Annotated in this window: 78 protein-coding genes (1 of these 78 running past the window's edge); 35 read left to right on the forward strand and 43 right to left on the reverse strand. The window is 41.6% G+C overall.

Going from position 1 to position 99,141, the window contains the following annotated elements; all coding sequences use genetic code 11:
* From ABDW32_RS19925 to ABDW32_RS19935, 3 genes are all read left to right on the forward strand, one after another.
* Nucleotides 1–1,084, forward strand: the end of a protein-coding gene (locus tag ABDW32_RS19925) for a Tex family protein (RefSeq protein WP_343565585.1). The gene continues 1,154 nt to the left of window position 1, outside the view; the window shows 1,084 of its 2,238 coding nt (coding positions 1,155–2,238); its start codon lies off the left edge, out of view; it ends in the stop codon at nt 1,082–1,084.
* A 206-nt stretch (nt 1,085–1,290) separates the two neighbouring features.
* Nucleotides 1,291–1,998 carry a hypothetical protein gene (locus tag ABDW32_RS19930; RefSeq protein ID WP_343565587.1) on the forward strand — a complete coding sequence of 236 codons (708 nt, stop codon included), beginning with the start codon at nt 1,291–1,293 and terminating at the stop codon, nt 1,996–1,998.
* A gap of 4 nt (nt 1,999–2,002) precedes the next feature.
* The gene (locus ABDW32_RS19935) at nt 2,003–2,278 is read left to right on the forward strand and encodes a hypothetical protein (protein ID WP_343565589.1); all 276 of its coding nucleotides are present in this window, start codon (nt 2,003–2,005) and stop codon (nt 2,276–2,278) included.
* Between the two features lie 577 nt (nt 2,279–2,855).
* Here the strand turns inward: ABDW32_RS19935 and ABDW32_RS19940 are convergent.
* Nucleotides 2,856–4,037: a sialidase family protein gene (locus ABDW32_RS19940; protein WP_343565591.1), complete on the reverse strand. Its 1,182-nt coding sequence runs from the start codon at nt 4,035–4,037 to the stop codon at nt 2,856–2,858.
* 90 nt (nt 4,038–4,127) lie between these two features.
* On the opposite strand from ABDW32_RS19940, the gene ABDW32_RS19945 reads away from it, so the two are divergent.
* The 4 genes from ABDW32_RS19945 (at nt 4,128) to ABDW32_RS19960 (ending at nt 11,448) form a co-directional block, all read left to right on the forward strand.
* The gene (locus tag ABDW32_RS19945; protein ID WP_343565592.1) at nt 4,128–5,657 is read left to right on the forward strand and encodes a sulfatase; all 1,530 of its coding nucleotides are present in this window, start codon (nt 4,128–4,130) and stop codon (nt 5,655–5,657) included.
* A 497-nt stretch (nt 5,658–6,154) separates the two neighbouring features.
* Entirely contained in the window at nt 6,155–9,370 is a 3,216-nt protein-coding gene (locus ABDW32_RS19950) for a SusC/RagA family TonB-linked outer membrane protein (protein WP_343565593.1), read from the forward strand.
* 4 nt (nt 9,371–9,374) lie between these two features.
* Nucleotides 9,375–10,922 (forward strand): SusD/RagB family nutrient-binding outer membrane lipoprotein, encoded by a 1,548-nt coding sequence (locus ABDW32_RS19955; RefSeq protein WP_343565594.1) that lies wholly within the window; start codon nt 9,375–9,377, stop codon nt 10,920–10,922.
* Between the two features lie 100 nt (nt 10,923–11,022).
* A complete protein-coding gene (locus tag ABDW32_RS19960) occupies nt 11,023–11,448 on the forward strand; it encodes a tetratricopeptide repeat protein (protein ID WP_343565595.1) in 426 nt (141 codons plus the stop codon).
* On the opposite strand, the gene ABDW32_RS19965 is transcribed toward ABDW32_RS19960, so the two are convergent.
* Nucleotides 11,445–12,350, reverse strand: a complete 906-nt coding sequence (locus ABDW32_RS19965; RefSeq protein WP_343565596.1) for a glycerophosphodiester phosphodiesterase family protein — start codon at nt 12,348–12,350, stop codon at nt 11,445–11,447. The two genes, ABDW32_RS19960 and ABDW32_RS19965, sit on opposite strands and share 4 nt — an antisense overlap.
* Before the next feature lie 301 nt (nt 12,351–12,651).
* Between ABDW32_RS19965 and ABDW32_RS19970 the strand changes: the two genes are divergently transcribed.
* Together ABDW32_RS19970 and ABDW32_RS19975 are read left to right on the forward strand one after the other, a co-directional pair.
* Entirely contained in the window at nt 12,652–14,982 is a 2,331-nt protein-coding gene (locus ABDW32_RS19970) for a TonB-dependent receptor (protein WP_343565597.1), read from the forward strand.
* Nucleotides 14,983–16,164, forward strand: a complete 1,182-nt coding sequence (locus tag ABDW32_RS19975; RefSeq protein ID WP_343565598.1) for a PepSY-associated TM helix domain-containing protein — start codon at nt 14,983–14,985, stop codon at nt 16,162–16,164.
* Between the two features lie 201 nt (nt 16,165–16,365).
* Here ABDW32_RS19975 and ABDW32_RS19980 read toward each other — a convergent pair whose 3' ends face one another.
* From ABDW32_RS19980 to ABDW32_RS20010, 7 genes are all read right to left on the reverse strand, one after another.
* Entirely contained in the window at nt 16,366–17,850 is a 1,485-nt protein-coding gene (locus ABDW32_RS19980) for a RagB/SusD family nutrient uptake outer membrane protein (RefSeq protein WP_343565599.1), read from the reverse strand.
* Between the two features lie 36 nt (nt 17,851–17,886).
* Nucleotides 17,887–20,997: a TonB-dependent receptor gene (locus tag ABDW32_RS19985; protein ID WP_343565600.1), complete on the reverse strand. Its 3,111-nt coding sequence runs from the start codon at nt 20,995–20,997 to the stop codon at nt 17,887–17,889.
* A gap of 264 nt (nt 20,998–21,261) precedes the next feature.
* Complete coding sequence (locus ABDW32_RS19990; RefSeq protein WP_343565601.1) at nt 21,262–21,987, reverse strand: LytTR family DNA-binding domain-containing protein; 726 nt, start codon at nt 21,985–21,987, stop codon at nt 21,262–21,264.
* A gap of 76 nt (nt 21,988–22,063) precedes the next feature.
* Nucleotides 22,064–23,383, reverse strand: coding sequence for a RagB/SusD family nutrient uptake outer membrane protein (locus ABDW32_RS19995; RefSeq protein WP_343565602.1), 1,320 nt, complete (start codon nt 23,381–23,383; stop codon nt 22,064–22,066).
* A gap of 20 nt (nt 23,384–23,403) precedes the next feature.
* A complete protein-coding gene (locus ABDW32_RS20000) occupies nt 23,404–26,742 on the reverse strand; it encodes a SusC/RagA family TonB-linked outer membrane protein (RefSeq protein WP_343565603.1) in 3,339 nt (1,112 codons plus the stop codon).
* Between the two features lie 34 nt (nt 26,743–26,776).
* A complete protein-coding gene (locus ABDW32_RS20005; RefSeq protein ID WP_343565605.1) occupies nt 26,777–29,380 on the reverse strand; it encodes a zinc-dependent metalloprotease in 2,604 nt (867 codons plus the stop codon).
* Between the two features lie 310 nt (nt 29,381–29,690).
* Nucleotides 29,691–31,040 (reverse strand): histidine kinase, encoded by a 1,350-nt coding sequence (locus ABDW32_RS20010; RefSeq protein ID WP_343565606.1) that lies wholly within the window; start codon nt 31,038–31,040, stop codon nt 29,691–29,693.
* Nucleotides 31,041–31,218: 178 nt separating this feature from the next.
* On the opposite strand from ABDW32_RS20010, the gene ABDW32_RS20015 reads away from it, so the two are divergent.
* The 3 genes from ABDW32_RS20015 to ABDW32_RS20025 all read left to right on the forward strand — a co-directional run bounded on the left by ABDW32_RS20015 (nt 31,219) and on the right by ABDW32_RS20025 (nt 36,487).
* The gene (locus ABDW32_RS20015; protein WP_343565607.1) at nt 31,219–34,389 is read left to right on the forward strand and encodes an AsmA-like C-terminal region-containing protein; all 3,171 of its coding nucleotides are present in this window, start codon (nt 31,219–31,221) and stop codon (nt 34,387–34,389) included.
* Between the two features lie 230 nt (nt 34,390–34,619).
* A complete protein-coding gene (locus tag ABDW32_RS20020) occupies nt 34,620–35,867 on the forward strand; it encodes a hypothetical protein (RefSeq protein WP_343565608.1) in 1,248 nt (415 codons plus the stop codon).
* Nucleotides 35,868–35,953: 86 nt separating this feature from the next.
* Entirely contained in the window at nt 35,954–36,487 is a 534-nt protein-coding gene (locus tag ABDW32_RS20025) for a hypothetical protein (protein ID WP_343565609.1), read from the forward strand.
* Between the two features lie 132 nt (nt 36,488–36,619).
* On the opposite strand, the gene ABDW32_RS20030 is transcribed toward ABDW32_RS20025, so the two are convergent.
* Nucleotides 36,620–37,036, reverse strand: coding sequence for an NUDIX domain-containing protein (locus tag ABDW32_RS20030; protein ID WP_343565610.1), 417 nt, complete (start codon nt 37,034–37,036; stop codon nt 36,620–36,622).
* Between the two features lie 544 nt (nt 37,037–37,580).
* Here ABDW32_RS20030 and ABDW32_RS20035 point away from each other — a divergent pair.
* Both ABDW32_RS20035 and ABDW32_RS20040 read left to right on the forward strand, forming a co-directional pair.
* Nucleotides 37,581–39,047: a PLP-dependent aminotransferase family protein gene (locus tag ABDW32_RS20035; protein WP_343565611.1), complete on the forward strand. Its 1,467-nt coding sequence runs from the start codon at nt 37,581–37,583 to the stop codon at nt 39,045–39,047.
* A gap of 277 nt (nt 39,048–39,324) precedes the next feature.
* Entirely contained in the window at nt 39,325–40,323 is a 999-nt protein-coding gene (locus tag ABDW32_RS20040) for a beta-ketoacyl-ACP synthase III (RefSeq protein WP_077438710.1), read from the forward strand.
* A 482-nt stretch (nt 40,324–40,805) separates the two neighbouring features.
* Here the strand turns inward: ABDW32_RS20040 and ABDW32_RS20045 are convergent, their stop codons facing one another.
* The 7 genes from ABDW32_RS20045 to ABDW32_RS20075 all read right to left on the reverse strand — a co-directional run bounded on the left by ABDW32_RS20045 (nt 40,806) and on the right by ABDW32_RS20075 (nt 47,708).
* On the reverse strand, nt 40,806–43,082 hold the full coding sequence (locus ABDW32_RS20045; RefSeq protein ID WP_343565612.1) for a multicopper oxidase domain-containing protein: 2,277 nt from the start codon (nt 43,080–43,082) through the stop codon (nt 40,806–40,808).
* 10 nt (nt 43,083–43,092) lie between these two features.
* Nucleotides 43,093–43,590: a DUF2231 domain-containing protein gene (locus tag ABDW32_RS20050; RefSeq protein WP_343565613.1), complete on the reverse strand. Its 498-nt coding sequence runs from the start codon at nt 43,588–43,590 to the stop codon at nt 43,093–43,095.
* A complete protein-coding gene (locus ABDW32_RS20055; protein ID WP_343565614.1) occupies nt 43,562–44,218 on the reverse strand; it encodes a DUF3347 domain-containing protein in 657 nt (218 codons plus the stop codon). The genes ABDW32_RS20050 and ABDW32_RS20055 overlap by 29 nt, the downstream gene beginning before the upstream one ends.
* A gap of 7 nt (nt 44,219–44,225) precedes the next feature.
* Entirely contained in the window at nt 44,226–44,660 is a 435-nt protein-coding gene (locus ABDW32_RS20060) for a hypothetical protein (protein WP_343565615.1), read from the reverse strand.
* Nucleotides 44,661–44,671: 11 nt separating this feature from the next.
* Nucleotides 44,672–45,556 (reverse strand): DUF3347 domain-containing protein, encoded by an 885-nt coding sequence (locus tag ABDW32_RS20065; protein WP_343565616.1) that lies wholly within the window; start codon nt 45,554–45,556, stop codon nt 44,672–44,674.
* Nucleotides 45,557–45,812: 256 nt separating this feature from the next.
* On the reverse strand, nt 45,813–46,298 hold the full coding sequence (locus ABDW32_RS20070) for a hypothetical protein (RefSeq protein ID WP_343565617.1): 486 nt from the start codon (nt 46,296–46,298) through the stop codon (nt 45,813–45,815).
* A gap of 603 nt (nt 46,299–46,901) precedes the next feature.
* Nucleotides 46,902–47,708, reverse strand: a complete 807-nt coding sequence (locus ABDW32_RS20075) for an alpha/beta hydrolase (RefSeq protein ID WP_343565618.1) — start codon at nt 47,706–47,708, stop codon at nt 46,902–46,904.
* A gap of 230 nt (nt 47,709–47,938) precedes the next feature.
* On the opposite strand from ABDW32_RS20075, the gene ABDW32_RS20080 reads away from it, so the two are divergent.
* The 3 genes from ABDW32_RS20080 (at nt 47,939) to ABDW32_RS20090 (ending at nt 49,525) form a co-directional block, all read left to right on the forward strand.
* Nucleotides 47,939–48,364 (forward strand): SRPBCC family protein, encoded by a 426-nt coding sequence (locus ABDW32_RS20080; protein WP_343565619.1) that lies wholly within the window; start codon nt 47,939–47,941, stop codon nt 48,362–48,364.
* A 185-nt stretch (nt 48,365–48,549) separates the two neighbouring features.
* Nucleotides 48,550–49,008, forward strand: coding sequence for a MaoC family dehydratase (locus ABDW32_RS20085; protein WP_343565620.1), 459 nt, complete (start codon nt 48,550–48,552; stop codon nt 49,006–49,008).
* Between the two features lie 46 nt (nt 49,009–49,054).
* Nucleotides 49,055–49,525, forward strand: a complete 471-nt coding sequence (locus ABDW32_RS20090; protein ID WP_343565621.1) for a GNAT family N-acetyltransferase — start codon at nt 49,055–49,057, stop codon at nt 49,523–49,525.
* Between the two features lie 42 nt (nt 49,526–49,567).
* On the opposite strand, the gene ABDW32_RS20095 is transcribed toward ABDW32_RS20090, so the two are convergent.
* Entirely contained in the window at nt 49,568–50,542 is a 975-nt protein-coding gene (locus ABDW32_RS20095; protein WP_343565622.1) for a putative sulfate exporter family transporter, read from the reverse strand.
* 261 nt (nt 50,543–50,803) lie between these two features.
* Between ABDW32_RS20095 and ABDW32_RS20100 the strand changes: the two genes are divergently transcribed.
* The gene (locus tag ABDW32_RS20100) at nt 50,804–51,163 is read left to right on the forward strand and encodes a VOC family protein (RefSeq protein ID WP_343565623.1); all 360 of its coding nucleotides are present in this window, start codon (nt 50,804–50,806) and stop codon (nt 51,161–51,163) included.
* A 266-nt stretch (nt 51,164–51,429) separates the two neighbouring features.
* On the opposite strand, the gene cysM is transcribed toward ABDW32_RS20100, so the two are convergent.
* From cysM to ABDW32_RS20120, 4 genes are all read right to left on the reverse strand, one after another.
* Entirely contained in the window at nt 51,430–52,302 is an 873-nt protein-coding gene (cysM, locus tag ABDW32_RS20105; protein WP_343565624.1) for a cysteine synthase CysM, read from the reverse strand.
* A 7-nt stretch (nt 52,303–52,309) separates the two neighbouring features.
* Nucleotides 52,310–53,119: a serine O-acetyltransferase gene (locus tag ABDW32_RS20110; RefSeq protein WP_343565625.1), complete on the reverse strand. Its 810-nt coding sequence runs from the start codon at nt 53,117–53,119 to the stop codon at nt 52,310–52,312.
* A 315-nt stretch (nt 53,120–53,434) separates the two neighbouring features.
* The gene (locus ABDW32_RS20115; RefSeq protein ID WP_343565626.1) at nt 53,435–53,818 is read right to left on the reverse strand and encodes a DUF3037 domain-containing protein; all 384 of its coding nucleotides are present in this window, start codon (nt 53,816–53,818) and stop codon (nt 53,435–53,437) included.
* Nucleotides 53,796–54,593: a HipA family kinase gene (locus ABDW32_RS20120; RefSeq protein ID WP_343565627.1), complete on the reverse strand. Its 798-nt coding sequence runs from the start codon at nt 54,591–54,593 to the stop codon at nt 53,796–53,798. The genes ABDW32_RS20115 and ABDW32_RS20120 overlap by 23 nt, the downstream gene beginning before the upstream one ends.
* Nucleotides 54,594–54,878: 285 nt before the next feature.
* Between ABDW32_RS20120 and ABDW32_RS20125 the strand changes: the two genes are divergently transcribed.
* From ABDW32_RS20125 to ABDW32_RS20140, 4 genes are read left to right on the forward strand one after another with little or no spacing between them, the layout of a single operon-like run.
* On the forward strand, nt 54,879–55,421 hold the full coding sequence (locus ABDW32_RS20125; protein ID WP_343565628.1) for a DUF1599 domain-containing protein: 543 nt from the start codon (nt 54,879–54,881) through the stop codon (nt 55,419–55,421).
* A gap of 4 nt (nt 55,422–55,425) precedes the next feature.
* Nucleotides 55,426–56,613, forward strand: coding sequence for a BT_3928 family protein (locus ABDW32_RS20130; RefSeq protein ID WP_343565629.1), 1,188 nt, complete (start codon nt 55,426–55,428; stop codon nt 56,611–56,613).
* Nucleotides 56,614–56,619: 6 nt separating this feature from the next.
* Entirely contained in the window at nt 56,620–57,135 is a 516-nt protein-coding gene (locus ABDW32_RS20135; RefSeq protein ID WP_343565630.1) for a shikimate kinase, read from the forward strand.
* Between the two features lie 17 nt (nt 57,136–57,152).
* Nucleotides 57,153–58,091, forward strand: coding sequence for a glycerophosphodiester phosphodiesterase family protein (locus ABDW32_RS20140; protein WP_343565631.1), 939 nt, complete (start codon nt 57,153–57,155; stop codon nt 58,089–58,091).
* Between the two features lie 207 nt (nt 58,092–58,298).
* Here ABDW32_RS20140 and ABDW32_RS20145 read toward each other — a convergent pair whose 3' ends face one another.
* The 7 genes from ABDW32_RS20145 to ABDW32_RS20175 form a co-directional block, all read right to left on the reverse strand.
* On the reverse strand, nt 58,299–59,771 hold the full coding sequence (locus ABDW32_RS20145) for a TlpA disulfide reductase family protein (RefSeq protein ID WP_343565632.1): 1,473 nt from the start codon (nt 59,769–59,771) through the stop codon (nt 58,299–58,301).
* Nucleotides 59,772–59,801: 30 nt separating this feature from the next.
* On the reverse strand, nt 59,802–61,271 hold the full coding sequence (locus tag ABDW32_RS20150) for a PKD-like family lipoprotein (RefSeq protein WP_343565633.1): 1,470 nt from the start codon (nt 61,269–61,271) through the stop codon (nt 59,802–59,804).
* Nucleotides 61,272–61,282: 11 nt separating this feature from the next.
* A complete protein-coding gene (locus tag ABDW32_RS20155) occupies nt 61,283–62,053 on the reverse strand; it encodes a DUF4843 domain-containing protein (protein ID WP_343565634.1) in 771 nt (256 codons plus the stop codon).
* 5 nt (nt 62,054–62,058) lie between these two features.
* Entirely contained in the window at nt 62,059–63,546 is a 1,488-nt protein-coding gene (locus tag ABDW32_RS20160) for a RagB/SusD family nutrient uptake outer membrane protein (RefSeq protein WP_343565635.1), read from the reverse strand.
* A gap of 3 nt (nt 63,547–63,549) precedes the next feature.
* Nucleotides 63,550–66,957 carry a SusC/RagA family TonB-linked outer membrane protein gene (locus ABDW32_RS20165; protein WP_343565636.1) on the reverse strand — a complete coding sequence of 1,136 codons (3,408 nt, stop codon included), beginning with the start codon at nt 66,955–66,957 and terminating at the stop codon, nt 63,550–63,552.
* A gap of 30 nt (nt 66,958–66,987) precedes the next feature.
* On the reverse strand, nt 66,988–68,106 hold the full coding sequence (locus tag ABDW32_RS20170; protein WP_343565637.1) for a FecR family protein: 1,119 nt from the start codon (nt 68,104–68,106) through the stop codon (nt 66,988–66,990).
* Between the two features lie 69 nt (nt 68,107–68,175).
* A complete protein-coding gene (locus tag ABDW32_RS20175; RefSeq protein ID WP_343565639.1) occupies nt 68,176–68,742 on the reverse strand; it encodes a sigma-70 family RNA polymerase sigma factor in 567 nt (188 codons plus the stop codon).
* A gap of 546 nt (nt 68,743–69,288) precedes the next feature.
* Between ABDW32_RS20175 and ABDW32_RS20180 the strand changes: the two genes are divergently transcribed.
* The 3 genes from ABDW32_RS20180 (at nt 69,289) to ABDW32_RS20190 (ending at nt 75,000) form a co-directional block, all read left to right on the forward strand.
* The gene (locus ABDW32_RS20180; protein WP_343565640.1) at nt 69,289–72,135 is read left to right on the forward strand and encodes a TonB-dependent receptor; all 2,847 of its coding nucleotides are present in this window, start codon (nt 69,289–69,291) and stop codon (nt 72,133–72,135) included.
* A 13-nt stretch (nt 72,136–72,148) separates the two neighbouring features.
* Nucleotides 72,149–73,387, forward strand: coding sequence for a hypothetical protein (locus ABDW32_RS20185; RefSeq protein ID WP_343565641.1), 1,239 nt, complete (start codon nt 72,149–72,151; stop codon nt 73,385–73,387).
* 353 nt (nt 73,388–73,740) lie between these two features.
* On the forward strand, nt 73,741–75,000 hold the full coding sequence (locus ABDW32_RS20190) for a hypothetical protein (protein WP_343565642.1): 1,260 nt from the start codon (nt 73,741–73,743) through the stop codon (nt 74,998–75,000).
* 9 nt (nt 75,001–75,009) lie between these two features.
* On the opposite strand, the gene ABDW32_RS20195 is transcribed toward ABDW32_RS20190, so the two are convergent.
* From ABDW32_RS20195 to ABDW32_RS20205, 3 genes are all read right to left on the reverse strand, one after another.
* The gene (locus ABDW32_RS20195) at nt 75,010–75,528 is read right to left on the reverse strand and encodes a DUF305 domain-containing protein (protein ID WP_343565643.1); all 519 of its coding nucleotides are present in this window, start codon (nt 75,526–75,528) and stop codon (nt 75,010–75,012) included.
* Between the two features lie 95 nt (nt 75,529–75,623).
* Complete coding sequence (locus ABDW32_RS20200; protein ID WP_343565644.1) at nt 75,624–75,920, reverse strand: hypothetical protein; 297 nt, start codon at nt 75,918–75,920, stop codon at nt 75,624–75,626.
* A gap of 6 nt (nt 75,921–75,926) precedes the next feature.
* The gene (locus ABDW32_RS20205; RefSeq protein WP_343565645.1) at nt 75,927–76,127 is read right to left on the reverse strand and encodes a hypothetical protein; all 201 of its coding nucleotides are present in this window, start codon (nt 76,125–76,127) and stop codon (nt 75,927–75,929) included.
* Nucleotides 76,128–76,445: 318 nt separating this feature from the next.
* Between ABDW32_RS20205 and ABDW32_RS20210 the strand changes: the two genes are divergently transcribed.
* Complete coding sequence (locus tag ABDW32_RS20210) at nt 76,446–76,970, forward strand: hypothetical protein (protein WP_343565646.1); 525 nt, start codon at nt 76,446–76,448, stop codon at nt 76,968–76,970.
* 60 nt (nt 76,971–77,030) lie between these two features.
* On the opposite strand, the gene ABDW32_RS20215 is transcribed toward ABDW32_RS20210, so the two are convergent.
* A complete protein-coding gene (locus ABDW32_RS20215; RefSeq protein ID WP_343565647.1) occupies nt 77,031–78,122 on the reverse strand; it encodes a S41 family peptidase in 1,092 nt (363 codons plus the stop codon).
* A 118-nt stretch (nt 78,123–78,240) separates the two neighbouring features.
* Entirely contained in the window at nt 78,241–80,553 is a 2,313-nt protein-coding gene (locus tag ABDW32_RS20220) for a TonB-dependent receptor (protein WP_343565648.1), read from the reverse strand.
* Nucleotides 80,554–80,673: 120 nt separating this feature from the next.
* Here ABDW32_RS20220 and ABDW32_RS20225 point away from each other — a divergent pair, with 120 nt between their 5' ends.
* The 3 genes from ABDW32_RS20225 (at nt 80,674) to ABDW32_RS20235 (ending at nt 84,949) form a co-directional block, all read left to right on the forward strand.
* Nucleotides 80,674–81,333 carry a metal-dependent transcriptional regulator gene (locus ABDW32_RS20225; protein ID WP_343565649.1) on the forward strand — a complete coding sequence of 220 codons (660 nt, stop codon included), beginning with the start codon at nt 80,674–80,676 and terminating at the stop codon, nt 81,331–81,333.
* A gap of 246 nt (nt 81,334–81,579) precedes the next feature.
* A complete protein-coding gene (locus ABDW32_RS20230) occupies nt 81,580–83,058 on the forward strand; it encodes a hypothetical protein (protein ID WP_343565650.1) in 1,479 nt (492 codons plus the stop codon).
* A gap of 97 nt (nt 83,059–83,155) precedes the next feature.
* Nucleotides 83,156–84,949, forward strand: coding sequence for a cytochrome c peroxidase (locus ABDW32_RS20235; RefSeq protein ID WP_343565651.1), 1,794 nt, complete (start codon nt 83,156–83,158; stop codon nt 84,947–84,949).
* 75 nt (nt 84,950–85,024) lie between these two features.
* Here ABDW32_RS20235 and ABDW32_RS20240 read toward each other — a convergent pair whose 3' ends face one another.
* The 4 genes from ABDW32_RS20240 to ABDW32_RS20255 form a co-directional block, all read right to left on the reverse strand.
* Nucleotides 85,025–87,415 carry a peptide-binding protein gene (locus tag ABDW32_RS20240; protein WP_343565652.1) on the reverse strand — a complete coding sequence of 797 codons (2,391 nt, stop codon included), beginning with the start codon at nt 87,413–87,415 and terminating at the stop codon, nt 85,025–85,027.
* Nucleotides 87,416–87,598: 183 nt separating this feature from the next.
* Nucleotides 87,599–88,120 (reverse strand): HEAT repeat domain-containing protein, encoded by a 522-nt coding sequence (locus ABDW32_RS20245; protein ID WP_343565653.1) that lies wholly within the window; start codon nt 88,118–88,120, stop codon nt 87,599–87,601.
* A gap of 361 nt (nt 88,121–88,481) precedes the next feature.
* Nucleotides 88,482–88,889, reverse strand: coding sequence for an EthD family reductase (locus ABDW32_RS20250; protein WP_343565654.1), 408 nt, complete (start codon nt 88,887–88,889; stop codon nt 88,482–88,484).
* A gap of 190 nt (nt 88,890–89,079) precedes the next feature.
* Nucleotides 89,080–90,141: an alpha-L-fucosidase gene (locus ABDW32_RS20255; protein WP_343565655.1), complete on the reverse strand. Its 1,062-nt coding sequence runs from the start codon at nt 90,139–90,141 to the stop codon at nt 89,080–89,082.
* Nucleotides 90,142–90,355: 214 nt separating this feature from the next.
* On the opposite strand from ABDW32_RS20255, the gene ABDW32_RS20260 reads away from it, so the two are divergent.
* Nucleotides 90,356–90,853: a DinB family protein gene (locus ABDW32_RS20260; protein ID WP_343565656.1), complete on the forward strand. Its 498-nt coding sequence runs from the start codon at nt 90,356–90,358 to the stop codon at nt 90,851–90,853.
* Between the two features lie 11 nt (nt 90,854–90,864).
* Nucleotides 90,865–91,449 carry a DNA alkylation repair protein gene (locus tag ABDW32_RS20265; RefSeq protein WP_343565657.1) on the forward strand — a complete coding sequence of 195 codons (585 nt, stop codon included), beginning with the start codon at nt 90,865–90,867 and terminating at the stop codon, nt 91,447–91,449.
* A gap of 221 nt (nt 91,450–91,670) precedes the next feature.
* Here the strand turns inward: ABDW32_RS20265 and ABDW32_RS20270 are convergent, their stop codons facing one another.
* On the reverse strand, nt 91,671–93,164 hold the full coding sequence (locus tag ABDW32_RS20270; protein WP_343565658.1) for a succinate CoA transferase: 1,494 nt from the start codon (nt 93,162–93,164) through the stop codon (nt 91,671–91,673).
* Between the two features lie 436 nt (nt 93,165–93,600).
* Here ABDW32_RS20270 and ABDW32_RS20275 point away from each other — a divergent pair, with 436 nt between their 5' ends.
* Together ABDW32_RS20275 and ABDW32_RS20280 are read left to right on the forward strand one after the other, a co-directional pair.
* Nucleotides 93,601–94,434 carry an AraC family transcriptional regulator gene (locus tag ABDW32_RS20275; RefSeq protein ID WP_343565659.1) on the forward strand — a complete coding sequence of 278 codons (834 nt, stop codon included), beginning with the start codon at nt 93,601–93,603 and terminating at the stop codon, nt 94,432–94,434.
* Between the two features lie 39 nt (nt 94,435–94,473).
* On the forward strand, nt 94,474–95,325 hold the full coding sequence (locus ABDW32_RS20280) for a DUF1080 domain-containing protein (RefSeq protein WP_343565660.1): 852 nt from the start codon (nt 94,474–94,476) through the stop codon (nt 95,323–95,325).
* A 138-nt stretch (nt 95,326–95,463) separates the two neighbouring features.
* On the opposite strand, the gene rpsT is transcribed toward ABDW32_RS20280, so the two are convergent.
* Nucleotides 95,464–95,718 carry a 30S ribosomal protein S20 gene (gene rpsT, locus ABDW32_RS20285; protein ID WP_046671646.1) on the reverse strand — a complete coding sequence of 85 codons (255 nt, stop codon included), beginning with the start codon at nt 95,716–95,718 and terminating at the stop codon, nt 95,464–95,466.
* Nucleotides 95,719–95,831: 113 nt separating this feature from the next.
* On the opposite strand from rpsT, the gene ABDW32_RS20290 reads away from it, so the two are divergent.
* Complete coding sequence (locus ABDW32_RS20290) at nt 95,832–96,365, forward strand: RNA methyltransferase (protein WP_343565661.1); 534 nt, start codon at nt 95,832–95,834, stop codon at nt 96,363–96,365.
* 90 nt (nt 96,366–96,455) lie between these two features.
* Nucleotides 96,456–97,328: a succinate--CoA ligase subunit alpha gene (sucD, locus tag ABDW32_RS20295; protein WP_077438675.1), complete on the forward strand. Its 873-nt coding sequence runs from the start codon at nt 96,456–96,458 to the stop codon at nt 97,326–97,328.
* Nucleotides 97,329–97,416: 88 nt separating this feature from the next.
* On the opposite strand, the gene ABDW32_RS20300 is transcribed toward sucD, so the two are convergent.
* The 3 genes from ABDW32_RS20300 to ABDW32_RS20310 all read right to left on the reverse strand — a co-directional run.
* Entirely contained in the window at nt 97,417–97,920 is a 504-nt protein-coding gene (locus tag ABDW32_RS20300) for a DinB family protein (RefSeq protein WP_343565662.1), read from the reverse strand.
* A 9-nt stretch (nt 97,921–97,929) separates the two neighbouring features.
* The gene (locus ABDW32_RS20305; protein WP_343565663.1) at nt 97,930–98,817 is read right to left on the reverse strand and encodes a DUF4886 domain-containing protein; all 888 of its coding nucleotides are present in this window, start codon (nt 98,815–98,817) and stop codon (nt 97,930–97,932) included.
* Nucleotides 98,818–98,864: 47 nt separating this feature from the next.
* On the reverse strand, nt 98,865–99,141 hold a 277-nt coding region (locus ABDW32_RS20310; protein WP_343565664.1), incomplete at its 5' end, for a hypothetical protein.

Here is a 99,141-nt window from a genome sequence, read left to right on the forward strand (position 1 = left end):
AACCGAAGATTTTGTGAGAAAACTGGGACTTAACAATGTTACCATTGTCATGGTTAATGAAAGTGGAGCTTCTATCTATTCTGCATCTGAAACTGCGCGTGAAGAGTTTCCAGACCACGATATTACTGTACGTGGTGCAGTATCGATCGGAAGAAGATTAATGGATCCATTGGCCGAACTGGTTAAAATTGATCCCAAGTCAATTGGTGTCGGTCAGTACCAACATGATGTAGACCAAAACAAACTACAGACATCCTTGGACGATACCGTCATCAGTTGTGTCAATGCGGTAGGTGTGGAACTGAATACTGCTTCAAAACAGATTTTATCCTACGTCTCTGGTTTAGGTCCAGCTCTAGCCCAGCAGATTATTAAATATAGAAATGAAAACGGACCTTTTTCTTCGCGCCGTGAATTGAAAAAAGTACCTCGCCTTGGAGATAAAGCCTTTGAACAGGCTGCAGGTTTCCTTCGGATACGAAATGCCGCCAATCCATTGGATTCATCCGCAGTACACCCTGAACGGTATGCATTGGTTGAGCAAATGGCGAAAGATTTGGGTAAAAAAGTAGAAGACTTGCTCAAAGATGCTGAATTAAGAAAATCCATTCCGTTGAAAAACTATATCACTGCGGAAGTGGGACTTCCCACATTAAATGATATCCTTAACGAGCTGGCCAAACCTGGTCTTGATCCCAGGGAAAAGTTTGAAGCATTTTCATTCACTGAGGGCGTCAATAGCATTGGCGATTTACGTATAGGCATGAAACTCCCTGGTATCGTAACCAATATTACCAACTTTGGCGCTTTTGTGGATATTGGTGTGCATCAAGATGGCTTAGTACACCTGAGCCAACTCTCCAACCGCTATATCTCGGATCCGCATGAGGTAGTCAAAGTGCAGCAGCATGTAACGGTGACGGTGACCGAAGTGGATGAGAAACGTAACCGCATTGCCCTATCGATGAAAACAGATGAAAAACCTGTTCTGTCCAAGAATAAGCGAAATGAGGGCAAACGGCAAGCGGAACCAGAAACAGACATGGCGAGTAAGCTAGCCGCATTGGCAAGTAAATTCAAATAAATCCTACGATTAATTGAAGGCTGATTTTTGGACTGACCCCAATAAGTTGGACTAAATTACGCAGTTTTTTTGATATAATGAGCTCGGTATCCTATCGGGCTCATTCCATTTAAATCAATCCGTATGCATTGGTTATTATAATACTTAATATAGAAAGTCCAACACTTTTATTTCGTATCTTTAAAAGACACATGTTTTGATTTGTTATGAGAAACTGCATTTTACTATTGTGCTTATCACTTGTAGCGGTACATTTCCAAGCTAAGGCACAACTTGCTGATGGTGCGTATATTTCCACGGCAGGTACCAACAAAAACTTAATTTTGATCAAAGATCATTACCTCTCCTTCATAGCCTATGATGAAAGCAAAAAGCAATTTGGTTATACCTGGGGTGGCCCCATACAACAACAAGGCAATAATACCAGCATTACGATCGAATATGACACAAAAGATTCGACCCATATTGGGAAGACAGCCAATCTTTACTTTAAAACACAAAATGACGCGATCCAAATAAAGACACCGGACTCCGAGCGAATTTTCAAAAGGCAGACGACCATCGCCCAAGATTTAGATGCTTTATGGAGAATTACGGGCAGGCAGCAAGAAGCTAAAATGCATGAGATTCCAAAAGCAGACCGCAAAACAATAAAGATCCTGGTTGACGGGTACTTTCAATGGATTGCCATTAATCCGGCCCAAAAAGGATTTTATGGAACAGGAGGAGGATACTATAGTTTCAAAGGCAATCGTTACACAGAGAAAATACTGTTCTTTTCGAGGGATAATACGAGAGTCGGTCAAGAGCTCCACTTTAACGGAAAACTGGATGACAACAAATGGCATCACAGTGGAAAGAGCTCAAAAGGAGATAATATTTATGAAATCTGGAGTAAAGAATTAACAAATTAACAAGATGACAATAGAAGAGTTTCAATTATTCGACAGTCCTATTCATCACTGGTCTGCCGTCCAAAAATCATTATGGTATGATAAAAAAGGAGATTGGAAAACTGCACATGATCTCATTGATCAATTGGATGATATAGAAGCCGCACATGTACATGCGTACCTTCACCGCAAAGAAGGAGATCTCTGGAATGCCCGCTATTGGTATAATCGGGCACGGCAACCTGTATATGCAGGTAACCTAGATGCCGAATGGAACGAATTGTTTCGACTATATTTCTAGCCGATCTACTCATCCTTGTTTTTATTGAACAAGGATGTATTTCTTATTATTTCACTTGCCGCTCCTTATAACCAACTTCCCTAAAATGTCCCTATTCTGTTTGACCTAAATTTCATTTGTATCTTGCGCACAGCAGTAAGTCCGAATAATGTATTAATTATCCCAAACAATAGATTTTAGTCAAAAACATATAGCGAAAACAAAAATACAGGATATTTTTGTAACAAAAATAACACAAAAGAAAAATAGCTCCAGATATACAAACGAAATGGCATGGATATTGAACATAATTTCCTATACTTTAAAAAGTATACTTTTCATAAATTTAGGTTAATAATTGGTTAGGTTAAACACCTGAGGTTCCCCACTTCAGGTGTTTTTTTTGATATATACCCCCTTATTTCATCCCCCTCATTTCTCGTCCATTCCAAACAAAAAATTTATTCCGTCATAAACTTATATCCAAGTTTGTCAGTTGAAAATAAAATCCATTGTGTCCTCCCTGTTTATTATATATTTAAGCATCAACAGCGGTGTAGAACCAATATGCGTAAAAATCGTTTTTGGGCAACAAGAGCTATTGGAGTTTTACCGGCACAAACACAATCTTTTGGTAATTCTCCTTTTCGAATAAAACCCCGATTTTATTTTTATTCAAAAGCACTAAATCTGAATAGGCCGCATAGTCACCTTTTACACCCTCGGGAGCTTTGGCAACAACTCGATTGAAATACCAGGTTTTCCCCTGGTCCTTACTCAACCGAAGCGTCAGATTGTCTCTTCTATCCGACGTGGCAGCATTGCAAACAGCTAATTGGTATCCGCCTTTCCCCTGCCAAGAAAGCACAGAACCCTGATTGACGGGATCGGGTAGGTTTTTATCGTAATAGGTCGTGTCCCAGGTTACTCCGCCGTCGGTCGAATACGACACAATTCGTTCTTTCACATTACCTTGTTGATTGCGGGAATTCATATACAGTCCAGTTGCAGAGATCTGAGCAGCCATCGTTTCGTTTGATCCCTCAAATTTCACACTCTTCCCTATCTTGAATGTTTTACCGTGGTCGTCCGAGTAGTAAGAATGGGCAAAATAATCCCTGCCATGCTCTTTAGGATTCCCTTCTGAATGATTCGCAGGAATATAGATCCGTCCTTTATATTGACCAGAATCGAATTGCAATGCATGCCCTGGGGTATTTGCATATGCGCGCCAGTCCTCATGAAAAGCATATGCTGCATTCACGGAAGGTTGATTGGGACGATGGGTTTGCAGTGTAATGTTCTGTGGATCGGACCAGGTTTTACCACCATCCGTAGAACTAACAGACCAGCACTCGCGCAAACCATTCCCTTTACGCACTTCTGCTTCGTGATTATTACCGGTATTGTAAAAAAGTAACAATCGTCCCTGCGGATATGTCGGATCTAACAAGTCCACCAGGGGAGCAGGGTTTCCGACCTGCAAATTATCATTGTCAACGGCGACATGCAGTGGTCCCCAGGTTTTACCATTGTCCGGGCTGATTTTATAAACAATATCTACATTCCCAAAATCCCCCGCATGATCCACCCTTCCCTCGGCAAATGCAAATAATCGGCCTTGTTTATCTTTGACAATGGCCGGTATTCGATAGCTTTTATAACCACCTTCACCGGATACAAAAACATTTACCTCCTGTGCTCCTGCACAGATATACAATCCTGCAAATATTGTAGTCAATACTACATTTCTCATTCGGGTCCAACTTGTATTCCTCATATTTACCTCTCACTTTTTAATTATAAAAATAGAATAATCTTCTATCTTTAAAGAGAGAATAACATAATCAACGACAAAACCATTATTACAATGAAATTTACGTCTATCTGCTTAGCACTTATACTATGGGGCATATGCAGCCAGGTACTGGGGCAAAACAGGCCTAACATCGTGATCATTATATCAGACGATCATGCCTATCAGACCATTAGTGCCTATGGATCAGCTTATGCCAAAACGCCACACATTGATCGTATTGCGACTGAAGGAGCACTTTTCAACCATGCCTATGTGAACAACTCCATCTGTGGCCCAGCCAGAGCCACCCTATTGACAGGCAAGTATAGCCACAAGAATGGATTTAAGGACAATGAAACTTCCGAATTTGACTTCAATCAGGATTTATTTGTCAAGCAGTTACAACAGGTGGGCTACCAAACAGCCTGGGTAGGCAAGATTCATCTAGGGGAAAAACTTCAAGGGTTCAATTATTATGATATTCTCGTGGGTCAGGGCACCTACTTCAATCCAGATTTCATCAGCAAACAAGGGCGCAAGCACACGGAAGGATATGTTTCAGATATCGTGACGGAAAAATCGATCAATTGGCTGGATACGCTAGATTCCAGTAAACCCTTCTGTCTGGTCATCGGTCATAAAGCAACTCATCGCACATGGATGCCCGATCCAAAGGACTTTGGCGCCTATGACGCCATGAATTTTACTATTCCATCCACATTTTACGATAATTATCAAAGCAGACAAGCTGCCGCGTTACAGGAAATGTCCATTGACAAAGATATGAAGATGGCCTATGATCTCAAGATGTTCAACTCCTTGGAAGATATGATAAACGATGGAAATTTTAAACGCATGAACCAAGAGCAAAAAGATCGTTATATTGCCTATTATCGGCCAATCTACGAACAGCTTAAAAACAGTAAATTGACTGGAAAACAGCTTGCGGAATGGAAGTATAAACGTTATATGATCGATTATCTCAACACTGCTCAATCCATGGACCGCAACATAGGCAAAGTATTGGACTATCTGGATCAGAAATCACTCAGTCAAAACACCATCGTGATCTATCTTTCGGATCAGGGCTTCTATATGGGTGAACATGGTTGGTTTGATAAACGCTGGATGTATGAAGAGTCTTTCCGCACTCCTATGTTAATGCGCTATCCCCCATTGATTAAACCTGCGACAAAAATCGACGCAAAGCTGGTAAACGCTGATATCGCCCCCACCCTCCTCGAGCTGGCAAGCATCAAAAAACCTAGTGATATGCAGGGAAAATCATTTGTTCATGTCCTAAAAAATACAAAAGAAGAACATCGCAAAGACCTATATTATCATTATTTTGAAAATGGTGAACATGCGGTGAGCCCCCATTTCGGCGTTAGAGATGATCGCTACAAGCTGATCCGGTATTATAAACGTGTTGAAAGCTGGGAACTCTTCGACCTCCAAAAAGACCCGAATGAACTTCAAAATGTTTATAACGATCCCAGCTATCAACGCATAGTTGCCCGCATGAAACAGAAACTTATGGAACAAATCCGGCAATTTGATGATAAAGAAGCCGAAACAATTTATAAAGTAGACATTGACTGATAAAAGAAACACAGGGTATCCATAAACGAGATACCCTGTCTTATTTCAGGCCTTCGTACTTGTAATCCACAAGGAAATTCCCTCTTCCGCTGTATTTTCATGATCATACCTAGTCTCCACCTTATAAAATAAACAGTTGCGCAGCAATAAGAACGCACGGCTTAAGCATTGACTTCTATACCAAGCAATATTTCATGAACGCTATAAATACCTGATCTATACGAAGAAGCTGCTTTGTGCGTATTTACAATACTCAACCAAAAGCTGACATGTTTATTCTGTGCATTCTGACCAAAGAATTACAAAAAAATAAAAAATAAAGTATAGTTATCAGGTGGATTTTATATATTTGCATTAACATTTTTTAACACATGAAAATCAGTGCAATACATATACCTGTAAAACGAATGCTTCTAGGAGATGTTTTTCAGATAAATTCAAACAATCTCCTATAACCACAAACAAAAAGATCCACTCATTATTATTACTAAATTAATATGGCAAAAAACAACCTAGATTTTGTCGTACTGGCAGCGCTATGCTTAAGCACTGGCACGCTATACGCTCAATCCACCATAAAAGGAAAAGTAGTCGACAATAACAACGCCCCTATTCAAGGAGCAACGATTACAGAAATAACAAGTAAGAAACAGGTACAAACGGATGCAAATGGCCTATTTGAATTGCCGTCAAACGGTAATTCTATCAGTATCCAAGTCCAATACATTGGTTTTGATTCCAAAACTGTCCAAACCAATCCCAGCGGACTTACCACAATTCAACTTTCTCCGACGAGTTCCCAATTGGATGAAGTTGTTGTAACCGCCCTGGGTATTTCGCGCGAAAAGAAATCATTAGGCTATGCCGTCCAAGAAGTCAAATCTACTGAGCTTCAAACACGTCCTACCAATGCACTCAGTGCGCTTTCCGGAAAAGTCGCAGGTCTTCAAGTGACGACATCCGGTGGCAACATGGGCGGATCCTCCCACGTTTCGCTTCGGGGTATCAATTCAATTGCGGGAAATAACCAACCGCTCTATGTCGTTGATGGTACGCCTATCGATAACACGGATTTCAATTCAACTTCAACGATCAATGGAAGTGCCGGAAAAGATGTCGGAAACATGATACAGGACCTTAATCCGGATGACATTGAAAACATCTCTGTCCTGAAAGGAGCGACAGCGGCAGCATTGTATGGCTCCAGAGCCGCAAATGGCGTTATCATGATTACGACTAAGCGCGCTTCAAAAGGTGAGAAAGTGGAAATTTCCTTAAATACAGGAATCGATTTCGAAAATATTGTCCGTCTTCCAAAAAGACAGCATCTCTACGGACAGGGCTATTCGACCAGCTTTCAAACACAGAATATTGCTGGTACCGATTATAAGATCGTAGACTATGCCGCCGATGAGAGCTGGGGACCAAAATTGGATGGCACACCAGTTTTACAGTGGTACAACCTCAATCCCGAAGATGAGGCTAACTACCTAAAGCCTTCACCCTGGCTCTATCCAAAAAATGACGTCAGCTATTTCTTTAGAACCGGAGTTGCCAACACAAATAATTTCGCAATTGCCGGAAATAGCGGAAATACCAATTATCGTTTTTCTTACACAAACAAAAATGTAACCGGCACTACTCCGAATTCAAATTTACATCGCAATGCTTTTAATTTTTCGGGGGGCACCCAATTAGGAAAATTAAAAATCAACTCGACCTTTAATTATATCCGCAGTTCCGCACTGGGACGTCCCTGGACCGGCGCTTCTAACCGAAATATTATCCTTGAAGCATTTCAATGGGGAGCCGTTCAAGTCGACTACAAAATACTGGAAAATTACAAACGGGCAGATGGAACGCCACTAGCGTGGAATCGTACCGGCTGGCAAAATACACCCGCTGCCGAGGCAACACGTTTTATCGATAACCCCTATTGGTCAGCCTATGAATCGTATATGGAAGATAGCAGGGACCGTTTCTATGGAAATATTGGCGCAGAGTATGCTGTCAACAAGTGGTTAACGCTGGGAGCGAAAGTTCATGGCGATATCTATTCATTCCAAGCACAGGATCGCATTGCTGTATATTCACGCAGCGCTTCACAATACGAAGAAACAAACAATAAGCTCAATGAATATAATTACGAGTTTATTGCAACAGCCAAAAAAAATTGGGATAAATTTTCACTCATTGCTTTCGCCGGCGGGAATATCAGAGATAAGAAATCTCAAAACAATTATGCGATTACACAAGGCGGACTGATTATCCCTAATTACTATAACCTCAAAAATGCAAGTGCGATCAAGGTCGATAATTTCAGTTATCATAAACGGATCGCGTCGGTTTTCGGCAGTGTGTCGTTGGGCTATAATGACCTGCTTTATATCGATGCCACCATTCGAAACGACTGGTCTTCCACTCTTCCTACTTCTAACTGGTCTTATGTTTATCCATCCGTGGCAGGAAGCTTTCTATTCAGCAATTTAGCAGCTTTCAAAAACTTATCCTGGTTAAGCTTTGGTAAACTGCGATTAGGCTGGTCCGATGTTGGAAATGATACAGATCCTTACCAGTTGGCTAAGGCTTATAACCCGGATCAGCCTTTTGAAGGTAGTCCTTCCTATACATTACCACCTATCAAACCAAACAACAACCTGCTTCCAGAACGAACAAGTTCGTGGGAAACTGGTATCAACCTCCAATTATTCAAAAACAGATTAGGCCTGGATCTGACCTATTATAATAACAACTCAAGAAACCAAATTCTGGCTGTACCGGTATCGTCTTCTTTTGGATACGAAGGCAAATGGCTTAATGCGGGTAGAATCAACAATAAAGGCATTGAAATTGTGCTTAACGGCACACCAATCAAAAATGAAAACTTTTCCTGGGACGCAACAATCAATTGGGCGAAGAACAAAAACAAAGTGGTCAAATTAGACGATCAAGTGAATACATTAAGCTTAAGCAGTTCACTGATCCAATTGGTCGCTCGTGAAGGGGAATCCTATGGCCAGTTCCTTGGTAATGACTTTGTGTATGCCCCGGATGGACAACGTGTACTAGAAAAAGATACGCAAGATAAAGATGGCAAATTAATTAAGAATAGTACCTATATGAAGACCTCCCAATTGGTTCCTCTTGGCTCTATTCTGCCTGATTTCACCTTTGGCATCCAAAACAGCTTCCGCTATAAAAACTTTGCCCTCGGCTTTTTGGTTTCTGGCCGTGTAGGAGGTAAATTCTTCTCCCAAACCTATAAGGTCGGTATGTATTCCGGTATTCTGGACAAAACAGCTGCCAATAATATCCGTGAAACAGGTATTGTACTCGATGGTGTTAAAGGGGATGTTACCTTTCACAGTGACGGAACCTACGATGTCAAAAATATTACGCCAAACACAACCAATATTGATGCACAGCAGTGGTCGCGCAATGAATACAATGGACCTACAACCTTTTCCATTTTCGATGCAACATACGTTAAACTCAGGGAAGTCACTTTAGGCTATAATTTCAAACTAGCCAATGTCAAAGTTATTAAGAATATCGGCGTTAGTGTCTATGGCCGTAACCTTTGGAATATCTATACCAAAAGTAAATACATTGATCCTGAATTTACCTCCAGTGGTGGTAATGTACAGGGTATCGAAGGCGGCGCTATTCCGTTGCCTGTTACCTATGGTTTTAATGTGAATCTTAAATTCTAAAAAAATGAAATTATTAAATATACTATATACAGGAGCGATCGGCATCTCACTTTTTGCATCTTCGTGTTCCAAAGCTAAATTTGCAGAGATTAATACTGATCCCAATCGTCCGGCTTCAGTTCCAACGCCTACCTTATTGGTAACAGCGGAGAAACAGTTGGTCAATGCCTTACGGAGTGAAGAGATTAGTCTTCGAGGGGCGCAATTATTTGCTCAATATTTTAGTCAGAATATTTATACTGACCAATCCCGCTACAGAATAGATCAGAGTTATTCCGACAACTACTGGACGGCAACTTACAAAGCATTGAACAATTTAAATGATATTATCAAACTCAATACGGATGAAAGCACCAGAGCAATCGCCACAGCAGGGACAGCCGGCACAAATGCCAATCAAATTGCCATTGTAAGAATTCTTAAATCTTATGCTTTTCAGTCATTGACCGATGTCTTTGGCAATATCCCCTATGAGTCTTATGGTAATAAAGATCCTGATTTCGAAGCTTTACAGCAGGATCCGGACAATCTTACACCCAAATATGCGAGTCAGGAAAAAATCTATAAGGATATTCTCAACGAACTTCAACAGGCAGCGGATACCCTGCTCAAATATTCATCGGATAAAACTTTCGGCGGCGCCGATATTATCTATAAAGGGTCTAATGCAAACTGGGCAAAATTTGCCAATTCCCTCCGCTTACGGGTAGCCAATCGTATCAAGATCAAAGATGCCGCTTTAGCTACAGCACATATTGCAGATGCACTGGCAAAAGGAGTTTTTACGTCCAATAGTGACAACGCTGTATTCAAATATTCGAAAACCTCACCCAACGAAGCACCTTTGTTCCGCGCTACTGTAACTGCTAACCGGAAAGATTTCGCGATCTCCGATGTTCTTATTAAAACCCTTCAAGGTACGCGTGGTCCTTTTAAAATCGTCGATCCAAGGTTAGCCAAATTTGCCAAGCCAACAGCCGCAGATGGAAAATTTATAGGCCAGCCCTACGGCCTGCCTTTAGCTGCCGGAAATCTGTTTCCGGTCGATAAAATATCCTTGCCAAGTGACCTGATCAATGCGGCAGACTATGGCGAAGTTCTTATGGAATACGCAGAAGTAGCATTTATCCAAGCCGAAAATAACAACTGGGATCAAGTCAATTATGAAAAAGGCATAAGAGCCTCTTTGGAAAAATGGGGTGTCCCACAAGCCGATATCACAGCCTATGTCAGCGAACTTCCTGCGGCGAACAAAGAGCACGTGCTAACTCAGAAATACCTGGCACTTTTCAACCAAGGTGTTGAAGCGTGGTCAGAGATCAGAAGAACTGGATATCCATTATTCCTGACAAAAGCAGGCGACGCACTTTGGACAGGGACTATTAATGGTGAAACTGTCACCTATTACTTTACACCAGAAGTGGGAAAAGAAATACCCAGCCGTTTTGTTTATCCATTAAAGGAACAAAGCACCAATAAAGCAAATTATCAGGCAGCCCTTGCGCAACAGGGAGACGATGTGATCAACACCAAAGTATGGTGGAATAAATAAAAAAGTATTTTCAATATATTTAAACACCTGAAGTTTAAGATTTCAGGTGTTTTTTTTTATTTATTTCATAACTTCGTAAAGACCATTAAGAAAGAATGCCATGGATGATCAAACATTAGATAAAATCGACCAACTGAGTGAAGAAGGCAATGCCTATTGCGATGAAGAGAATTTTCCTGAAGCGATCAGGGTATGGACAGAGGCGCTCAATCTCGTCCCTGCTCCACAAAATGTCCACGCCGAAAGTCTTTGGCTGGAAGCTTCAATCGGGGATGCTTATTTCTTACAGGATGATTTCCAAAATGCGCTCGCCCACTTTGAGAATGCCAAAAGCAATATTATAGAAAATGCTTACGAGAATCCATTTATCATGCTGCGATTAGGACAGTGTTACCTGGAGACAGCGCAAATGGAATCTGCGCAGGAATATCTTCTTCGCGCCTATATGATGGAAGGAAAGGAAATTTTTGAAGAGGAATCTCCAAATTACTTTAATTTTCTGGCTGATAACGTCGAGTTGGATTAATTTATTGCATCTGCCACCTCCATTGGTAAATCAGATTCAAGAATAGATGCGCCCTCGGCAAATATCGCCCGGTATTTTTTCTGACGCTCATCCTTTTCTGGAAGCTTATCATAAGTTGAGGCCGAGGAGATCATGCACATGACTCCCTTTGCATTAAAAAAGCGGTACATTTCTGTATTCGATTCTTTGAGCTCGGGCCCTATGTAGACAATCATTCGGTCATAAGGCAAACCTGAAGCTTGATATTTAGCTAAGGCAGACTGATCTTTGATATGCATAGACATGTACTGGTCTGGATGTTGAGCCAAATAGTATGCCGCCTGTTCAACGTTATGTACGGTAACCCAAACCCAGCTATAGGCCTTATGTTTCCGTATTATGGCAGCGGTTGCAGACAAGGGCAAATCTTTCTTATCAAGATTTAAAATGGTTTTCCCTTTGGCCCATGCTATCACTTCCTCCAGGGTATTAATAGGATATTTGGTTATATTTCCAGCATGATCTTTCAGACGAAGTTTACGTAATTCAGCCCAAGTGTAGTCTGATACCCGTCCCACCCCATTGGTCACCCGTTCCAGGTTTGCATCATGCAGTAATACGGCAACACTATCTTTCGTATAACGCGGATCTATTTCAAATATAGCCGGGGTTCTTCGTAACACCGCCTCGAAAGCTGCTATCGAATTTTCAGGAAGGCCATCCTCTATCGTGCCCCGATGGCCGCTTATTATTTTCTTTCCTTCAGCATAGCGAAAATGCGCTCGCATCGCTTCTGCGGATTCAAAATTCAGCCAGTGATTGCCTTGGGCAAAAGCAGGGCTATCCAAAAAACTGAGGAAAAATAATAATAGAACGACAGAAATTGCTTTCAAGCGTATACAATTGGATTCTGAAAAAGTCATCTACCTTTAATTATCGAATTATGCTCCGCTAAAATAGCTATCCTATATCAATAAATTGTAAACAAAATATGTATTTTTCTCTTCTTGTTCCCGAGGTAATAAGCATCAAACCAGCATATTCTTAAAATTGTCAACCTCCAACAAAGGCGCTCCACATGGTTTTTCGCTTTGTCAATATGGATTTTACCGGAGTAATCAGAATAGATCAAAAAAATTGGATAAAAAAGCGCTCTTTTTTAAGCTGAAAAAATATAAATATTCTATATTTGCATCAATTTATATTTGATCTAAATAAACTACAATGAAAAACGGAACACGCTATATGATGTTCGCAGCTGCAGCCCTCGTCCTCCCCGGGACGCAATTACATGCACAAGAATTCGCTCTCCTTGTAAAAAATACAGAAAATAAACCCGTCGCTCAGGCCAATATCAAACTCAATGGAAAAAACATTGGATACTCCGATCAGCGCGGGCAATTTCAGCTCAGTAAATTACCAACGGATAGTCTGCTGCAATTCCGTGTTTCCTATACCGGTTTTTCTCCTCTTGAAAAAACTGTGCGTTTAGATACAGTTAGCAGTCCTATCTTATTTCAGTTAAACGCAACGCAAACTTTGGATGAGATCATTGTTACTGCCGGTCGTAAAGCCGAAAGCATATCGACAGTTCCCTCCTCTGTATCCATCTTAACCACCAAAGAGATCGAGGCACAGAGCCAGATCAGCACCAATCTTTCAACGATACTTGGCAATACAATTCCAGGACTGGGTACAGCGACGAATAAAGCTACCAATTCGGGGCAGACCTTACGTGGACGGTCTGTGCTTGTGCTAATAGATGGAATTCCACAATCTACACCTTTAATGAATGGACAGCGCGACCTACGCACCATTGATCCCAGTGTTATTGAACGCGTAGAAGTCATTAAAGGGGCAACTTCCATTTATGGAAATGGCTCCGCGGGTGGGATTATCAATTACATCACGCGCAACCCGGCAAAAGATTCAGCCCCTATTCAAGGAATGACCAGCCTGCGGACAACCTTCAATCCGATAAACAGTGCCGGAACATTGGGTTATCGCGCCGCCCAAACATTGTATGGCCGAAAAAACAAGTGGGATTACACCGTTAGCGGATCAGCGGATTATGTGGGTCTTCAGCGCGATGGTGATGGAATAGCCCTCGGTCAGACAGATGGTCTTTCAAATACCTATCAATACAATGCATTCCTCAAACTCGGTTATACGATTGATAGCAGTTCCAATCTATCCGCTGTATATAATTTCTATCGCAGCAATCAGCACAACCGGTATATCAGCCAAACGGGTGTCTATGGCCAATCGCCGACAATAGGAGTAAAAGGAGACGACCCCGGCAAACCTGCCGGCACGCCATACAACCACAATGCAATGCTGACGTATACCAAAAATAATCTTTTTGCGTCAACTTCGCTAGTCGCATCGGCTTATTACAACACCTTTCGATCCATGAACCGCTATGTGGAGAAAGCATCCGCATGGTATGGACCCGGCCAGACACAGATCAACTCCGAGAAAAAAGGGTTGCGCATCAATCTCAACACGCCTTTTCAAGTATTTGGTTCCAATGCGGATGTTACTTATGGTCTTGATCTCCTGAATGATGTCACGGATCAAAACCTGACGGATGGAAGGGTCTATATCCCTTATATGAATATGCTCAATGTGGCGCCGTATGCACAAGTAAAGATTGATTTCCTCGAAAATTTAATTTTCAAAGGTGGCGTCCGCTATGAAAATGCAAACGTCAAAATCAAAGACTTTAACACCATTGCTACCGGGCCGAATAATGAAGGTAGTATTGCTGTCAAAGGCGGTGAAATACCGTATAAAGGAGCTACGTTCAATGCAGGCCTTCGCTACAATAAATATGCATTCTTTAACCCTTTCATAAGTTTTTCACAGGGTTTTGCCATCAATGAACTTGGACGTATCGTCCGCAGGGCAACCGACAATGACCTGGATAGTCTAAAAACAGATCCCATCATTACCAATAACTATGAAGTCGGATTTTCCAGCAACTACAGTATTTTCCAACTATCCGCTTCCTACTATTACAGCACTTCAAAAATGGGCGTGGAACTTGTAGATATAGGCGGTTATCTAATGCCACAACGACTTCCCGAAGATGTTTATGGATATGAAGTAGCCCTAAATGCAACTATCAGCCCGCAATTCACAATAGGCGGAACATATGCCTATGTGGAGGGGAAATCGAAGAAAGAGGATGGCACAAAGTCCTACCTCAATGGTTCACGCATTGCTCCGGTCAAAGCAACGGGATATATCTATTACACCCCGATCAAGCCATTGTCCTTCCAACTGTTTTGGGTACATACTGGCGCTCGCGACCGTTTCATGCCAAACGAAAAAGGTATTTACAAAAACAGTGAGGGGCCGGTTAAATCTGTTGATTTATTCAATCTAAACGGAAATTACCAGATCAATAAACAATGGTCATTGGGACTGGGTATCGAAAACCTTTTCAATAAGAATTACTATCCGGTCGTCAGTCAATACCGTGCACTAAATGAGGATTACGTCAAAGGTCAGGGAATGATGGCTTCCTTTAATATCAATTACAAATTTTAGATGCTCAAGTCCAGCATACTTTGGATACATAAATGGCTCGGAATACTAACGGGCGTCATTGTACTTATTTTAAGTCTAACAGGATGTATATATACCTTTCAGGATGAGCTCAAATTATGGGCTTATCCCGAAAAGTATTTTATAGCCGACGTAAATACCTCTTCGGAGCCACTACCCCTGAGCACCCTACTGAACAAGGCGCAAAGTAGTCTTGAAAAGGGGCAGAAAATCTCCCGTATAGACCTCTATCCCGCAAAAGATCGAACTTGGGTATTTCGTGCCATGAAAACAGATGAGACAGCCTTTGGCCATTGGAATTACTTTCGCTATTATAAAAGGGTATTCATCAATCCTTATACAGGTCAGGTGCAACAGGTTGAAAACACAAAGACAGAGTTTTTCCAACTGGTCTTACAGCTCCATCTCAATTTGTTGCTGGGAAAAAAATATGGCCATGCCTTGGTAAGTTGGTCCACAGCATTATTTCTTGTCATTTTATTGAGTGGAATAGTGTTATGGTGGCCGAAAAAATGGAAAGGTAAACATTTGCGCAGGAGCTTTTGGCTGGATACGAAAGTGAAATGGAAGCGGCTAAACCACGATCTGCACAATGTCATTGGCTTCTACAGTCTATTGTTTGGACTAGCCTTTGCTGTGACGGGCCTGGCTTTTGCATTCCCCGCTTTTAAAAAAACCTATATCACTACCTTCAACCTCTTTCAACCGGAAGCCGCACCTGCAGTGCTACCAGCCCCAAAACCAATTCCCTTACCGTACGAAAAATTGCAGGACAACGCGCTACACTATAGTCTCAAAAATTATCCGCTGGCTGAAATGCTTTCCATCCGACTGAAAAAAGAGACGGAACCGGAAGTAGATATCCAGATCAGACGGTATGAAAAACGAAGCGGTGTCTTTGACTGGCTATATTTTGACCGAAAACAAGCCCATTTGAAAGAGATCAAAACCGGTGCGAACTTACGCTTTGGTGATAAACTGGGATCATTGAATTATGATATCCACACCGGTAGTATTGGCGGCATGGGAACAAAGATTATCGCGTTTATCGCCAGTCTTTTTTGTGCTTCCCTGCCAATTACAGGATATATTATCTGGTTGAACAAGAGCAAGAAGGCAAAAAAAAAGAAGGGTTATCAACATAATGTTAATAAGTACTGTTAATAACAGTGTCTTTTATTTTAAACAGCTTTTCAACAGGGTTATCAACATAATGTGGAAAAGTATAACATTCATTGCGCTTATACCATTAAAATCAATGCACTGTTTAAAATCCAGTCTCATAAGTCTTATTTGTTACTATGGAAAAAAGAAAGCCAGTACATAAACGTACTGGCTTTCTTTGAGCAATAAAAACCAAAAGGACTAGAGATTCGGATTTCTTACAGTCTCTTCATAAGGGATAGAAAATAAGTAGTAAGAGCTGTTTTCAACAAAAGCCGATCCGTCAGGAAATTTAATAACACGATGACCTTGACCATTGACCAGTTTCGGTTTACCGTCAGCACCGACAATCTCTACTTGGATAGGTTTTCCATCGGCGTCAACATACGACTTCCGAGCCACCTTCCCCTGGGTACGAAGAATATCGGATAACGCAAATCCTTCCCCCCATAGTTCCTTGCGTCTTTCAATAAGAATTTCTGCAATTAATTGATCAACATCATTTCCGGTAAATAATTTTGCATTTCTAGCTGTACGCAATTTATTCAATAGCGCTATTGCCTTATCTTTTTCTCCGGCCCTCGCATAGCCTTCAGCTTCAATCAATACCATTTCCGAAGCGCGCATATATACAATATCACCGATCAAATTAGATTTAAATTTAAACTTTTTATACCGCAGAAAACCTTCTCTACCCGGCAGATTATCCCATTCAAATAGTGAATATCTCACATCGTTGCTATCAAACAAATTTTTAAAATAAGGATCAGCCATAAAACTATAGTAATAAGATCCGGCGGATGATACGTCTAGGTAATGAAAAGTATAACTTGCCACATTTTGTTCATTCGTTTGCATATGCCCCCAAATCCATTCTTTATTTCCCAGATCGTTAAATCCTGCCTGATAATCGGAAGCATTCATCAGCTCATAATTTTTAGTAGCTTTTTCTGCATATTCCGCAGCTGATTTCCAATCGCCTGTTTGTAGATAAGTCCGTGCCAGCAAACCATTGACAACATCAATGTTAATGTCGTACTTAGCATCTCTATTCGCCGATGCTAACAATTTTTCGCTCGCTTTCAGGTCACTCACGATAAGCTTATAAACCTCCTCTTGTGTTGCCCGGGGTTTTCCCTGAGTCGCAATGGTACTGGGTTCCGTGTAAATAGGCACCGATTTAGCCGCTTTGTCCTTTAAATAACTAAATTGATAATAGCTCGCCAGATTCAGATAAGCAAATGCACGTAATGCATGTGCTCTTCCTTTTAAAACATTTTTAGCCTCAACAGAACCCGCAGCATTGTCCACTTTCGCGATAACGTTATTCATATTGTCAATCACTTTATACAACATAATCCAAAAGGAATTGACACGGTTCGAACGATTATTTGTTAACTCGGTAAATGCATAAGCATCCCGATAACCATATTTTGTCGTCACGGCAACATCACTTCCCATAGCGTCACTTGTACGCATTATTGAAGTATAGCCAGGATTCGCATAAGTAAAATAAGTATCATTTAAATACTTCCAAGTCCCATTGATAACGGTTGCCACGTTGTCCGTGTTTTTATACACATCTTCTTCAGCGACGGATGTTGTTGGACTTGTCTCTAAGATATCCTTACACGATGTGTTTGCCAACGACAAAGCCAGGATGATATATGCAATTTTTAGTTTCATGATTTTCATTTAAATTCTTGTGTTAACGACCGATAATTAAAAAACAAACTGAACGCCTCCAGAAATTGTGCGCATTGCCGGATAGCGGAAATAAGTAGCACCATTTACTGTCTGCTCAGGGTCCATTCCCTGATGTCCATATAATGTAAATAAATTTTCAGCGGTTGTAAAAACACGGAGTTTTTCTATACCAATTCTTTTAATTAGTTCCGAGGGTAGACTATATCCTAAACTAAGCGTCTTAAGACGGGCATAACTACCACTATAAAGAAAACGTGTTGACGAGGAAGTCCAGCTCAGATTATCTGTAGTCAATTTAGGCACATCAGTCTGTGTATTTTCAGGTGTCCAACGTTCAAGTATTTCCTTTGACCAAGCACGCCCCGGGTTACTTCCATTGTGCATAATCTGAATATAATCATTGTCCAATATTTGACCGCCAAGGCTGAAACTCAACAAGGCTGATAGATCAAAATTTTTGTATGTAAAGCTATTTTGAATCCCGCCGACTAGATCTGGGAGCGAGCTACCTGCGATAAAGTTACCGGCTTTTCCATATTCTGAAGTTTTTTCACCTGTTTTATTACCATCCTTGTCAGCAGTATACCATTGCGGCAAACCATTTTCTGGATTTACACCAGCCCATTCGGGCAAATAGAAATCATAAATGCTTCCACCTACACGCAAAAGCTTGTTGCCAGTAGGAATGGGTCTATTATTATTTGGCAGTGCTGTAATCTTATTTTTGTAATGTGAAAGATTAAGATCCAAATTCCATCTAAAATTATCATTTTGAATAGGAATGGTATGAATATCAACATCGATACCTGTATTTTTTAAGGCCCCGATATTAGCGTCATAACCGGTATACCCTGTTGAATATGCCATTGGCATCGTGAACAGGAGGTCTTTACTCCGTCGGTTAAAATACTCAACAGTTAACGATACCCGGTTGTCAAATGCAGACACATCAACACCTACATTGAGATTGAGGTTCGATTCCCACTTTAAATCGGGAGTAGCCAATCTCCCCGTATAGGTTCCCCCTCTGCCCAAACTGTTGGCAATAGTATATAGCCCTTTGTAGGCATAATACGTTCCGAGATTATCATTTCCCTGCCCGCCATAACTCGCTCGCACAGTCAACTGATTAATTGTCGTATTATCTCTCAAAAAGTTCTCCTGCTTTAATTTCCAGGAACCACCCAAGGACCAGAAAGTACCCCAACGGGTATCAGGCGCAAATCGGGAAGATCCGTCTGTTCTTAGCGATCCTGACAGGTAATACTTATTATCATAGTTATATTCCACCCTACCCAAAAAACTCAATAACCGATAATCAACACTGGATCCGGTAAAATCATTTAATTGAGAAGCAGCCACGGGCTCAAAGAGATCAGGCATAACAAAGCGTTCTCTACTCCCACTGATATTGCTGCTGGTGAACGCATAATATTCCTGACCGGCCAATACATTCAGGTAATGCAAACCAAACTGTTTTTCGTAAGTCAATAAATTGTTCCAGGTCTGTGCAACAGTTCGCACATTTGAGCGATAAACATAACCGCCAGTATTGACACCATCACCCAATACTGGATTGGTATAGTCATGTGTACTCCCGTTGGTATAATCAACACTGTAGGTCGATTTTAATTTTAAATTTTTGGTAAATAATGCTTCCAAATAAGCGCGGGCAGAAAGATTCTCCCGACGGATATCATTTTTATCCAGCGGTAAAGAAGCTGCAAGATTATTACGCGGCGTTGCACCACTTGGTCTGTACTCCCCAAAATCATACACTTTATTTCCGTTGGCATCGAGCACAAATGACCCATCCGGGTTTCGTTCATAATACGGATAAAAAGATGGAACCAGTCTCGTAAAGTTGATGATATTAGCGGTATTGCTATCCTCAGATTGTGGGTATTTTTGCTGCGTACTGCTACCACCGATATTCACCCCTGCATTCAACCAAGATTTAACCTTACTGTCAATATTAGCTCTTAAGTTATAGCGCTTAAAACCCGATTCGATGGCTATTCCCTGATCGTTCAGATAGCCACCCGAGATGTAATACGTGCTTTTCGCACCTCCACCACTAAAGCCAAGATCTGCCTGTGTGCGCACACCTGTACGCTGCAATACATCTGTCCAGGGATCGTCCCAAAGTGTTTTTGCCCCCGCGACCAGCTTACCATCTTCGCCGACGGGCTGCGGATATTTACTGCCGTAGGGATTGACATTAAGATCAGTCAGCAATGTTTTACTGGCATTTGTAGCGGATTGAGCCGCAGATAATCCATTGGACAGATTTTTATTTCTTAGAGCCTCCCAATAGAGTTGAAAATACTCATCGGTCGATACCTGATCATAATCGCGAACTGCCCGGGTTGAATAACCTTGAGTAAAATTCAGATTAATTTTTGTATTATCAGAGGCGACACCCGATTTGGTCGTAATGATAATCACGCCGTTAGCCCCCCGAGAACCGTAAAGCGCACTGGAAGCAGCGTCCTTCAATACCGAGATTGACTGTATATCGTTCGGATTAATCGAATTGATATCACCCGCATAAGGGTTGCCATCCAATACGATCAAAGGTGAACTGGAGGCATTGATAGATCCAATTCCCCTGATACGGATAGTTGCCTCTGTACCAGGTTGACCCGAAGATGCGACCGATTGTAATCCCGGGACCTGACCCTCCAGTGCTTTAGTAATATTGGATACCTGTCTATTCTCGATCGCTTTACTACTCACGGTACTCACTGACCCCGTGATATTTGTACGTTTAGAAGTACCGTATGCCACCACGACGACTTCGTCCAGGTCTGTACTTGATGGTTTCAAAGCCAAAGATATCGTAGCTCCGGTAGCCCACACCTGCTGCGATTCGTAGCCTATAAACGAAAATTCCAAAAGCGCCGCATCTTTCGCTGAACTGCTAATCGTAAACTCACCTTTCGCGTCTGTTAGTGTCACCTTATTTTGATCAGATACCCGCACACTTACGCCAACTAGCGCCTGTCCGGTAGTCGCATCAGTCACCTTTCCATGGATGGAACGTTGCTGTGCATACAATTTATTCACACAGGCTCCAGACAAAGCTAATGCGACAATAGGAATGTATTTGAATGTAGAGTGCATATGAAGGATATTTAATAAATGAGTTAAGTATAATAAATATATAGAAAATAAATAAACTAATTATCTTTATTTTACCAAAAAAGATGATTTAACGCTACACATTTTTAAAATCTACTAAATTGATAGATTTTATCAGAGCGCAAATATAACACAATCTATACTAATTTACTATACATTTTTTATAAAAAAATAAAAAGCTAAAAATCAGATAATTACAAAAATAAATTAGAACAACAAACCAATAGTAAGCTAGCTAACAGAATATTATTGATCTAACCAGCGCTGAAAATTGGGAGAACGCTCTTCGCTCACAATAACCTCAATCCCCTTTGGAGTTGGGGGAATTAGTTCCAATTTAATTCTATTCCGACTTATTTTTAACATAGACTGAATGGAATCAATACGAATAAGAAATTTCCGGTTAATTTGAAAAAAGACAAATGGATCTACCTGTGTCACCAGGTGGACCAGGCTATCTTCAATGATATAGGCCACCCCCGACTCTTTTTCCACCGCATATAGCTCTTTATCTTCTGCCATAAAATAAGCGATATCGGCTATCGCCAAGGACTTTAAAAAGTTACCGTACTTGACGAGAAACCGCTGTTTTAAACGAACCTCTGCTTTGGGCAACAGCGGTTCGATACGTTTCATGGCCTGCATGAGTTCCTCCGCATCGAAAGGCTTTAACAGATAGGCATAACCTTGATTTTGAAAAGCTTCTAATGCATATTGTTCATAGGCTGTTGTAAAAATAAGGGGCACATCAATCGACACCTGCTTAAATATTTCAAAACTCAGTCCATCCATCAGATGGATATCCATAAAGATCAGGTCAAAAGAATGCTTATTGATGGCCGTCACCGCTTCCCGGATCTCCTTTGCATTGGTAAAGGTCAATGCGCTTTCCCCATAAAGCTCTGTCAACATCTCCTTTAAACCGACAAAAGCCCAGTCTTCGTCTTCGACAATCAATATATTCCATCCCATGGCTTGAATGTAATAAAAAATCCATTTCCTAAGAAAGAAAATGGATTAATATATAAAGGATTAAAAAAAATTGACCTTATTTTAATAGATCTGGGTTGTTATTGATCGCTTCCTGTGGATAACGGATCACATAGCGTGGATCATTTTGCTGCAAAATCACCGTTCGGCCAAAACTAGCATGTGTTATGGTAGGTCTTGTCGTACGTTTTAAATCATACCAACGCAAGCCTTCAAGTGCCAGTTCGCGTTTACGCTCCAGTAATACCGCATCCAGCAACTGTTCTTTGGACAAACCGGCGTCAACTTTAGTTTCTTCGACATACGCATCAGCGGTAAATCTGTTTTTTTTCAATGCGGACAGATATTTTAGCGCTTCCGCAGTGTTCCCTAAACGCGCATTGCATTCTGCAATGGTCAGGTAAAGATCCGCATTTCTGAAGCTCACGTTGAAACGGTTTTCTCCTCCTTTAAGTGAGACATAATCAGCACCTCTTTTTTGGAAATAGCGTCCTTTTCTTAAATCTCCATCCGAATAGGCCGACAATAAAGAGGGCGAGATAAATGAACTTGAACGTACCTCTGGAATGGATACTTTCTCCAGCGCCATAATCATCTCTTCTGACTCAAAATCATTCGGCAGCTTACTTCCGGTTGCGTTTAGATCAACCAACTTATTATTTATCGCCAGCGCTTTCCCGGCGGCTTCCATTGCCGCCTTCCATTCCCCGCGATACAAATGAAGACGTGATGCCATGGCGTAAGCCCCACGCTTGCTAAAGCGGTAATTTGCGCCTTTGGCCTGATCCTCTACTGTCAGCAAGGCTGTCCCCTTTTCCATATCCGATAACACCTGTGCATACGAGTCACCTATGCTTGCCGGAACAAAACGTTGTTCCAGATCGATTTTGGTGGACAATGGAACTCCACGCAAAGCTACATTGCTTGCTGAATAAACTTCGCTGTAGCAGTTCAGTAACTCAAAATGTGCATAGGCACGCATCAGGTAAGCCTCCCCTTTGATCTGATCCACCGTTGCATTACTTGCCAATTTTTCATCAATGGTACTGATGATCTGATTGCTGTAAAAAATACTTTTGTAAAAAGCCAGATAGGGATACGCTGTCGTTGCCGGATCTGGATTCTGGTCATTCCAGAGATAGATATCTTTGGTCCTAGCCGCATCGGTCGAACTTTCATCCAATAGCAGTTCGTCGGTACGCAAGGATAAATACGATTTATGCGCCGGAAAACTCGTATAGCCACTTGTCATTAAGCCTCTAAAATCGCTCTCCGAGGCAGGAATGACAGTTCCGACCGGTTTTATATCTAAATATTTATTGCAGGAAGTCAATGCGCCAACCGTCATGATCATTCCAAAATAAATTATGTTCTTCATGTTATAATCAATTAAAAGAATTAAAAACTTGCTGAAAGACCAAAAGCAAAAGATTTGCTGATCGGTTGCGCATAATAGCTACCGTAAGTCTCTGGATCAAAATATCCTTCGTAATTCGCTCCAAAAACAAATAAGTTACGTCCTTCTACGTTCACACGTAAATTGTTGGTTCCGATCTTTTTGCTCAAGCTTGCAGGCAAGGTATATCCAAGACGAATGCTATTGATGCGGACATAACTCATTTTCTTCGCCCAGATATCGTACTGCTTAAATGAACTGATCGGATCATTACTCTCCATCCACCCATAGGCCATCCAGCGGTCATTTAATTCTGAACTGATACTTCCCAATGCGGGCAGGGCCGATTTACCCTGTAGTGCCATCAGGAGGTCCTTTGTATAATTTTGTCCGCGGTCTACGAGTGCCGGATTATAGGTAGGTGTACGGCTTACCCAACGTTCGAGGTTAATGACCGCTGAAATCGCCAGGTCAAAATTCGCATAACGGAAACGGTTGGTCATACCACCGGTAAACTTAGGGTCTTTACTGCCCTTGTATTTAAATTTCGAGCGGTAGACAGCGGCGGTCATATCAGTCTGCGACATATATCCCGGTAAGAAATCTGCCCAAGGATCGTATAACCCGTAAAACTCCTCAAAGCTCGAAACTGAACCATCCTGATTTCTGAACTGCATCACACCGTCCTTATCCAATCCAGCTGTTTCCAGCACATATAGTCCATTGATCGGACGGCCTTCCTGTGTCTCCGGCGCATAAGCTTTGGGATTATTCATGACCTTCAATAATTTATTATTGTTGTGGGCAATGTTAAAATCCGTGGACCAAGAGAATTTCTCCGTCTGGATCTGACGGCTCGAGATCGTCAGTTCCACGCCCTGATTTCTTGCCGAAGCCCAGTTGACCTGGACATCCTGAAAACCATTCTCCATAGGTAGGGCGCTATTTGCAATCAGGTCGGTACTTGTTCTATTGTAATAATCAACCGTAATATTCAGTCGATTTTTCCATAGACCTAAGTCAATCCCTGCATTGTAAGATCTGGTACGTTCCCAACGTAATTTGTCATTGGCAGGCATATCTACCACGACAGAACCTTCTGGATAACCTGGAAGTATAGTCGAATTTTCATACTTTCCAACAATAAACGGATAGGTATTGCGATCCACATTTCCCTGAATACCATACGAAGCACGGACACGGAGATCAGATAAAGCTGTTCTGCCTTTGATAAATTCTTCTTCCAGCACATTCCATGATCCGGACAAGGACCAGATCGGCAGAAAACGGTATTGCGGATCTACCCCGAACATATTGGAACCATCATAACGAATGCTACCATAGACATTATATTTACGGTCAAAGGTGTAAGTCGCGTTTCCATAAAAAGAGGCATATGAATTCTCGATAAACCCTTTTTTATAGGGATCAAATCTCGAATCATCTTGATAGTTGCTATTCGGAAAAACAATATTTTGTGTGGTCGAAGTTGACGGATTATACCCGAAACCTTTGGTTGAAACCATTGTATTCTTACTTCGCCTGAGTTCTGTTCCACCCATGAGCTCCAGCTCATGCTTTTCATTCCAGGTTTTGTTGTATTTTAAGTAAGTTTTCCAGTTGTATTGAAAAATGCTATTATGGTTATTTTCAATTTTACCACCCGTAGGTAAAAAATATTTATACGTTTTGCTCGCAGAATCGTAATACCGTGTTGCTGCACGCAATTTACGGGTATTATAACTTTCCTGATCTGCAAATCGCTCCATGCTATTTTCATCAAACTGCAAGCCAAATTCGGTACGTAAAGCCAATTTCGGGATAATGGTATACTCCAGATAACCAATCGCTTTTAACGCCTTATTTGTTAATGCATATTTGGTATTTTCCCGTTCTTCGATGGCATTGAACGGAATGTAAGTATCTTTTTCATAGCCTTCGATATCCGGATCGTAGTTATACTTCCCAGCTTGATCGCCTACAGTCAGATACGGATTGACCAAGCGCATGTAATTACTCGGATTGGTAAATCCATCAGCATCCTGGATCGGGTTTTGTCGATTTGTAACTGACCCCAATAAATTGATTCCTGCTTTAAAGCGGTCATTTATATTGAAATCGTTGTTTAACGTCAATGAATAACGACGTAGATCTGCGCCTTTAGTTGCTCCTTTTTCGTCGTAAAAGCCGCTGGACAGATAATAACGATGCGCGTCATTACCGCCGGAGATCGAGGCCGAATACTGTTGGTTCAATGCCTGACGGTACAGCTCTTTTCCCCAGTCTGTCTGTTGAAGGCGCAATTGATTGATGGATTGCTGTACCTCTGGCGAAAGAGCAGCTAAACCGCCTGAACGGTAGGTCTCCAGTGCATTCGCTTTATCCAGGATACGCATAACCGCCCCTTTGCCTGTACGGTAATTCAAGTCGGTGCGGTTAGCCAGCAATAGCTCGAAATCCACCTTTTCATTGGCGTTCATCAGGTTGAGCTTAGCAAAGTCAGGACGTTCGGTCACAAAGGTATTCGCTGAGACCTGCAATTTTGCCGGGCCTGATTTTCCTCTTTTTGTGGTGATCACAATAACCCCATTCGCCGCGCGTGCGCCATAAATTGAAGTTGCTGCCGCATCTTTTAATACGGTGATATCGGCGATATCATCGGGATTAATGCCTGCAATCGGAAGGTTAGTCAGACTATTCAGATTATCCTTATCAATTCGATTCGGCAACTCAGTCCCTTCTATGGGTAATCCATCAATCACCCACAATGGATCCTGCGTACCATTAAGCGATACCGTACCGCGGATACGGATCTGCGGTGCGCTATTGGGGCCACCGCTAAAATTGCTCAACTGTAAACCTGCCACCTGACCAGCCAACATTTCGTCGATCGACGAAACCCCTGTCTGCTTGATATCGGCCACATTGATTTTATTATAAGCGGTCGTATTTTTACGTTTTTTGATATCTGTATATCCTGTTACGATGACTTCATCCAGGGATTCACCACTTGGTTGTAACAAAATCGTCCTGTGATCCTGGAATACGGGCACCTGAATACGCTGGTACCCCACATAACTAATGGTGACGTATTTTAAGTTCCCCGGAATTTTTAGGCGAAATTCGCCCGAAGCATCAGTCAATGATCCCAATGCAGATTGTTGTACCTGATTGGGTACGCCGATATCTTCGGCTACTGCCGAGCTTTCGACGACAACCGTCGCCCCCACGACCGGTTTTAATGTGACCGCGTCCAGTACCTTTCCTTTCAGTTCTTTGGATTCCTGTGCCTGTGCCATTTGCACACACATAAAGGTCAGCGGTATTAAAAACTTATTCATTTTGGTAGATGTTGATATAATAGATGTTAATATATTAGTTCAATGCCAAAGTATTTGCGATCCGTAATACGAGGTCCATATAATGGGCCTTTGTCGTCGCGTCCCCTGTGCGTTGTTTTTGTTTCAGCAACTGATAGATCTCATACAGTTCGGCCCTTTTATAGGTCAGCATATCCGATGTACGGATCATGCCGGTGACATGCACATTGCGTAAACCCGTTTGGGCAGAGGCTGCATGATGTTGATGCAAGCACAGATTAGGCTGAGTTTCTTCAATCAATTGTTCGACCCCAGCTAATTTCTTCGCATTTAGTTTCTCCATGGACTTATTTGTAGAAACCATCAGTACATCTACATAATTCTGCTGCAACATGCGTGTTTTCAGATCCAATACCTGTCCGCTGATTGTTTTTGCAAAGATCTCTTTGCGTACCGACGCTAAAAATGCTGCTGCACTCCATGCCTTCTTATCGCCAAACAGATTTTCCATTTCGACCATGCGCAATAGACGCTCATCGTTGACCAATTTGTAGAGCATGGCATACTGAAATTCGCGCTGCAGATTATAAGGTGCATATTCAAACGGTCCCATAGGTGAATCTCTTAAAGGAAAAGTTTTCGCCATCAGTTCCGGAACAAATAACCAGTCCGGCATGTAGAACACATGTTTCTTTAAATATTCCAGTGCAGCTACCTGTTTCTCTTTAGGTACCGGGCTATATGCATTTTTTTGGTCGCCCAAAACAGCATTTTCAAGATAAATACCACCAATATTATTGAGCACATGGTCAGCGTAGGCATACCATTGACCCACGACGCCCATATATAATTTGCCGGCGCGATAATAGTCATCTCCGGTATTTGTTGTCCAGTTGATGATATTCGGCATCATACGACGCAAATTTTTCATTCCATATTCACCGGCTTTCATGGCATCATCCCCAAGATCTTCGGATTGTGCGCGTGGATCGACAATATTTTTGGAATCCTGCTGTTCACCATAATGATATATCGGGTCATGCACATGCGCATCAATCTCTCTCCGCAACAAAGGTATTTCATCCCAAGGCTGTGTTTTGCCGTACCAGCGGTAAGCCCATCCGATAGCATATTTGTCATAGGCTCCGATTACGGGTGTAATCTGCTCAACAGCATCTTCAGGTTGCGCCACATAGTTGAAGCGCGCATAATCCATAATCGATGGAGCCGTACCGCCCATTTTTGCCGTAAAGCTTTTGCTACGGAGTGAATCTACCGGAAAGCTTGCCGACGAGCCCATATTGTGCATCAGCCCTAAGGTATGTCCGATCTCATGCGAAGAAACAAAACGAATGGCATGGGCCATTTTTTCATCCGAGAATACATTTGACCGCACCGAAGTATCTACGATACCTGTTTGTATCCGCATCCAGCTATTTAGGATGGTCATTACGTTATGCCACCAGATCACATCCGCTTCCAAAATTTCACCCGAACGTGGATCCACTACCGATGGCCCCATCGCATTGGCCTGCGCTGATGCAGCGTATACAATAGAAGATACATTGGCATCATCCGGATCAAATTTGGCACTATCCGGTTGTTGTTTTGCCAAAATCGCATTTTTAAAACCGGCGGCCTCAAATGCTTCCTGCCAGTCGTGAACACCATCGATAATGGCTTGGCGCCATTGTTTTGGCGTGGCCGGATCCAGATAAAAAACAATAGGTTTTTTCGGCTCTACCAGTTCACCTTTCAGGTAACGTGCTTTGTCCTCATCTTTCGGTTCAAGCCTCCAGCGATTAACCAGATTTTTTTTATCCAGTTCCTGTTGTTTATCGTTAAAATACCAGCGCGGTGATGTAAAAAAGCCAATACGTGGATCAGCAAAACGTGCCACCATTGGCGTTTCAGGCAGTTCATAAAGATTACTTGTGACCTCCAGTGAAACGGGTACCGATTCGTTTCCCTCCGTTACCTTTGTCGACAATACCGATTTCACAACAATATTATTAGGGTACGATTTTATCTCTTCGATCGTGGATATGCTGGTCTTAGGCGAAGTACCCAAGCCCAAGGCGGTAAAAACATCCGTAAAGCTCTTTTCCGATCCGTCAAATACTTTATTGACTTTGATCACCACGGCGCTGGAATCTTTTGAATAACTCTCCACCTTGAACGATTCGATATAAGAAGGACGATAATTATCATAGACCGATGCAGCAATCGCATCCCCTTTAGGCACTTCAACTTGAGGTTTAATCTCCGAAACCCATACCTCTTTCTTCTCTTTGCGTAGGGTAAATCGAATGACCTTATTTTCATAGTTCATTCCCTTATTTACACCAGCCTCATTCAGTGCCAAAGGAACGGAAGACAATTTTTGGATCAGGAGAATATCCTGGCCCATTTTCTTCAATGGAATTTCAAAGTAATAATTATTTTCCTTTCGGATTACAGCAAACATGCCGCTATCCACGCGCGCGTCTTTAAACAGTTTGTCATAGGCAACCGTCGTATCTTTTTTGGCTGTAGAATCTTTCGTAGAGGTAACAGTCTCTTTTTTTCGTAAACCTACAGTTTGCAATACAGAACAAGATTGCATAAGGCCTGCCGAAAATAAGAGGCTTAGGGCTAGCTTGGTATAAGTGTTGTTCATTTAGAATAATTATTTCTGAGTGCTGTTTTTCAATAGCATACATGCATTTGTTGCACCCGCTTTGTTTTTCAATGGCATGGAAGCGATCAGCTGCGCAGGATAGGTCTCTTATCAAGCGCCATTGAGCTGAAGATCATTTCATCCGAATAAGATTAGGTTAATCTTGCAATTAAATTCCTAGATCAGGAGCCAAATTTGTTAAAAATATTGTACAGAATCACCTTGAAAGGGACGAGCCCGTATTTCCAATGTATGAACACGCGCATCGAACCTATGAACACGTATTGAACAGGCTTATCTGGATGCTATTTTAACGATCTAGCAAGGGTAGGTTGATAAAAAAACGCTCTCCTTCTGTTCCGAAGTCAAAGCCATCCAGTGTATAATGGGCATACATAGATACCAAGTAATTAAGCCCGTATCCTTCACCTTCCACCTCTATCCCCTGTCGCGGCTGCCAATTATTGCTTACTTTGATGATATTGACCTCTGGTAGGTAAACAATATGGATCTGAAGTGGATTTTCTGCCGAAATCCGTGTATGTTTAATCGCGTTTTCCACCAGCATCTGCAAGGCCAGACGTGGTAGCTTCGCGCCCATCACATCCATTGGAATGGAAATTTCCATATCTTTCAACGCCGTTCCAAAACGTACCTGCTGCAAAAAGAAATAGGCTTTGGCCAGTTCCAGTTCCTCCTGTACCGAAGACCAGTCTGACTCATCAGTCCGCAGCATTTTACGATAGACCTTGGTCATCTTGCCGACGAATGACTTGGCCAGATCATTATCCTTACCGATCAGATACTGCAGCGAGCCAAAGGTATTGAACAAAAAATGCGGATTGATCTGTTGCCGCAATTGAACCAGACGCATCTGCGTATATTCATTTTCTTGCTTCAGCGCCATTAATTTGAGCTGCTGCGTCTTGCGGCGCTCCAGTACATTAAAATAGATAAGTGCTATGGCGACAAGCATCAGACCAACGCCAAGTAAAATACTATAGGTCATCAGCCCCTGCACTTCCTCTTCAATGGTCAGCAGCAAGGTATTTACCCGAATTTCCCCGCCCACGAAAATAATGGAACAGGGATAGGAAGTAACCATCACATCCAGCTTTAGGTAATCGGACTTGACGATCTTGCCCTGTGTAATGATTTCACTCTCTTTGGGACGTCCCCATTTCCGGTTTTCAGGTGAAACGACGCAGATCCCTTTGTCACTATATATTTCAAAATAAGCCCTTCTTCCAAAATAGCGATTGGCGAAATAGGCATTTAATTTTTCAATATCGACATAGACATGGTATAAGCGATGTTGTATTGTACGCGTTTTAAGCAGCACCCATAGCCTATTGTCTACACGGTCCAGGTGACTAGCTGGAATGAGGATAAGTAAGGAATCGCGACGGATATTTTCTGATGGTACGGCATCAACCAATCTTTTCTCAGCGGCATATAGCTCCTGTTGTAACAATTCCAGTTGCTTATTCAGCAGCAACATATTTTCATCGGCAAAATCCACCAATATTCTTTTATTCAGTCGATCTATTTTATGGTGGATAACACCGAGCAGTCCCCCTCCTATCAACAGCAACAAAAGCAAACAGAAAATGAGGATGGTACTATTTTTCTGTTCCGCATTTTTAAATCGAAAATTCACGCTGCAAAAATACAGGAAAATTTTCGAGCAATACAAAACTACCTGATAAGAAAGCACTTTGCCCCACAATTTGTCAATGAAACTTGACATATTTCAGCAATAACCCTAAAATAAATCGGTCAATCAATGGACATTAGCAATAAATTTCGGACTTTTGTAGCCACAAAAAAACAACACTGTGTCAAAAGCAACATTTCTAAAGCTTGCCAAACGAATCTCTATCGGGTTAGTAAGCTTCATAACACTATTCATTCTTTGTATATTATCCATCCCCTATATCTTTGAAAAAGAAGTAAACGACAAAGTCAAGTCGTTGGCAAACGAGCATATCAATGGGGAACTCAACTACTCCAAAGTCAGATTAACTTTCTTTGATCAATTCCCATTATTGACAGCGTCAATGGATGAGGTGTTGTTAAAGGGCGCTGAGCCATTCAAAAAGGATACCCTGCTTGCAGCCAAACAGGTAAGTTTTGGGATTGACCTCCTGAGCCTGCTCAAATCAAAAATCATTATTGACAAGTTTATCGTCAACCAGGGGAAGATCAATATTTTGGTCGATTCTTTAGGTAATGCAAACTATAATATCTATAAGTCTACAGCAGCGGATTCCACGAAAGCAAATGATCATTCCGAGAGCAGCGCACTGGCCTTTCAGCTGATTAAATTTGAAAAGACCAATCTGCATTACGAAGACCAGTCTATTCCGCTGTGGATTGACGCTAAAGAACTGGACTACGAGGGCAAGGGTGACCTCATGTCGAATATCTTTGATCTGAATACCCGAGCCAAGATTGCCGCTTTTTCTTTTTCCTTTGACAATGAACTCTATGTAGATAGAAAATCAATTGATGCCAACTTATTGACGCGTATTAACACCGATAACCTATCTTTTATTTTTGAACGGAATGATATCAAGATTAACCAGCTGCCGGTACGATTCCGGGGGTTATTATCCTTTATCTCGCACGGTTATCATCTGGACTTCAAATTAAAATCCCAGGAGAGCACACTGGGCGAATTGCTGTCACTGGTTCCCAATAGTTATGCATCATGGATAAAAGATCTATCCGTCAAAGGCACTTCCGAAGTATTTGTGAATTTAATTGGTGACTATATTGTTGACAATAATGAGATGCCCGATTTATCCCTGGGACTGACCATTAACAACGGATATATGGCGTACAAGCAATCCAAGAATCCGTTGACAGACTGGAACGCGAAATTAAAGGTTGATCTTCCGGCATTAAATCCCGACTCACTCCGGATTGACCTGAAACAATTTGACTTTAAAGTCGCTTCAGGCTACTTCAACGCAAAAGGACAGATCGCCGGACTCCATCCGGTAACTGTACATGCCGACATGAAAAGCGACCTCGATCTGGGTATCCTGTATTCCTCGCTACAATTTCCGGGCTTCTCCTTGGGTGGACGATGGAATCTCGACGCAAAAGTCGACGGAACTTATGCCCGGGCAATACGCAAAGTTGGTCTTCAAAAACGCGCGGAGGAATACATCGCTTCCATACCGACATTTGATATCAGAAACAGCCTCACGGATGGCTATTTCAAATTAGCCAATCTCCCTAAAGGACTTGACAAGATCGCTTATCGTCTTGAAGCAAAAGATCCGGATGGGAAAATGAAAAGTGCATCCATTTCTATTCACGATATCTCGGTTCAGGCACTCAATAACTATATCAAAGGCTATGTTTCGATAACAGATTTTAACAAAATTGCGGTACAGTCCGACCTCAAAGCCTTATTCAACTTAGCCGATATCAAAAGTTTCTATCCAGTCAAAGATATCGAACTGGCGGGTTTGATCGATGTCAATCTCAATGCAAAAGGTTATGTCGATCTCAAACGGAATATTTTTCCGGAAACCAATACGTCCATTGTGATGAAAGACGGGTTTATCAAATCCAAGGAGTACCCGATTCCAATGGAAAATATACATGTTGAAGCTTTCGTGAATAGCGAGAAGGGATCATTACGTGATTTGAGTGTAAAAATACTACCTGTATCATTCACATTTGCGGGAGAACCTTTTTTCCTGCATGCAGATCTGCGCAATTTCAATAACATCAACTACAATATTCAATCCAAAGGAAAACTCAACCTTGGTCCCATCTATAAGTTTTTCGCCCTTGACGGGACCAATGTCGATGGTTTTATCCACACAGATTTCAGCCTCAAGGGCCTGCAAAGTGATGCCACCAATGGCCGCTATGCCAGACTCCACAATAGTGGCCGCATCAACATCGGCAAGATCCAGGTCCAGACCGACCTACTCCCGCAACCTATTTCGATCAAGAACGGTGATTTTAGCTTCCATCAGGAAAAAATGAATTTTGACCGCTTCCTTGTTAACTATGGTAGAAATTCCATCTCCATAAAAGGTTACATGAATAATATTATCAATTACCTGACAAACAGCAATGCTGCTTTACAGGGACAGTTCACGCTCAACAGCAAAAAAATCACTGTTGATGATTTCATGGTTTTCGCGGACAATCCATCGGCAGCATCCGCTGCTTCGGAAACAGGTGTTGTTCTCCTGCCTAAAAATCTTGATGTCCAGGTATTGGGCCTAGTCAACAATGTGGCTTACAACAACATGAACATCAAAGATTTCAAAGGAGATTTGCATTTCAAAGAAGGGAAACTGGCGCTCAACAGCAGCAGTTTTGAACTAGCAGGACTAAAAGCAGTCATGAATGGAAATTATAGGCCTATAAATCCCCGCAGAGCTGCTTTCGACTACGCCGTAAAAGCGGACAGCTTTGATATCCAACGTGCCTATAAAGAAATTCCAATGTTCAGAGAGATGGTGACTGCAGCCAAAAATGCACATGGCCTGGTTTCCCTGGATTATAAATTAGGCGGTTTATTGAACGGGAATATGCAGCCGGTAATGCCTTCCATTGTCGGCGAAGGGACCCTGACGCTAAACCAGATCAAATTCAGAGGGTTCAAATTACTGAATGGCATCAGCGAAAGTACGTCAAAAGAAAAATTGAAAGACGGCGAGGTGAAAAAAGTCGTTATCAAATCACATATCAAGAACAATGTCATGACCATCGAACGTACCAAAATGAAGATGATGGGATTCAGGCCACGGTTTGAAGGTCAAGTTACACTGGATGGGCGGATGAATCTTGGGTTCAGGCTCGGACTACCGCCATTCGGAATCTTCGGAATCCCGATGCGCATCACCGGTACCGCTGATAATTTTCAACTCAAAATGGGAAAATACAAAGAGGAGGATCTCGACATGAACATGGACGATGAGGATAGCAAAGTGTACAAAGAATCCCAAAAAGAAAAAACAGAAACAGCAAAATAAAATATCTTACGGATAAATATCCCCCATCACATTGCTGTCATTTAAAGAAACAAGGGTATCCATCAGATGGGTTTTTCAGTAGAATACAGCGGATAAAGACAGAAAAGCACAAACGTAATACAGATTTAATATTGGGATTACTCAACTATAAGTTGAATCATTTAGTTTCGTAATCAGCTTGCAAACCATTTGCAATGCGGATTGTATATAAGTACATAAACCTTACAACGATGATTCAAAAACCCACACTTGGACTGATTTTTATGCTTGCTATAGCGGGCATCGGCTGTCAGAAAAATGAACTGGCTCCGCCGCCCACTGAAAATGAAACAGCGTCAAAACTCAAAGCAAGTACGAGCGCTGCTGCAGTGAGCGTAAACAATTATGTGAATACCAGCAGCTACATCAGTTCAGGTTTCAGTTTTCTAAATCCAGCTCAGGTAAACAAAAATCGTCAGGCCATTGGCGGGAGCGCTTACACCGAGGTGTATGGATTCAATATTCCCGAAGAAAATCGGGTGCGCGGGATTCGCTGGAACAGCGATGATGAAACCACAGCAATCTGGCGCCCACAGGGCATTGCTGGTTTTACAAAAAACGGCGTGCGCTACCTCTTAGTTAGCTGGTACGCCCGCAATAGTGCCGAAAATAAGGGTTCACGCATTACGTTGATCGACATCAGTCCAAGTTCAAGCACTTACCTGGCTTACCGCCATATTCTCCTTGTGCAACCCGATATCCCAAGTAGCACGACAACATATACGCAATATGGCACTTATGCCCCTCTCAAAGTACATGCCGGTGGTATCGCCTACTTTAAAGGAAAAATCTACCTCAGCAGCACAAATCTGGGGGTCAGAGTCTTTGACCTTGATAAAATTATTGAAGTCAGCACCGGCGACAATACCAGTGAAAAATGCGGAAAAGATAGCAACGGCAATTTATTCGCATTTAACTATCGCTATATTCTGCCGCAGATAGGTTATCAAAAGATCAATAACGCCAGTCCCTTTTCCACCGTTCAGGTCAATGATGAAGGTACCCAATTATGGACAGGTCAATATTACGCCGGAAGTGCTGATGCCGCTATCGTACCCCAGGTTTTTGGATTTCCTATCAATGCGGAAGGACAGCTCCAAAATTCAGGCATTGTTACTGTTACTCCTAAGAATAGTCTATTTACAGATAACCATGCACACGGAATTCAGGGCGTATTCCGCAAGGGAAATCGGACGTGGCTGTCCTGCACAGGATCTCCAAGCAACTCTTATGGCTCCAATGCACGCTTGGCGCGCTACACGGATGGAGCTGATGACACCGTCCGTTACAGATGGCCTTATGGAGCTGAATCCCTGTATTACGAAGCAACTTACGGCTACCTATGGAGCCTAACCGAATTCGAACCCAATGCAGGTGCACAGAATGGCAGCCAGGTCAACCGCTGTATATTTGCCGTAGACTTTTCCAAATATGAATAGGCAGTCTTAACAAATAATGAATCTCTTAATTTAAGAATGCAACGAGATTTATTATCTTTAATACTGTATTTAAATTAATGAAAGCTATGCGTTATTTAACAAGTATACTATTTGCATTATTGGCCATCTGCAGCTGGTCAAGTTTTAACACCATTCAAGATCAGAAAAATCCATTATATGGAAAAATATTTCGGGAGATTAATGAAATTTCGGGATTGGCCAGTTACGCCCATACATCAGGTGCAGTGATAGATGCAAACAAAAGTGCAACTGGTGACTATCGCTTTGCGGCTGGCTATTATACCAACGATAAAAACGGGATCTGTATTTTGAATGAACTGCTTGATGACAAGGAGAAGGGAAATGGTCAAGTGAAATATAAGATCCTGGATACTATCAATATTCGTAAACTCAAAGCCAACGAACAACTTAGTCTTTGCAACTGTAGGGTAGGCAACAAATTTGACAGTGAGATCGTTGCTATTAGTGTTGTCGAGGAAGACAAAGAATATTTCAACAAGACCCTTCAAGCTTGGCGACTGAACACCAGGACCGGAAAAATAGACCCCATACAAAATACCAAAACCATCAATTGTGCCAACGAGGGCTATGGGATCTAAGTATAGTTATCGTCTTTAACTTAAATCAGGCCATCTGCTTTCAGCCTATCAAAAATATGCAGCATATGATCACCTGAATAGGTTCGCATAAATAAAGGATATGGGATCTAGTACAGTGCCCTGGCCTTTCGCTTAGATCAAGCCATCGGTTTTCAATTTATCAAAGACATGCAATACACCGATCACCTGAATAGGTTCGCGTAAATAATCTTCATGGGAGAAGTACTTCACTTCTCCTATTTCGTTACTTGGTTGTATCTTTTCCGTAAGCGGGTACAGAAAACAATCCTGTTCCATAATCACTTCGGGCACCATACCATAAGCTGGGGCAGTGATATGACAGTAGTAGGAAATCTTTTGGGGATCAAGATCAATATTCAGTTCCTCCGAAATCTCCCGACGGAGTGATTGTAATGAATCCTCTCCCGCATCTATTTTGCCTCCTGGCAGGTACCAGGCTTTTTTATTATTGCTGTAGGCCAGTAATATTTTGTGATCTGCTATACTAATCAATCCGGCTGTTGGTAAACCTTTCGTAATTGTCGACATTCGCTTCCTTGTATCTATCTAATTAAAGTATCCTGTTTTCTTGACGTATCTGTTGTGAAATTACTTTTTTAATGGCACTAATACAAGAAAAACACCAAACTTGCCTATTCCAAAAACGATCCAGCGCAGATACGGCTTATCCATGAATAGCGCGCAGGGCAGCGACATTGAGTTCTTCACGAATTACAACGGATAGGCAATTTCCGTTATGCGCATACAGAATATCGGGAGATGGAGACCTGACCTGACTCGTCATAAACAAAGCAACCAGCAGCGCGTTCAATCTGGATATTCAATTTTTCAAATACAGGAAATGGTTTCATCAAATGATCGTAAGTTTGGTTAAACCAAAAATCGAATTAAATCCCGCCTTATAGGTAGTCCAGGATCAATTTAAAGCAACTGGTCCAGTTGGGATCCGTAAAAGTAAAAAGCTCATCTCAAATCAGATACGCAGACAACAGATCTAATCGAATCATCACAAAGAATTTCAATCCAAAAGAACAATTGTATCTTTGAGTGAATTACCTGATAAAATTTACCCATGCTCAGACCCTGGAATTTGACAATGGAGATAGACCGATCCTCCACAAAGGCGATTTATTTACAACTAGCCGATAGTATTGCGGCCGATATCCAATCGGGCCGGCTAGCCCCTGGTACAGCATTACCGAGCAGTAGAGCCCTAGCCACGCAGCTGAAACTAAACCGCAATACAGTTGTTGAAGCTATCCAGCAGCTCCTGAGTGAAGGATGGGTCCTGAGTCAAGAGCGCCGCGGAATTTTCGTGGCCGAGCAGCTCCCGCCGTTGCTTTCCAAAGCTGAAGGTAGTACCCGAAGCAAATCCTTATCGACACTTCAGACACCCTTGCGCATTATTTTCGACGATGGGAATCCCGACAGTAAAATCGTCCCTATTGATCAGCTCGGACGCGCTTATCGACAGATTTTCAAACGGAGCGCACGATGGAAAATGATGGGTTATGCCGATCCAAAGGGACACATTGATTTCCGGCAGGCTATCGTGGACATGCTCAATCAGGAGCGTAATATGAATATTACCCCGGCTAACCTGTGCATCAGCCGGGGCAGCCAAATGGCCATGTACCTCGTCGCCCAATGTTTATTGAAAAAGGACGATTACATCTTTGTGGAGTCTCCGGGCTACCATTCGGCCTGGAAGATCTTTGAGCATACCGGTGCAACGCTTATCCAGGTACCCGTTGACGAGCACGGCATTATTGTCGATGATATGATCCCCCATCTCAAAGAGTGCAAAAACATCAAAGCGGTCTATCTTACACCCCATCGGCAATACCCTACCACGGCGACATTAAGTCAGGCCCGTAGGTCCGAGCTGATCCAACTATCCAATCAATATGGATTTACGGTCATCGAGGACGATTACGACTATGAATTTCATTTCGAAGATACCCCCTGCTATCCACTGGCTTCTACCGGCGAGTTACAGCATTCCATCTACATCGGAACATTGAGCAAAGTGGTTGCACCAGCGCTTCGCATAGGTTATCTCGTCAGCAAAGATGAACAGCTCCTGCACGCAATCGCGCAATTACGTTATATGATCGATATACAGGGCGATAATATCATGGAACAAGCTGTCCTGGAACTTATTCAGGACGGCACGCTCAGAAGACACATCCGCAAAGCCACCAACTATTACCGAGGCAAGCGTGACTTTATGATCAAGCAACTGGATCTCCATTTATCAGAGCATGTTGATTACCATTGTCCACAAGGCGGACTAGCCGTCTGGTTAGCATGCAAACATCAGGTAGACTGGACATTGCTCTTCAACAAGCTGAAAGAAAAGTCCATTCATATTCCCCATCCCGACAACTATCATAAAGACGATAGTTACGGCGGCCTCCGCCTAGGCTATGGAGCCCTGTCCGAAGAACAGATCGAAGAGGGCATCCGCATCCTGGCCGATCTTCTGCAGCAAGCCCGAACTGGCCCCAAAGGAGTGTCAGCACAACAAAATAGCTAGACCGTTTGGAGATTTTGAAAAAATAAAAAAGATAAAAATTTTGACAAACACAACACTAACAGCATATAATTCTGCTTCTTAAAGACCAATTAAAAGAATAGTATAGCACAAAGGTTAAAAACAGTTAATTTTGTCAAAAAACGTAATTATTTTGTCAAAAACCTACTTTTTCGCCCTTGAATTGTACAAATTAACCGTAGTTTTACGGCGCAAAATTACAACTGACTAATTTGTAAGATTTGGCTGTAGAAAAAGAGAGAAAAGAGTACATTATTTTATGACTGAAAGAATACCGAGCAGGCCGTATGCAGCAATAACTGGGGTTGGTGGATATATCCCGCCGAAGAGAAGATCCAACACCGACTTAGAACAGTTTTGCGAGACCTCCGATGAATGGATTATCAAACGTACGGGAATTAAGGAGCGAAGGATATTGGATGAAAATCTTGCCACATCGGACATGGCCGTCAAAGCCATTCAGGATCTAGCAAAACAATATAACAAAGATTTACGGGATGTCGACGCCCTTATTGTCGCAACATCCACACCAGATATGCCCATGCCGGCTACAGCAAATATTATTCTCGAGAAATTGGGATTAACCAATGTATGGGCTTTTGATGTCAATGCCGCTTGTTCAGGCTTCCTCTATGCGTTGGATATGGCATCCTCGCTCGTGGAAACACAGCGTTATAAAAATGTGCTTGTTGTAGGCGCGGATAATATCAGTACCTATGTCGATCTAAAAGATCGCTCTACCAATATTCTTTTCGGCGACGGTGCCGGTGTCATATGGTTGGAACCATCGCTTGAAGGTGGTGTCATGGATGCCTACCTGCGTAGCAATGGTGCTGGACGTGAATTTTTGAAGATCGAAGCCGGTGGTTCCCTCTACCCGATCGACAGTAACCTTCCCGTAAATGACAACCGCTTTCTCAAACAAGATGGTAAGACCGTCTTCAAACATGCTGTTCAGTCCATGAGTGACGCCTGTAATACTGTATTACAGCGCAATAACTTACAAATCGAAGATATCAACTGGTTAATTCCGCATCAAGCCAACCAGCGTATTATCGATGCCGTTGGCCGTAGTCTTAATATTCCTGAAGATAGAGCACTTAGCAACATCGAATACTTAGGTAATACCATTGCTGCTACGATTCCCTTGTGTATCTGGCAAAATATCAAAAAACTGAATACTGGTGACCTCGTGATGCTGACTGCTTTTGGAGCAGGATTCTCTTGGGGCGCAAGCATCTTTAAGTGGATGATCTAACAATTCGAAACCCATTCATTTTAAAACGATCTATAACAAAAAAAGGTTTGAAATTTAACAATTTCAAACCTTTTTTTCTGTTAACGATAAAAAATAGGCCGTAAAAAGTCTAACCCATTTGGGAGGCATTATGTCATCAAATTCATATCAACATATCAATTAACAGGGATCTCATAGGGACTTTATACGGACCTCATCCGGACCTCATTCGGATAAAACCGTATAAAGTATGGGTTAAATCCTTATAAGTTTACAATTAAGTCTGTTTTATTTAAAAAGATAACTCCAATTTGTCTAGGGATAGTCCCAAAAAAGCACAAACGATTCGCAAGAGCCATCTTTAAGGCATCAAGAGAAATTATAGTGCTTGATCGGCTTTGATAGGATTTAGAAGCATGGTTCATAAATGAAAAAGCAGGATATCTCTCTGAAAGATATCCTGCTTTTTCGCTTTACCGGGCCTCCTCCTTTAAGAAGCTTTTTTAATAACTCAACGACAATCCCACGCCAAATCCCATATCACTATCGTAATGTGTTCTGAAGGCCATATTTTTTGTGATGATATAATTCAGTCCGGCCATATATTCTAGATCCGAGTTGACCATAAAATCAGCACGTATTCTTCGTGAGACCGGAATATCCTCACGCATCAGTTGCAATCGGACAATACCATCATGGTACACTTCGGCCTGGAAGTTCACCAGCATGGGTAAGGTATACATAAAACCCAGACTCAGCGCCTTCCGGCTATCTTTCTTATTGGCCTGACCAAAAATATTTTTTTCATGTTCGTCCTCGCCCATCCGGCGGTAGCGATAATCAAAACCTACGAAAGGCATAAACCACTGCATTTTTCCGAAAAAGCGCCCCAAGTGTGTCTCCACCTCATAACCATGCATATCGTTGTAACCTAAGCGCCATTCCGACCCCAGCTGCCAGCGCGCATTCTGGAACATCGCCTGACCGTCATTTCCGTTTGTCGCAAAGTCATTCTGCGCCATGAAATGGGTCATATTGCTCTCATGTTGCAGCGCCTTATATGCCTTTGCTTTATCCGGTAAATAGGGATTTTTATAGTCATCCACAGCAAACACCCGGTTCATTCCGGCCATCATATGGTATAAGATATGACAGTGAAAAAACCAATCGCCCTCCTCGTTTGCCAAAAACTCAATGGTATCTGTTTCCATAGGCATGATATCGACCACATTTTTCAAAGGAGCTTTTGCTCCCTTACCATTCAGCAGCCTAAAGTCAAAGCCGTGCAAATGGATCGGGTGGCGCATCATCGAGTTATTGTAAATGGTAATCCGCAGTACTTCTCCCTTCTTCACCGGAATCTTATCGGTTTCCGAAAGGATTTTATTATCCATACTCCAGACATAGCGGCTCATATTTCCCGTAAGGGTAAATTTAAGATCCCGCACAGGAGCGTTCTTCGGCAATTCGGTCTCATGGGGAGATTCCAGCATCGCATAATTCAATGTGACAATATCACCCAGTGCATTCGCATTATAACGGTTTGGATCCTCATCCGAATTCATCTTCCCGTGTCCCATGCCACTGTGCTTGCTGTGATCTTCCTTTTTCTTTCCATCTCCGGTAATTTCGGAATACATGACCACATTCATATCCATCTGATTCAGGCTCATATTCATCCCCATATCATTCAGGTTACCATCCATCTTCATCATGTCATTCATCATCTTCATTCCCTCAAAATATTTGAGACGGGGAAGTGGTGAAATCAATTGCTTGATGCCATTGCCGACAAAATAGCTTGCTGATTGCGTCCGATCCTCCGTTGTGGCCATAAACTCGTAGGCTGTTCCCTCATTCGGGATCGTCACGACCACATCGTAGGTCTCCGATACAGCGATCATCAATCGGTCCACCTCCACAGGGACCACATCATTCCCGTCGTTTGCAACTACAGTAATTTTTCCACCTGCATAGCGCAGCCAAAAATAAGATGAAGCGCCACCATTGGAAATCCGCAAACGTACCTTATCTCCCGCTTTTAATTGCTTCCCATCCACTTCCTTTAGATCTGTGGAATGAGCTCCATTCAAGAGGATCTTGTCGTAGTACACATCACTGACATCCATGGCGAGCTGACGCTTCCATTCATTGGTGATTTTCGTTCCAAACTTACCCGCTTTGATCGCCTCCGCGTAAGATTGGGTAGCTCCTTTTTTGATGGCCGCCCAGTCATTTCCAGTATGCAGCATCCGCTGGATATTATCTGGATTATAATTTGTCCATTCACTGATGATGAGCGGAACAGTTGGTAAATCATCTATTCCTTTTCGAAAAGTCTTATCATCTGCACGTTTGTTCAAAATAAGGCTACCATACATACCGATCTGTTCCTGCAAGCCTGAATGCGAATGATACCAGTGCGTTCCGTGCTGAATAATGGGAAAACGGTAGGTATAGGTCGAGTTTGGCTTGATCGGCTCCTGCGTCAGATGCGGCACACCATCCTCTTTGTTCGGCAAAAAGATACCATGCCAGTGCAAGGACGTACTTTCTTTCAGTTCATTATGAACGACAATTTCTGCTGTATCCCCTTCGGTAAATGTCAGGGTCGGCATAGGAATCTGTCCGTTTACCGAAATGGCCCGTTTTGCTTTACCTGCATAATTTACGATGGTATCACGAACATACAGTTCATGACGTACCACCCGCTGGGCAAACACGGTAGCTTGTGTCATTAATAGAAAAACAATTATCAGTATATTTCTTTTATTACTCATTTTCATGCGATTACTTCATTAAAACTCCATTATTTTTAGGTCCCACGCCATACCGATAGACCAGCCGTGCGCCATGGTGCCCTGTGATAAAGAGTGTCACGGACAAACTTATCAACAAAATCACGATCAAATAGTTTGTCCAGATGACCTTACTCCATCCCAGTGCCACCAAACGTACAAGAGTGGTTATCCCTGCCAGCCAGAAGCTGAACCAGGCATAACGCTGGTGGATATCAAACACAGCAAAAGCTTCTGCATCTGCATCTCCCGAAATATGGGCTGCGGTCTGGATTGCCGCAAAAGCACCCATTGTTCCCAACAACAGCAGGATAAAAGTCACTATATTGAACTCATGCCGGTATCGCCGATAGCATACAGCCAGCACCTGACTGAGCAAGGCCAAAATCAGCAGCACTATAGGGAAATGAACCACTAGGGGGTGCATATTGGGAAACCCTTCAAATAAGCGCTCCATGTCCCTATTGAATTGTTTCCACTGTGGATCCACAGGTCGACATTGATTTGCCCATGTATGGATTGTCAATGGCCTCTTGTTTGCTCAACCAGTGCGCACCTTTACCCTCATTATACATCGGACAATGCTGGTAATACACCGGAGCATCTGGCCGCAGCACTTTTAGCAAGGCATACATATTTTTGGATAGCGTCACAAAGTGCTCACGTTGGTGTTCATTTTCATCAATCCCAGCAATATGTTCAGTATCAAAGGCCAATTTCCGTTGATACTGTTTCCAGGCAACTGCAGTAGCCGCTTCCAGCTTGGCGGCATCGATCTTCGCAACCGCAGCCTGCATCTTTTGGGCAGCCTGCTGTGCCGCCTGTCCGTTGTCTCTCGCCAGCGCATCTTTTAATTCAAAGTAAGCACTGTAAACTTCGTCGAGCGACCTGTTTTTTGCGACTGCAGCATCGGTCTTAGTCTTAGCAGCAGTTTCGACAAGCGCCACTTTTACTATTGTATCTACTACTCCAGCCCCCTTTGTTTTCGTTTGATCCGTAACCGCATCTTTCTCTTGATCTTCCTGTGCCGCATGTGCAGCATGGGTATGATCCGATTTTGAATTATTACAGGCAGTTAGTGTCACTGCTGCTACTGCGATTAATAGTATTCTTTTCATTTTAAATCTATTTATTGGTTATATTTTCAAGGTATTTCCGATAATTTTCTTCGCTTTCAAAATAAGAAACCTCCCCCTGATCACCCGTTATGGCAATTGCTGCCATGGCCTTATCAACTTTGTTTCCGGTTAGGGGATCAATAGCCATGCGAACAGCAGCTTCTTTAGGGATTCGCTCCTTACACATTTCACAGCAGCCATAATAAGCCTTGCCCTCATATTTGACCAGCAGCTGTTTCTTTTCCATAAATGCATCGTTGACCATACATACCTCTTCTGTAGGCACGAGATCCCCTTTTTTGTACTGCTTTGCAGCTGCCGCTACATGCCTCGTTGTATCCTTTTCTGAACTCGTAGGCGCTGCTTCTGAACTGCTTTCCGGATTGGTGCATGCCGTCAATATGAGGACAAACACTGCTATAATAGCAACTAAATATTTCATGGGGCCAGCTTCTAATTAAGCGTTTCAACTGTACTTCCACAAGTGATCATTTGCGATCCGTAGAATGGATTTTTAACGGCTTTTTCCTGACTCAACCAGTTCGCCCCTTTCCCCTCATTAAACATCGGACAATGCTGATAGTAAACAGGACTCCCAAAAGAGCTCACTTTGGCCAGTTCATAGAGCTTCGTCGAAAGCGAGGCAAATGCCAGGCGCTGTTTATTCACATCCGTGCTCTTTGCAACGGTCGTAGCATCAGCAGTCAAATTGTTCATCACCTTCATCCAGACAGTATGTTCAGCGGATGCAAGCTTATTCATATCGACGGCCTTGATCGCTTCCTGCAATGCCTCTGCCTTGGTCGCTGCTGTCTTGGCATCCGCCTTGACCAGCGCATCTTTTAAAGCAAAGTATTGATCGACCACATTTGTCAATGGTGTTACTTTTCCGGTTACCGTAGCAGCAGCATGCTGATGCGCTGAATGATCTGTTTGCCCCGGCTGATGTTGTCCAGTATGTGCTGTAGTTGCAGTCTGCGATGTCGAAACAGGTTTTAATGTTCTTACGTATTGATCAGCCTTGGGTAACTTGGCATAAACATCGTCTGGTGCCAGAAACTTCTCACTGTCAAATCCTGCTAGCGCAATACGTTTTAAAACCTCATCTTCATTTGTTTTTGAAGCATCATAAGTGATGGTTGCTATTTTCGTTTCCTGATTCCATTCTACTTGCGCGTTCTTTCCAGCCTTGCCTTCCTGCTCGATGATGGTTTTTGCAGCGGGCGTATTTCCGAAAACCTTTACCGTTGCTGTTTTCGCATTTTTGATCTGTGCCTGTATAGGGCTATTGCTAAGTAATACCACGGTTACCAAGCCAATTATTGAGATTGATTTCATATGTAAATATTCTTTGAGGGTCTTCTAGTATACCCTGTTTATCTTGAGTTGCATGTATGCTTTTTTAAATAGAAGTACCTTATGAAGGGTAAATTCTAATTAAATGAATACCGGAGTTAACAGCTAGCCAGTAAAAGCTAAATACTGTAGACATCAGCGAATCTTATGATCCAATGGTATTTTTATCTAATACATGAAGAGGGATTTGGAGCGCGGATGGCGATCCAAAAAGACGTAGCATGGGCTACGACGGTTACTAGGCTAGTTTAGGAGGCTGCCAGATCGAAAAATAAGCATCCGGACAAAAAGGCTGCTTATACAGTGTATATAATTTGAGTTGATCGGCATCCGGCATCAAGATAAAATCTGCTTCATCAAAAGAGATCAAGGGATTACATTGCATCGAAGTACGACATGATTTTTCGGCACAGTGTTTACCACAATCATCGCCATGATCACCTGAACTTCCTGCATCCTGCTTTTTATCTTTACAGCATTCTTTCGCTTTGGTATCCTTCACATCTTGAGCCTTGCCACTAGGCTTTGGTTCTTGAGCTTTCTCAATATGTTTTAGATCTTGAGTTGTCCCGCTTTCTTTTACATCCTGACTTTTTTCGGAGCAACATGACTTTTGCTCTTGCTTCGGCTTTTCAGGCGATAAATGGCAGGCAAAACCCAGACTTGGTGCTAAGAATAGCCCCAAAATACTGATGACCAACGAGATGTTGACTTTCGCCCACATAAGATTCAAATTTTATCGTGTTTATGCTAGAATACCTTATTTACAGGAAATAACCCTGCATGTAGATATTACGAAATAAAGATCGTTACTATTTTCGAAACGGCTGTTGTAATATTTTTTATTTTATTTATAATATTTCGAGCCGAAAAAATCAGTTCCCCCTGACTTCACCATATTTTTCTATTTTTGTAAGTCCCCATTTAGAGAGCATAAAAAGTTCCAATGATGCCAAAAAAAATCCCCAAGTTCCATAATAAGCATCCAATAAATCAGCCACATTTAATAACGGGACATAAAGCTCATAAAGAATAGTTACAACCAGTATAAATAAGGAAAAAAATAAGATATACTTAAAACTTACGCCAAATAGAAGCCATACAAAACAGGGTCCTCCAATAAGTAGGTATGTAATGGAAAAATTTGATATATGACTTTCAAAATCTTCAAAATTCCGGTTAATAAATTCTAAAGGGAGCGAGTCAGACTTTCTGGTCAAAAACAACAAAATGACGAGAATAAATAAGAGGAAATGCGCTAAAGCTGCCGTTAGCTTGACCTGATATTTAATTTTGTTTTGGTTCGACATTTTATACCACGATAGCTTTACTTTTCCAATTCCTTTATCCAGTTCAGCAATTGTAGGCATCCCGGTGCATAAACAGCCCCATGATCAAAGCCCTGTAATTGGTATAAAGACGTTTTCGCATGGCCGACCTGTTTTAATAGGGCTGCAAGATGTGCATTTTCTTCATACCGGGCAGGCAGTTCCAATCGGGCATCGCCTGTAATCAGTACAATAGGCGGGGCATCCTTCCGTGCGAAGGAAATAGGTGCGTACTGATCGATCTGTGGGATTATCATGGACTGCCCACGTTCCTTTTTGATGGTATAATGTGTATTGGTCTGACCACTGATCGGTGCGAGGCCTTTTATTCTATTCGCGTTGATACCCTCTTTTTGCAGATAGCTGCTATCAAGTCCTACCATTAAAGCCAGATATCCGCCAGCAGAATGCCCCGAAACATAGATCTTCGCTGGATCGCCGCCATAAGAAGCGATGTTGGAAAAGGCCCAGGCAACCGCTTCCGCGGCGTCTTCAATGTAACCCGGAGCTTTCACCTTGGGACTTAGCCTGTAATTGACCGCAACCACGGCCACACCTTTATCCTTCAATTCTAAAGGAATAAATTTATTCCCCTCTTCGAGTCCACCACCATGAAACCATACAATTGTCGAGAAATGCTTTCGGTCGGTCGGCACGTACAGATCGAGCTTGCAACGTTCCTTTTTATACGCATCGGTATCAGTAATTTTACAATAGCTAATATCCGCTATTGTACGGTATTTTTGAGCAAAAGTTAGGTTGAATGAAATGAATAAAAAGAATGCGACAAGGAACTTTGGGAACATAATAAATGGGTTTAAGGATTCACATTCATAAAGTTAGCAAAAACCCTTCAGATCCCCATCTTTCAAAACAAAATTGTTTGCGCGACGCCACAAAGCAACAGACCAACTGTGTCAGCTTACCCTTTTGAGGAAAAACCAGGAATTATCTCAGAGATGATATAACAAAAGATAAATTTTCCTGTTATAAGTAAGGAAACTATAATTACTTTAGAAAAAATTATTAACGAAATATGGAGCAGATAAAAATACAAGCGCATATCGATGTGCGCGTAGAGATCATCTGGAACGCCTATACCTCAGCCGAAGACATTATGCAATGGAACCAAGCGTCAGATGATTGGCATTGTACGGATGCGATCAACGATTTACGCATTGGTGGAACATTCAAAAATCGTATGGAAGCCAAAGACGGCTCCATGGGTTTTGATTTTACGGGAACCTATACGGCACTCGAACCCTTCAAAAAAATAGCCTATGTGATGCCTGATGGCCGTCAGGTCTCCATTACTTTCCACGAGAAAAAATCCGGCACTGATGTCGTCGTTATTTTTGACGCGGAATCCGAAAACCCGATAGAGATGCAACGTCAGGGCTGGCAGGCTATTTTGGATAACTTCAAAGCATATGTAGAAAATACCTATGGCAGTTTATCCTAAGGGAAAAACCTTTCCCTGTGGCTTTGCGGGTTAATCAGCTGATGATAATCACTTCTCAGAGTAAACATATAAATAACAGACATACTTGGATTGCTAACGACAATGGTTATCTTTAGGCAAAATTTGATATCCCCGTATGTAACCGACGGAGCAAATTCCAACGAAAAGCGATAAAGACATAACATATGACAATAATTAACAATTATGAAGAGTACAAGGCCTTTGAAGGAAAGTCATTAGGCGAATCTCAATGGCATACGATTGACCAAAAACAGATTAACCAGTTTGCAGACGCAACCTTAGATCACCAATGGATCCATCTTGACAGCGAAAAAGCAAAGACAGAAAGTCCATTCAAATCGACCATTGCACACGGTTATCTGACCTTATCCCTTATTCCTTACCTGTGGAAACAGATTGCAGAGGTACGGAATGTCAAAATGGAAATCAATTATGGTATCGAAAACCTGCGCTTTGCACAACCGGTTCTGGTCGATAATCAAGTGCAGCTGCACACGCTTGTAAAATCGGTTACTAACCTTCGGGGGGTTATCAAGGTGACGATTGAAGCAACCTTAAAAATTAAGGATAGTGCCAAACCAGCCTATGTTGGAGATGTTATCTTCCTATACCACTTCAATTAAACCGTCAAAACGGTATTTATTTTAACAGATTCAGTAAGCTATTCGTATGTTGGCTGATTTCGAAATAAAACAGATCACAAATCATAAGGATTATCCTTATGATTTGTTGCTTCTGGCCGACGAGACTGTCGCTGCCATCCATAAGTATGTTTTTGAATCCATGGTCTTTGTTGTACAAGAAAAACAACTCCCTATTGCGGTATTTTGTTTATATCCTATCGATACCGATACGCTCGAGATCAAAAATATTGCTGTCGCGGCTTCACATCAAAATAGAGGACTTGGGAGCAAAATATTACAATACATCCAGGAGACTTATTGCACACAATATCCCAACCTGATTGTTGGAACTGCCGATTGTGGTTTCGATCAGATCCGATTTTATGAACGTAATGGCTTTGTTCAATACGGCGTCCGCACCAATTTTTTTATAGAGAATTACGAACAACCCATTTATGAGAACGGTCAGCTGTTAAAAGATATGGTTCTGCTAAAATATCAGTCCCAACAGCCCTAACGACAATCGTTCGTCAATGGCTATTTGATAGATGCCTCTCTGTTAAAGGAAGAAGTAAATATAGAGTAATACGGGAACGGCAAGACATAGCCACAATAGCAGTCCCTGTAGAATTGCCTTATAGCCTACCGACAGTATTACATCCTTTGAGAGGCTAGCTCCGATTAAAAAGAGCGTCAATGTAAGCCCGATCTTGGAGATGTGGACCACATGGGTCCCTATTTCCTGAAAAAAAGGAATATAACTATTCAAAATAATAGCCAGTATAAATAACCCGATAAAATAAGGAATCTTTATCCCTGTTCCCTTGGTATTGAAAGCAAGCGCGCTCAGCAAAGAAATCGGAATAATCCACAGTGCCCGGGTTAATTTAACAGTCGTTGCCACTTGTAGGGCTTCGCTGCCATACTTACTTGCCGCACCGACGACCGAACTGGTATCCTGTATCGCAACCGCGCACCAAAGGCCAAATTGAGTCTGCGAGAGATCCAACGCACGACCGATAACCGGGAAAACAAACAAAGCAATTGCATTCAGGATAAAGATAGTTCCCAAGGCCACACTAATCTGTTTTTCATTGGCTTTTACTGCCGGCGATACAGCTGCAATGGCACTGCCCCCGCAAATAGCTGTTCCCACAGTAATAAGATAAGCGGTCAGTTTTTCGAGGTTTAAAAATTTAGCTAGTACAAAGCCCAGCAGCAATGTTCCGATAATGGAAATAACAGTCAGCAAAAATCCGTCTCTACCTGTCTGGATAGCGGAGTCAATATGCATACCGAAACCTAGGCCAACGACAGAAAACTGCAAAAGAATTTGCGTGGCTTTGTGGTTAACAGCCAAAAAAGGATGTCCGATCCATTGAGCAACAAGAATACCAAGTAGCAAGGCCAAAGGAGCTGACACGACCGGCGTCAAGCATAAGATAAAAAGGAGGATAAAAAGGATTTCCCGAACCGAGATCTTCTTGTTAAGTAAATAATTATAGTGCGCTGTGAAGCCTGCTTTTTTATACATGATTTTGTGTTTTGATCTGCCACAAAATTGAATAACTTTTAATTATCATTAAAACTACAATAACAAATAAGTTATAACCAAATATTATACACACCCCATAATAGTCATTCATAGGGTTAATGTAAAAATGACCATTACAACATATCCACCCTTCGGGGTCGTTAGGGATTAAGTAGAAAAAATAGGATCTACAACTAGCCGGGAATAAAAATAAACCCTTATATTTCAGTAAGATTTAAATAAAAAGCAATACTTGAAAAAATGAAACTAACTACAATACATCCAAAATTACCCATGCGTAATAAGGCCATTACCAAGGATTTTTATGTCGGTCAACTTGGCTTTGTGGCCTGTGGGGCCGCAGACTATGAAGATTATCTGATGATCAAAAAAGATCAGGTCGAAATCCATTTCTTTTCATTTAAAGAACTGCTGCCTCAAGAAAATTACGGTATGGTTTATATTCGTACGGATGATATTGATCAACTTTATCAGTCTTTTTTAGAAAATAATATTGCCATCCATCCCAATGGTCAACTGATGACCAAACCTTGGGGACAGCGGGAGTTTTCCATTCTCGACCCAGACAATAACCTGTTAACCTTTGGAGCTGGGGAATAGCATCGAAAAATGGTCTAATCTAACCTGGCGGTGTAGTTCAGCCCCGGTATAGCGCCTGCCCCTTGGCCGGAAACTATTTTTATTGGATCGGTATCCTGAATTAAACATCGGGCTATCTGACGGAAAACAATACCACTGATAATGTGGACAATCCGCATTGACACAAACAGATACGATAGAGAAAAATGAAGCCAGTCTTTATTACGCTTTGTTTTCGGGTAATAAAGATTGGCAATATTATTTAATTAGCAATCCTTTTAGCGGGACTAACCAAATAAGTCTGAGCTCAGATAGCGATCGCCCCGATCGCAAGCGATAAAGACAATAATACCTGCTTCAATTTCATTGGCAATTTTAAGGGCTCCGGCAAATGCTCCACCCGTGCTCATACCGGCAAATACCCCCTCACGTTTGACTAGCTCGCGCGCCAGTTCGGTAGCTTCCTGTTGTGAGATATCAATCACACGGTCTACACGGCTTGGATCAAATATTTTGGGTAAGTAGGCTTCTGGCCAGCGTCTGATTCCAGGAATAGATGACTCGGGCGTAGGTTGACAACCGACAATCTGAATGGCTGGATTTTTCTCTTTGAGGTAAATAGAATTCCCCATAATTGTTCCCGTGGTGCCCATTGCGCTCACAAAGTGGGTAATTTTTCCATCTGTATCACGCCATATTTCTGGCCCAGTCGTTTTGATATGAGCTTTATAGTTATCAGGATTGGCAAATTGGTTTAAGATAAAATAGCCTTCCTTTAACGCTTTTTCTTCCGCATAATCCCGGCATATTTCCATCGACTCCAAGAGTGTAACCTTAGCACCGTAAGCCTCCATCGTAAGTGTCCGCTCGCGGGTAGAAGATGCCGGCATGACCAGTTCCAAACTCAAACCATATATTCCGGCAATCATGGCCAAGGCGATCCCTGTATTACCACTTGTCGCTTCAATCAACTTGCTTTCTTTCGAAATTTCACCACGCTCCATGGCCGAACGGATCATATTTAAGGCCGCACGGTCTTTGACAGAACCTGCGGGGTTATTTCCCTCCATTTTTGCAAAGATCCGTACATTGGGATTCGTATGAAACTGAGTGATCTCCACCAATGGTGTATTTCCGATGGTATCTATAATATTTCCCATAATGTATCTATATGATTGGTTTTGAATCGATAAATTTTGACGTTGCCTGATGATACACAGTCGTGTAAGGTTCCACTGAACTTGTCAGCCAAACATTACCTCCGATCACGGAATGATGACCTATACGTGTCTCACCACCTAAAATCGTTGCTCCGGAATAAATAATGACATGGTCCTCAATCGTCGGATGACGTTTTACATTTGAATACACTTTGTCCACACTCAAGGCCCCCAAAGTGACACCTTGGTAGAGTTTAACGTAATTACCTATCGTACAGGTCTCCCCAATGACTAAGCCTGTACCATGATCGATATGCAGGTGATGGCCAATGGTCGCCCCGGGATGAATATCAATACCTGTTTTGGAATGTGCATGTTCGGTCAATATCCTTGGAATGAGCGGCACACCTAGGCGGTGGAGTTCATTTGCCATTCTAAAAATACAGATGGCAAAAAAGCCGGGATAGGTACGTACAACCTCACGTTTATTCTGCGCAGCCGGATCTCCGTCCATCAATGCATCAGCATCCCAGCACATCAGCTCATACAAAGCCGGAATACGTTCAAAAAACTGATGGGCCACTTGTGCATGATTGCAATCACCACAGGCTTTTGACTTGCTCAGCAGCTGTTCCAACTCCAGCTCAAATTGTCCAAAAGCAAGTTTTACATCCTCTACCGATTTCATTTCGCCAGAATTTCGCTCCGGAAAAAGCACATCCAAAATTTTGGTTGCCCAGCCGCAGATCTTCTTATTGGAGGGCATTTCTAAAACAGCCAATTGCTGCTCATAGATATGTTGATAAAAATCATGCATCTTCAAAAGTAAATATTAAAACAAACCCAGATAAAGTAAGCAGCCTAAATAAAGTAACCATTATATGCGATTCTAATGGAGTAATATACAAATCCAATGTCTCCTCCTGCTCTTCAAGTGCCTTATCTTTAAGCAAAGATACTATACAATATTGATAGATTAAGCCTTATTACCCTTAAAGTCTAGGATTAAATCATTTTTTTAGCGCTAATTGGATTCGAGGGCAACAACAGATGTTGACCGACAGGATCCTGTACGTATCACTTCTTTATTTTCAAGGGTACAAATTACCAATCTGGTTTTAAATTATGCCGATCAAAGCACTAAGCGCTCAAAGAGGTTCTGCAATGTAACTTCAGGATCTTCACAGAGTCCGGGATGTGAAGCCGAACACTGAATGACTGTGCTCCGCTTGGCGGTAAGCCAACGAAAGCGCTCCGTGATATCCAGGGCAGCCAGCTTTCCGGCATCTTTATCGCCATTACAGATCCGTTGAAACGAAGCCAAGTGGTTTTCAATCAGTTCCAGTTCAATTTTAGGGCAGAGCGCACGGACCTTCTGCTCATCTACGGCATAAATCATCTTGGCAAAACGATATTTACGGCAGTAGAGCGCAATACCTACGTTGATAAATTCCTCACGCTCTACACGTGGTACCAATCGTACCACCGCATATTCATATAAGGTTCTTTCTGGCATCTGCTATCTGTTTTACAAAAATTGATGAACTCGCCACACGTTGTTTCAGGAATGAAACGTATACTTCTCTCGCATCGGCTGCTGACAATTCACGTTCGGAATCCGCCAACCATTCGTCCGGAACCACAGCGAGTATCTTACAAAAAACATCTTCCGTAAAAATAGGGCTAAATTCAGCATCTATTTTTTCGACGATGTCCGCATTTTTTAACAAGACATGATCTTTGATCTGTACAAAGGGTTTGACCGACTGTTCTTCCCAATTGTCCCAGCTATGATGGAAATATAGGGATGCCCCATGGTCGATCAGCCATAGTTCTTTATGCCAGATCAGCATATTGGTGTTCCGTACGGTACGGTCCACGTTCATCAATAAGGCATCCAACCACACAATTTTTGAAGCCTCCTCTGCGCCGATCTGGTCGACATTGGCATCAAAAGTAATGGCACCACTCAAAAAATGAAGCCCGAGGTTTTTCCCTACGCTAAATTTGAGTAGATCCTGTATTTCTTCATCCGGTTCTGAGCGTCCGAAAGATTCATCCAGATGTGCAAAGACGATTTCAGGCACTCTTAATTTTAAAAGCCGGGCAAGCTCGCCACCGATCAGCTCCGCAATCAATGCCTTACGCCCCTGTCCTGCTCCTCTAAATTTGATGACATAACTAAAGCCGTCATCTGCATCGACAAGCGCCGGTAGAGATCCACCTTCCCGAAATGGCTGAACATATCGGGTGATTTCTACCTCGCGAATTATAGGTTGTTGAAAATTCATGAATTTCTATTTTCTTTCTGTTCAAAGTTAACCATCAATTCCAGACAGGAATTCAAACCAAAATAAAGTTACCTTATTTACAGGTTTGTTCAGCATAGCTGATACCGATTTATTACAGCTCCGCTACCGGTTAACCTTTTAATGGTGGAAATATCTCAAATATTTATTTATATTTTAGCAAAATAGCACAAATTGTACATTCATTTGACCATTAGAAGTACTATTTTCTAATTATATTTGTCATATAATCTCGACTTGTCTCATCAAGTTCTTTTCAAAAGCAATATGGATACTATTCAGGAATATAACAGTGTGATCAAGCACTGTCAAGATTTATTTATTAAAAAAACAAAAGATTACGGTACGGCATGGCGGATTATGCGTCTATCCTCCATTACCGATCAGATTTATATTAAGGCACAACGTATTCGTACCCTTGAAGTCAAAAAAGTATCTAAAGTTGCTGAAGGTGTCGTGGATGAATATATCGGCATCATCAATTATTGCATTATGGCCATGATCCAGATCGACCTGGGCGAAGATGGGGAGGAGAACCTCGATCCCGCCTTTGTCAATCAGAAATATACCGAAAAAGTCACTGAAACCAGAGATCTTATGTTGGCCAAGAATCATGATTATGGAGAAGCCTGGCGCGATATGCGCGTTTCTTCGATGACAGATCTGATCCTCATGAAAATCCATCGTGTCAAACAGATTGAAGACAACGGTGGCCAGACCATCGTTTCCGAAGGTATTCATGCCAATTACCAGGATATGCTCAACTATGCAGTTTTTGCGTTAATTAAGTTAGGACTAGCACAACAATAATCGGATGATGACAGCAGCACAACAGACAACAAAGACAAACTACCTATTAGGTTTTTGCCGTATTTTCACGGGACTTCTTTTTATCTTTTCCGGATTTATCAAGGCCAATGACCCTACAGGTTTCGGCTATAAATTGCAGGAATATTTTGAGGTATTTCACCTAACTGCTTTCAATGATTACGCAACGGCCATTGCTGTGGTAATCTGTGGTTTTGAAATCCTATTGGGTGCCCTTTTGTTGTTTGGGGTCTATGGCAATCTAGTGGCTTGGGGTCTATTGTTGTTGATTTTATTTTTCACCTTTCTGACATTCTATTCCGCTTTTTTTGAAGTTGTCACTTCCTGCGGCTGTTTTGGAGATGCCATCCCACTGACCCCTTGGCAATCCTTTTCCAAAGATCTGGTGCTGCTGGCCTTGATTCTGATCATCTTCTTTAACCGCAAACAGATCCGGCCTATTATCAAAGGATCTGGCAATCAATTTGTCGTCACCTTGATTACCACCGTTGTTTCATTGGGTATTGGTATATATACGGTTAATTATCTTCCTTTTATTGATTTCCTGCCTTATAAAATCGGTAATAATCTTCCTTCGCTGATGGTTCTTCCAGCGGGAAAAGAAGCGGATGTCTTTGAACAGCTCTACAGCATGAAGAACAAAAAGACGGGTGAAACCAAAAAAGTCAATGACAAAGTCTACATGGCGGATAAACTATGGGAGGACGAGTCATGGGAAATCATCGGTGAACCGGAAAGCAGGCTTGTCAAAAAAGGTTATGATATCCCTATTCCCGACCTGTTGATCACGGATGCGGACGGTACGGATCATACGCAGGAGATCATTGCCAATCCCTATTATAATGTGATCATCGTCGCCAAAGATCTTTCAACAACCAATATCGATGCCCTTCAGAAAATCAATCAGACGGTAACGCAGATGACCAAAGATTATAATGGTCTTCGCGTTGTTCTGCTGACGGCTTCGGCTTCCAAAGATGCGCAATATCTAAGCGACAAAATGCAACTGATTGCTGAAATATACTATGCGGATTTAATTCCGTTGAAAAGTATGGTCAGAGCCAATCCTGGGGTAATACTATTGAAAGGCGGAAATGTAATGGGCAAATGGCATTACAATAATTTCCCCGATGCGAAGACGATTGAAGACAATTTTTTAAGTAAGGACAAATAATACAATATGCCGAAACCTATATTTTTGATTGGCTATATGGGCAGTGGAAAGACCACGCTAGGAAAAAAGCTTGCCAGCAAGCTAGACTTACCTTTTATCGATACTGATGAGGAGATCGTTAAGCAGATCGGCATGAGCATTACCGACTATTTCGGTCAACATGGTGAGGCGGCTTTTCGGGAACTGGAGCGCGAACAGTTACGCAAATTTGCAGGCAATTATGCTGTCATTTCTACCGGTGGTGGGGCGCCCTGTTTTTTTGATAACATGGAATGGATCAGGGCCAATGGTTATGCAGTCTATCTCCAAATGACGCCCAAAGCCTTATTTGATCGTTTGTCGCAATCAAAATTACACAAAAGGCCTATTCTGATCGGCAAATCGCCAGAAGAATTACGAGCCTTTATCGAAGAGAAATTAACCGAACGCGAGCCTTATTATACGCAGGCTCATCTAACAATAGATCAGCTCAATACCCCAGTGGAAACTTTAGTCAGCCTGATCAGTCAGCATAATTTATAATCGCACAATCGTCCATTATGAGAATTCGCCTGTACTGTTTCATTTTATTTCTGACCTGTATAGCTGTTGGCGGTTGTTTTCGCCATAGCGGCGACACTGAAGGCCTACCTGTAGGCAAGCGTATCCAGCTGACCACAGTAGAGGATCTTTATCAGTTTTTGACCTATGATGACAACCGCTATCCGCTGGTCAGCCTGCATCGTGGCGGACCATCCTCTGGGTATCCGGAAAATGCCTTAGAAACCTTTGCTTATAATGCCAGTCTACAACCCGTTATTGTGGAGTGTGATGTCAGGCTCAGCAAAGATTCAGCGCTGGTGCTCATGCATGACAATACACTAAACCGCACTACCACAGGCCGTGGATCTGTCAGTGAACATACATTGGCTGAGCTGAAAAAACTGCGGCTAGTGGACAATAACAAGAAAATAACTCCTTACAAAATCCCGACACTGGACGAAGCGCTCGCCTGGGGAAAAGGTAAAGTCATTTTCACGCTGGATATTAAAAATGACGTACCTTACGAATCTGTGATCAATGTTATCCGTAAACAACGCGCTGAATCCAGCGTTGTTATTATCACCTATAGTGCCGGTCAGGCAGGTAAAGTGCACAACCTGGCAGGGGATCTGATGATATCCGCTTCGGTGAAAAATCTGGATGATCTAACCCGTCTTAACGAAAAAGATATTCCCGACAACAAGCTCCTGGCTTTTGTCGGCACACGTGAAGCTGATCCGCAACTCACCAAAGTACTGCATGATCACGGCATTATGTGTATCCTGGGTACCCAAGGCAATTTGGACCGGCAAGCTACCAAGAAAGGATTCCAGCTGTATGCCAGTTTTATTGAACGTGGTGCAGACATCTTGAGTACCGACCATCCAAAGGAAGCTGGACGCGCCTTAAATTTTTATGTTAAAAAAAGAGGGATCACTTCCAAATTTGTGCAGTAAATGACCCTATTTTTCATCGAATAGGACATGCGCAATAGAACCGTCATGCTTTCACACATACCAACAGTGATGAAAATCGACTAAAAGTTTTTTCGGGTACAAAAAACACTTTCAGAAAAAAATCCGCAGCTTCTTATTCAACAAGAAGCTACGGATTTCACTATGTTTCCGTTGTTATCGCAGATTTATGCGATTGTCGTGGAGCGACTATCCCTTTCTTGCAAGCTCAATTTTTGCGGAGATTTCATGAACTATTTTTTCCACGTCAGCGCCACCACCGGACGATTGAAAACGGATGAAACCAGCTTTGTCTATTACCACTTTGGTTGGTATACCTTTTACCCCGTAAGCCGATACTGTCGCCTGATCCCGGTTTTTCATTTCGTCAAATAAGACATGAAAAGTATATTTATTTTCATTGATAAAGTTGTTGACCAATTCTTTGTAATTTTCTTCCTTTTGCCAAGTATTGATAAATAGAAAAGCGACTTCCGGATCATTCTCATATTTGTTTACCGCAGCCTGCATTCCTGGGAAAGACATTTTGCATGGCCCACACCAGGTAGCCCAAAAGTCAAGCACAACAACTTTGCCTTTCAAGCTTGCCAGGGAAACTTCTTTGCCTGAACGGTCCACAAGAGAAAATTTAGGAGCTTCTTTTTTGACCATCTCAGATTTAAGTTTTGAAACCAGCATTTCATCAATACGCCCGTTCAAGTCTTTGAGATAAGTTGTCGTATCTGCCAAACCATTATTGAGTTTGCTGTATAGTGGCAGAAGTTCGGCCATTATTTCGGGTTCTCTCCCATTTTTGAGCACCTCCGATTCCAAAAGCTGAAAAGCATCCAAAGCCCTTCCTTTCAGGACCAGCGCTTTGGCGTACGAAATGTTTGCGGTTTCTGAAGGCGCCTCCGCACGTATTTTGTCTAAAATCTCCAGAGCTTTGTCAACCTGCAGATTTCCCATTAAGGCCTCAGCATATTGCAAGCTGATTGCTCCCAGGTATTGCCGTCCCATATTTTCTTTTTGACCTTCGGATTTTTGCTGCCTTAAATGGAGATAAACCGGTTCCAGTATTTTTTGCGCAAAGGCATATTCTTTTTGCTGGTTTAATTCCCGGCCAATACCGAAAATAGCATTCGTATAATTTGTGGTGGACCTCAATTGGTCCAAGTAGCTGTTCACCTTATCAAGGTTTTTCTCTTTTGCATACTGCTGGGCCACGGCTCCCAGGGCAAATCCATATATGCCCCTGTTTTTTTCATCGTAATTACTTTCGGGAAATTGCTTGCTTAAACGGATATACTCCGCTTCTGTTTGCGCAGCTGTCAGTCCATTTTTTTCAAACAGCTTACCAAAGGCTTCGTTGCGGGCTGTTATTCCTTTGGGAAATTTTTTACCAATGCTCTTTTTTATGGCTTCTGCCTTATCGTTTTTTTCCAGGCCAGTGTAGATTCGTCCCGCTAGCAACTGATCTTCTTCTTTTTTTGATTTCGCTAAATAATCAGCTTCTTTCAAAACCTCGGCTTTGGACGCTGCTGTTCCCTGTTGGAACAACCCATTGAGATGTTTATAAAGTTCCTCTTGTGTAATTCCTTTTTTTGCAGCCAGCTGTCCGAAAGTCACTTGACTCCCCAAAAGCAACAGGGGAATCGCCAATGTTATTGATTTTAAGTTCATATTTTTTAGATTTATTCGTTTCTTATTTTATCATTCTACCAGTATGCCTAAATGCACATCGACAATTTCTTCAACAACATGCTTGTGAGCCTGTTCCAACAGCATTGTATTGGCATTATAGATATAGATCGACCCCTGTTTATCAGCAGCTGGATCATTTGTGCCAATCATTAATTTCCCATCAAGGATCTTAAACTTAACAATATCACCACTGGCATCCGATGGCAACTGCACATATTTTTGGAATTCTACCCCTAGGTAGGAGGCCATATAAATCGTCTTGCCTGCCGCCATATACCATCTGCTTGTCCGCCCGTCAAAATATACATAACCAATTTGACTGGATGTGGGTATTGTAGCAGTCCCCAACTGACTGAAAGCTTTGGGTTTATAATCCGCGCTATAATCCAGACGATAGGAATACAATTGATTATCTTGCCTGAAAAGATAAATATGGTTGATCGATGGAATGTTAGCATAGCTGCAAGCAAGGAATGTTTTTCCGTTCATCAGTTCCTGACCCGCGATTTCCTTATAGTCATTCACATAATTATATTCGTTGCTGGTCACGCCATTATCCCATACACGCACCTTTTTATTGTTTTCGTCGTATATACTCATAAAATACCGGCCGTTTCCAAGTGGTGTAGCTACGCCATTTGGAGCTATTTTATAGTCCGAAGGGTCATTCATAAATGCAGGAAGTGCTATTGTACCTTTCCTTAATACATGGAATTTGCCTTTATTGACCGCATAGATCACCTCATTATATAAATCCGCCTGTACCTGAGTCGGGCGGAACACAAAATCTCCGCCCCCGACGTAACTTGACGAATTGTACAATAAAGTGGGGACAAACTCACGGGAATCAATAACTGCCACCGGATTTGCTGCATCCTGAACGCCAATGGTTAAGACATTATAAAAATCCGAAGACGAGGCGCCGTATTTTTTTGTTCCGCTGATGGACAGCGGATTTTTCCCCAACTTATCCAAGTTGGATAGCAGGACCTTGTCAAACGAGGATTTTTTGGAAATACTGGATAAGCAATAGAGCGAAGCATCTTTCGCTTTATTCTGGGTCAAAACATAGTAGCCCCATTTATAGGGGTTCACAATATTCAAAAAGCAATGATAGCTTGTTGTGGTACCCGTTGATTTGTCTGAGACATGAAACTCAGCTGCAATCTTTCCATAGCGTTTATTCGCAACATAGAGAAGGTCTTTCGTTCTACTTACTGTTACGGAATCCACCTTCCATTCAAAAGTCAGCGCACTGGTATCACTGCCTGACAAGGAGCCCGTGACCGTAGGACTCAATCGGACCGTATCATGAAAAGGAATTTCATAGATCCGACCTGTAGGATGTCTATTATCCAATAGACCGGCGATCGAAATGGAGTTCACATCTTTATAATCATAATTGCCCAAATCCTTGGAGCAGCCTCCACATAGAAAGATTGCCAAGAACAGGATATAGGTTAGATTTTTTAAGTTCATCTGCTTAAGCATTAAGGTAATTGAATTCTTTCTTTCGTAGTATCGCCGTTCGGATACACCTGATGATCGATAAAATACTGCTTGAGCACCTGGATATAGTTAAATGTCACAGGATACCAGCTTCCATTGGCTGAAGTAGGCATATTATTCCAATAATATACCGGCCCGGGAGCAGCAGTGTAGAGATCCGGCGATGGATCTGCCCCGAGGTAGTAAATCTGCATCCATTGCTGAAATATTTCTTTTTGATACGGGCCGAAATAGTTCTTCCAGGTATTCCACCATGTAGGTTCGTTCAGAATATCATCAACGATAATTTTTATTTTCTGATTGTACACATTCCCCGGAACAAATTCACTATTTCCCTCCAACCGCAAATAGAGTATTGTTGGTTCGGTCTTCATTTTGATGGAGCGCTGGAATGTGATAAATAACGTATCGACAAAGTTATTTGCCCCCATCACCGGGGAAGAGAACTTCACCGTATTGGGTTCATATCTGGAAGAATCTTCTAGGATGTAAGCATAGGTACGGTTATTGGATGTTGACTTTCCCCCTACACGAACAGGCACTGCGATCGTTTTTTCCCTACGTTGCAGATCTGCATCCAACGCAAAACCATAATAGACACTATCAATGTATTTTTCTGCCGCCTTTGTATTGGCATTTGGATAGGCAAAATAAATGTAGCTCTGCGCAGCATCAAACTGAAGCATGTTATCATTTTTATTACATGCACTCCATATCACAGCAGCACAAAAAAGAAAAATATATCTTTTCATCTTGATTAATTTTGAGGGTTATACAACAATTCATCTGCTGGGATCGGTAGCCTGAAAATTTCATTTTTAGGTTGCACCAATGTGGCTCGATCTATCGGCCGAAAGAGACGTTTATACTCTGTGAATAAATACCCCTCGCCGATATTTTCCTTACGCATTTCGTCAAATATCAGGTCCCGGATCTTTTGTGCGGTCATATCCGCGCTTAGGGCTAGATCTGTGGTGATATTTCTTGTATTTCGAACAAGGTTTAGGTATTCCATCGCCTTGGCTGGGCTACTTGAGGCATAATTTTCGGCAGCAATCATATAGATGGTATGCAAGCCGATCACTTTACTTTCATACAACGGTCTATAATTCACGTCTGAAGGCAGCCGAGTCTGATCAAACAGGTATTTGGATAGTTTCCAGGGATAAGAGGTATTGGGCTGTACAAACCAAGCAGCGAGACGTGCATCATTGAGCGATCCATGAACCGTACTATTGTAAAGGTTTGTCCGCAACCAGTTATAATTGGGAAATAAAAACGGCGAAGTAGAGCCTGTCGTTGTCGCGTCCGCCTGCGTAAAAACAGTGCTTACCTTTGCCCCTAACCTACTGGAAAACAAAGCAAAGATATTTTCCATGGGCATACGGATATTTCCCACTGATCCGATTTCACTGGAAAGTGCCATCCGAATACTTTGCGTTGTCTTCAATTCGCTAATAAGCTCTTCCGCATATTTTCCGGCGTTGACCAGGTCACCTTTCCACTGTGCCACCATAGACTGTAACGCGACAATAGCGTAATAATTCATTCGGATCCCCCGATAATCAATCAGGCTATTGTATTGCTCATAGGCAAATTGATTTAAATTGGCATTACGGGCATTGGACCGTATCGGATCCTTTTCCAGTAAATCCCGGGCCTCGGACAGGTCTTTCTCCAACAAAGCGATCACCTCGGCTGCGGAAGAAAATTTGGTGGCTGAATACGCAACGGCAGTCCGGTAAGGGATCGCTTTCGCTTCAATCCCTTCGCTCGGAATGGATGGGCCAAACAATTTTAACAGCTGAAAATGACAGAAGGCCCTTAGCCCTATTGCCTCACCACGCACCAGATTGTAGTAGGGGTCATTTTCAATACGGCTTACATTCCCGAGTATAATATTCGTCTGATTGATACACTGGTAAAACCTCGCCCAGATGTTATCGATTATTTTCTTCGGCTCATCGTAATTATACTCATACCGAAAGGAACGATAATATTTATGGGCTGAGTTCGTCACATTGTATGAACCCACCAGACTTTCCATAAAACCATATTTCATCTCCCGACCATATAGCGTATCGGTATTTAATGTTTCGTATACCCCGGCAAGCGCAGCGTTGAAACCTGAACGATCGGTGAGCAGATCTTCTTCGTAGGCCTTATCCGTAGGGTTTACATTTAAGAACTTTTCGCAGCTCGACAATACGCCCAGCATCACGATAGCAATTAGAAACTTTTTCATGCTTTAAAATTGAACCATTACACCAAAATTAAATTCTCGGGCATAGGGATAGCTTATCCCCCGCTCCATGCGTACCGTGCTCCAGCGGAACATATCGTTCATGGAGAAGTTAAGCCGTAGCCTTTCCAGCTTATACCGCTTGAGGATCTCATTACTGAATGAATAATTGATATTGATCGTAGAGAGCCGGAGGTAAGATTCGGTCTGTATAAAACGGCTCGAAGGCTGCGTAAAAGACCGATCACCAATAGCCTTGTATTTCGTCTGATCCCCAGGCTGCTTCCATCGTTCTTCCAATACACGGCGATCGGCATTATGATAAGCGATATTATTTTCGATCTTATCCATAAGGGTCTGATTGTAAATATCCCCGCCCAAGGAATAGTTGCCAATAATTTGCACGGAGAGTCCTTTAAAGTTAACCGAGGTGCCGACATTACCGTATAAGTTCGCTTCGGTATTGCCTACAACCTGTTGATTATTGGCGTCCCAAACATAAGTAACATCACCATTCCGATCCCGGTACAATTCACGTCCACTGGCTGGGTCTATCCCGAGGGAAGGTACCGCGCGGATAACGCCGAGAGACTGTCCCTGTTGATAATACTGTGATGGCTGTATGACATTGCCTTTTTCATCTTTTTTGACCAAGGACTCATTTAGCGTGCGCAGTTCATTGGATATCTCCTTCAATTTGCTCCTGTTCTGTACAGCGCCGAGTGAAAGGTACCAGCTAAAGTCTTTTGCAGAATTATTGAGAATCCGCATGTTGGCCATCGCCTCAAATCCTTTGTTCTGCACTTTTCCTAGATTCTGAAAAAATTTATTGTCATAAAAGCCAAAGGATGGGGCGACATTGATGGTAGAAATCATGCGGTTGGTAAGCCGGTCATAAAGGGAAACATCAACTTTCAAAAAATCACCCATGATGCCAAATTCCGCACCTACGCTCCTTTGCTGTTGTTCAGGCCAGCGTACTGCCGGATTTCCCTGCCCGCTGTAGATGGCGGCATATTGATTATAATAATTACGTCCCGACAGAAAGTTGTACGATGTGCTCACCATGCCCACATTAAATTCGCTGACCGTACTTGAGGTACCCGCATTCAGATACCAGCGTAATCTAGTCAGAAAATCATTTTTAAACCATTCCTCGTTATGCATATTATAGGAAAATCCAGCGCTCCAAAATGTTCCAAAACGATTTTGACTTCCGTAGATTGAGGCACCATCCGAACGTAGCGTGCCACTGACATTATATTTATTGTCATATGTATAGAACAAGGAGCCCAAGAAGCCAACAGACCGCACCGGCAATGACGTTGACTCAGGCAGTGACCCGGTCGCATATTGCAAAGCCATCTGTGGTGTTATAAAACGGTCATCCACATAACCTGTCACTGTATTAAGGTTTCCGACCGTATTCTGCTTTCGGATCTCAGCGACGGCATTGGCTACCAATTGATGTTTGCCGAATTTGTTGGAATACTGCAAATCTACTTTTCCTTCGTATTTGGTGAAATTCTGGTTTCCAAACGTATAGGAACCTTTCAGATTAGCATCCGTAATATTGGTGTAATCCGTATGAAACGGTGATTTATACTTGTCTATATCTGCGCTTGTCCTTACGATAGTTCCAGAAGCCCTCACAATCAATTTAGGCAAGGCAAACCATTCGATAGACATATTGTCCTGCAAGGTTTGACTTGCCTGATTGCTACGGAAACCAAGTCCTGCATTATAAAGTGGGTTGAACATCGTTGATCCCCAGCTATACCACTGTCCGAGTTCCCCAAAACGAATATTGTACTTTCCGTGCTCATCATAAATTTTCTCATAGGGATTGAGTTTGGTATAGGCATCGAAACTCCCATACGGACTATCGTATGCTTTCGCATAAAGATAGCTGGCCACATTGCGAAAAGTAATTACATTGGGTATCCGATAGATCAGGGTGAAACCTGCATTCCCGCGTGTTCTGCCGGACTCTTTCATAACGCCTTTGTTATCAAAATAACCACCTTCAAGGCTATAGCGCACGCCATTCCCCCCGCCTTCCATCCGCAGGCTATGATTAATGGAAAGTGTATTTCGCACTGGCTGCTTCAGCCAATAGGTATTCACTCCGCCCAACACATCCTGTTCACGTTTGGCCAGCAAATTATCATACTGCTCCTGCTGAATCAGATCCCAGGCGGCATCGCCGGTTTTTGATGTGTATAAATCCGCCAGCTTTTCATACTGCAATTTCTCCGCGGCATTCATGAGGTTGTAATCCGATAAGTCAACCATGGACACCGATGGCTTCATGTCATAAGTCACGGTAAATTTACCGTCTTTGGGCAATCTGGTTTCGATGACAACCACCCCATTCCCACCGCGGGAGCCGTACAAACTCGTAGAACTTGCATCTTTTAAAATGGAAATGGTTTCGATACGGTTGACATCAATATCATAGAGCGTAGTGATGGGCACTTCAAAACCATCCATGATAATCAATGGTGCATTGACGGCATATTCGCCTACACTGGAAACCCCTCGAATGTTGATCTGTGGCATCACATTGGGATTGGAACCCGCATTTACCCGTTCGTCTACCTTAAAAGAAGGGTCTAAAGCCTGGAGCACAGTAAAGATGTTTGTGGAATTGAACTTTTCGAGCTCCTGCCGGGTCACCATGGTCGCCGCTCCCGTAAAGTTATCGCGGCGCACCCGGGTATACCCCGTGACTACTGTTTCATCAATTTTATTCTCAACCTGACGCATGGTCACCTGCAGTGGCTCCCCCGAAACCACTTTGACCTGCTGGCTCTCATAACCTACCATCGAAAACAGCAGTTCCAATGGTTCATTGACAACGACATAAAACTGACCATTTTCGCCAGATAAAACACCATTACGTGTGCTTCCCGTAATTTTTATAGACACACCTGCCAGCGGTTTTCCCGCAGCATCCGTTACACGTCCTTCTACCCGCATCTGACGCTGCTCGGTCATTTGACGCTTTTGTCGATTAGGCTGATTATTGTTTGATGTATTTGGTAGTGATTCCTTCCGGCGTACCAGGATCGTATTATTGCGAAAGATCAAATCGATATCCTGCCCGGCAGCGATTTCCCGGAGCACCAGCTCAATAGCTTTACCTTTCACCTCAATACTGATCGGCTTACTATTTTTAAGTAAGGCTAAATCACCGATCAGATCGACATTTGCCTGTTTCCTGATCTTCTCCAGGACCGAATACATGGAACTTTTGTTTTCTTTAAGCGTAATACGCTGCGCCATGGCCGTTCCCACAAAGCCCGATAAAAGTAGTCCGCTCAGTATCAACCTCGACAGGCATTTACCGACATCTTTGGGCAAACCGGTAGCTGCCATTCTTTTTTCAAAATGGTAAACTTTCATTTTCATAAGGTTAGTTTTTGTTAGTTCGTCGTTCCTCTATTTGATGTATATGTAATTATTTTTCATAGTATAATTCATAGGATATACCTGTCCCATTAGGTCCAACACCTCTTTGAGGCTTTTGTCACGTCGCACACGGCCGAAGAGCTGTACTTGTGCCAAACTATTGTCTACTTTGATTTCCACCCCATACCAAGCGCTTAATTTTCGGGACAGCTGCCCTACATTCAGGTCGTTCAGTTCGAAATAACCTTCTTTCCAGTCGATATAACGGGTAATATCTCGAGCTTCGATAATCTTCTTTCCGTCGTATACCTGATTCGGCCTGATTCGTACGGGAAACTGGTCCTTTTTGCTCTGTCCTAAATGCGATCCATGATCGGAGAAAGCCACGGCACCTTCGAGCAAGGCTGTTTCATTATTGCTCGTAAAATCCGCATTGAATTTTGTTCCCAGTACCTGAATTGTCTGCGTATTTCCACGTACAAAAAATGGCACTCTTTTATGGTTTCTTTCTTGTTTGGCAACTTCGAAATAACCTTCTCCCTGTAGTGCAACTTCGCGGATATCCCCCCGAAAAGAAATCGGATAACGCAGTTCACTATTGGTATTGAGCCAAACCTGGGTTCCATCGGCAAGCTGTACATGGGCCGTACCTCCCGTTTTCGTACGAATCGTATTGTAAACGATTTTTGATTGCTGTGCAGGATCAGTGAGATAAATGATTTCATCATCCTCTGTCCGCACGATGCGGTAGCTACCGGTATTTAAGGTATCATTACGTTTTAACTTATCCAGGTCGTATTCCATATTATTTTCCAGTACAACAACTGCATTGGATTTTATAGGCGCCTTGACATCTTCAATGTTTGCATACCGGAAATGATCAGCTCGGCTGCTCCAATACAGGTAAGTAGCGGTTGAAAGAACCATTAGGATACTTGCGGCAGCTATCCATTTCCACAGGGACTGCTTTTTGCGTTTTCTGGCAAAAGGCATTTTGTCGTCCAGATTTTCCAAAAGCATTAACATCGGCCTATCTTCCGGTTCAGGAAAACGATCCAATTGGTCCAACCAACGTTCGACCAAAAGCTGTTCCGCTGCGGAACATTTCCCAGCCTGATACCTCGCGAAAATAGAATCGTCGATCTTCATAATAATAATTGTTAGTCCAGCCCTTTCGGTGCTATACTAAGGTAAACGGCGCTCCCGAACAATTGTCCCTTAAAAAAATAAAAAAAGTAAAAAAGACGAAAAATTAGAACGTATGATTTTTAAGGTAGATGAATATTGATTGCGCACCGTCTTTTCAGAAAGCCCCAGCATAAGGGCTATTTCGGGATTGGAATAACCTTGCAGACGCAATTTTAAAATCGCCTGATATTGTGGCCCGTAGCGGTGGAGTACCGAGAAAATGGAATCACGAAAGGACTGGGTGCGGATCTGCTCATCAGCTTCATCAAAAGCAAATTCACTGGCATAGGTTCTTAGATCCTCCAAATAGCCCTGCGCATTGTTTTCTTTTGCGAAATAGTCAATAATACGACGTCTCAGCGCCGTAAAAAGATAGGCCTTAAAATCGTCTTGGTAGTCGATGGAATACCTATTATTCCACGTACGGATAAAGACATCCTGTACGAGATCTTCACCGGCCTCTTCGCCCACCCGCTTGATCGCATAGATGAGAAGAGCCGCTTTGTATCTCTCATACAGCAGATGAAATGCCCCATCTTGGTTCTCTGAAACCAAAAAGAGTAGTTCCTCGTCGCTCAAACTTTCCAACTTAGGCATAATGCATTGATTTGGACAAAGATAGTTTTTAGATTTTTTGTATCCAACAAGATCGCGTAACGTGAAAACTGCTATTCCCAGAAAAAGCATCCCCTGGCTACTTTAAATCATTAGAAATATCTGATGTAATTTTTAATTATTGTAAACGCCACATCCGCATGATTTCCTCCACATGTGATGTGATAACAGTTGCGCAAAAATAGTAAAATTAAAACAAAGACTACTAATTTAGTAGATTATTTTTATCGACATGATAGCTAAAATAAAACTTAGTGTTTAGACAGCTTAGAAATCATACCTTATGCTTCCTGTCGTTTTAAAAACTTAACAACTGGAAATCAGAATAAGGTATGCCATACCTATTAATTTAACTGCGTATTTTTATTGTAATTCGAATAACCCATTCCCAATGAAGGATTAACTGCTTTTATTCTGTTAAAAAAAGTTAAAAAGCAATTTGCCAGTTTTCAGGATATGTTTACCTTTGCGCAAAATTTACCTTATTTAGATCAAAACTAAATAAAGAAAAGCTATTTAAAAAATCATATGTATCAATTCTTTACTTTTTTGAGCATCACCTTGCTTTCCTGTCTTGCCCTTCAAGCGCAAAATATCGAAGGTATTGTATATGACAAAAGCACCGGTAGGATCGTGCCGGGAGCAAGTATAATCATTAAGGAGCGCCCACAGAGCGGAACTGTCGCAGGTGCTAACGGAAAATTTAAACTTGCACTTCACAATGGTGAAACCCTCCTGATTAAAATGGTCGGCTACAAGAACTTCGAACGCTATTTTTCGAAGGTACCGGAAGGACAAGAGCTTGAGATCAGTCTTGAATCCGGTGTTGCACTGGACGAAGTATTGGTGACAGCAAGTTTGGCCAATTCTCGGAGTAAACGCGCGATAGGTACCAATGTAGATCATATTGACGCTGCAGATATCGTCGCAAAAAGTAATCCCTCTTCGCTAGCCGAACTGGTAAACGGAAGAATTAGCGGTGCCCAGGTATACAATACCAATGGAAAAGTGGGTATGCCCATCCGTTTTGACATTCGTTCAGCGGCAACTTTCAGCATGGAACGTGATCCGCTGATTTTTATTGATGGTATACGTTACAACAGCAATAACACCGCCGATGTGAACTCAGCGCAAGAAGCCATGAGCGCGTTGAATGACTTACCAATGAATGATATCGCTTCTATCGATGTGATCAAAGGACCAGCGGCAGCAGCATCTTATGGTGCCGAAGCGGCCAATGGTGTTGTTATTATCCAGACCAAGCGCGGTCTGAGTGGCAAAAAAGGCGTGGCTATCAATGTAAAATATACAGGCGGTTTCAGTGAACTTGCTAATAAATACACAAAATATGTCAACAACGATGCGCTGAACAACTTTTTTGACCGCGGTCATCAAAATCAATTCTACGCCAATTTATCTGCGCAGTTTGACCAGGCAAACAGCTTATTCTTCTCCGCCAATTCTAATAGCACCTCAGGTATTGTTCCGGGCAACAAAGACAATAGACAGACCTTTCGCGCTGGATACGATTTTTCCAAAGACAACTTCAAACTGGGTTTCACCGCTGGCTATGTCAAAGGCAAACTGAGTATCCCACAATCAGCTTCGGGACGTGATGATGCCATCTGGAATCTGATGCGGGATCAGACGCCCTGGCCTTTTATTTCCGAAGAAACCTGGCGTGCCATTGAGAAAAGTTATTCCAATGACCGCTTTACAGGAAGTATAAAATTAAACTATACGCTTCCTTATAATATCAAGCTGGAAAGTCTCGTGGGACTTGACCTCAACCGGATCGATGGGTTAAACTATCTTCCTTATGGCTACCTACAGGGCACAAATAGTACTGGTGCCAAACAGGTCAGTGACCGTAAAAACCAGAATATCAACTGGGATGTCAAGTTGTCCCGCAACGTTGCCCTCGCCGATAAATGGCAACTGAATCTGACCTTACTATCGCAGTTGACCAAGTCTACCGAAACTGTCAGCGGTATAAGCGTACGTAATTTTGCTGTACCGGGCATCAGTAACATCTCCTCAGCAGCTGAAATCTTAGGTACAACCGATACCTATTTCGAAAAACGTACCCATGGTATCTACGGTGAGGCATTTTTAAGCTACAACAATCAGTTGTTTATCAATACCGGGGTCAGAAGAGATGTGTCCAATATGATCGGTCGGAATGTAGCCAGTATCTGGTATCCGACGGTGAGTGTTGCCTACAATATGAAACCGTTTGAATTTATGCAAGGTAAGATAGAGGAATGGAAAATAAGGACCGCTTATGGTGAGTCGGGTCGCTTACCTTATCCAAATGATGCGCAGACAGCCTACCTTGTTGAGAATTCATCTTTTGGTCCCTTAGTCAGACCTTTACGCAAAGGCAATCCCGATATCAGACCTGAGCGCACCGGTGAGTTTGAGATCGGTACGGATCTCAGCTTTTTCAAGCAGCGTTTGGGCTTTACCTATTATTTGCAAAACACGCGTGACGCGATTGTATACACCACTTTATTGCCCTCTTTGGGCTGGCCTTCGAGCCTAAGTGGCGACTATCCTGAAAATGTGGGTAAAATCCGTGGTAAAGGGATAGAAGTGACTTACAACAGCCGCGTATTTACCAGCAGTAATCAGAAAAACAGCCTGGATCTCTTTGTCATCTTCAACCACCAGTCCAATAAAGTCATCAGCTCAGGTGGTCATGATATTATCAACACCGTGAATCTGATCCGTCCAGGGCTGCCCGCATTTTCCTTCTATACAGGTATATCGGAGGGTGCTAATTTTAACGACAAAGGTGAATATACCGGCTCCAAAGAAAGTGCTCCACAGGTATTGGGAAAACCTTTCCCAACCTACAATGGCTCATTTGGCTTCAATCTACAACTGGTTAACAAGCTGCGCATCCAATCGTTATTTAATTATTCCAAAGGCGCTAAAGTATATAATATTTCCAATCGAAATGTAGCCAGCCAAGGGAATAACTTCAAGGCAAGCGAAGATCTCAAAGCATTACTTGCTACACAAACTCCAGGTACGTCGGAATACATCGCAACGGCGAACGAACTTTCAAAATATGCCGGCCCTCGGGGTAATTTTATTGAAAAGGCTGATTTCATCCGTTTGAGCAATGTGACTATTTCATATGATTTGGGTACCTGGGCCAAGAGACAAACCAACGGCCTATTCAAAAGCTGTGTGCTGTCACTGACGGGCAACAACCTTTGGCTGACAACAAATTATGGTGGAGTCGAACCACAGATAGATTCGCAGGGTGGTAGCAAACGTAACCGTGGTATCAGCTATTTATCCTCCGACTGGACTGCAGTACCGGCCCCACGTAATTATGCCATGAGTGTAAACATTGGATTTTAAAAAAATGATGATTATGTCAATCAAAATAAAAGATTTTTGGAAAGTAGGATTAGCCTGTATGGCAGTATTTATCTTTTCCTCCTGTGACAAGTGGGTAAATGACACCCAATTACCGGACAACACCATTGATGAGTCACAGTTAAACAACATCGCCATGCTTGGTCGTATTGAAAAAGGTACTTATGTCTATGGTCCCGTCATCGCGGGAATATGGCGTGCCGGAGCAGCTTCCGCATCAGATCTGCTGGTCGCTTCTGGTGCCATTGTGGATGAAATCGTCCCTACCGCAGTTCCGAACTCTCCTTTTTATAAGGAATTGGACGGGGATAAATTAACACCGGATAACACTTCACTCTTTAGTGTATGGTCCAATGTGCAAAATTACCGTGCACGTGCCGAAGATGCAATTGCCAATGCAGAATCGTTAAATCCTACAGATGAAGATGGTATCAAGATTAAACAAGCGGCATTGGTGAATGCCCGGCTACATGCGGGTTATGCCTGGATGCTGATGGCGGATTATTTCAGTGTCAGCAACAGCAGTCACTCTGTCTATGCGGATCATAAAGAAGTCAGTCATCAGGAAGCCTATACAAAAGCGCAAACTTACTGGCTGCAGGCACTTCCTTCCGCCAACGATGTCGAAAAACGACTGCTTCACGCTCTGCTAACAAAGCTGGGAATCCATACAGGCAATTATCCCCTGGCCGTGCAGCATATCAATCAGTCATTTGCTGCAACGGAAAACTTCAGCTTTCTCAATACCGTAGGCAATGTCAGTAACGGTTTCTTTAATGCATTGAATATTAACTCCAGAGATGCGGCCGTTGATCCGACTTTGGTTATCGCTTCAAAAACCGCAGCTGAAAAGGCTCGTGTCCCTGTTGTAAAAGCAGCCAAAGGACATTGGTCACTGACCTTATTTAAGGAAAGAGATCCCTTGCTCGTCAGCGATTTTGATGAGATGCAATTGATCCGCGCCGAATTGGTTGTACGTGGGCTGATCCCCGGTAATGCAGTGGAACTCGTTAATTCGGTGATTTCAAAATATGATGCCTCAGGATCTTCAAACTACGCCGCGTCTACCATGCTAATACTTAATGACATCATTGTTGTCCGTCGGATATTTTTATCCTGGCGCGGCACGCGCATCGTCGATCTCAGAAGGTTTAAGATCGATGGTGAGGTCAGTCCCGGTTTCACCCAACGCAAATGGCAATGGATCGGTATCCCTGAAATTGAAACACAATAATCAAAAATAATCCATGGAAACACTTTCAGTCCCAACAAAACTGAAGCGACATGATCATTGCTTAGGTTAACTTGATATGATCAGATAAATAATAAGGCCGTGAGAATAGGGTATTCTACACGGCCTTTATCCCTTATTATAAAATAAACCTAAATTACCCCACAGCTACCTACCGATAGAACATTACCTATCTTACGGTGAGATGCGCAATTGTCCCGAAATAACTCAAATTATTTTTCATGGCTTCAAATAATGTAGACATCTGCCTTTTTCTTAGGATAGTCGGATTCCTCCCAGAGTTATTTAGCTGAATTTAAAATCTTAAATTAGCGTATCAAACACAATAGCTGAACATGCTCAATTTTTTTAAAAATACCTCCGGGTTCCCAAAAGAAAATGATAAAGATCGCGTATGGCTGGATGGAGGAAGTTTACATTACCTCAATTACGGTAATGAAGAAGAGGTAAACTTAACTAAATTGCGCTACGCGTATGTTCAATTATTGGCTGGAGAGCCTTATTTATTTCTATTTGACCATCAGCAGCATTATGTGTCAGCAAGGTCAAAAGGTTTTTCGAAAGTCTACCCCAAGCTATCTGAACAATTTGGATTTGATGATGTCCTATTCTTTCATACCATTAAACAACCACAGGATTGTAAAGCTAAAATCTGGTTCTTGCCACAAAACCGCAATTACAAAATTCTATCTGGTGATTTTGATGATGATCATAGGGGTTTCGAGATCTATTCAGAACCTAAACAATTTATCTCTTGGGATATCACGTATGCTGACATCGAAAAACTTGGTGTGGGACAGCAGTATGCAAGTGAATATGGGACAATATATTTGAAAACAAATTATCCGGTTCGGATCGGCAGCCTCTGGCTAGAAGCACTTGAAATCTATTATGACGATGTTCCACCGCATGTACCTATTCAAGAATATTTTACGACCATTTATGATGAATCCAACACAGATCGAAGTTATAAAGATCTGCGTGACCTCTGGTTAAATGAGGAAGATTATGATGCAGAGGATTATGGTTATGAGAGAATAGATCAATGCTATTTGTCATTTGAGTTTGGAAATCAGATTTCTTCCTCCATCTGCTACACCTATGAGGATGAAAACAACTATGATGACGGTGGCACGTCACTCCATTTTTACAACCTACGGGATTATCCATATCTTTTGGAAAATGCGGAGTACGATCAGCTCATTGAAGTGACCGAACTCGTTAAACTGAAAAACAAATGGGACATTAACGCGGATTACCGTAGAAATGCTGCTGTAAAAAATATTCCGTCAAACGTGCAACAACAACTGGGAAAGTCAAGCGGGATCTGGTTAGACAGGAAAAATAATAAAATTGGATTTGCTGGGCGGAAAACAAGTCTAATTTACGATATCAAGGACATTGATTTCTTTGAAATTGAGAATGTCCTACCTGCAAAAGGCCCAGGATATGCCATACTTCGCGTAAGCTTAAATGGTGGGAACTATAACTACATCTTTGAGGCCGACACCTACGAACTAGATCCTTATGCAAATACCTTGGAAAATTGGACGCATAAAAAAGTATCAATACCTGAAGCCTATTATAATTGCTGAGTATGCTAGTTATTCTCCTTCCAAAGCTTTGAGTTTGCGCTTCATCAATGCAATTTCACGGCGCTGGGTTTCAAGAATCTGACGTTGCAGCTGAATCAATTCTGGATCGGTAAGACTAGCCTTCTCAGCCATTAATACCGCTGCCGCATGGTGCGGAATCATCCCTTTCGCAAATTGTTTATCATCTACATTGATCTGTTCCCGAATGCCAAACCAAGCGAAAATTGCCAATGCGAGAACAAGCGACGCAATACCCAAATTTAACTCTCGTTTGGGATACATGATATTCATAACGGCCAGTTCGATGAGCAGCATAATAGCGGTCATCAACAAAGTCATGTGCAGATTATTGATATTTGGAATCAGATTTTCAAATTTATCGACCATCGCAAACATCGAGAAATACATGGCTGCAAACATTAAAATTGCCATAACAATAAATCGGATATACATCGCTGTTGCGTGAATATCCTTTTGCTTGTTCGGAGCCGCAGTCAGTCTTCCGAACGGATCTTGTGAATTTTTCATAATCAATAAATTACTCCACCTCGTTAACACAACTTTAATAGATAGATTCCACAAAATTTATCACTAAAGTAATATGCTCAAACTATTACCGGCTATCACCATATTTTACGATTAGAAGCGGCTAAGCTATCACGTATAAAGTTGACAACTTCATCGCTGTCATCAGTACTTGCTAGCCGCTTTCGTAGCATTTTCAACCAATCTTCCAATGCGTCAGACACAGATTCACCGTTCCCTAAAATTCCATTTTCTACATCTGGGCCCAACAGGCACCAATAGGATGTCTCTTCCTTAAATACTACGGGGCGTAATTCCCTAATTTCGTAGGGTAGCTCCTCCGCATCAAAATCTATTGGAACTATTTTTTCCGCCGCTATTTTCATTTGTTCCATCTTCTTCTACAATTTTTTAAGTTCCTCTTCTGGCCAGGTAATCAGCTCTTGCAGCAGATAGACCTTTGGTTCATCTTCATCCGTAAATTGTTTCAAAAATTCCGGGAGATCACCCTCTACTTTTATAAGTTTTCCGTCCTGCAGAACATCGTAACCTTCTGCGAGCCATTGCTCTATATTCTTTCTGTTGATTTGCGTATGTTCCATTTCAAGGTAATTTTAAGTACCAATGGATAACAGCAATGTTATCCATTAAATTTACTTTCTTATCTTAGGAACAATGCTATTTGCAATATCGTTTCCATTTTATCGTCTTCGGCCCTCTGCTTAAGTTGTGATGTTTGATTAGGGGAAATAGTACTGTTATATAAAATCTCCAAAAAGAAATGCAAAAAAGCTCGATAAAAGACACTTACAAATAAAAACAGGATTTAACAGGATAAAAATGATTTTTGGCAAAGTATTTGTTATAACAGCGAAAGTTTTTAGTTCGAAAACTTAACACTAACATTTTTTTTAAATATCATGAAAAAAGTACTTCTACCTTTTCTGACACTTTTTACATTCTTATTTGTCATCAATAAAGAGGCAAATGCACAAACACCTTATCGTACAGCCCTTGGTTTAGGTATCGACCTTGGTGATGGCCAAACATTATTTGGTCCACAGATAAAACACAATTTTGGCGGAAATGATGCCGTCAATGCGCAAGTATTGTTCGGAGATAACGTTACTGTCCTTGGTGTAGATTATTCATACAATGAACGTATACGGGGAACACGTGGCCTATCTTGGTATGTTGGTGTAGGTCCACAGGCATCATTTATAGACTATGGTAAATGGCACGGCGACTGGGATGATGATGACCACTGGAGAGAAGGAAACACACACACACATTTTGCAATCCGTCCGGCTTTAGGTCTGGAATTTAGGATTCCTTCGGCGCCATTGGCAATGCATTTTGACTGGAAACCTTGGTGGAATTTATCGCATGGATCGTATTTCGAGGCTTCCCGTTTCTCATTGGGATTCAAATTCGTTTTGAAATAAAAACAGGATATTCAACAACAAAAAATCCTGCTGGCGCTATGTCCATGCAGGATTTTTTGTTTATTTCTTACGCTGTTTTTTTAAGTAATCAATAGCCTGTTGAATATATATCGGATTTGCCGCTTTTACAGCCTTGCGACGCTGACTGGAATCACCTATTTCAGCTCCCGCCATCACTTTAACAAAATCAATAACGATAGGAATATCGGGATTAATGCCTTCTCCAATTTCGTAAATCTTTCCAGTTCGGTCCTTTAATACCGCTGTTGTTAGATTAATCATATAGTTATTCCCGACAGGAAATTGATCATTGGCAGAGGTCTGACCACTTGTCATTTGCCCCATAATAGTCACATTGTTTTGACCTTTGAAATGCGTAATAAAAAATTCGCCTGAACTTGAGGTAAATTCACTAACCAATAAAACGATAGGTACATTTTTATTTTTTATAGCAATCGGCGGTACCTTATCATATTCCAGGTCAAATAACTTGGCCCATTTTTGATCGTGATCATTTAGGTCACACATCCGCACCTTCTGTTTGTCTTCCCTCCCCGTCCTATCTACAGTCGAATACGTGCTGTCGACATCTATTAAGTCTGCAAAATGCCAAATCATGGGAAATATACTTCCACCAGTATTATCCGTCAAGTCAATAATCCATGCTCTGGGATGCTGCGCATCCAGGGCTTTTAGCTGTACTCCAATCGTATCCACATACTTTCGCTGTTCATACAGGACTTCTGGGACCCGAATATAGGCATAACGGTCCTTGGTCATAAAATGACTAAAAATTTTGGGTGGAAAGCCGGCTTCCTTATCTGTCATACCGGCCATCTTCGTAAACAACTCTTGTTCAGCCTCTTTATTTTGATCAGCTTTCTCAAAAAATAGGCCCGAGTGACCATCTTTCAACTGACGTATGATCCTCCTAAAATGAGGAGCTAATGCATTGATATCTGACACCGTCTTTGTCTGTTCAATAAAAATTGGCCGGATAGAATCCCATTTGACCATCGATTGATTATAGGCATGCTGTTGGACCGTATCCAAAAATGCATTGACAAGCTGGCTCACTGAGGAGACCTGCGCATAGGACCGGACAAAAAAACCGATTAAAATCAGTAAAAAAAGTAGTGCTTTCTTTTGCATCTGGCTAATAATTATCTCTCTAATGAGATAGTACTAAATTAGTTTAAAAATATTTGCCTCAGCGTAACAAGATTAAAACATTTCGCAGGGGTCAAGTCTTACACGCTTATCAATTTACTTAGGGGGTCTTTATCTTTATCCCAAAAAAGAAAGTTCTGGGCATATTAGGTCCATAAATGTAATTACTATCGCGATTTTTACCTGTATCAAAATCATGTTGGTAAGCATTAAAAATATTCTTCACTCCGCCATAGACTTCGATCACATTTTTAAATTTCGAAATACTAAATGCATGCGACACTTTGCTATTTACCTCTGAAAATGCTTTAGTATGAACCATTTGATCTTCCGGAAAATTGTCTGCTCCACCCGCATGAGCGATCTTCATCTTACCCGTGTATACATAGTTCAGATTGATTGTCCAACGTTTATCTGGTGTAATATTGAAGTTTGCAAAACCATATTCATCTGGTGTTCTTAAGAATGATCTGGTAGCATCTACACCTTCGAGGTAAGATACAGGATTTTCATATTTGCTCTGTTGCAACGTAAATCCGGTCTCCAGTTGCACCTTTTTATTATAATTGGCCCGCAATTCTAAGGTCCCGCCCGCTACTTTTGCATTATTGCCATTGCGTTTTTCAAAGACCTTACCAAAGTCGTCCGTACCGATTTCCTCAAGTACAAAAGCATTTGACAGCTGTGTATAGAATCCTTCCAATGTAAAACCCGCAATCCACTTCTCTGCGGCTTTATCATAGTTTACCGAACTGCTCAAACTCTTTGACCGCTCTTCACGGAGATCTGGAGCTAATTGAACACGTGAAACACCACCACCAGCAAAGGCAATATGAAGATCCGTATCAAATGCCTGTGGTGCCCGAAAACCGGTTCCATAGCTTAGGCGGAACTGCGTATTGGCAGCATGCTTATATAACAGTGCGACACGCGGGCTAACGATCATTTTGTCCAATAAATTATGCTTATCCACCCGGACACCGGACAGCAAGTTAAATTTATCGGCAAAATCCCAGTCACTCTGAAAAAAACTCCCCCAGTCTTTCGTATGCTGATCGACCAAATAGTTATAACTTGGAATTTCATCGTAAACTTTGTCGGATGCATATTCCGAACCGATGGTCAGCACATTCCGACGGTTCAAAAAATTGCTGATCTGATGATTTAATTGAAAACCGCCCTGTAATGTTGTTGTCTTTGAATCGCCATAGGGTGGGTTTTTCAGATGATTTTCGATCTCTTCCGGATTATCCGGAAATATTCCTGTATAATGCTTTCTATTGGTATTTTGAAAAGCAGTATAGAGGATGATTGCCGATTTATCCTGATTAAAATTAATCTGGTAGTCCGCACTTCCCATCCATATTTTATGGGTGCGTTCCTCGGACTGACGTGTCAGGTAGGCCGGTTTTTTCGTCATCTCTCCACCAAATCGATATTCATTTAGATTGCTCAACGAAATCTCCAGTTTTTGATTTTCCGAAAATTGATAAAAGGAGTTGATACCGAGGGAGGTATTTTCAATTTTTGGGATTTCTGAAAAATTATCACCATTTGCATCGTAAAAACCACGATCCCGCTTATTGAAGAAAAAGGATGTTCCCGCATTCCCTTTGTCATTGACGAGGGTTGCATTTCCGCTAAGATTAAAATCATTTGTCTTTCCATCAATGCTTTGGTAAAAAGAATTGACTTCATAACCACTCTGCTTTGGTAATTTGGTGATTACATTGACAGTGCCTCCTATTGCACTTGAACCATACAATGAAGACCCCCCACCTCGAACCACCTCAATCTTTTCAATCATATTGACCGGAAGCTGTTCCATACCATACAGCCCCATCAAAGGGCTGAAGATAGGCCGTCCATTGATCAATATCTGGGAATAGCCCCCCTGGAGCCCATTCATTCGCAATTGGGTATAGTTACAAGTCTGACAATCTGTTTCCACCCGTAAACCGGGTTGAAATTTCAATCCTTCGGAGAGATTACATACCTGCAGATTGCCCAATGTTCTACTATCCAAAATATTAACGATCACCGGACTTTCGGTTTTCCGTTTGAATGTTTTGGTACCAGTGACTACGATTTCATCAAGTAAAAAAATGGATCGATCTAACGGGATATCTTTGGCCACGAATTCCCTATCAATCATGATTGAATCGCGGTAGTTGCTAAAACCGATATGTTTCACCTCTACTTCCCAAGCGCCATAAGGAATATTTTTCAACGTATATTTTCCAAGGTCATTCGACCTTGTACTTATTTTTAATAGCGGAATAGCAATCGAAACCGATTTCAAAGGAAGACCATTGCTATCATAAATTTTACCTGCCACCGTACCCGACTGCCCAAAAGAAATAAATCCGATCAGCAAACATGCTGTTATCAAGAGAATTCTGAATCTTATCATGATTGTTTTACTTTAATTAATTATAAATTTAGAATCACAAATCTAATAAGTTAGATTATACTAACAAAATAAATTCTAACATCGCTATTAGAGACAGCTAATATTTGGTAAATTTGCCCTATGATATCACAGACCGAAGAGAACTATCTAAAAACACTATATAATCTAACTTACCAAAAAGGTGAAGCCAGTGTCAATGAGATCAGTAAACGACTGGACATCAAAATGCCAACGGTAAATAGTATGATGAAAAAGCTATCCGAGAAAGGCTTTGTCCATTATGAAAGCTATAAACCACTCAAGCTCACTGAAGAGGGAAAAAAGGAAGCAGCACTTATTATACGCAAACATCGGCTTACTGAAATGTATCTCGTTGAAAAAATGGGCTTTGCATGGGACGAAGTCCACCAGATCGCGGAACAGATCGAGCATATCCATTCTCCTGAATTTTTCAGCAAAATGGATTACTTATTGGGTTATCCTACAGTGGACCCCCATGGTTCGCCGATCCCTGACCATAATGGAGTGATACAATCGGAGAATTATATCTTTCTCGATACCTGTAAAACCGGAGATCGGGTAACTCTAATGGCTATACAACCTTCTTCCAAAGAATTATTACAGTACCTGAGTGCCAAAGATCTTGAGTTGGGGACAACATTGACCATCCGCTCCATTGAATCCTTTGATGCCAGCATCACAGTAAGTTATGGTGACCGGACATCAGAAGTGCTCAGTAGCAAAGTTACGGCAGCATTACTTGTGCGCCCCATTGCGTAACAATAGCATGTGATATATTTTCACATAATCGATCTCTCCTCTCGGGCAGTCTGAACACATTGCTCTAATTTTTTCTGATAGTAGATTTTTTTAGCCCCCTTTCCTCTCATTTTTTGGTTAAAACACGACCAAGGGCTTTGTTAGTCTATGCTAACTATCTATTTCAAAAACTGGAAACTTGCTGACAAATTCCTTATTTAAAAAATAATTAATCTACAGCTAACATAGCAAAACTACATTTGTTGCATGAGAAGAAACCACATTACTATCCTGACGGTATTATTGTCAGTCACATTTGCTGGCTGTAAGGACAATAACAAAATAGACGAATCTGAGCAAAAACCACCCGTAGCAAAGCTGGAAAACTATTCAAAAGAACCTGCCTTTGTATACGGTATGCCCGGCTTTGAGAATCTAAATATTACAACCTTAATTTCAAGTTCGGATGTACTCTCTGGGACACCGGAATTTGTTTTTGCAGGGCAACCTGATGGTGCTGGATTTATGAAAGATCCAAACTCAGACGGTTTTCTGATGATCTGTAATCATGAAATCACGCAGTCAGTATCCCGTCTATATCTGGATAAGAATTTCAAACCGACAAAAGGCGAATACATTATGGATGGTACCGGAGGTAGCACAAGACTTTGTTCAGCTACCCTTGCTACACCCGAGGAACATGGTTTTTCTGCTTTCCTGACAGCAGGGGAATCTGGCGAAGAAAGTATGGTCCATCAATTGGATCCTTTATCTTCAGTAGCCTTGCGCTCGGATAAAAATCGCGTAAAACCGGCCTTAGGAAAAGCTTCCATGGAAAATGCGGTCCCTCTTCCAAAGGATATCTCCAATGGCAAAACCTACATTGTTATCGGTGAGGATCAATCCTATAGTTCCGGACACCAATCTGCCGGGCAATTGATACTTTATGTATCCGACCAACAGGGTGATCTTGATAACGGAAAATTATACGCCTTAAAACGCAGCAACAATGATATCACAGAGATGAACATGAAAAAAGGGGAATCCTATGCTGTGGAATTTGTTGAAATCCCAAATGCTAAAAATCTGACGGGTAAAGAAATCAATAAACAGAACCTAGACAACAAAGCGATCCGATTCTCCAGAGTGGAAGATGTGGATTACCGCAAAGGTACCGGTAATGGGCGTGAAATCTACTTTACAGCTACCGGACAGTCTAGCGACGGCGTAAAACCAACAGAAGGGTTTACCATGTGGGGGCGCGTTTACAAACTTAATCTGGATGAAAAAAATATGCTGAAGGGTAAGCTTGAAGTTATTGCTGAAGGAGATTCTGATCCGGGACAAAACCTGATCAATCCAGATAACCTCTGCGTGACAGAAAACTTTGTTTACATCCAGGAGGATGGAGATTCTTATTACTCCGATGCGAAACATGACTCTTATATCTGGCAATACAACATGGCCACCAAAACATATAAGCCTTGGTTAAACATGAAACATGAACGCAATAATACGGATTGGCAGAACAAATATAATCAAAGTGGTAAACTAGGTAAATTTGGTTCGTGGGAATTTGGTGCTATGACCGACGTATCGCACCTGGTTGGTATCCCAAATACATTTGCGGTCAATATTCACTCCCATACCTGGCAGGATGATAAATTTGAAAACGCAGATGGTTCTAAAGTAATCAGTAATAAAGAAGGCGGACAGGTTGTCCTCATCCGTAATGTTCAGCGCTAACACGAAATAAAAATACGAATATGCAATAAGGGTATCTCTTCCATAGGAAAGGATACCCTTATTGTTATTTTATCGAAGTAGAAAAAGATAAAAATAAATGAAATATTGGATGGTTGTAAGCTTGCTTGCTGTTGTCATGCTGGCTATCATGTGTAAGGGAAATCAGGATTCAAATCCAAAAGATCTACTCAAGGTCAGACAAACGGTATTAGCTATCAATAAGGAATTTGATCAGCGAATTAATGATCAGATCTCACGTGTAGAGCAGGATCTGGATGAGAAAATTTTGCAATCAGGTTTTGATAGTCTGCGCTCGACCTACAAATGCATGGAATGGGCAGTTGCCTATTTTATGCCAACGACCGCCCGTTTTTTAAATGGGCCAAATTTGGACGAAATCGAACTGGAAGAAAATGCCGTTATCGAAGCTGAGGGCCTACAGACTTTAGAAGAATATTTCTATCCAAACTACGATAGTGCAGAAAAACAACAGACACTTATTTTCTTAAAGAGGTTAAAAACCAAATCCCTGGCTATTGACACCTATTTTGAAGTCAATTCTCTCTCACTTCCGCAGTTAATAGAGGCTTTACGTAATCAGGTATTCCGCATCACCACACTGGGGATCACAGGTTTTGACACACCGGTATCTGGCAGAGGTTTGGTCGAGTCGATAGATGCCTTAAATGGCATTGCCGCTGTTCTTGGCCAAATCCAAGGTCAGGTCAGTCATCCGAAAGAAATTGATAACGTACAGAACTTAATCAAAATAGCCAACGAAAAATTAGGCAAAGGTACGCCTAAAGATCAATTTGATTATCTCAATTTCATGGATCAGCACCTCAATAAAATAGCTGATGCACTATTTAAATTTCGAAAACTGGAGGATATTCCATCTTTAAACGTCAGCCATCCGATTTCGCCCGAAGCTTCTAATCTGTTCAGCAAAAATGCCTTTAATCCTGATTTTTTTGTTCCATCCGAACGACAGATGATAAGCACAGGTAAAGTAACATTGGGGGCGAAACTATTCAGAGACAATATGCTCTCTGGTAATGGGAGCCGCTCTTGTATTTCCTGCCACCATCCGGAGAAAGCTTTTACCGATGGACTCAAGGCGCCAACGACCATGTCTGGATCCAAAATGGATCGGAATACCCCTTCCCTCTCCTACAGCAACTATCAGCATGGACAATTCTGGGATATGCGCAGCGAAGATCTGGAAGGGCAAAGCATGGATGTCATTACCAATAAGGATGAAATGCATGGTAATATGGATCAAATTGCCAGACGTCTGAATCAGCACAAAACTTATGTCGGAGAATTTCAAAAGATCTTTAAAAGTGATACTATTGCGGTGTGGCAATTACAAAATGTACTGGCCAGTTATGTCCGTTCACTCGCGAAATTTGATTCACGCTTTGATCGTTATATGCGTGGTGAATCGCAGCTATTGTCTCCCCAAGAGAAAGAGGGTTTTAACCTCTTTGTTGGAAAGGCCAAATGCGCAACCTGCCATTTTGTACCATTATTTAATGGAACTGTACCGCCGGAATACGCCAAGACTGAATCTGAAGTACTTGGCATCGCCACAGATCACCGTAACCGTATGTTGGATCCTGATCGTGGAAGGGGGCGCTACCATGCTACAGTAGCGCAGCTGCAATATGCATTCAAAACACCTACCATACGTAATATCACCAAAACCGCCCCTTATATGCACAATGGAGGATATACAACCTTGGAGCAGGTTATGGACTTCTACAACAAAGGCGGTGGGCAACAGTTTGGATTTAAACTAGACAACCAGACTCTTCCCACAGATAGCCTGAAGTTGACCGAAAAAGAAACTGCAAAGATCATCGCTTTTCTGAAAACACTGGATGACTAGCATACAAGACTTTATAAGATTCCCTTTTGTGCAATCGCATTAGAAAAGGGGCTATCTCAGAGAAGAAGTCCAACGCTACAATTGTAAACTCAATTCTTGCTGTTGCTGGTTCCTAAAGAAAATAACCTTGGGTTGGTCGGCATGAACGAGTTTTTTAATGGCTTGCTGTAAATCTGTTAATTGGCCTAATTTTTCACCTTGGTAATCCAGCAGAACATCACCTACTCGCAAACCGCTTTTATAGAGTGAGCTCTTTTCTTCCAGTTGGAGAACCAATACACCGGCAATTGATGGCAATCCCGCCGCCGATTGTTCCCCTAATGTTTCAACTGATTTGAAAACCCCACCTTTCCAAGTCCATTTCACTCCTTGTTCCTTGGTATCTTTTTGTATCAACGGGGAGATCTCAGGGCTAGCAGCAAGAGTTTTCAATCTCTTGCTGGTAACTCCGAAATTCAACATGTCAAAATTTTTGAAACCTTGATCTTTCCAGTTCTTTAATCTGAAGTCACCCAAAGCTGGTGCTATAAAATTCAGAGTTACAACATACCCATGCTTTTCTATACCCTTCGCTTGATCTTTCTGTAAATCTTCCTGTTTTGCATAAATATTATAATCCACCTCATCACCCCAATAATTCACCTGAATATCCTGATGGCTATGCATCACGATATTATTGCGAAAGACATCATGACTAGCTTGAAACCAAACATGTGGATGGAATCCATTGTTCAGCATAACATTATTGTATACTTTGCGATAGAAGCCTTCCCGTAATTTCAATCCGCCACTCAAACAGAGGTTATTATAAATTTCATAATTGGAAGACCCATCATCCAGATCGATATCCCAACCGTGATCACAGCGAAATCTATTGTCATGGATTTTGGTTGTTTTGACCGCGTCCAATAAAATCAAATCAGGATGGGCTGCGGTCAGTTGATCCATCTCATTTCGATCGGGATGCCAGAAACGGTCCCTACCCCAAGAATTAAATGCACCATGATCACTTGTCTCCAACACAGTATTAAAAACGTCGTTGTAGGCAATCTCATGTCCTCCCCAAGTACCGTCCCCGACATTGATACCTGCGCGTGGTACATTGTAAATAGTATTGTGCAAGATACGCAAGGACTCGGCCATGGAGACCTGCACACCTGCGACCTGCTTTTCGATCAGGCCAATGGTATGGATCAGATTGTCACTGGCTTCACAATCCATAGGATAATTATTGTTTTTAGGTCCCTTAACTTTATCCATCTGAGCAAAGGGAACAAATTTCTCATAACGAAACGCGGGAGAACGTACGGCATTAGGATCACCCACAAAATTAATCGCGCCAGCTCCAATCTGTTCGATACGGTTACCATGTATCTTCACGCCACGATTATAATTGCTAACGAACACTGCATTCCCTCCCAATTCGGTAAAATCATTAGCATGGAGGGTACAGTTTTCAGCTCCTTCGATCTTCACCGCTCCTTGTCGATAGATGGTCCAGTCGCTACGCAGCAAAGGTTCTGCTGTCTTCATAAATGTAGGTGCAGTATGCGTAAAACGTAGACCGCTGATTTCAATATCGTGAACGGGATGAGTTGAAGATCCTGAGAAGGTTATCAAATTTTCCAACTGTGGGGCTTCAAATTTCAATTGATTCGGATCAATTCCTTTCGATGGCATGTAATATAATGTGGATGTCGATTCATCTAAATACCACTCTTGCGCTGAGTCAAGTTCTTCAAAGATATTTTCGACATAGCGGTAGGTTTCGTGCATTTTGCTCGGACGATTATTTTGCTCCCCACCTTCGAGGGTGACCATTGAGGTGCCATCTTTTCCAACGATTCGATAATGAAATCCGCCCCAACGTCCCGCATGTAAGGCGTGCACAATACCTCCAACCGGATTTTTCCAGGACGCTATACGTTCGGGGCTCAGGGCATCTGCCGCATAGCCTTGAAAGGGTAATACTGAGGCGTCATAATTGGGATATCGCGCTCTGATGAGATGTGCATCGTTGGCATAAAGACTTTGAAAGCTCATTCCTGTGGGGACTTTGGCTTCCCAGATTCCCTTATCCCCTTGTTCCCATTTTAAAGTCAAGGGTTTAGCTCCGCTTAGAGTCACTTGTTTTCCGTCAGCTGGCTTAATCCGCAAAGGCCGGTTCTTCGTACCTGATCGAGCTGCAGATAACTGGATCGGTTTATCTAAGTAATAAGTACCACCCGTAAAAATAATTTCAATGTCTTCCCGCTCTTTTTCCTGTTTAGATTTTTCAACAGCTTGTAAGGCGGCTTCGACCGTAGCAAAAGGCTGCGCTGCTGTTCCTGGATTTTGATCATTGCCGCTCGTACTGATATAAATGCGCTTGATACTACTGGATTTTTGCGCGTGTATCGCGAGAATAGGTACACAGCTCATTCCAATAAACAATAATCCCGGCATTAGACTCAGTGCTTTCTTCATAATTTTAATATTTTACGTTGGTTATTTCTGGTCGATTTAAACACCTGCTCATAAACCTGATTTGCCCGGTACATGATAACCGTAAACTATCATAGTCCTGAGGAAATAATTAGATCCATATCAGCTAAGCCCTAATGCTTTTTATCAAGACGATTAAGACAGATGGTTGTTCCTAAAATGATATCATTTTTTTACTCTCTTTAGCACATCCAGATATTTCTTCTTCACAGCGTTGTCTTCTTCCTGCTCAGAAAGTAATTCGACTTTACTAATTAATTGACCTGTCTGATCTGTTTTTAATTTGATAATCTCAGCGAGCGCAAAAACCGTAGCCCAACGAACAACCGTACCATTATCTTTTGTATTCTGCAAAAGATAATTTATCGTTTGGCCTAATTGATCTGGATAGAGTCTAGCAATATTACCAATGACTTTGGCACTTTCCCATTTTATACGGGGTACATTGTCCTTTAATGCATTGGTCACATAGTCCAGTAACATAGTATCTACAATTGATAAGTTCTTTTTTGTTGCATACTCGATGGCTTCAATGCAAGTAGCCTTGTCACTCGCCTTCTGTTGATCAGCATATTTTAACAAATGATCGTATCGAAGTTCTCCATCAATTAGGCAATTGCCTAAAATTGTAACTTTCTGTTTCAGTTTAATGGATTTATCTCCAAATATTTGATCTATTTTTATCATAACTTTATTCGAGGTCTTCTTCCATAAGTTTTTTCGAATATCTCAATCAAAAAACGAACTCAGGCAATAATCTTCCATTATTGAGTTAAAGATAATATAAAATGCGCTCGTTATAAGATTCATTAGAATTTTTCCGTCCGACCATGCTGCCTTATCTAACTAAGTATCCATTGGCTTGTTTTATATGAAACCTAGTAGTTCAGAAAATTCCCCAATCGCTTTATGAAGGAGTACTTCCACACTTCAAAACGGAGATACATTTTAAATAAATATGTTATTCCTTAAGTTACAACAACTACTTACCTGGATTCAACACACAGCTAATAAAAAAGCAGAAAGTCAGCAAAGTATTTCGTTATGTTTATTCGATTACTTCACTAATCTGTACTTCTGGCTTGACATTGGTATATTTCGGAAAATCCTCAGCAAACTTGCTTCCATTTTCTTTCATTGGTTCCTCATAATCTGCGATAGAGTCAAAGTATAAATGGCAAATAGCTAAATATGTAGGTTCAGCTTTTGCTCCCTTGCCTGATAGGCCTTTGTCAATCGCCACAGCTTTCAAATTTTTACCAAAGACTTTTTTCACCAAAGCCATATGTTTAGCGAGATAATAATCCCAATTAAATGTTTTTTCAGGACCATTTGGATAGAAAACGGTCAGTTTGATCATTCCCCTTTTCTGAAAAGGTGGATCGGCCCAGGCACTATGCTGGAATCCGAACAGCATGATGCCTATGATCATAAGTAAAATGATTTTTGTTTTCATCTCTGTTTATAATTGATTTTTTTGAGTTGGCAATATTATGAGAGCTCATTAAAGATGCTTTTATACCTCATTTTCATTACTGTCGATTTATGTTAGAATATGGTAAAACTGGTAGTGCTACCTTCATTTTAACATAAAGCTATTGAAAGGGTCTGTATGAATCACTCACTTTAATACAATTGCTAATCGTTTAATGTGATTGGTCTTTTCGCTCTGCCGCCGCTCTCAGTAATATCTCTTTACTTATTGCTGGAACCTCACCATTTCCGTCTGGACCTATATTCAACAATAAATTTCCACCCTTTGTATTAATCTCCATCAACTTTTTGTTTACTTCCTCTGGACTCTTCCATGCATTGTCCGATCGCTTGAATCCCCATGAGTTATTCAACGTATAACAAGCTTCCCAATCATAATCTACTTTCGCATTAAGGTGCTCTTGCTCAGGTGTACCAAAATCACGTTTGAATTGCTCACGTTTAGCCACCCGGTTATTGATCACAAGGGATGGCTTTAACTCACGTAAGTATTGATAGAGTTCCTGTCCTGTGGCCATATCCCACCAATTAACCCAATCGCCATCAAACCAAAGCATATCGGTATCGTAATTAACAATTAGTTCTTTCAGCTGATTTTTCATATACTCGATATAGGCGGCCTTCTGATCTGGTTTCATTGCGACCTGTCCCCATTTCTCCCAACCGCTTTTTCCTTCGCTATTACGATATTGTGAATTGTGGTGCCAGTCTATAATACTATAATAAGTACCGAATCGGATTGCATTTTTCTTACAGGCAGTAGCCAATTCCTGTATGAGATCCCGCCCCATCATTGCTGTTGAAGCAATATCATAATCCGTATATTTTGAATCCCATAGGCAAAACCCTTCATGGTGTTTAGTCGTAACTACCAAATATTTCATACCAGCATCTTTAGCTAGCTGGACAATTTGGTCCGCATCAAAATGTGATGGGTTCCAACTATGGATCAATTTGGCATATTCTTCTTTTGGAATATCTGCCCCGGCCTGAATCCATTCGGCGTAACCTTCAATTGGCCTTCCCTTATAGTCTCCGCCAAGTTGGCTATAAAGACCAAAATGGACAAACATACCATATTTAGCTTCCCTAAACCATTGCATATGTTTGTCAAAATCCACCTTGGATTCGTTTAAATAGCTGACTTGCGCTTGTACCTTACAATTGAACAGCAGGCCAATAAGAGCGAACGCAGCACCTGTTATTTTTTTCATTATATCATAATTTATGATTGGTTACACGAATTGTCAAAGCAAATATAAGGCTAACGGGTGCCTGTTTTGAGCAAAGAAAATACGTTATCAATTCATGAACAATAATCAGCATGAACTATTCCATTACTTTACCTAAATATCGTAAATCTGTTGGGAAAAATTTATATTTACGTGAAAAGTTTTAAAAGATTTACAAAATTATAAATCAATAAATATGAGCTTAAAAACATTGATCATCAAAAGCGTACAATACAACAACTGGGTAGTCAATAAGTATTTGGATTGGCTAAGCACCAAATCTGAGGAACAGCTTAATCAAGAAGTCCCATCGAGCTTTCCGACGATCTTAAAAACATTGCACCATATATGGCAGACGCAGGAATATTGGTGGAGTCATATCTCAGAACGTAATGATTTTGATTTTGAAAAAGTGTTCAGTAAAAAAGACGACATCTTCAACGCTATCAGGAAGAGTTCGCAAACTATACTCGACTATGTAGAAGGATTGTCAGAAGAGGATTTGGAAAAAAATGTCAAAGTAGAATCGCCCTGGTTTAAGTGTGATTTTTCAAAATATGAGTATATTCAGCATTTGATTATCCATGGGACCTACCACCGTGGGCAGATCGTCACCATGGGCAGGAATATCGGTATAACAGATGCTCCGATGACGGATTTTAATTTCTGGAATATCTATAAAGACCAAGAATAATAGATCAAATAATGCCAGCGGAAAAAATCACCAGTAAGGTTCGTATCAGGGAGATTCTGGAGCAGGCTAAATTCTGTTGGAAACATCAAGGGCAAAATGCACTCCTCATGGCAATACATGAAGGTTTATTGAAAAAGAAAGTGAGCTTTCCCCTTTTGGAATTCGCGGCAAGGGAAATGGCATTATGGATACCTGAAAATGAACAGTTGGCCTTTACGGATACACTGGTTGCGACTAAAGAAATGGGAAGTTATGTTATTGCAGGTATAATCTTGCAACTACGTCTGCCTTTACACCTTGAACAGTCGATCCAAGGCGCTTGCACCTATATTGTCACCGGAGATCAATGGTATATATGCGATATCATAGGTGAACGTGTCCTTGGACATGCACTCGTGACCTTCCCTGAAAAAACAATACCGTTATTGAAACAATTGGCCAAATATTCAGACAAATGGATTGTCCGTGCCATCGGCGTTGCTACTCATTATGCGGTAAAGAAAGGTCTTTCACCAAAATTTGTAGAAATCGTCTTTAAACTGTTGCTATCATTATCTAATGCGACAGATTTCCATGTCAAAAAAGGAATCGGTTGAGGAGCTAAAACCATCGCAAAATTCCACCCTACAATAATAGTTCGTCACATGGATTCCATTAAATCTTCAGAAACCAGGCAGTGGTTTCGAACAAAAATTACTATTGGTCTGAATCGGAACAAGTTAGCTAAATCAGTGTAAATTGCGGAGAGAAAGCCCCATCAATAGACGAGGGTGGTAATCGAAGGGGCCTTTCCTTTTATAACTAGCAGTTCATTCAACTAATCTTTCTTCATCGTTCCCTTTTCTCTTAAGTTGATATGCCAACTGAAAGCTTCCTCCAATAAATGCGGAGTATGTCCTCCCCGCTCACAGGCACGATTGTAATAATCCAATAGCTGTGCTTTGAAATCAGGATGTACACAATTTTCAATGATAACTTTAGCTCTTTCACGAGGTGCCAAGCCCCGCAAATCAGCTAAACCATAATCTGTCACCAAAATATCCACATCATGCTCCGTATGATCCACATGAGATACCATAGGAACAATATGGGAAATCGTGTCGCCCTTAGATGCTGCTTGTGTGACGAAAATGCTTAAGTAAGCATTCCGTGCAAAATCTCCAGAACCTCCTATACCATTCATAATATTGGTGCCTGAAGTATGTGTGGAGTTCACATTGCCATAAATATCGAATTCTATCGCTGTATTAATCGCGATAATCCCCAAACGCTTGATCAATCCCGGCGTGTTGGATATATTCTGGGGACGCAAAACGATCTTGTCGCGGTATTTGTCCAAATGGTCAAATACACGTGAATAACATTCTTCAGATACAGTAATGGAAGAAGCCGACGCAAAATCCAGTTTACCCGCATCAATTAAATCAAATGTACTATCCTGTAATACCTCCGAAAACATAGTTAAATTATGAAATTTACTATGGATAAAACCTGTGAGTACCGCATTAGCAACTTTCCCAATGCCAGCCTGGAGAGGCATCAAACTCTCAGATAGATGGCCAAGTTCCACTTCGTTTTCAAAAAAAGCCAATATATGCTTTGCTATTGCTGTTGTTTTGACGTCTGGCTCAGCGATATCCGCCGGGCTGTCCAACTCATTGGTAAATACAATACCCACGATTTTACTAGGATCCAATGGGATTGTCTTTCGACCAATTTTATTTTCAGGGGCTACAATAGGGATCACATTACGGCGCGGATAGTCTTCTGCCTGGTAGATATCATGTATCCCTTTAATCGTGGTCGGAATAGCAGTATTAACTTCCAAAATAACCTGTTTAGCTAATGCAGCAAAGGTTGCTGAGTTTCCAACCGAGGTTGTTGGAACGATACTACCATCAGATTCGATGGCAGCAACCTCCAAAACTGCAATATCAACTTGTGGAAGATTTTTATTGTGCAGCAGCTCAGCCGTCTCGCTTAAATGCTGGTCAATAAAAAGTACATCTCCAGCATTGATCTTATTGCGGAGGGTACGATCTACCTGAAAAGGCATCCGTTTGGATAAGGCTCCGGCCTCAGCCAATTTACCGTCTGTACCATGGCCTAAAGAAGCTCCTGTAATCAATGTTATTTTCAAAGGATCCTCTTTGGCTCTGTCAGCGAGAGCAGGTAATACGACTTTGCTATCGCCAGCTTTAGTGAAACCGCTTGATCCAACAACCATACCATCCTGAAATAATTTTGCTGCTTCAGTAGCTGTAATAACCTTATCGTGTAAGCTCTGAATTTTTATCCTTTCGTAAGCCATAATCCCTTTAATTTTATTTTTTTTAAGCTATTCATGTAAACTTAAGAAATTGAAACCTATTTTCATCTGCTATTTCGAAAGATATTTGGCTCCCGTAAACATCTCCAAAACAAACAATTTTAACGCTTTTTTTTAGCGTGAATTTATTATCATTTGACACAAAATTATTCAATAGAGACTAAGTAGAATTAACAAGCTGTATTTCAACACTATAAACAAAAAAAATATTTCTTACTATTTTGTAAAAACAGAATTAAATTTCATATCAAACTAATTTTCACCCACTTACAAATAACAGATTAAAATCCAAGTAAGTAAATACTAACTCGCCAACTATTTAATTGCAATTTTATTGTAAGCATACACTCACTTTAATAGCCATGCGGTCAGGTCTAGCAAAAAAGTCTTACCTTTGCGGCGTAGTTTTATAGAAAAAATGAACGTACAAGATACAAAGAACGATGCGAAATATGTCAACCGCTATTACATGACAGAGGTTGATTCATTTGAAGATAGCATCTATTGCCATCACGCTATCATAGCAGAAAATCATATTACTGAGCATTGTCATGAAAAGGATCAATTTTTATATACAGAAGGTGGAGTTGTTTTTATAAAAACAGATGAAAAATCATATTTTCTGCCTGCCCGGCATTATCTATGGATTCCCGCTGGGATCAAGCATAGTATCCATCCAAGCACTCCTGAAGTAGTGATGCGTAATCTTTATTTTCCAAAAACGAATAATGATACAGCATTCTACAGCAAAATGGGGATCTATCCTGTAAACGATCTATTGATCGAATTGATCATGTTTACCAATCGTTGGAATGGCAATATATTCCCGGTAGAAGAACCGAAGTATAGTTTGGCAACTGCATTTAAACTTATTCTACCTGAGTTATCGTTGCACGAACTTCCTCTGGCTTTACCTTATCCAAGCCATCAGAAATTAAAAGACATCGTTACTTACCTAGAAGAGAATATCGAAGAAAATGTAAGCTTCAAAAAACTTGCAAGCCTCTTTAATATCAGCGAACGCACATTGGCTAGATTGTTTCAGAAGGAGTTGAATATGTCCTTTATTCAATATTATACAATACTTAGAATGTTAACAGCCCTCAAGCTATTATTGGACGAAAAATTAAGTGTCAATGAAGTAGCGTTAAAAGTCGGTTATAATAGTTTACCTACATTTAGTAATACGTTCAATAAAGTCGTTGGTATCCGTCCAAGCGAGTATGTCAAGCAAAAAGAATTGCTTATTTAAAAATGTTTCCCTAAATTAGGTCAATAAACCTAATTCAGGATGAAATTCAAACATATGATTTATTGTGCTGGAATTCTATTACTCAGCACTTCCCTATTTGGCAATTCTCAAGACAAAAAACCCAAGCCCATTCAATTATTCAATGGGAAAGATTTAAAAAACTGGACTCCTAAAATCCGAAACCACAAGGTTGGTGATAACTACAAAAACACATTTCGCGTCGAAGATGGTCTATTAAAAGTCAGATATGATGGTTATGACAACTTCAATTTTCAATATGGCCATCTATTCTATGATAAAGAATTTTCCGCTTATTTATTACGTGTCACCTATCGTTTTGTAGGCGAACAGGCGCCGGGAGGTGAAGGCTGGGCTTGGCGTAATAGCGGGGCTATGCTCCATGGGCAAGATCCTAAAACGATGGGAGTGGATCAAGATTTTCCCATATCTATCGAAGGCCAACTCTTAGGCGGTAACGGCAAAGACGAGCGCACAACGAGTAATCTCTGTACCCCTGGAACAAATGTCGTGATCGATAACAAACTGTTTACACCACACTGTATCAGTTCAACGTCAAAAACATATGCTGGAGACCAGTGGGTAACAGCTGATTTTTTGGTATTGGGAGATTCACTTGTACAACATATTATGGAAGACAAAGTAGTATTGCAATATACGAAACCTCAAATCGGGGGAGGCAATGTAACCGATTTTGATCCTGCAGTAAAAAAAGACGGACAATTATTAAAAAAAGGAACCATTTCCCTTCAAAGTGAAAGCCATCCGATCGATTTCAAAAAAGTGGAGCTGTATGATCTGGAGCCTTATATGAAGGATCCCAATAAATTGAAAAAGGTCATTGCTGAATTGTTGCCCAATTTAAAGCAATAATCTATCAACTATAAATAAAAAAAGCATCAGTACTGATGCTTTTTTTATTACTATTCGCTTGGAAAGAGAAATCCAAAGTATATAACATAAAGAAAAGGGATACAGCGAGCTGTACCCCTCAATATCTATACAGAAAGCTTACGCTAAACCGTTAACGAATTTAGTTAACTTAGATTTGTTATTGGAAGCTTTTTTCTTGTGGATCACATTTTTCTTTGCCAAACGATCAAGCATAGAAATTACGCGTGGTAACAATGTTTTTGCCTCTTCTGCAGAAGTTGTGTGACGTAATTTTTTAATCGCGTTACGAGTAGTTTTTGCTTGGTAACGGTTTCTTAAACGTTTAGTAGCGTTTGCTCTAATTCTTTTGATCGCTGATTTATGATTTGCCATTTTTTTTAGCTAATTTTTATTCAATTTTTTCTTGTAATTCGGACTGCAAAAATAACACCTTATTTTCAATATTCAAAATCTATTTTATTTTTTAGGTTTAGTATATTTGCAACATGCAAAAATTATCGATGGATGAACTTCAACGTACAGATGTTGAATCGTTTAAAAAGCAAGAGAAAACACCTATCGCAATCGTTTTGGACAATGTTCGCAGTATGCACAACGTAGGCTCAGCCTTCCGTACAGCGGACGGATTTGCCATTGAAAAAATATATTTATGTGGTATTACCGGAACACCACCGCACCGAGAAATCGAAAAAACGGCTTTAGGTGCAACGCAATCTGTTTCTTGGGAGTACCATAAAGAAACGATCGATGTCGTAGCGCAGCTAAAGTTGGAAGGTTATACAATCATTGCCGTTGAACAAGCCGATAATAGTATCATGTTACATCAATTTGAACCAAGCTCCGATAAAAAATATGCTTTAATTTTTGGAAATGAGGTTAACGGTGTCGATGAAGAGGTCATGGAAAGGATCGATAATTGTGTCGAAATCCCTCAATATGGTACCAAGCATTCACTTAACGTATCTGTCGCAATTGGCATTATCCTTTGGGATTTTATCCAAAAACGCAATCTGAACTAAAAATTTATCAATAAAGGTCATATTCGTATCCACATTGCTTCCATTTTAGAAAGCAAAATAGTAGATTTGTGTGCAAAATTTAAAGAAGAAATGAGTGTATTAGTTAATAAAGATTCAAAAGTAATCGTTCAAGGTTTCACTGGAAACGAAGGTACTTACCATGCGACTCAAATGATTGAGTACGGAACAAATGTAGTAGGTGGTGTAACTCCTGGTAAAGGTGGTCAACAACACTTAGACCGTCCTGTATTCAACACTGTTCAAGACGCAGTAGACGCTACAGGAGCTAATGTTTCTATTATCTTTGTACCTCCAGCATTTGCTGCAGATGCAATCATGGAAGCTGCCGCTGCGGGTATCGAAGTGATTGTATGTATTACTGAGGGCATCCCTACAAAAGACATGATCCAGGTAAAATCTTACCTGAGCGATAAAAAATCTCGTTTGATCGGTCCAAACTGCCCTGGTATCATCACTGCAGGTGAAGCTAAAATCGGTATTATGCCAGGATTTATCTTCAAAAAAGGTAACGTAGGTGTTGTTTCTAAATCAGGAACTTTAACCTATGAAGCAGTAGATCAGACTGTAAAAGCTGGATTAGGAATCACGACAGCTATCGGAATCGGTGGTGACCCTATCATCGGTACAACAACTAAAGAAGCTGTTGAATTATTAATGAATGACCCAGAAACTGAAGCTATCATCATGATCGGCGAGATCGGTGGTGGAATGGAAGCTGAAGCTGCACGTTGGATCAAAGAACATGGCACTAAACCTGTTGTAGGTTTTATTGCTGGTCAAACAGCGCCTCCGGGACGTCGTATGGGCCATGCTGGTGCAATCGTTGGTGGTGCTGATGATACTGCTGCTGCAAAAATGAAAATCATGCGTGAGTGTGGTATCCGTGTAGTTGAATCTCCAGCTGAAATCGGAAAAGCAATCGCTGAAGAATTGGCTAAATAATTAGACAATCAAGCATATAAAATAAAGGGGATCAAATTGGTCCCCTTTATTTTATATGCTTGATTGCTATACTATATGCAAAATGATATTACATACTTGGCATTGGTTCATCTGCCGAAGGTCCGTATAAACCGGGTACTGGAATGCCGAGTAATCGTAAATATACAGTCAGCTGTCCACGGTGATGGATAATATGGTTGTTAACAATAAAACGTATCGCACCAGCGCGTGGTAAACGTGCTATTTCGTAATCTCCAGATTTTAACACCCAGTCCTTAAACCAATCTTCTTCTACTATATTTTCTATGGCGACCTTATTTGTCTCCAATCCTTCGGCAAGAATCAATTTCAATTCTTCTACCGACGATACTTTCAATGGATGATAATCTACCTTAAAATCGAATGCATCCTTTGGTATCGCTTTAGACACCCAGCCATGCAATTCCACAACATGGGCGGCGAGTTCCCCCAGACTCATCGATTTTTCATGCGGTCGCCAATCCAGTTTTTCATCTGGTATCCGATCCAAAATACGTCTGGTATTTTTTGTTTCGTGATCCAATTCGATCAAATAGCTTTTTTTAATACTCATATAAATATATTATTTCATTAATTGAAAATCCTTCAATACAGTAACTCCATAAGGAGATCTCACTGCTTGATGCGCGGCCTCCCGTGCTATCTGTCCTTCAATATAGCTTACTTTAAGCGGTAAAAAAGCATTATTGACAACGCTTTCTTTAAATAGCGCTTCGTACCAGGTACAGGCCGCAACAAAACGGCCATAATCTAGGTTAAGATGATAGCCATCTCGTGTGAATTGATCGCCTAAATAGCTTGATCGTGCATTCTGAATTGCAGTACCCGAGGGCACCAATACCTGAAAATTCCCCCAATTAAAGACTTCTTGAGAAGTGTTTACAATGGCCGCATACATCGCATTCTGATTACGGTTATAGCGGACAAAACCTTCATGTGTCGAACCATTTTGATAAGCCCAGGTTTGATGCAATATATAGTTCGTCTGCGGATACTTTACATGTTTTGTGACATAGTCATACAAAAGTGGCAGATCCTTCGCATAGGAGTCATAATCTCCTGAAAGCGGACTTGCTTGCTGGAAACTGATATAATCCCAGGCTTCGTCAACTAGAGCCTCTGAAAGTCGCTCGTTTGTCTTCTCGAACATATGTCCTTCCAGATTGATCTTCCGGTAGCGATAAGCTGGTTTATCTTCTTTCGCATTGCTTAGATGCAAGCTTAATGGAGCGCCACCAATATAGAGGTTACCAATTACGATCTTTTTCTTTCCAGCTTTGGCCAATTCATAAAGATTCTGCTCAATCGCGTCTTCTGAAAAACTGTTCCCAATGGCCAATATGCGCAGAACACCGTCATCTAATGACTGTCCCTGCACTTTTAGACTATTGCTGATAAGGAAAAATACGAGTAAAATACCGAGTAAGAATATCTGTTTAGCTTTCATCATATATACATTGCTGTAATAACTAAATTAGACAATATCTCGTAGAATTACTAATTGTAAAATGGGAAAAGCAGGAGAAAAGTAAACCCCGGGCGGGGCGCTGCAGCTGTTACGGTTACAGTTACTCTTGCCGCTACAGCTATTGCTGTTACGGTCTTGCTGTTAAGCCTATTGTTACAGTTACCGATGTCTTTACTGGAGTTGTTGCTGCCGGTTCCGGCAAAACTGTCCAAACGAAAGAAGCCCTTGACTGTTTCCAGCAAGGGCTTCCGTGTAAAAAAAGGCACCGACCTACTCTCCCACCTGTTACGGCAATACCATCGGCTC

The sequence above is a fragment of the Sphingobacterium sp. genome, from assembly GCF_039596235.1.
GTDB lineage: Bacteria > Bacteroidota > Bacteroidia > Sphingobacteriales > Sphingobacteriaceae > Sphingobacterium.

Bases quoted from the DNA above. Each gene is read 5' to 3' on its own strand.
- ABDW32_RS19930 (WP_343565587.1), top strand. From the start codon at position 1,291: ATGAGAAACTGCATTTTACTATTGTGCTTATCACTTGTAGCGGTACAT.
- ABDW32_RS19935 (WP_343565589.1), top strand. From the start codon at position 2,003: ATGACAATAGAAGAGTTTCAATTATTCGACAGTCCTATTCATCACTGG.
- ABDW32_RS19940 (WP_343565591.1), bottom strand. From the start codon at position 4,037: ATGAGGAATACAAGTTGGACCCGAATGAGAAATGTAGTATTGACTACA.
- ABDW32_RS19945 (WP_343565592.1), top strand. From the start codon at position 4,128: ATGAAATTTACGTCTATCTGCTTAGCACTTATACTATGGGGCATATGC.
- ABDW32_RS19950 (WP_343565593.1), top strand. From the start codon at position 6,155: ATGGCAAAAAACAACCTAGATTTTGTCGTACTGGCAGCGCTATGCTTA.
- ABDW32_RS19955 (WP_343565594.1), top strand. From the start codon at position 9,375: ATGAAATTATTAAATATACTATATACAGGAGCGATCGGCATCTCACTT.
- ABDW32_RS19960 (WP_343565595.1), top strand. From the start codon at position 11,023: ATGGATGATCAAACATTAGATAAAATCGACCAACTGAGTGAAGAAGGC.
- ABDW32_RS19965 (WP_343565596.1), bottom strand. From the start codon at position 12,350: ATGACTTTTTCAGAATCCAATTGTATACGCTTGAAAGCAATTTCTGTC.
- ABDW32_RS19970 (WP_343565597.1), top strand. From the start codon at position 12,652: ATGAAAAACGGAACACGCTATATGATGTTCGCAGCTGCAGCCCTCGTC.
- ABDW32_RS19975 (WP_343565598.1), top strand. From the start codon at position 14,983: ATGCTCAAGTCCAGCATACTTTGGATACATAAATGGCTCGGAATACTA.
- ABDW32_RS19980 (WP_343565599.1), bottom strand. From the start codon at position 17,850: ATGAAACTAAAAATTGCATATATCATCCTGGCTTTGTCGTTGGCAAAC.
- ABDW32_RS19985 (WP_343565600.1), bottom strand. From the start codon at position 20,997: ATGCACTCTACATTCAAATACATTCCTATTGTCGCATTAGCTTTGTCT.
- ABDW32_RS19990 (WP_343565601.1), bottom strand. From the start codon at position 21,987: ATGGGATGGAATATATTGATTGTCGAAGACGAAGACTGGGCTTTTGTC.
- ABDW32_RS19995 (WP_343565602.1), bottom strand. From the start codon at position 23,383: ATGAAGAACATAATTTATTTTGGAATGATCATGACGGTTGGCGCATTG.
- ABDW32_RS20000 (WP_343565603.1), bottom strand. From the start codon at position 26,742: ATGAATAAGTTTTTAATACCGCTGACCTTTATGTGTGTGCAAATGGCA.
- ABDW32_RS20005 (WP_343565605.1), bottom strand. From the start codon at position 29,380: ATGAACAACACTTATACCAAGCTAGCCCTAAGCCTCTTATTTTCGGCA.
- ABDW32_RS20020 (WP_343565608.1), top strand. From the start codon at position 34,620: ATGATTCAAAAACCCACACTTGGACTGATTTTTATGCTTGCTATAGCG.
- ABDW32_RS20025 (WP_343565609.1), top strand. From the start codon at position 35,954: ATGCGTTATTTAACAAGTATACTATTTGCATTATTGGCCATCTGCAGC.
- ABDW32_RS20030 (WP_343565610.1), bottom strand. From the start codon at position 37,036: ATGTCGACAATTACGAAAGGTTTACCAACAGCCGGATTGATTAGTATA.
- ABDW32_RS20035 (WP_343565611.1), top strand. From the start codon at position 37,581: ATGCTCAGACCCTGGAATTTGACAATGGAGATAGACCGATCCTCCACA.
- ABDW32_RS20040 (WP_077438710.1), top strand. From the start codon at position 39,325: ATGACTGAAAGAATACCGAGCAGGCCGTATGCAGCAATAACTGGGGTT.
- ABDW32_RS20045 (WP_343565612.1), bottom strand. From the start codon at position 43,082: ATGAGTAATAAAAGAAATATACTGATAATTGTTTTTCTATTAATGACA.
- ABDW32_RS20055 (WP_343565614.1), bottom strand. From the start codon at position 44,218: ATGAAAAGAATACTATTAATCGCAGTAGCAGCAGTGACACTAACTGCC.
- ABDW32_RS20060 (WP_343565615.1), bottom strand. From the start codon at position 44,660: ATGAAATATTTAGTTGCTATTATAGCAGTGTTTGTCCTCATATTGACG.
- ABDW32_RS20065 (WP_343565616.1), bottom strand. From the start codon at position 45,556: ATGAAATCAATCTCAATAATTGGCTTGGTAACCGTGGTATTACTTAGC.
- ABDW32_RS20070 (WP_343565617.1), bottom strand. From the start codon at position 46,298: ATGTGGGCGAAAGTCAACATCTCGTTGGTCATCAGTATTTTGGGGCTA.
- ABDW32_RS20075 (WP_343565618.1), bottom strand. From the start codon at position 47,708: ATGTTCCCAAAGTTCCTTGTCGCATTCTTTTTATTCATTTCATTCAAC.
- ABDW32_RS20080 (WP_343565619.1), top strand. From the start codon at position 47,939: ATGGAGCAGATAAAAATACAAGCGCATATCGATGTGCGCGTAGAGATC.
- ABDW32_RS20085 (WP_343565620.1), top strand. From the start codon at position 48,550: ATGACAATAATTAACAATTATGAAGAGTACAAGGCCTTTGAAGGAAAG.
- ABDW32_RS20090 (WP_343565621.1), top strand. From the start codon at position 49,055: ATGTTGGCTGATTTCGAAATAAAACAGATCACAAATCATAAGGATTAT.
- ABDW32_RS20095 (WP_343565622.1), bottom strand. From the start codon at position 50,542: ATGTATAAAAAAGCAGGCTTCACAGCGCACTATAATTATTTACTTAAC.
- ABDW32_RS20100 (WP_343565623.1), top strand. From the start codon at position 50,804: ATGAAACTAACTACAATACATCCAAAATTACCCATGCGTAATAAGGCC.
- cysM (WP_343565624.1), bottom strand. From the start codon at position 52,302: ATGGGAAATATTATAGATACCATCGGAAATACACCATTGGTGGAGATC.
- ABDW32_RS20110 (WP_343565625.1), bottom strand. From the start codon at position 53,119: ATGCATGATTTTTATCAACATATCTATGAGCAGCAATTGGCTGTTTTA.
- ABDW32_RS20115 (WP_343565626.1), bottom strand. From the start codon at position 53,818: ATGCCAGAAAGAACCTTATATGAATATGCGGTGGTACGATTGGTACCA.
- ABDW32_RS20120 (WP_343565627.1), bottom strand. From the start codon at position 54,593: ATGAATTTTCAACAACCTATAATTCGCGAGGTAGAAATCACCCGATAT.
- ABDW32_RS20125 (WP_343565628.1), top strand. From the start codon at position 54,879: ATGGATACTATTCAGGAATATAACAGTGTGATCAAGCACTGTCAAGAT.
- ABDW32_RS20130 (WP_343565629.1), top strand. From the start codon at position 55,426: ATGATGACAGCAGCACAACAGACAACAAAGACAAACTACCTATTAGGT.
- ABDW32_RS20135 (WP_343565630.1), top strand. From the start codon at position 56,620: ATGCCGAAACCTATATTTTTGATTGGCTATATGGGCAGTGGAAAGACC.
- ABDW32_RS20140 (WP_343565631.1), top strand. From the start codon at position 57,153: ATGAGAATTCGCCTGTACTGTTTCATTTTATTTCTGACCTGTATAGCT.
- ABDW32_RS20145 (WP_343565632.1), bottom strand. From the start codon at position 59,771: ATGAACTTAAAATCAATAACATTGGCGATTCCCCTGTTGCTTTTGGGG.
- ABDW32_RS20150 (WP_343565633.1), bottom strand. From the start codon at position 61,271: ATGAACTTAAAAAATCTAACCTATATCCTGTTCTTGGCAATCTTTCTA.
- ABDW32_RS20155 (WP_343565634.1), bottom strand. From the start codon at position 62,053: ATGAAAAGATATATTTTTCTTTTTTGTGCTGCTGTGATATGGAGTGCA.
- ABDW32_RS20160 (WP_343565635.1), bottom strand. From the start codon at position 63,546: ATGAAAAAGTTTCTAATTGCTATCGTGATGCTGGGCGTATTGTCGAGC.
- ABDW32_RS20165 (WP_343565636.1), bottom strand. From the start codon at position 66,957: ATGAAAATGAAAGTTTACCATTTTGAAAAAAGAATGGCAGCTACCGGT.
- ABDW32_RS20170 (WP_343565637.1), bottom strand. From the start codon at position 68,106: ATGAAGATCGACGATTCTATTTTCGCGAGGTATCAGGCTGGGAAATGT.
- ABDW32_RS20175 (WP_343565639.1), bottom strand. From the start codon at position 68,742: ATGCCTAAGTTGGAAAGTTTGAGCGACGAGGAACTACTCTTTTTGGTT.
- ABDW32_RS20180 (WP_343565640.1), top strand. From the start codon at position 69,289: ATGTATCAATTCTTTACTTTTTTGAGCATCACCTTGCTTTCCTGTCTT.
- ABDW32_RS20185 (WP_343565641.1), top strand. From the start codon at position 72,149: ATGTCAATCAAAATAAAAGATTTTTGGAAAGTAGGATTAGCCTGTATG.
- ABDW32_RS20190 (WP_343565642.1), top strand. From the start codon at position 73,741: ATGCTCAATTTTTTTAAAAATACCTCCGGGTTCCCAAAAGAAAATGAT.
- ABDW32_RS20195 (WP_343565643.1), bottom strand. From the start codon at position 75,528: ATGAAAAATTCACAAGATCCGTTCGGAAGACTGACTGCGGCTCCGAAC.
- ABDW32_RS20200 (WP_343565644.1), bottom strand. From the start codon at position 75,920: ATGGAACAAATGAAAATAGCGGCGGAAAAAATAGTTCCAATAGATTTT.
- ABDW32_RS20205 (WP_343565645.1), bottom strand. From the start codon at position 76,127: ATGGAACATACGCAAATCAACAGAAAGAATATAGAGCAATGGCTCGCA.
- ABDW32_RS20210 (WP_343565646.1), top strand. From the start codon at position 76,446: ATGAAAAAAGTACTTCTACCTTTTCTGACACTTTTTACATTCTTATTT.
- ABDW32_RS20215 (WP_343565647.1), bottom strand. From the start codon at position 78,122: ATGCAAAAGAAAGCACTACTTTTTTTACTGATTTTAATCGGTTTTTTT.
- ABDW32_RS20220 (WP_343565648.1), bottom strand. From the start codon at position 80,553: ATGATAAGATTCAGAATTCTCTTGATAACAGCATGTTTGCTGATCGGA.
- ABDW32_RS20225 (WP_343565649.1), top strand. From the start codon at position 80,674: ATGATATCACAGACCGAAGAGAACTATCTAAAAACACTATATAATCTA.
- ABDW32_RS20230 (WP_343565650.1), top strand. From the start codon at position 81,580: ATGAGAAGAAACCACATTACTATCCTGACGGTATTATTGTCAGTCACA.
- ABDW32_RS20235 (WP_343565651.1), top strand. From the start codon at position 83,156: ATGAAATATTGGATGGTTGTAAGCTTGCTTGCTGTTGTCATGCTGGCT.
- ABDW32_RS20240 (WP_343565652.1), bottom strand. From the start codon at position 87,415: ATGAAGAAAGCACTGAGTCTAATGCCGGGATTATTGTTTATTGGAATG.
- ABDW32_RS20245 (WP_343565653.1), bottom strand. From the start codon at position 88,120: ATGATAAAAATAGATCAAATATTTGGAGATAAATCCATTAAACTGAAA.
- ABDW32_RS20250 (WP_343565654.1), bottom strand. From the start codon at position 88,889: ATGAAAACAAAAATCATTTTACTTATGATCATAGGCATCATGCTGTTC.
- ABDW32_RS20255 (WP_343565655.1), bottom strand. From the start codon at position 90,141: ATGAAAAAAATAACAGGTGCTGCGTTCGCTCTTATTGGCCTGCTGTTC.
- ABDW32_RS20260 (WP_343565656.1), top strand. From the start codon at position 90,356: ATGAGCTTAAAAACATTGATCATCAAAAGCGTACAATACAACAACTGG.
- ABDW32_RS20265 (WP_343565657.1), top strand. From the start codon at position 90,865: ATGCCAGCGGAAAAAATCACCAGTAAGGTTCGTATCAGGGAGATTCTG.
- ABDW32_RS20270 (WP_343565658.1), bottom strand. From the start codon at position 93,164: ATGGCTTACGAAAGGATAAAAATTCAGAGCTTACACGATAAGGTTATT.
- ABDW32_RS20275 (WP_343565659.1), top strand. From the start codon at position 93,601: ATGAACGTACAAGATACAAAGAACGATGCGAAATATGTCAACCGCTAT.
- ABDW32_RS20280 (WP_343565660.1), top strand. From the start codon at position 94,474: ATGAAATTCAAACATATGATTTATTGTGCTGGAATTCTATTACTCAGC.
- rpsT (WP_046671646.1), bottom strand. From the start codon at position 95,718: ATGGCAAATCATAAATCAGCGATCAAAAGAATTAGAGCAAACGCTACT.
- ABDW32_RS20290 (WP_343565661.1), top strand. From the start codon at position 95,832: ATGCAAAAATTATCGATGGATGAACTTCAACGTACAGATGTTGAATCG.
- sucD (WP_077438675.1), top strand. From the start codon at position 96,456: ATGAGTGTATTAGTTAATAAAGATTCAAAAGTAATCGTTCAAGGTTTC.
- ABDW32_RS20300 (WP_343565662.1), bottom strand. From the start codon at position 97,920: ATGAGTATTAAAAAAAGCTATTTGATCGAATTGGATCACGAAACAAAA.
- ABDW32_RS20305 (WP_343565663.1), bottom strand. From the start codon at position 98,817: ATGATGAAAGCTAAACAGATATTCTTACTCGGTATTTTACTCGTATTT.